This is a genomic window from Nonomuraea harbinensis (assembly GCF_019396385.1).
Classification (GTDB): Bacteria; Actinomycetota; Actinomycetes; order Streptosporangiales; family Streptosporangiaceae; genus Nonomuraea; species Nonomuraea ferruginea.
The window spans coordinates 1-112,578 of the sequence record NZ_JAHKRN010000023.1 but is presented as its reverse complement, the minus strand read 5'-3'; the positions used below and the strand labels follow the sequence as shown (position 1 = coordinate 112,578).

Genomic DNA, 112,578 nt, shown 5'->3' with positions numbered 1-112,578 from the left:
TTTGGGGCCGAGGCCGGGCACTTCGGTCAGGCGGGCGGGTTCCTTCTCGATGACGTCGAGGGTGGCGGTGCCGAAGTGGTCGACGATCCGTTCGGCCATTTTGGGGCCGATGCCTTTGATGAGGCCGGAGCCGAGGTAGCGGCGGATGCCCTGGACGGTGGCGGGCAGGACGGTGGTGTAGGACCAGACCTCGAACTGGCGGCCGTAGCGGGGGTGGGAGGTCCAGCGGCCGGTCAGCCGGAGCGACTCCCCCACCTGGGCGCCGAGCAGGGGGCCGACGACGGTGAGCAGTTCGGTGGCGGAGCGGCCGGTGGCGACGCGCGCGATGGTGTAGCCGCTGTCCTCGTCGGCGTAGGTGATGCGTTCGAGCACGGCGTTCAGGTTGGTGCCGCCGTCCCGGCTTCCTTCAGGCCTGCCCACACGGAGGAGACTAGGACAGATCTTCACCGCCGCGACACCTCCCCCGGCGCGGCGGGGGGCGGCTGGTAGCGTGGCGGGTGGCTGCCCGCTGCGGGTCACGCCCCGGACGAGCGCGTCGTACCCGGCATGACAAGACGACGTGGACCGTGGTCTGTTCTCCTGCGGAGGTGCGTGTCGTGGCGTGGATCGTGCTGGTCGTGTCCGGGGTGCTGGAAGCGGTGTGGGCGGCGGCTCTGGCTTCGTCGCAGGGGTTGTCGCGGTTGCGTCCCGCGCTGCTGTTCGTGGCGGCGCTGGCGGTCAGCATGGCGGGGCTGGGGTACGCGTTGCGGACGATCCCGGTCGGCACGGGTTACGCGGTGTGGGTGGGGATCGGCGCGGTCTGCACCGCGGTGTACGGGATGGTGTTCCTCGGTGAGGCGGTCACGGCCGCCCGGCTGGTGTGCCTGATGCTGATCGTCGCGGGTGTGGTGGGGCTGAGGTTGGTGTCCTGACGGGATCTCCCGCGGACTGCCTGGGAGGGCGGGAGGTGCCATGGGCGGAGGGCGGGGCGTCGGCGTGGCGCTGCTGACGGCGATGCTGGTGGTGGTGACGGCCGCCGGCTGTTCCGGGCGGACGCCGGAGCGGCCGTCGGCCGCGCCCACGACCGTCCCCACCGTCGCTCCCCCGCCGGACGGCTGCGCGGGCGGGCCGCGGCTCGCGGAGGGGCGGCACACGATCGAGTTCGGCGGGCTGGAGCGGGTGTTCCTGCTGGCGCTGCCCGAGGGGGACGGCCCGCACCCGGTGCTGCTGAACCTGCACGGGCTGGGTTCCAACGCGCGTGAGCAGGCCGCCTACAGCCGGCTGCCGCGGGTGGGCGCCGAGCGCGGCTACGTCGTGGCCACCCCGCAGGTGGCCAAGGGCAGGCTCGCCTGGACGCTGCCGAACGGGTTCGGGCCCGACGACACCGGGTTCCTGGGGGCGCTGCTGGACCGGCTGGAGCAGGAGCTGTGCGTGGACCGGCGGCGCCAGTTCGCCGCGGGGCTGTCGTACGGGGGCGGGATGGCGGCGGCGCTGGCGTGCTCGATGCGGGGGCGGCTGGCCGGGGTGGCGGCGGTGGCCGGGCTGAGCCTGGTGCGGCCGTGCCCGGAGCCGCCGCCGGTGACGCTGGTGTCCTTCCACGGCACCGCCGACCGGACCGTCCCGTACGGGGGCGGGCATCCGCTGCGGGACGCCACCGGTGACCTGCGCAAGCTGGCCGAGATGGTGAAGCTGCCGCCGGTGCGCCGGAGCGCCGAGGGGTGGGCGGAGGCGCTCGGCTGCCCGGAGCCGCGGGTGAGCTCTCCCGTACGGTCGGTCGAGCTGCGTGCGTGGGACGGGTGCGCGGCGGGGGCGGACGTCCGGTTGTACACGGTCGGCGGCGGCGGTCACACCTGGCCGGGGCCCATCGAGGTGCCGCGGCTGGGCGCCACGGCGCGGGGGCTGGACGCCAGCGCGCTGATCCTGGACGCCTTCGACGCCGCCGAGCCGCGCTGACCCCCTAGGCTTGCTGTTCATGACTCAGGTGGGACAGGTGACGGCCCGCGCGCTGATGCGCCGCCTGGCCGTCGAACAGAGCGAGTCGCGGATCCCCTCGATCATGGCGGCGGTGGTGCGTGAGGGGCAGGTGGCCTGGCAGGGCGGTCGCGGCCGGACGGCCGGTCCGCCGGGAGGCGAGCCGACGCCGGGCACGCAGTACCGGCTGGGGTCGATCACCAAGAGCATGGTGGCGGTGGTCGTCATGCGGATGCGTGACGAGGGCCTGCTCGATCTGGCCGATCCGGTCGGCAAGCATCTGCCGGGGGTGCGGGCCGGGGAGGCCACGGTCGCGCAGCTGCTGTCGCACACGGGCGGGCTGACGGCCGAGCCGCCGACCGACTGGTGGGAGCGCACGCCGGGCGTGGAGGCGGGTGAGCTGCTGGGCAGGCTCGGGCCGGCGCATGTCAAGCATCGGCCGGGGCGGCGCTACCACTACTCCAATCTCGGTTACGGGCTGCTCGGCGAGCTGGTCGCCCGGTTGCGGGGGGTGCCGTGGCTGGAGGCGGTGCGGGAGGAGGTGCTGGAGCCGCTCGGCATGGGTGACACGACGCCGCGGCCGCGGTCGCCGCACGCCGTCGGTTACGCCGTCCATCCGTACGCCGACGTGCTGCTGGCCGAGCCGGAGCATGATCATGGGGCGATGGGGCCGGCGGGGCAGCTGTGGTCGACGGCCGGTGATCTGGCGCGGTGGGCGGCGTTCGTGGCCGGTGACACCGGCGGGGTGCTGGCGGAGGGCACGCTGGCGGAGATGCGGGAGCCGGCGACGGTCGACGACGGTGACGCCTGGACCGGCGGTTACGGGCTGGGGCTGCAGCTGACGCGGCATGCCGGGCGCCGGTTGGCCGGGCACACCGGGTCGATGCCGGGGTTCCTGGCGACGGTGTGGGCCGATCCGGCCGCCGCGACGGGGGTGCTGTTCCTGGCCAACGCCACGTCGGGGGTGGGGCGGACGTTGCTGTTCGATCTGCTCGACATCCTGGAGGAGCATGAGCCGCGGATGCCGCGGGAGTGGGTGCCGGGTGCCGCCGACCCGGATCTGCTGGCGCTGACCGGGTTGTGGCACTGGGGTCCGGCGCCGTACACGCTGCGGCTGCTGCCCGATCGGGGGCTGGCGCTGGGGCCGGTGTCCGGTGGCGGGCGGGCGTCGCGGTTCGTGCCGCAGGACGACGGCACGTGGCTGGGGCTGGACGGTTACTACGCGGGCGAGACGTTGCGGGTGGGGCCGGATCATCTGGATCTGAACACGTTCGTGTTCACGCGTGAGCCGTACGATCCGGGGGCGCCGGTGCCGGGTGGTGTCGGGGACTGGCACACCCCCACTACTTGACGTCGGGCGTAAAGTACTTGCTATGGTACGTCAAGTAGTGGCGGGAGGCGGCGTGACCCACGACGAGCAAGGCGCTCTCGAACAGGACATCCTCCGGCTGGTCGGCAGCAGGCTGCTCGACCCGCTGGAGATCCTGCTCGGCGACGGCGCGTCGGGGGCCCTGGAAGAGCTGCGCGCGAAGGCGCGGCACGACGCCGCCACCTGGGCGGCCGACCTGCTCGGGCCCGACCGGCCGCGCGCCGTCCACACCGGCGCGCGGCTGATCGCGGTCCTCTACCCCGGCGACGCCGCCTTCGACCCGCCGCTCGAGTGGTGGCGCACCCCTCTGGGCCGGGCGATCGCCCGGCGCGTCGGCCATCCCTCCGCCGACCGCGTCCCGTACGCGGTCGCCGGGGCGATGCTCGGCATCACCCGCCAGGGCGTCCACGACCTGGTGCGGCGCGGGAAGCTCCAGCAGCACCCGGACGGGGGTGTCGCCACGCGCTCGGTCCGCGAACGACTCGACCCCGGAGGGGCGCATGGAGACCATCCTTGACGGCGACATCCCGATCGCCGTCCACGACCACGGCGGCGACGGCCCGCCGCTGCTGCTGCTCCACGGAGCCGGCGGCAACCTGCTCAACTGGCGGCAGGTGGCCGCCCATCTGAGCGGGGTGCGCGCGGTGGCGGTCGACCTGCGCGGCCACGGCCGCTCCGGCGACGGCCCGTGGACGTGGAAGGCCGTCCTGGACGACCTGGAACACGTCGTGGCCGCGCTCGGCCTCGGCGAGCCCGCCGTGGCGGGCCACAGCCTGGGCGGCATGCTCGCCGGCCTGTGGGCCGCCCGCCACCCCGCCTGCCCCGCCGCCGTCAGCCTCGACGGCCACCGCGCCGCCGAGACCCACCCCGCCAACTACGCCGGCCTGGACGCCGGGCAGGTGACGGCCGGCCTGGCCACGCTGCACGAGATGTTCAGCCGGCAGGCCGAGGCTGCGGCCGCGCCGATGACCGCCGGGCAGGCCGAGGCCTTCCTCGACGGGCAGCGCGCCTTCGCCGCCGCCCAGAACGCCGACCCCGACGACTGGGAGGAGTCGGTGCGGCGCAACCTGCGCGCCCACGACGGCGGCTTCCTGCTGCGGCCCGGCCCCGGCGTCACCTCCGCGCTGCGCGAACTGCCCGAGTTCGCCGACGCGCTGCCCGTCTTCCGCCGCCTCACCGGCCCGTTCCTCATCGTCAACGCCACCCGCAACCCGCCCGTCCCGCCGCACCTGGTCCCGCTCATGGACGCCTACCGGGCCGGGCTGCGCCGCGACCTCGCCGCCCTGGCCGCCGAACGGCCCGCCATCGAGGTCCGCGAGATCGACGCCGGGCACGGCATGGTCGCCGAACGGCCCGCCGAGGTCGCCGCCCTCATCACCGGCTTCGTCCACCGCCACAGCAGGGCCGCCTGACCCTCCGGTCGTCGCCCCTCATGCCGGCCAGGCCCGCTCCGCGGCCACGACGCGGGCGGACTCGGCGCGGGCCGCGTCGCGGACGGTGAGCAGATCGCCGTCCGCGGCCAGGACGGTGACGATCGCCCGGCCCGCAACGGTGACACGGTGGGACGTCCCGGGGCGGCGGCCGGGAGGCGGCCAGGTGCCGCCTGCGGACGGTGGAGACCGGCGCGCCCGCGGGGTCGAGGTCGTGGCGGATCCGGGTGCGGCACCGGTGCTGGGCGAGGGTGCGCCACGGGTAGGGGTCGCCGGTCACGTCCGGCCCGGATCCGTCCCGGGGCGGCGGGGCCGTACGCTCGCGCAGGACGGGCCAGTCCATCGACGGGACGTAACCGGAGGGCAGCGCCGCCGCGTCCTCGCGCAGCCCCGCGGGGCGCGCGTGCGGTGCCGGGTCGAAGACGTCGCGCAGCGGCCAGAACCGTAACAGCACGTGGGCCTGCCGGGGGTCCTCCCAGAAGTCGCCGTCGCTGCCCCTGGCCGGGGGCACGCGATGAGCGCGCACACCGTACAGGAAGCAGGGCGGGCCCAGCACGAGCGCGCCGAGGGAACGCTCGCCCTCGTCGTCGCCCATGGTCACGATGCCGCCGGCGCTCAGGTAGGCGCTCTCCCCCGCCGCCGTCCACGGGGCGGGGGCGGGCGGCGGGGCGGAGTCCCAGATTTCCAGGCGGACGTCCGCTCTGCCGTGGCGGACGCCGCTCTCGACGCGCATCCAGCCGCCCGCGGTGTCCAGGACGCCGTCGGACAGCGACGGGGCTTCCACGACGCCGTACAGGTCGTCGAGCTGGAAACCGCCGTGATAGGTGTCCACGGTGTCCCTGAACGATCGCAGCGTCATGGCCGTGGTCTCTCCGCTTCCCGCGGGGATTCGCCCGCGGACAGTGACTCTAGGGACCGCGGCCGACAGTTCCGGCCCATCGGGGAAAGGGTTGGACGGGAGGGTGCCCGGGCTTGTAGTTTGCGGCTGACCGTGACGCCGCCCGAGGAGGTGAGACCCATGAACGCTGTAGCGATGTGGGTGCTCCCCCTTCCCGTCACGGCCGGGCGACCGAGGTAGGGGCCGCCGGGAGCGCCTCGCTGACAAGGCACTCCCGAAAGGCGACACCTATGCACTCTCAGCAGGTCACCGGCGCCGGGCGCGCGCCCCTCACCCACGATGTGATCATCGCCGGGTGCGGGCCGACCGGCGCGATGCTGGCCGCCGAGCTGCGGCTGCACGACGTACGGGTACTCGTCCTGGACAAGAGGACCGAGCCCGCGTCGTTCGTCCGCGTCGTCGGTCTGCACATGCGCAGTCTCGAACTGATGGCGATGCGCGGACTGCTGGACCGCGTCCTCCCGCACGGGCGGCAGCGTCCGGCCGGCGGTTTCTTCGCCGCCATCCCCAAACCCCCGCCCCAGGGCCTGGATTCCGCCTACGCCTATCTGCTGGGCATCCCGCAGCCGGTCATCGAGCGTCTGCTCGAGGAGCACGCGGCCGAACGGGGCGCGCAGGTCCGGCGCGGTCGCGCGGTGGCCGGATTCGAGCAGGACGACGAGGGCGTGACCGTCGAACTGGCCGGCGGGCAACGGCTGCGTTCGCGCTACCTCGTCGGCTGTGACGGCGCGCGCAGCACGGTGCGCAAACTGCTCGGCGTCGCCTTCCCCGGCGAGCCCTCGCGGACCGAGACGCTGATGGGCGAGATGGAAGTGGGCGTGCCGCGGGAGGAGATCGCCGCCAAGGTGGCCCAGGTCGGCCAGACCCATCGGCCGTTCTGGCTCCGGCCCTTCGGCGAAACCGTCTACAGCGTCGTGGTGCCCGCCGCGGGAGCCGGCGACCGCGCGGAACCGCCCACCCTGGAGGATTTCCGGCAGCAGTTGCGCGCGATCGCCGGAACCGACTTCGGCGTGCACTCCCCGCGCTGGATGTCCCGCTTCGGGGACGCCACCCGGCTGGCCGAACGTTACCGCGTCGGGCGGGTGCTCCTGGCCGGCGACGCCGCGCACATCCATCCGCCCATCGGCGGGCAGGGCCTCAACCTGGGCGTCCAGGACGCGTTCAACCTCGGCTGGAAACTGGCCGCGCAGATCCGCGGCTGGGCCCCGGCGACACTGCTGGACACCTACCAGGCCGAACGTCACCCGGTCGCCGCGGACGTGCTGGACAACACCCGCGCCCAGATGGAACTGCTGTCCCCCGAACCGGGCCCGCGGGCCGTGCGCAGGCTGCTCACCGAGCTGATGGACTTCGACGAGGTGAACCGCCATCTGACCGAGAAGATCACCGCGATCGGCGTCCGCTACGACTTCGGCGAAGGGCCCGGCCTGCTCGGCCGCCGCCTGCCCGACGTCGAGGTGAAGAACGGCCGCCTCTACGCTCTGCTGCACCACGGCCGCGGCCTGCTGCTGGACCGCACCGGACGCCTGACCGCCGGCGGCTGGGCGGACCGGGTCGATCACCTCGCGGACGCCTCCGCGGGCGTGGACGTCCCATGCGTCCTGCTACGCCCCGACGGCCACGTCGCCTGGATCGGCGACGACCAGCAGGACCTGGAGGACCACCTGTCCCGCTGGTTCGGCGAGCCCGCCACCTGAACACCGGCCGGTGGTGAGCCGTCAGGGCCGGGGTCGTCAGGTGAGCAGCCGGGCCAGCCGGCGCAGCGACAACCGGGCCAGCGCGTTCACCACCGGCCGGGCCACCGGCCACAGCAGCCACCCCACCGGCCCCAGCGGCGGCCGCAGCCGCTCGGCCCAGATCACCCGGCTGCCGCCCGGGCACGCCCGCACCCGGATCACCCCGTCGCCGCGCACCAGCCGCCCCACATGCCGCATCTCCACCACGTGGGGCGGCTCCCACCGGGTGATCGTCATCACGTCCAGGAAACCCAGCCGGCCGACCCCGGTGAACGCCTCCACCCGGTCGCCGGCCTCCCACGCCGACGTCAGCACCATCCACTCCCGGTGCCGCGGCCAGTCCGTCACGAGCGCGAACACCCGCTCCGGCGGCGCCGGCACGAACACCCGCGCGGCCGCGTACACGTGACAGGTCACCTCAGAGGTCCTGCCCCGCGCTCACCGGCTCGAACATCCGCGCCGGTTCACCGCCTCGACGACGGGCGCCGCGCCGTCCTCCGCCGCGACCCGGACCGCCAGGGCCCGGGCCCGCCGCCGATGGGCCGGGTCGGTGACCGCGGTGGTGACCGCGGTGATGAGCGCGGCGGCCAGCCGTGCGGGCGTCAGGCGGCGCCACGGGATCGCGCCCGGCGCCGTCAGCCCGGCGGCCCAGAACGGCTGGTCGTTCACGCTGGACGCCGCCAAGGAGGCGAGCATCCTGTACGGAACGCCACCCTGGTCGGCCACTACACCCCCGAAGAGGTCACCGCGTCGCTCGACTGCCACCTGGCGCGGCTCCGCGCGACGTGACGCCCGCTAGGCGTCCAGCCACTCGCCGTCACGCATGAGGTCGCGGCCCGCCAGCTCGTCCTCCTCCCGCCACGCCTGCACCCAGACCGGGCGGATCCGGAAATACAGGTACGGGGACGAGAGCGCGCGCGGGTCGAAGCCGGTCTTGGCGGCGAACGCGTCCCCCGTCGCCTCCGGCAGCTCCTGCGGCCGGACCGCCTCGGCCGTCCCCTCGATGAGCACCACGTCACGCGTCAGCCCCACGCCGACGCGCACCCGGCCGTCGGCCACCAGGTTGCGCGCCGTCGGAGTCCTCGCCGCCGTGGAGATCAGCAGCGTCTCACCGTCCCACAGGAACGACAGCGGCACCATGCACGGCCCCTCCCCCGCCGTGGCCACCCACGCGTCCACGTCCTTCTCCAGCCGGGACAGGGTGTCCTTCAACCGTTCCGCCGGCGTACGAGGCATTCTCGAGTCCTTTGCTGTCACATGTGGCACCAGATTGCGGTCACCACCATGACACGCCGCGGCAGGAGGACGTGACGCGCTACCGGCCCACGTAGGCGCGCAGGTGGCGGGCCGTCAGCGTGTCACCCGAGCCCACCAGGTCGGCGGGCGTGCCCGCGAAGACCACCCGGCCGCCGTCGTGACCGGCGCCCGGCCCCAGGTCGACGATCCAGTCGGCGTGCGCCATCACCGCCTGGTGGTGCTCGATCACGATCACCGTGTTGCCGTCGTCCACCAGCCGGTCCAGCAGGCCCAGCAGATGGTCGACGTCCGCCAGGTGCAGGCCGGTCGTCGGCTCGTCCAGCACGTAGGTGGAGCCGTTCCTGGCCATGTGCACCGCCAGCTTCAGGCGCTGCCGCTCACCGCCCGACAGCGTCGTCAGCGGCTGGCCCAGGCCCAGATAGCCCAGCCCGACCGCCTCCAGCCGGTCCAGGATGACCTTGGCCGGGCCGCTGGTGAAGAACCCGGCCGCCTCGGCCACCGGCATCTCCAGCACCTCGCTGATGTTCTTGCCGCGCAACCGGTAGGCCAGCACCTGCGGCGTGAACCGCCTGCCCTCGCACTCCTCGCACACCGTCGCCACCCCGGCCATCATCGCCAGGTCGGTGTAGATCAGGCCGATGCCCTTGCACGCCTGGCAGGCCCCCTCGGAGTTGGCCGAGAACAGCGCCGGCTTGACCCCGTTGGCCTTGGCGAACGCCGCCCGGATCGGGTCGAGCAGCCCCGTGTACGTGGCCGGATTGCTCCGCCGCGACCCGCGGATCGGCGACTGGTCGGCCACCACCACGCCCTCGCGGCCGGCGACGTAGCCGTGGATGAGCGAGCTCTTGCCCGACCCGGCCACCCCGGTGACCACGGTCAGCACCCCCAGCGGGAGGTCGGCGTCCACACCTTGCAGGTTGTGCAGGGTCGCGCCGCGGATCGGCAGCCACCCGGCCGGCTCGCGCACCTTCTCCCGCAGCGTCACCCGGTGGTCCAGGTAGCGGCCGGTGAGGGTGCCGGAGGCGCGCAGCCCCTCCAGGTCGCCGGCGTAGCAGAGTGTGCCGCCCTGCGCGCCGGCGCCCGGCCCCAGGTCGGCCACGAAGTCGGCGATGGCGATCATCTCCGGCTTGTGCTCCACCACCAGCACGGTGTTGCCCTTGTCGCGCAGTTTGATCAGCAGCTCGTTCATCCGCTGGATGTCGTGCGGGTGCAGCCCGGCGGTCGGCTCGTCGAAGACGTAGGTGGCGTCGCTCAGGCTGGAGTTGAGATGGCGGACCATCTTGACCCGCTGCGCCTCGCCGCCGGACAGCGTGCCCGACTCCCGGTCCAGGCTCAGATAGCCCAGCCCGATCTCCACCAGCGAGTCGAGCGTGGCCCTCAGGTTGTCCAGCACCGGGCCCACCGCGGGGTCGCCGATGCCGCGCAGGAAGCCGGCCAGGTCGTTGATCTGCATGGCCGAGCACTCGGCGATGTTGCGCCCGCCGATCCGCGCCGAGCGGGCCGCCTCGTTGATCCGGGTGCTGTCGCAGGCCTGGCAGCGCATCAGCTTGACCGCCCGGTCGGCGAACGCGCGGGCCTGCCCCTTCAGCGACTCGCGGTCCTTGCCCAGGTACTGCTTGCGCACCCGGACCACGAGCCCCTCGTAGGTGAGGTTGCTCGACCCGACCTTCACCTTGGTGGTCGGCTTGTGCAGGAAGTCCTCCCACTGCTGGGGGGTGAAGTCCTTCAGCTTGACCGCCGGGTCGTAGAAGCCCGAGTTCGCCATCACCTGCCAGTACCACGAGTCGACCGGGAACCCGGGTGCCTTGATCGCGCCCTCGTTCAGCGACAGCTCCCGGTCCACCAGCTCGTCCACGTCGATGTCGGTGATCTGGCCCAGGCCCTCGCACTCGGGGCACATGCCCTGCGGGGTGTTGAAGCTGAAGGCGTAGGCCGGGCCCACGTGCGGGGTGCCGATCCGGCTGAAGACGATCCGCAGCATCGTGTACGTGTCGGTCGCGGTGCCGACCGTGGAGCGGGCGTTGGCGCCCATCCGCTCCTGGTCGACGATGATCGCCGCGCTCAGGTTGTGCAGCGCGTCCACGTCCGGCCGGTTCAGCGGCGGCATGAACCCCTGGATGAACGCGGTGTACGTCTCGTTGATCAGCCGCCGCGACTCGGCGGCGATGGTGTCGAAGACCAGCGACGACTTGCCGGAGCCGGACACCCCGGTGAACACGCTGAGCCGCCGCTTCGGGATGTCGAGGGAGATCCCGGCCAGGTTGTTCTCCCGGGCGCCGCGCACCTGGATGTGGTCGTGGCCGTCGGCGGCGCGGTAATCAGACTTTCGTAGATCGTCGGCGATAGTCATGCCATCAAGTCTGTCATTGAAGTTGCAAGTGTAAGGTTTCGCGGTCGTGGCCTGGAGGAGGCGTCGGTAACCTTAAAGTGCGACGTAACCCCTGTTTATGGAAGGCGGGCGCCCGTGCGGCCCATCGATCTGGCGCGCGTCGCGGGCCTGTCGACCCAGCAGATCCGCAACTACGCCGACGACGGCGTCCTGCCGCCCACCCCGCGCACGCCCGCCGGCTACCGCCGCTTCGACGCCCGCCACCGGCAGGCGCTGCTCACCTACCGGGCGCTGGCCGCCGGCCACGGCTGGGACGCCGCCCGCCAGATCATGCGGGCCGTGCACGCCGGCGACGTGCCGCACGCCCTCGAACTCGTCGACGCCGGCCACGCCGAGCTGCACGGACGGCGCGCGGCCCTGGAGTCGGCAGGGCGGGCGCTGGAGACGGCGGGCCACGAGGAAGGCCCCTTCCGGGGCAGCCTGCGCATCGGCGAGGTCGCCGCCCGGCTGGGGGTGCGGACCTCGGCCCTGCGCGTGTGGGAGTCGGCGGGACTGCTGGCGCCCCGCCGCGACCCGGCCACCGGCTACCGACTCTACGGGCCTGCCGACGTCCGCGACGCACGGATGATCTTCATGCTGCGGCAGGCCCGCCACCCGTTCCCGCAGATCAGGCCCGTCCTCGACGGGCTGCGCCGCACCGGCAGCAGCGACGCCCTGCGCGCCGCCATCGCCCGCCGCCGCCAGGAGCTGACCGAGCGCGCCACCGCCATGCTGGCGGCCGCCGCACGCCTGCACGAGTATCTTTCCGGCGGTTGAGACCCGGTCTATCGGGACGCGCCGCCGGTGAAAGGCGGCTCGCCCTCCTTCAACGGGCGGAAACGCAGCGCCGACCACGTCTCGTCCACCGCCACCTGGCCGTTCGGGCGCAGCCCGAACTCGCCCACGATGGGCCAGAGCGTGTCACGGTTGACGTCGGACTTGCCGCCCTTCGGATAGGCGACCCAGAGCACCGGCGGGCCCTTCAGCCGGTCGCGCTGCCCGTCCAGCAGGCCGCGGGCCGAGGCCGCGTCGGCGGCGAAGAACACCCCCACCGCCGCCTCGCCCAGGTCCTCGACGTAATCCGCGCCCTCCGGCAGGGGGCCGACGAGCGGCCGGTGCTCCCCCGCGGAGACCCACACGGTGCCGCCCGGCTTGACGAGCAGCTTCTCGGCGACGGTCTTGGCGGCCATGGTCAGGCCCTCCCGTAGGTCAGGTCCAGCACGCCGGTGCCGAACGTCTCGGACTTGGTGAGCTTGAGCGGGATGTGCCCCGCGCCCTCCTCGAACAGCCTCTGCCCGCTGCCGACGACCACCGGGTGCACCAGCAGGTGCAGCTCGTCCAGCAGGCCCTCCCGCAGCAGCGACACCACCAGGGTGGGGCTGCCGCTCATGCCCAGGTCGCCGCCCGGCCCCTCCTTGAGCGCGGCCACGTCACCGGCGGCGATCACCGTGGTGTTCTGCCAGGCGGGGTCGGTGAGCGTGGAGGAGACCACGTACTTGGCGCGGCCGTTCATCATGGCGGCCAGCGGGTCGCCCGGATCCTGGTGAGGCCAGTGGGAGGCGAACGTCTCGTAGGTGTTGCGGCCCAGCAGCATGGCCTCGCAGCGCCGCATGAGCGTGTCGACCGACCGGCCCATGTCCTCGTCGTAGTACGGGAAATGCCACTTCTCCGGCGACTCCACGACGCCGTCGAGCGAGATGAACAGCCCTGCGACGATCTTCCGCATCGTTGACTCCTCGTTTCGGGGTGTGGCTCCACCGTCCCACCGACAAATAAATTTGTCAAGGCGGGCCGCAGGTCACCCCAGGAAGGTGATACGTCCAGAAAAATCAGGAACCGAGGAAGCGGAGCACCGCCAGCATCCGCCGGCTGTAACCGGTGACGTGCGACAGGTCCAGCTTGTCGAACAGCGCGTTCACGTGCTTCTCCACCGCGCTCTGCGACACGTGCAGCGCCTGCGCGATCGAGGCGTTCGTCAGCCCCTGCGCCATCAGCTCCAGCACCTCGCGCTCCCGCGCCGTCAGCCTGGCCAGCGGATCCACCTGACTGGTGCGGGCCAGGAGCTGGCGCACCACCTCGGGATCGAACGCCGCGCCGCCCGCGCCCACCCGCTCCAGCGCGTCCAGGAAGTCGGCGACCTCCGCCACCCGGTCCTTCAGCAGGTAACCGACGCCCGACACGTCCGAGCTCATCAGCTCGGTCGCGTACCGCTTCTCCACGTACTGCGACAGCACCAGCACCTTCACCCCCGGCCAGCGCCGCCTGATCTCCAGGGCCGCGCGCAGCCCCTCGTCGGTGTGCGTCGGCGGCATCCGCACGTCCACCACCACCGCGTCCGGCAGATGCGCGGCCACCGCCGCCACCAGCGCCTCACCGTCGCCCACCGCCGCCGGCACCTCGTGCCCCTCCTCCAGCAGCAGCCGGACCAGCCCTTCGCGCAGCAGCGTCGAATCCTCCGCCAGGATCACCCGCACGGCAGCTCCGCCCTGATCACCGTCGGCCCGCCGGGCGGGCTGTCCACCGCGAAACCGCCGTCCAGCGCCGCCACCCGGCGCCGCAGCCCCGACAGCCCGCCACCGGACGCGCCCGCGCCGCCCACCCCGTCGTCACGCACCGACACCACCAGCGCCGCACCCTCCATCCGCACCGCGACCTCGACGCGACCGGCCCCGGCGTGCTTGTTGGCGTTCGTGACGGCCTCGCTCACCACGAAGTACGCCGCCGTCTCCACCGCGGGCGGTGGCCGCCCCGGCAGGTCACACGCCACGGTGACCGGCACCTCGGACCGCTCGGCCACCCCGGCCAGCGCCTCGTCCAGCCCGAGCGCGTCCAGCCCGCTCGGATACACCCGCCAGGCCACCTCGCGCAGCTCGCCCAGCGCCTGCTGCGCCTCGACGTGCGCCTGGTCCATCAGAGCCGGATGGCCGCGCCGCGCCCGCCCGATCAGCATCGACAGCGCCACCAGCCGCTGCTGCAGCCCGTCGTGCAGGTCACGCTCGATCCGGCGCCGCTCGGAGTCGACCGCCGCCACGATGCCGGCCCGGCTCTCCGACAGCTGGACGATCCGGCGCTCCAGCGCCTCGGTACGGTCGGGGCCCAGCATCCGAACGGCCAGCCGCCGCTCCAGCACGTGCACCCCCGCCAGTCCCGTCAGCGCGAGGAACAGCAGCACGCCGCCCAGCGTGAAGGTGTAGAGCCCCAGCGGCACCGACCGCGACATCCCGTCGTACGCCTCGTCCAGGACCCACGCCCAGACCAGCCGGCCCGCCTGCCAGGCGCCGAACACCAGCAGCACCAGCACCAGCGCGCCGAGCAACCCCAGCGGCACCCGCGCGGCCAGGAACAGCCGCGCCCGCGAGCCGTCCCCGCCCCCGGCAGGGGGATCCAGGCTCGCGCGGTCCAGGACGGCCGGATCCAGCAGCAGGCGGCGCGCCTCCCACCGGGCCAGCCACCGCGCGGCCCCGGCCGTGCCGCCCGCGAACGGCAGCGTCACCAGCAGGAACACCGCCTCCACCGGCGCGGTCAGCGCACCCAGCACGACCGCGCCGAGCACCCGCGCCCCCTCAGCGGCGAAGCGCATGGCGTCCCTTGCGCCGCTCGCTCAGCCGCACCACCACGAAGACCACCACCGCGAGCAGGACCAGGCCGAGCACCACCTTGGAGGCCACCCCCATGTACGTCTCGACCAGATGCCACTTCTCGCCCAGGTAGTAGCCGGCCAGCACGAAGGTGGTGTTCCAGATGCCGCTGCCGGCCGCCGTGAGCAGAGTGAACTGCAGCACCGGCATCCGCTCCACCCCGGCGGGCACCGAGATCAGACTGCGGAAAATCGGAATGAACCGGCCGAAGAACACCGTCGCCTTGCCGTGCTTGAGGAACCACGACTCCGTCTTCTCGATGTCGGAGACCTTCACCAGCGGCATCTTCGCGGCGATCGCCAGCACCCGCTCGCGGCCGAGCAGCGCGCCCACCCAGTAGAGGGCCAGCGCGCCGACGATCGAACCGATCGTGGTCCAGACGAGAGCGTCGACCAGGCCCATGTTGCCCCGGCTGGCCGTGAAACCCGCAAGCGGCAGGATGACCTCGCTCGGAATCGGCGGGAACAGGTTCTCCGCCGCCACCGCCATGCCGGCTCCCGGCGCGCCCAGGAGCTCCATCAACTGCACAACCCAATCAACCATGCGCCAAGGGTACGGAAGATCGGGTGGTCCCGTTGATGAGGCGGGCTTCCGTGTTCAGGTGTGGGAAACCACACCCCCGCGTACCGTACACTGTACGGTTGTGACAGACGGACAGGATTCGGTACGGAACGCGGTCGTCTTCGAGCCCGGCGAACCGCCCAGAGCGGGCCGCATGGCCTTCCTCGGACCGGCGGGCGCGGACACCGTCACCGTCGCCGAACCCTACGACGAGGGCATCCGCGTACGCGAGGCGGCCGCCACCAGGACGCCCGTGGCCGAGGCCGTCGCCGCGCTGGCCAGAGCCCGCACCGACGCCTCGGCCCACCCCGCGGCCCGCTTCTGGGGCGCGGCGGCGCTGGTGGCGCTCCAGCTGGTCACCCGCGGCCGCATCCGCCCCACGGTGACCGCGGCCGGCCACGACGCCTGGCGCGCCGGCCCTTTCGACGCCGCCGACGTCCAGCGCATCCGCGAACTCGCCGACGCCATGCCGGCCTCCGCCCGCGCCGTCCCCCTCGGAGAGGACCACGGCGACGCCGGACCCGTGCTGGCCGACGCCGAGACGCTGGTGCGGGCGTTCCTGGACGCCGTGGCCGACGGCATGCCGCGCTCACCCGGCGCCGTCAAGGCGACCGGCACCACCGCGTTCGCCGCCGTGCGCCCCGTCAAGGTGCCGAAGCTGCGCCGGTGGGCCGAGGACGTCTCCGCCGACCTCGACGCCGGCGTGCGGGTGTCCCTGCGGATCGAGGCCGACGACGTGGCCGCGGGCGAGTACCGCGCCGTGGTGCAGGTGCACAGCCTGGCCGGCCCGTCACTCGTGGTGGACGCCGCCGACCTGTGGCAGGGCCGCGACCCCGGGTTCGGCGGCCGTGCCAGGATCGAGACGACCATCGCCCTGCGCCGGGCCGCCCGCGCCTGGCCCCGCCTGGCGGCGCTGCTCGACAGCCCCGTCCCCGACGAACTGCCGCTGACCGACGAGGACGTCGGCGACCTGCTGGCCGGAGCCGCCGGACGGCTCACCGCCGCCGGGGCCGAGGTCCACTGGCCGCGCTCCCTCGTACGCGGACTGAGCGCCCGCGCCGCGATCGGCGAGCGCGACGCGGCCCCGTCCGACCTGCCCTCGTTCCTCGGCGGCCACCACCTGGTCGCCTTCGACTGGCAGCTCGCCCTCGGCGGCGAGCGGCTCACCGCCGCCGAGATGGACCACCTCGCCGAGACGCACCGGCCCGTCGTACGGCTGCGCGACCAGTGGGTGCTCATCGACCCCGACCTGGCACGCAAGGCACGCCTGCGCGAGCTCAAGCCGCTCACCCCCGTGGACGCGCTCGCCGCCGCGCTCACCGGCACCGTCGAGGCCGACGGCGAACAGGTGCCGGTCGAACCCGGCGCGTGGCTGAGCGAGCTGCGCGACCGGCTGGCCGAACCGGAGGACCTCGCCCCGCCGCCCGGCCTGGCCGCCACACTGCGCGACTACCAGCTGCAGGGCCTGCGCTGGCTGGCCAGGATGACCTCACTCGGGCTCGGCGCCTGCCTGGCCGACGACATGGGCCTGGGCAAGACCATCACCCTCATCGCCCTGCACCTGCACCGCGGCGGCGGGCCCACACTCGTCGTGTGCCCGGCGTCGCTGCTGGGCAACTGGGAGCGGGAGATCACCAGGTTCGCCCCCGGCGTGCCGGTACGCCGCTACCACGGCTCCGCCCGCACCCTGGCCGACGAGGGATTCGTGCTCACCACGTACGCCACCATGCGGCGCGACGCCACCCGCCTGGCCGCCCACCCGTGGGACCTGGTCGTCGCCGACGAGGCCCAGCACGTCAAGAACCCCGCCTCCGGCACCGCCGGCGCGCTGCGCGAGATCCCCGCCGCCGCCCGCGTCGCCCTCACCGGCACCCCCGTCGAGAACAACCTGTCGGAGCTGTGGGCCATCCTCGACTGGACCACCCCCGGCCTGCTCGGCACGCTGCCCCGGTTCCGCGCCCGCTGGGCCGGGCCGATCGAGTCCGGCGACACCGGGACCGCCGACCGGCTGTCGCGGCTGGTGCGGCCGTTCCTGCTGCGCCGCCGCAAGTCCGACCCCGGCATCGCGCCCGAACTGCCGCCCAAGACCGAGACCGACCGGCCGGTCGCCCTCACCACCGAGCAGGCCGGCCTGTACGAGGCCGTCGTACGCGAGATGATGACGCGGATCGAGGGCGCCGGCGGCATGGCCAGGCGCGGCCTGATCGTCAAACTGCTCACCGGGCTCAAACAGATCTGCAACCACCCCGCCCAGTATCTGCACGAGACCGCGCCCCGGCTGACCGGCCGCTCCGGCAAGCTCGAACTGCTCGACGAACTGGTCGACACCATCGTCGCCGAGGACGGCGCGGTGCTGGTCTTCACCCAGTACGTGACCATGGCCAGGCTGATCGCCCACCACCTGGCCGCCCGCGGCGTCCCCAGCCAGCTGCTGCACGGCGGCACCCCGGTCGCCCGCCGCGAGGAGATGGTCCGCCGCTTCCAGGACGGCGAGACGCCGGTGTTCCTGCTGTCGCTCAAGGCCGCCGGCACCGGGCTCAACCTCACCCGCGCCGACCACGTCATCCACTACGACCGCTGGTGGAACCCCGCCGTCGAGGACCAGGCCACCGACCGCGCCCACCGCATCGGCCAGACCAGGCCCGTCCAGGTCCACCGGCTGATCACCGAAGGCACCATCGAGGACCGGATCGCCCTGATGCTCGCCGCCAAACGCCAACTCGCCGACGCCGTGCTCGCCTCCGGCGAAGCGGCCCTGACCGAACTGACCGACGCCGAGCTCGCCACCCTCGTGGAGCTGAGATGACCGCCGCCCGCGGCTTCCCCGCCTTCCCCCGCCAGCGCGCCGGCGCCCGCTTCGCCACCACCTGGTGGGGCCAGGCCTGGCTCAAGGCCCTCGCCGACACCTCGCTCGACCAGGGGCTCCTCCAGCGGGGCCGCGCCTACGCCAAGACCGGGCAACTCGGCCCCATCACCGTCAGCCCCGGGCGGCTGGCCTCCGTCGCCGAGCACGAGCACGACACGGTCGTGCGGGTCGAGCAGCTCTCCGACGCCGCATGGGACCGCTTCCTGGACCAGGTGGCGGCCAAGGCCGGGCACATCGCCGCCCTGCTCGACCGCGACATGCCCCACGACCTGGTACGGGCCGCCGAGGCCGCCGGCGTGCCGCTGCTGCCCGCGGTCGGCGACCTGGAACCGGAATGCTCGTGCCCCGACTGGGCGTGCCGGCACGCGGCCGCGCTCTGCTACCAGGCCTCCTGGCTCCTCGACGCCGACCCCTTCGTCCTGCTGCTGCTACGCGGCCGGGGCGAGCAGGAGCTGATCGAGGCGCTCCACCAACGAGACATCCCGGGCGCGCGGAGCGAGAGCGCCGAGGGCGCGGCGGGCACTGGCGGTGCGACGGGCGCGCGGGCCGGGACGCTGCCGGGCACGCCCGCGCGCGAGGCCTTCGCGCGCGGGATGCCCCCGCTGCCCGACCCGCCCCCGCTGGACGCCCCCCACGCGCCGCTCGGGCTGGAGCCCGCCCCCGGCGTGGACGTGGCCGCGCTGGAGGTGCTGGCCGCCTCCGCCGCCTCCCGGGCGCGCGACCTGCTCGTCTCCGGCCGCCTGCCGGTTCTGACCGAACACCAGGACCGGGTACGGATGAGCGCCGCGTTCGGCCTCGACCTCGGCCTCGACGCCCAGGTGGCGGCCTGGCGACACGGCGGCGCCGCCGGGCTGGAGGCGCTGGAGACGGCGTGGACCCCCGCCCGGCAGGACCTCGCCAGGGCGCGGGCCATGCTGGACGCGGCCTGGGAGGGCGAGCCACCCGCCGGGGTGGAGTGGGCCCGCAACCGCTGGACCATCGGCGACCGCCAGCTCAGATACGGCAGGGACGGCCGGTGGTACCCCTTCGAGCGGCGCGGCGACACCTGGTGGCCCGCCGGCCCGCCCGCCCGCGACCCGGCCGCGCTGCTCGGCTGACCGTCAGGGCAGGTTGAGCTGCCAGGAGACGCCGAACCGGTCGGCCACCCAGGCGAACTTGGCGCTGAAGCCGTACTGGCCGAGCGGCATCATCGCCCCGCCCTGCTCCGACAGCACCGGGTAGAGCCGGTCGATCTCCTCCTCCGACTCGCACTCCACGAACAGCGACAGCGACGGGGTGAACGTGAAGGCGTGCGACACATAGCTGTCGTTGCAGAGGAACTCCTGCCCGCAGACCCGCAGGTGGGCGAGCTGGATGCTGCCCTCCGGCCCCGGCTCGCCAGGGCCGTAGCGGACCACGGAGATCACCTCCGCGTCGTCGAACACCTTCAGGTAGAAGTCGATCGCTTCCTGCGCCCTGCCCTCGAACATGAGGAACGGCGTGATCTTCTTGGGCATCGCGTCACTCCGCGGGGGGTGCGTAGAAGGCGGTGGTCGCGGCGGTCACCGCGGCGGCCAGCTCGGGCGAGGCGCCGGAGGCCCGGAACGCCTCGCCCCAGGACCCGCTGCTGCGGACGATGAACTCCCGCCCCTCATCGGTCTCGTGGAAGTGCTCCTCGTCCACCTTCTCGCCGCCGGTCAGGTGCAGCGCCAGGCCGAGCAGCCCGAGGTCCCAGCCGACGCCGACCGAGCCGGGACCGAACTGCTCCCAGAACTCGGGCGGCACCACGGCCTCGTGGCGCAGCTCGAAGCGGGTGCGGTCGCCGTCGGCCGCCAGGCGCACCTCCACGTACGACGCCGGGGCCTCACCCATCACCCATGACACCCTGAACCGGTTCGGCGGCTCGCAGGACAGGACCTCGCCGCCGGCGTTGCCCTTCAGCTGGTAGCTGCCGCCGAGCCGCAGGTCGCCGGTGATCGGCAGGAACCAGCGCGAGATGCGCTCCGCGCTGGTGCAGGCGTCCCAGAGATCCTCCAGGCCGGTGTCGTAGTGGCGGGTGAGCTCGACGACCTTGGCCTCGCCGGTGTCGCGCACCTCGCGATGGGTACGGGTGATCTCGTCGATGATGTCCATCGAAGTCAGCTTTCTGTCGGATGGCTGTCGCGGGCACGGCGTTCCCGCTTGCCGCGGGCGATCTCCGTGGACAGCGCGTCGAGGCGCTGCTCCCAGAAGCCGCGGAAGCGGTCCAGCCACTGGTCGACCTCGCGCAGGGGCGCCGGGTTCACGACGTAGAAACGCCGGGTGCCCTGGGCGCGCACGGTGGCGAAGCCGTTGTCGCGCAGCACCTTCAGATGCTGCGACACCGCGGGCTGGGAGATGCCGTGCTCACGCTGGATGACGGCGGTGACCTCACCGGAGCTCAGCTCGCCGCCGGCGAGCAGCTCCAGGATCCGGCGCCGGACCGGATCACCGAGAATGTCGAACGCGTGCACGAACAGAGTGTTTCAGGCAACGCTTATATAAGTCAAATGTGAAATATCTGGGGTGTCCGCGCAAGGCGACGGCGGCGCCACGCCGGGCGCCGCCGTCACGAAAGAGCCGTCAGTGCCGCCGGGAACGGAACTTGTCCAGGAAGTGCCTGGCCTTGTGTTGGTTGCGGGGGTCGCGGGCCATCCGCTTGGCCGATTCGACCGTCTGCCTGCCTTTCGGGCTGCGCATGTACGCGCGCACCCGGTCCATGAGCGATGCCATGGCCGTCCCCTACCCCACACGGCCGCGGCTACCGCCCGACCCCGTAACGCAGGAAGATCACCCCGTTGCCGAAGCGCCGCTCGTCCAGCAACTCCAGGTCGGCGCGCACCCCGGCGGGGAAGAACGGGACGCCGCCGCCGACGACCGCCGGCCCGACGAAGAGCTGGAACTCGTCCACCAGCCCCGCCCGGATCGCCTGCGCCGCCAGGTCCGGCCCGTCGACGGTGAGGTCGCGGTCGGAGGCCGCCTTCAGCTCACGCACCCGCTCCGGGTCGAAAGCCCGCTCGATCCGGGTCCGCCCGCTGGACACCTCCTCCAGCGTCGTCGAATAGACGACCTTGTCGGCGGCCTGCCAGACCTTCGCGCACTCCAGGATGAACGGCGGCTGGTCCGGCAGCGTGTGCGCGGTCTCCCAGAAGACCATCGTCTCGTACATCCGGCGGCCGTAGAGGTAGGTGCCGATCGACCGCATGTGCTCGTTGACGAACGTGTGCGACTCCTCGTCCGGCGCGCCCCAGCCGTAGTCGCCGTTCTCGTCGCTCACGTAGCCGTCCAGCGAGGTGATCATCGAGTAGATCAGCTTGCCCATCGCGGGCCTCCCGTCCTTCCGTCACTTCCCCGGGCAGACCTCGGGCCGCCCGGAAACTCATCGGGGTCAGCCCTGCCGGGTGGCGATGAGGACGGTGGCGTCCCAGTCGCCGGAGTGGGCGACGCGGGGTGTCAGGCCATGGCGGGCGATCGCCTCGACCGCGTGCGCCGCCTGCCGGCCGCCGGTCTCGAAGAGCAGGTGACCGCCGGGGGCCAGCCACCGCCCGGCGGACGCGGCCACCCGGCGCAGCACCTCCAGCCCGTCCCCGCCGCCGTCCAGCGCCACCCGGGCCTCGTGCAGGCGGGCCTCCGCGGGCAGCAGCGGGATCTCGCCGGTGGGCACGTACGGGACGTTGGCCAGCAGCAGGTCCACCCGGCCGCGCAGCCCGGCGGGCAGCGGATCGAACAGATCTCCCTCGTACACCCGGGCGCCCGGCAGGTTGCGGCGGGCGCAGGCGACGGCGGCGGGGTCGATGTCGGAGGCGTGCAACTCGACCTCGCCCAGCGCCGCCACCAGGGCGGCGCCGAGCGCGCCGGACCCGCAGCACAGATCCACCACGACCGCCGCCGGGCCGGGCGCGGCGGCGATCGCCTGCTCGGCCAGGAACTCGGTGCGCGGACGCGGCACGAAGACGCCAGGATCGACCTGGATACGCAGGCCGCGGAAACGGGCCCAGCCCAGGACGTGCTCCAGCGGCTCGCCGGCGGCGCGGCGCTCCACCAGGCGGGCCAGCTCGGCGGGATCGGGGGCGGCGGCGGCCAGCAGGCGTGCCTCGTCCTCGGCGAAGACGCAGCCCGCGGCGCGGAGCCGGGTGACGATGGCGGCAAGGGACATGAGCGCCTTTCGGTATGTCACGGGCGCTCTCCCCCCGGCCGGCTAGACCGGGCAGATGTCGTGAGGTGAGAGCACCCGGCGGGTACGTGCGGGAATCGGTCTCACCTCCTCGTCCATAGCTGGGATGGCGACATTAGCCGAGCCGCGTCCCCGCCCGCAAACACCGGGACGGGATTTGACAGCCGTCGAACGGGCGGCGTTGAATGATCGGCAGGTCGCGTGACGCCGCATGGGAGGACTGCGGCGGCATGGAGGCCGCGACGTAAGGGGACGACACCGTGACCACTTCACACGGACGCGCCTGACCTGAACCGCGCCTGCGCGCCGTCCCCGCTTCCCCTTTTTTCGCTTCATAGCTCCGCCAGCTATGCGCTTTTCCGCGCGGTCGGCGTGCGGGCTTTCCCACCGATCGGAGAGAGCACCGCATGACCATGGACTTCAACCAGCACGTCATCGAGCAGTTCAGGGCCGGCCAGGGCCGGGTCGGGCCGCCCTTCGAGGACGCCCGCCTGCTCCTGCTGACCACCACCGGCGCCAGGACCGGCAACCGCCGCACCACCCCGCTCGGCTACCTGCTCGACGAGGATCCGGGCCGGCTGTACGTCATCGCCTCCGCCGGCGGCTCCCCCCGCCACCCCGCCTGGTTCCACAACCTCCGCAAGAACCCGCGCGTCACCGTCGAAACCGGCGCGTTCACGTACGAGGCCGACGCGCGCATCCTGGAAGGCGCCGAACGCGACCGGATCTTCGCCCGCGCCACCGGGACCGACCCCGGATGGGCACGGTACGAGACCGCGTCCGGCCGCCCCCTGCCCGTGGTGGCACTCGACCTCGCGGGCCCGCCCGCCCCCGCCGCCGCGCGGCCCGGCGACGGGCTCAAGCTCATCCACGACGCCTTCCGCAAGGAGCTGGCCATCGTCCGCAAGGAGGTCGCCGAGTCCGGCGGCGGCCTGGGCGCGCAACTGCGGATCAACTGCCTGGCCGTCTGCCAGGGGCTGAGCCACCACCACACGATGGAAGACGCCCACATGTTCCCGCACCTCGACGAGCAGTACCCGGAGATCGCCGACGTCATGGCCCGGCTGCGCCGCGAGCACGAGGAGATCGCCCGCCTCCTGGAGGAGCTGCAGCGGCTCGTCGCGGGCGAGCACACCGACCGGGCGGCGGTGTCGGCGGAGGTGGACCGGCTGACCGCGCAGGTGGAGGCACACCTGGACTACGAGGAGGAGAACCTCATCCCGATCCTGAACGCCAACGCCCCATGACGTCGCCGGCCTGCGCCTGACCGCCCGCCCCGCCAGACCCGACGCCACGGCGTCCGGTGGTCAGTGGGGGGATGCGGTGATCCGGACGCCGTCACTGTCGCCGTCGGACAGGAACGTCGCCAGTTGCTGTCCCTGGTCGGCCACGGCTGTCCGGTCGGCCGGGCTGAGGCGGCGCAGCGGGGTGACCGTCACGGTGCCCGACTCGACGGTCCAGGTCGCGGCGACCCGGCCGTCGACCAGGACGACGCGGGCGCCGGCGACCGACAGGCCCCGGTGCGCGTCGTCGATGATCCGGCCCCGGGCGTGGTAACCGAGGATCGCGTTGTCGAACGCCGGCAGGAACCGCACCGGGGCGGGCGTGTCGGGGTCGGGGCGCGGCGCGTCGGGCAGGTCCAGCAGCTCCCGGCCCCGCTCGTCACGGAAGGAGACCAGCTCCTCCCGTACCGCGGCCACCGCACCCGGCAGCCCGGCCAGGCCGGACCAGGCGCGCAGATCGGCCGTGGCGGCCGGGCCGAACGCGGCGAGATAGCGCCGCACCAGCGCCTGGCCGACCGGGTCGGAGCCGTCCGGGACATGCGGGTCGATCTCGCGCCCCAGCCAGGACGAGAGCAGCACGTTGCGCACCCCCGCCCTCGCGCGCCAGAGCCCGCGCGGGGGCGCCTGCGCCACCGGGACGAGGGCGGAGATCACCATCTCGCCCAGGGCCCGCCGTCCCGGCTCCGGCCAGCGCCCGGCGAGCGCCTCCACGACTTCGGCCATCGAACGCGGTTCGCCGTCGGCCATCACCGCCCGGCCCGCCGCGGCCAGCTCGTCCAGGTCCACCCCGGCGAGCTCGCGACGGTAGACCCCGAGCACGCGCTGGCGCAGCATGGCGTCGTGGCGCGCCCGCCAGGCCAGCACGTCACCGGCGGTGACGAGGTGCACGGTGCGGCGCATCAGATGGACCCGCACCACGCTCCGCCGGACCAGCAGACCGGAGAGCGCCGCCGGGTCGAACGCGCGCAGGCGCGACCAGAGGCCGACGAACGGCTCCTGAGGCTCCTGCGCCTGCAGCCCGCACAGGTGCGCCACGGCGCCGGTGACCGGCAGGTCGGCGCGCTCGAGCAGCAACTGCCGGGCGAGCGTCGCGCGGTTCAGCGCCCGCTCACCGAGAACGGTCCGCACCGGGGGCCGCATCGTCATGGTGGTCACTTTCCTCGTCGTGCTTCCGGGGGCGTCGTCGTTTCCGGGGTTGTTCTGGGAGGTGTCGTCGTTCTGGGGGTGTGGTCGCGAGAGTGCGGCGTGCGCCTGTGGCTCAGCCGCTGTATTCGCTCGCCACGTCCAGGACCCAGACGACGCCGAAGCGGTCCGTGAGCATCCCGTAGAGCGGCGCCCATTCCGCGGGCGCCAGCGGCCGCGCGACGGTCGCTCCGGCGGAGAGCTTCTCCCAGTAGGCGGTGACCTCCTCGGCGGTCTCGCCGCGGAGTGAGACGAAGAACGAGTTGTCACCCCGGTCCCACGGCATCCCGGCGGGCACGTCGTAGGCCATCACGTGGAAGCCGTCGCCGGCGATCACCTGGCCCCACATCACCTGGTCCGCCTCGGCGGGGTTCCGCACGATCCCGGCGTCCTCGTACGTCACGGCGGTGAGTTCGCCGCCGAAGACGGAACGGTAGAACTCGAGCGCCGGGCGGGCGTCGCCGCGGAAGTTCAGATGAGTCACGGACTTGACGGACATTTCGGCTCCTGACCTCTTCATGGGTTTCGTGGTGTTCCGGGGACAACAGTCGCAGGGGTAGCGGTCAGGTTGTGGCCGCTACTCACGGCAATATGGGAGACATGCCGAAGACCTCAGCACGGCTGCTGGCGTTGCTCTCGCTGCTCCAGGCGCGCCGCGACTGGCCCGGAGCGGTGCTGGCCGAGCGGCTGGACGTCAGCCCGCGCACCGTCCGCCGCGACGTCGACCGCCTGCGCGAGCTCGGCTACCCGATCGTGGCCGCCAAAGGTCCCGACGGCGGGTACCGGCTCGACGCCGGCGCCGACCTGCCCCCGTTGCTGTTCGACGACGAGCAGGCCGTCGCGCTGGCCGTGGCGCTCCAGACCGCCGCCGCCAGCGGCGCCGGCATCGGGGAAGCGGCGGCACGCGCGCTGACCACCGTCCGCCAGGTCATGCCCGCGCGCCTGCGCCACCGGATCGACACCCTCCAGATCACCGCCGTCGAGCGACCCGCCCCCCACCCGCTCCCACAGGTCGGCAGCGGCGTACTCGCTGCGCTAGGCGCCGCCGTCCGCGCCCGCGAAGTCCTCCGCTTCGACTACGCCCCCGCCTCCCTGATCATCAGCCCCGCCTCCCGGCCACCGACGGACGATCACCCTCCCGCGTCTCCGACGGACGACAACATCCGCCCACCCCGCCGGTACGCCCCCGCATCGCCGACCGACGATCGCGCTCCCGCATGTCCGACGGACGACGTGCCCGCGTCACCGACGGATGACGGCATGCGGCCGCCTCGCCGGGTGGAGCCGCATCATCTTGTCACCTGGGGTGGGCGGTGGTATCTCGTCGCCTGGGATCTTGATCGCGACGACTGGCGGACCTTTCGCGTTGATCGCATCAGCCCGCGCACGCCCAACGGGCCCCACTTCGCTGCGCGTGAGGTGCCCGGAGGCGATGTGGCCGCGTTCGTGGCGGGCCGGTTCCGCGGTGGTGGCTCCGGTGACTGGCCCTGCCGGGGTGAGGTGGTGCTCCGGCTGCCCGCCGCCACCGTCTCGCGCTATCTCCGTGACGGCGTCGTGGAGGAACTCGGCGCGGACCGCTGCCGGCTCGTCCTGGGCTCCTGGTCGTGGGCCGGACTCGCCGCGAGCATCGGCAGGTTCGACGCCGACATCGAGGTCGTCGGCCCGCCCGAGCTCAAGGACGCGTTCGCCCAGCTGGCCCGCCGCTTCGCCCAAGCCGCCACCGCCCCTCTGCCGCCACCCTCGCGAGAAGGCGCCTGACCGGCCGTCCCGAGGGTCAGGCGGGGTGGTCGATCCGGAGCATGAGCACCCGGGTCCGGCAGCGGCCCTGGGCGAGTCGCCGGCAGATCTCGTCCCCATGGACGCCGGGCAGGTCGCGGGCGAGGACCTCGAAGTCCTCGACGAGGAGAACCCTCACCGCCGCGCACCGGCGGTCGTCGTGCGGGTGGGGCAGCCGAGCCGGCCACCGGGTCGAGGTGCCATGGGTCAACGATGCCAGAGCCCAGGTTCCGGCCAGGTCGCAGCCGCTGCGGCCCGGCCGGAACCCGGTGCCGCGTACAACCGTCGGAAGGGGAACGGCGGCATCACCGCCCGGGTGGCGGACATGACCGGGCAGATCCGGCTGCCGGACGCCGAACTCGGGGTCCGCAACGTCCAGGAAGGAGTGGTGCCGTGGGCCAAGGCCGGGCTCCTCGTCAGGCAGAGCCTCCAGCGAGGCACACCGTACGCCGCCGTCATGCTCACCGGAGACCACGGCGTGCGGATGCAGTACAACTACGTCCACGACATGCCCGGCGGTCCCCGCAACGGCCCGCGGTGGCTGCGGGCTGACCAGGTCGGGCGACACCATCAGCGGCTACGAGTCGGACGACGGCAGGACGTGGACCGAGGTCGGCACGGTCAAGCTGACCGGGCTGCCGGAGACGGTCGAGATCGGGCTGTTCGTCACCTCACCAGGCGTTCTGTGGGACATGGCGAAAGCCTTCGCCCAGGCGACCGCCACCTTCGACCAGATCACGCCGCAGGGCGCGAACGGATCGTGGCGGCACGACGACGCCGGCGCCGTCCTGGAGTCCGACGGCAGGACCCCGCATCACCCGGGCGGGGTCGTGGAGTCCGGCGGCAAGCTCATCGTGACCGGTGGCGGTGCCATCGGGCCCGCCACGGTGGAGGGCGGTATGCGCGCCGACCTCTTGCTGATCGGCGGGGCCTCGGGGCTGATCCCGGTACTCGTGGCGGCGGTGACGTTCTTCACGGCGGACCACCGGCGCGGGAGAATCGGCCTGCCGGCGCGGCGGCTGGCGGCCGAGGCCGCGGTGGTCGGTGCGGTCGCGTTCGTGGCGGGGCTGGTGGCCTCGGGAGTCGTGGTCCCCGCCGGCCTGGCGGTGTTGCGCGCCCATCAGAACCCGATCCAGCCGATCACCCTGGGTACCGAGGTGCGGGTGATCGTCGGCTTTGCGGCGCTGACCGCGGCCGCCGCCGTGCTGGCTCTGGGCCTGGCCGCGCTGGTCGAACGGGGCGTCGCCGCCGTCGGACTGGCCGTCGCGCTGGTCGTCGTGCCCTAGCTGCTGGCCACCGCCGGTCTGGCGCCATGGCTTCTGGCGGTCACCCTTGCCGCCGGGTTCGCGATCACGCAGAGCGTCGCCACGTTCGCGCATGTGGATGTGGACCGGTCACTGCTCGGCGGCTATTACCCGGTCCCGCCATGGGCAGGTTTGACCGTGACGTGCGGATATGCCGCCCTCGCCGTCGGGGTGGCGATCACCGCCTACCGCAGGAAAGGCCGGCCGGGTGCAGCGGTGTCTTAGAGCGTGACGCCCGGGCGTCTGCCGGACATCCACTCGACCGTCAGCACGGTCGCGTCGTCCTGCAGCCGGCCGCGCTGGTAGCGCATGATCGACTGGATGAGCCGGCGCAGCGTCTCCGGCGCCGGCAGGCCGTCGGCCTCCCTGCGGACGATGTAGTCGATGAACCGCTCCAGCCCGAACGGCTCCCCCTCGGGGCTGCGCGCCTCGACGATGCCGTCGGTGTAGAAGAGCAGCCGGTCGCCGGCGTGGAGCTGGTAGTGCTCCACCTCGGCGCGCCGGCCCAGCCTGAAGCCCATCGGCGGCGCGGGCTTGGCGCTTCCCAGGGTGGCGGCCAGCTTGCCGTTGCGGACCACCAGCGCCGGGTGGTGGCCGCGGTTCACCCAGGACAGCGTTCCCGTCGACATGTCGAGGTTGGCGATGATGCCGGTGGCGAACCGGCTCAGCTGGAAGTGCTGGGCGATCGCCTCGTCGATGGCCTCGCTGATCGCCACCAGGCCGGCGCCTTTGAGCCGGTTGCTGCGGCAGGAGCCGACCGCGATGCTCGCCGTCAGCCCGGACGCCAGATCGTGCCCCATCGCGTCGAAGATCGACACGTGCAGCTGGTCGTCCTCGATGCCGTACTCGAACACGTCACCCCCCACCTGGTAGGCGGGCTCCAGCGCGGCGGCGATCACCACTTCGTCGTTGGCGAAGCTGCCGTTCGGCAGCAGGTTGTGCAGCACCTCGGCCGACAGCGTCATCGGCTTCTCGCGCACCATCCGCGAGTAGGTGTCGCTGGTCTGGCGTTTGCTCACCACCAGCAGCGACAGCAGCGTCGACAGGCGCTTGAACCGCCACTCGATGACCTCGTCGACCCGTTGCGTGATGCCGCCCACCACGCCGACCCGCTCCGTGCCGTCCAGGAGCGGCGACCACAGGCGCAGCCCGTCCTCCTGCTCGCAGGGCGGGAGGTCCTCGTCGGGCCGGGCGTGCACCAGCTCGACGTTGCGGAACGCGCGACCGGCGATCGTGGTGTCGATGTTCAGCCGCGTGAGCGGCTCGCCCCCGGCGCTGAACTGGTTCGGCAGCGGCACCAGGTACTTCTGCTGCAGGTCGGAGACGTAGACCATGGGGTTGCTGAAGCCCGCCATGGGGGCGTGCTCGTTGAGCAGCGGGACGATGTCCTCGAAGGAGGCGGTGTGGCTGTTGCGCAGCAGGCCGCCCAGCATGAGCTCGCCGTCACTCCGCATGACACCCCTTTCCCCCTCCGGCATCAGAGCATCTACCCCGGCGGCGGCGCCTTGCACGTGGGAGGGCGCTCAGCCGGAGTGGCCGAGCTGGGCCGACAGCCGGGACGCCGACTCCACGACGAGGGGCGCCTGCTCCTGCATGCGCGGCTTGAAGCGGCTGCTCGGCCCCGCGACGCTGACCGCGGCGATCACCAGCCCGTCGTGGTCGAAGACGGGGGCGGCGATCGACGCCGCGCCCTCCAGGCGTTCCCCGAGCGAGGAGGCGTAGCCACGCCGCCGGATCGCCGCCAGCTCGGCCCGCAGCCTGACGGCGTCCGTGATCGTCCTGCCGGTGAGCGCGGTGAGCTGGTGCCTGGACAGGAAACCCTCGATCTCCTCCTCGCGCAGGAACGCCAGGATGGCCTTGGAGGAACTGCCCGCGTGCAGCGGGTAGGGGATGCCCAGCGAGACCTCCATGCGCAGGTCATGGTCGGGCACGACCTGCTCGACGTAGAGGCGGGTGTCGCCGCGCCGCACCGACAGGGTGGCGGTCTCGCCCGACTGGGCCGACAGCCGGCGCAGCTCGGGACCGGCCATCGCCCGCAGGTCGGTGCGCGCCAGGTAGGCCCGGCCGAGCGCGATGGCGGCGTGGCCCAGCGAGTAGCGCCTGGTGACCGGGTCGACGGCGATGAGGTCGCGGTTGCGCAGCGCGGTGAGGATGCGGTGGACCGCCGCCTTGGTCAGGTCGAGCTCGGTGGCGATCTCGGTGACTCCCAGGTCAGGGCGCGTGCTCCGGCCGAACAGCAGCAGAACGTCCATGGCGCGCTCCACCGCGGCGATGGAACGGCTCTGGTTCTCCGACTCGGCCTGGGCGTGCACCTGACCCCCTCGTAGATCGACGACACGTCCAGTCTATTTCCCTTGGGGAAACGCCGTCACATTGACACGAAAATGGCCGTTCGTTACCTTCAGCGTGACACTGTTTCCATCAATGGAACATATGGAGACCGGTGACTGCAGACGGCGAGTCCTTCCGCGCGGCCATGGCGCAGTGGCCGAGTGGCGTGGTCGTCGTGACCACCGGGGCCGCGGGCGCCTGGCACGGCATGACCGCCAGCTCCTTCGCGAGCGTGAGCCTCGACCCGCCGATGGTGCTCATCTGCCTGGCACGCGGCACCAGGACCCACCGGCTGGTGACCGAGCACGGCTTCTTCGCCGTCAGCGTGCTCGGCAAGGACCAGGTCGCGATCGGCCGCAGGTTCGCCGGCCAGGAGCCCGCCGCCGACAGGTTCGCCGGCACCGCCTGGACCCCGGGCCCGAGCGGCTCCCCCGTGCTCGCCGACTCCGTCGCCTGGCTCGACTGCCGGGTCGCGCACGCGTACCCGGGAGGAGACCACACGATCTTCGTCGGCGAGGTGCTCACGAGCGCCACCCCGCGCCGGGTGGCGCCGGTGCTGTTCCACTCGCGCGCCTGGGGCCAGCTCGCCGACCCGCTGCCCGACCACATCGGCGTGGCCGACACCGGGCTGCTCGCCGTGCTGCGCGCCCGCGGCTTCACCGGCGCCCGGCTGGCCGGCATCGCCCGCGCGCTGCGCGCCGCCGGCAGCCGCGTACGCCTGTTCGACCCGTACGAGTTCGATCCGTACGCGTTCGCGCGGGACCTCGACCCGGCCACCGCCTCGGCCCTGATCACCGAACCCGCCCAGGTGCGGGCCGTGGCCTCGGCCGGAGCGGGGGTGGCCGAGTTCACCGCCGCGGAACCCGGACCGGCCGCCCGCGTCCTGGAGGCCGCCCGCCGCGCCGGACTGACCACCGTCGGGCACGTCCCCGAGGCCTTCGCCTCGGACCGCGCCGAACAGGTCATGGCCACCGTCGCCCGGCTGGCCGAGCTCGGCTGCGACGAGATCGGGCTGGAAGAGGGCGCCGTCCCCGCGACCCCGGTCCGCGTCCGCGGCCTGCTCCAGGACGCCGCAGCCGCCGCACGACAGGCCACCGTCCGCATCGGCCTGCGCGAACGCCACGGCATCGGCCTGGTCAACGCGCTGGTCGCGATGAAGAGCGGGGTGCGCCACTTCGACACCACGCTGGGCGGCCTCGACGGCGCGCTGCCCGCCGAGGACGTGCTGTTCCTGGCCGGCCAGCTCGACGTCGACAGCGCCGTCGACCGGTCGGTGCTGGTCGCCAGCGCCGCCGAGCTGGAGAGCACCTGGGGGTCCGTGCTGCCCGGACGCACCTACAGATTCGCCAACTAAGGGGAGAACGTGACCCACGATCTGACCGGTGAACGGCTCGTCGACGACATGACCGAGGCCGAACGCGCCCGCGCGGAACGCGTCGAAGCCGTGCTGCCCGCGCTGCGCGCCGCCGCCGTCAAGGCCGACGAGGAGGCCCGCTTCCCGATCGAGCACGTCGCGCTGCTGCGCGACGCCGGGCTGCTCGGCCTCGTGGTGCCGGAGAAGTACGGCGGGCTCGGCGGCACGCTGCGCGACCTCGCCGCCGCGACGTTCGCGATGGGCACCGCCTGCCCGTCCACCGCCCTGGCCTACTTCTTCCACAACACCAGCGCCTCCCGCGGCCTGCTGCCGCTGGAGGCGATCGAGGCCGGCCTGTTCGACGACGGCGAGATCCCCGCCGTACGGGCGTTCGCCGAGAAGGTGCTGACCAGGATGGCCTCCGGCGTCTGGCTGGCCAACTTCGCCTCCGAGTCGGTCAAGAGCTCCACCGCCAACATCACCATCGCCACCACCGCGCGCCGCACCGACGGCGGCTGGCTGCTGGACGGCGAGAAGTCGTTCGGCTGCGCCACCGGCGTCGCCGACTACTACCTGACCACGGCCAAGCTGGAGGGCCACGACACCGCCGAGGGCCTGGTCACGTTCCTGGTGCCGCGCGACGCGGCGGGCGTCTCCACCCGCGCGCCGTGGGACGGGCTCGGCATGCGGGCCACCGCCAACAACGGCATCAGGCTGGAGCGGGTGTTCGTCCCCGAGGACGAGGCGCTGACCGTGCCGGGGGCGTTCACCCGGATGCTCAGGATGAGCCGCGGCAGCTTCGTCGGCAACCAGCTCGCCATCGCCGCCGTCTACACCGGCTGCGCGCAGAACGTCTACGACGTCACCGTCGAGCAGCTCACCCGCAAGACCTTCGCCGACACCGGCCGGCCGATCGCCTCCTCGCCCATGCACCAGCAGCTCATCGGAGAGATGACCGTCCAGCTGGAGACCGCCTACCTGTGGCTGCGCCGCCAGCTGCTGCTGGAGACCTCCGAGCCGCCGCTGCGGCCCAAGCCCGAGGTCTTCCGCCAGTGGCGGATGGGCAAGGGGTCGGTCACCGAGGCCTGCTTCCAGGTGGCGCTCGGCGCGTTCAAGGCCTCGGGCACCTCCGGCGCCATGATGGGCGGCACGGCCGGCCGGGCGCTGCGCGACCTGGCGATGGGGCTGGTCATGACGTTCCCGGCCGAACGCGGCAGGCTGGAGGTCGCCCAGCTGGTGACCCAGGCGCAGGAGAACGCGCTGTTCGCCACCGCGGAGCGGCCATGATCGAGCTGCCGGAGACCGCCGACCTCGTCGACGGCCGCTGGGCCCGCTGCACCGAGGACCTCGGCTTCGACCTGGAGAACCCCGCCACCGGCGAGCCCGCCGCCCGCGCCCTCGGCTCCTCCGGCGCGCGCGCCGAGGCGGCGCTCGCGGCCGCCGACCGGGTGGCCGCCGCCTGGGCGGGCACCCCCGCCGAGCGGCGGGCCGACCTGCTCGACGCCGCCTCGGCCGCGCTGCGGGACCGGACCGGCGAGATCACCGCCCTGGAGTCCTTCGCCACCGGCGTGCCGATCCGGCAGACCACCGGGCTCGGGCTGATCGTGCACGGCGCGTTCGCGCTGGCCGCCGCCCAGATCAGGCAAGGGCTGCTGCGCGCCGACCGTGACGGGGTCGAGGTGCACCGCCTGCCCTGGGGCCCCGCCCTGTGCCTGGTGCCGTGGAACGCGCCCGCCCCGATGGCCGCCCACAAGGCCGCGAGCGCGCTGGCGGCGGGGTGCCCCGTCGTGCTCAAGGTCAGCGAGTACGCCCCCTACGGCACCCGGGTGCTGGCCGAGGTCCTCGGCGAGATACTGCCGCCCGGCGTCTTCCAGCTCGTCATGGGCGACGCCCGCACCGGAGCCCTGCTGGCCGCGGACCCGCGGATCCGCGCCGTCTCCTTCACCGGCGGCCTGGCCGGCGGCCGCGCCGTCGCCGCCGCCTGCGCGAGCGCGCTCCGGCCCGCCCAGCTGGAGCTCGGCGGCAACAACCCGCTCGTGGTGCTGCCCGACGCCGGCACCGGCGCCGCCGCCGCGTCCGCCGCCGAGCTGCTCACCTCGCTCAACGGCCAGTGGTGCCGGGCGCTGGGCCGGCTGATCGTGCCCCGCCCGCGCCTGCCCGAGCTGGTGGCGGCCGTGGGCGAGCGGCTCGCCGCGCTGCGCGCCGGCGACCCGCTCGATCCGGAGACCGAGTACGGCCCGCTCGTCCACTCCGCCCACCTCCGGCGGGTACGGGACGCGACGGAGAACGCCGGAGGACAGGCCATCTCGTACGGTGACATGCCCGGCAAGGGCAACTACCTGGCGCCCGCTCTCATCACCGGAGCCGACCTGGCCGACGAGATCTTCGGGCCGGTCGCCGCCGTGGTGCCCTACGACACCGAGGAGGAGGCGGTCGCGCTGGCCAACGCGACACCGTACGGGCTCGAAGGGTATGTCGTCGGCGCCGACGAGGAACGGGCGCTGGACGTCGCCCGGCGGGTGCGCGCCGGCGAGGTCAAGGTCAACGGGTCCAGCGTGCTGAGCCTGCACCTGTTCACGCCGCGACCGGCGTGGGGGCTGTCCGGGCTGGTGGACGAGGGCACGGCGGAGACCATCCGGTTCTTCACCGGCACCCGCGTGGTCGGCGTCGAGCGGGCGCCGTGAGCCGCGTGCTGGTCGCCGGGGCCGGGCCGGTGGGGCTCACCGCGGCGCTCACCCTGGCGCGCGGCGGGGTGCCGGTGACCGTCCTGGAGGCGGGGCCTGGCCTGGCCGCCGAGTCGCGGGCCTCCACCTTCCACCCGCCCACGCTGGAGATGCTCGCCGGGCTCGGCGTGCTGCCGGAGCTGATGGCCCTCGGCCTGGTCGCGCGTACCTTCCAGTACCGCGACCGGCGGGGCGGCGCCATCGCCACCCTCGACATGGGCGTGCTCGCCGCGGACACGCCGTACCCGTACCGGGTGCAGTGCGAGCAGAGCAAGCTGACCCCGATCCTGATGGAGCACCTGGTCCGGCACGGCGGCGAGGTGCTGTTCGGGTCGGCGGTCCGCGAGGTCCTGCCGCGCGGCGGCGGCGTGCTGGTGACCACCGCGGGCGGCGCGCGGTTCGCCGCCGACCGGCTGATCGCCGCCGACGGCGCCCACTCCGCGGTACGGCGGGCGCTCGGGATCCCGTTCGAAGGCATCACGTACCCGGAGCGGTTCCTGGTGGCCTCCTCGGACGAGGACCTGGACGGGCTGCTGCCGGGCATCGCGCCGATCAACTACGTCTTCGACCCCGGGGAGTGGCTCGTCCTGCTGCGCACGCCCGACCACTGGCGGGTGCTGCTGCCCACCCCCGGCGGCACCTCCGACGAGGCGGAGCTCGCCCGGCTGGCCGGTCGGCTGCGGGCCGTCGCCGACCCCGGGCGTGACTGGAAGGTCGCGCACGCCTCGCTCTACCGGGTCCACCAGCGGGTGGCCGCCCGTTTCCGGCACGGGCCCGTCCTGCTGGCCGGGGACGCGGCCCACGTCAACAACCCGCTGGGCGGTCTCGGCATGAACAGCGGCATCCACGACGCGGTCCTGCTCGCCGGCGCCCTGCTCCAGGACGATCCCGGGGCGGTCGACGCGGTAGACGCGGTCGCCGCGAGGCGGCGGCAGGTGGCGCTCCAGCACGTGCGCGCGATCAGCCACGGCAACTGGGAGAAGCTGCGCTCGGCCGACCCCGCCGCCCACCACGCCGAACTCCGCGCCCTGGCCGCCGACCCGGAGGCCGCCAGGGCGCATTTGCTGCGCGCCTGCCTCATCACCTCGCTCAGGGAGACCTGAAGGTGCCGCCGGACGGAAGCCGCCCCCGGGAGAGCCGCCCCTTAACGGTCGCCGGCCCGGACGAACCTCCGCGTACCGCTCCTCCGCAGGAGAGGCGGGGGACGGATCCCCGCGCCCACCACACTCCGCAGGAGGGCGACGGGCCGAGGTGGGAGGTGTGATGGACGTGATCAGGCGGGAGAATCCCGCACGGGTCGCCGAGGTAGTGGGCCGGATCCCCGTCACCGGCGCGGACGGCGTCGACGCGGCGGTACGGCGGGTCGCCGAGGTGCGGCGGGAGTGGGCGGCGCGGCCGATCGGGGATCGGGTGGCCGTGCTGCGGGAGGCCGCGGGGGTCATCGACGGCAGGACCGGCGAGCTGGCCGTGCTCCTCGCGCGCGAGTCGGGCAAGCCGCTGGCCGACTGCCGGGGCGAGATCTCGTTCGCGCTCACGTACCTGCGCTGGGTGTGCGACAACGCGCCCCGGGTGCTCGCCCCGGCCGAGATCGACGACGCCGCGGGCCGTCTGGTCGTGCGGCGCGCACCGTACGGGGTGGTGGGGTGCGTCACGCCGTGGAACGCCCCGGTCATCCTGGCCATGGTCAAGCTGGCGCCCGCGCTGGCGGCGGGCAACGCGGCGGTGCTCAAGCCGTCGCCGCTGGCGCCGCTGGCCGTGAGCGAGGTGGCTGCGGCGCTGCCCGCGGTGGAGGTGGTGCACGGGGGCGCGCCGGCCGGACGGGCGCTCGTCACCCACCCGGCGGTCCGCAAGGTGGCCTTCACCGGCGGCGACGCGGCCGGGCGGGAGATCGCGGCGGCGGCCGGTTCGATGCTCACGCCTTCGGTCATGGAGCTCGGCGGCAACGACCCGGCGATCTTCCTGCCGGACTTCGCGCTGTCCGGCGACGACTACGAGCGGCTGGTCATGGCGACGTTCGCGACCAGCGGGCAGGTGTGCATGGCCGCCAAACGGCTGTACGTGCCGCGCGCCCGGATGGCGGAGTTCACCGAGGCGTACACGGCGGCGGCGGAGCGGGTCCTGGTCGTCGGCGATCCGCTCACGCCCGGGGTCACCATGGGGCCGGTCATCTCCGGCCCGGCCGCCGACCGGATCCGGGCGCTGGTCGCGGGGTCGCTCTCCCGTGGGGGTACGGCGGTGCCGCTCGGGCGTGCAGTCGGCGACCTTGAATCCGGATATTTCGTGACCCCAACCCTCGTGACCGGGCTGGACGACCAGGCGCCCCTGGTCACCGAGGAGCAGTTCGGCCCGGCGGTGCCGTTGCTGCCCTACGACACCGAGGAGGAGCTGCCGGCCAGGGCCAACGCGGGGGATCTCGGCCTCGCCGCCTCGGTGTGGTCCGCCGACGAGGACCGCGCCTTCGACCTGGCCGCCCGCCTCGAAGCCGGCTACGTCTTCGTCAACACCCACAACCGCACCGGCATGTCCCTGCGCGCCCCCTTCGGCGGTGTCAAGCGCAGCGGCTACGGCCGGGAGTACGGCGAAGAAGGGCTGCTGGAGTACGTCCAGAGCGCGGTCGTCCACGCCCCCGCGGCCTTCCGCGACGGCGGCGCCGGCCTGCCCGCGACCGCCTACCCGGCCTGACGAGCACCGACCCGGTGCTCGTCAGCCTGCCTGGCCGAGCAAGGCTCCGGACAGGTGCCAGGGGCGGCCGTCCACCAGGTCGGTGCCCCGGGAGACGTGCCGGTTGACCGCCTGCTCCGGCCACACCACGGCGTGCGCGACCTCGTCCGCGTTCTTCACCGTGGTCACCACGGGGTGGCTGATGCGGCCGGTGAACGGCCCCTCCCAGGCGGTCCAGAGCGTGAAGTCCCGGGGCGCGGCCAGGACGAGCCCCGCCACCCCGTCCGGGCCGTCCTGCCCGGCCACCACCAGGTTGAGCCGGTTCTCCGCCGCCCTCTCCAGCAGGCCGAGCCGCAGCTCCCACGGCTCCCTGGCGGTGTACGGGACCGCGACCACGTCGGCGTCGGCCAGCGCCGCCAGCCGGAACTCCTCCGGATGCCGCGCGTCCGCACCGGCGACGATCGCCAGCCGTCCCCAGGGCAACCGGTGGATCGGGCAGGGGCCGGCCTCGGCCGCAGGCGCCTCGCCGGTGGCGTTCACCAGGGCACCGGTGCCGGTCACCACATGGGCCGGCGTGTCCCGTACCGCTGCCGAGGCCTCCGCAGCCGACAGCGGGGAGCCTTCCGGCAGGACGATGAGCAGGGCGCCGTCGCGGGCGGCCCGGCGGACGGCGGGGGCGCCGGCGCGGACCACCGCGACCGGGAGGACGGCCGCGCCCGGCGGGGCGGTGCGGCCGCGCGGGGGCCGGGTGATGGCGGCGTAGCGGGCGGGACGGCGGGTGGCGAGGAGGCGGGCGCGGCCGGCGTCGGCGGCGGCCGGGTCGATGTCGGCGACCACCACGGCCTCGCCGGTGCGCGGGGCCCGGGCCACGACGGTGCCGTCCGGGGCGACGATCTGGCTCTCGCCCGCGCCGTGCAGCCAGCCGACCGGCACCCCGAGACCGGCGCCGACCTGCGCCAGCCGGTCGGCGGGGATCAGCGGGCCGACCTTGTTGGCGGCGACGACCCACACCTTGTTCTCGGCCGCGCGGACCGGGACGTGCAGCGAGGCCTCGTCGGTGGCGAACGAGTTCAGGCTGTTGAGCAGGATCTGCGCGCCACGCACCGCCAGCCCTCTGGTGACCTCGTTGATGACGCCTTCCATGCAGGCGTACATGCCGACGCGGCCGGCGGCGGTGTCCACCACCGGGCCGGGGGCGGTCGCCGGGTCGAGGTGGTCGTTCTCGGCGCCCATCAGGATCTGCTTGTCCGCCTCGCCCAGCAGCTCGCCGCCGGGGCCGTAGAGGAGGGACGCGCCGGTGGTGCGGCCGTCGTCGCGGGCCAGGGTGACGCCGATCTTGACGTGGGCGCGGTGCCGTCGGGCGGCGCCGGCCACGGCCGTCAGGAAGGGGTCCCCGTGCCGGCAGGCCATCGCGCGGGCGTGCTCGCGGCTCTCGTACCAGGACAGATGGTTGCAGAACTCGGGTAACACGATCAGCTCGGCGCCGCGGCCGGCGGCCTCGCCGATCATGCGAAGGCTGGTGGCGAGGTTCGCGGCGACGTCCTGGCCGGCCTCGAACTGCACCGCGGCGACGCGCACCACAGCGCCTCCCTGTTACATCTAGAGAAACGGCGTTTCCAATGCCTACAATCTCGCGAAACAGGGCGAGATGTCCAGAGGAGGCAGCCTGTGCTGACCCACGTCGTGCTGATGAAGTTCACCGATCCCGCCGACGCGCCCGAGGCCAAGGAGCGGCTCGAAGCGCTGGCGGGCAGGGTGCCGCAGATCAGGGAGCTCTCCGCGCACCTGGACGTGGTCCACTCGCCCGTCTCCTACGACCTGTGCCTGGTCACCAGGCACGAGTCCGCCGACGAGCTGCGCGGCTACCAGGAGCACCCCGACCACCTGGAGCTGGCCGGTTGGCTGCGTCCGAGGCTGGCCGCGCGGGCGGTCGTCGATCACGAGGGATAGCCCGATGTCCTGGACACGGGTCACGCTTTCGGGGGATCCTGCAAAGGAAACACCGTTTCTTTACCGGTAACAGACTGGGGAAGATCAGCTGTGAAGGAAACGCTTCAGCACGTCGAGCAGATGCTCGACGAGTCCCCGGTGGTCGACGTCACCGAGACCTTCGAGCAGATGCGCGGCATCCTCGCCCGGCTCAAAGCCAGGATCGAGGCGAAGTTCGTGCTCACCCGGGACCCGTCGAGCGAGCAGTTCGACAGCTACGGCACCTACCCCGACGGCCCCGGCGGCCGGATCGAGGCCTACACCGGCCCGGAGGTGGACTGGATGGTCCACTCCTGGCTGGGCAACCCCACGGCGAGCTTCGCCAACCTGCACCTGACCGTGTGGCTCGGCCCGCAGATCGACGTGCCGCACCTGGGCATCGCGCTGCTGGTGTGGCCGGAGGGCTGGTTCTACACCGACGCGATCCCCCGGGTGAACCTGACCGAGGACGGCGACTACTACGACCGCTACTACGCGCCGCTCGACGCCGACTGGCTCCGGTTCAAGGAGGAGCACCCGGACTTCACCTGGTTCACCAGCCGCGCCGGGTTCATCCGGGCCGGTCTGTCGCCCGTCGCGCACTGCTACTCCTTCCCCCGCGCCCAGGACAACATCGACCTGGTCGCGAAGCTGCTCGACGACCGCGTGGACCGCTGGCTGACCTGGGTGGACGAGGCCGAGCCCGTACCCGAGGAGCGGCGGCTGGCGCTCGCCGCCACCGACCTGGCCATCCGCCGCAACATCGCCGACCGCGACCCGGCCAACGTCATGGGCGTGCGGTTCTTCGGCGAGGAGCTGACCGGCAAGCTCGTCCGCGCCCTGTGGGGCGGCGACCGGGTGCTGCCGAGGCCGTCGTGATCAGATCGCTGTGGTGGGCCGCGGAGACGGGTGGCGAGCCGCCGTTCGGCACCGCTCATCTCAAGGTCCACTACCCGGCGGCCGCCGAGGGCGACCGTCTGACCGGCACGTTCCCGCCCGACGGCGGACCGTACCCGGTCGTCCTGTTCCTGTCCGGGATCAACGTCGGGCAGGACGCCTACCGCTGGCTCGCGGTCGAGATCGCCGCTGCCGGGTTCGTGTGCGTGACGTTCGACCGGGTGGGCGAGCTGTTCGGCGGCGAGTACGGGCTCACCCCCGGCGTCGACCTGGAGGCCGCGGCCCCCGGGCGGTACGGCACCCGCCCGACCTGCCCGGCCATCGGCGCCGTCCTGGCCTCGCTGGCGGAGATCGAGCTGCTCAAGGGCGTGCTCGACCTCGACCGGGTGGCCATCGGCGGCCACTCCGCCGGCGGCACGGTGGCGATGCAGTCGGCCAGGTTCTTCCCCGGCGTCAAGGCGGTCTTCTCCTACGGGGCGCACACCATGGTCGCCACCATGCTGGGCTGGCCCGCGGGCACCGTGGTGCCCGCCCAGGCCGACTGCCCCGTGCTGCTGTCGGTCGGCACCCGCGACGGCGTCATCATGGGCAGCGCCGACCGCTACGGCCAGGACGGGCACGCCACGGACCCCGTCACCCGGACCTTCGAGGAGGCGCTCGGCGACGGCGAGCACCTGCTGGCCGTGTTCGACGGCGCCAACCACTTCATGATCGCCGACCCGGTGGATCCGACGGCCGCGCGCGCCTTCCTGGATCTGCCGGCCTCCGCCCAGCCCCGGCCCGAACTGGCCCGGCTGGTCACCGCGTTCCTCCGTACCCATCTGCACGACGATCCGGAGGCACGGGCCGTCCTGTCCGGCCTGCCCGTAAGGAGGAAGCATGCTTAAGAACTTCTGGTACGCGATCGAGTTCAGCCACGTCGTCGAGCACCGGCCGCGCAAGGTCACCTGCCTCGGGCAGGACTTCGTGATCTGGCGGCGGCGCGACGGCTCGGTGGCCTGCCTGTCCGACCTGTGCGTGCACCGGGGCGGGGCCCTGTCGCTGGGCACGCTGGTCGAGGACCGCGTCGCCTGCCCGTACCACGGCTGGGAGTACGAGCCCGACGGCACCTGCGTGAAGATCCCGGCGAACCCGCCCGGCCGCGGCATCCCGAAGAAGGCCCGGGTCGACGCCTACCCGATCGTCGAGAAGTACGGCCTGGTCTGGGCCTATCTGGGCGACCTGCCCGAGGACAAGCGCCCGCCGATCCCGCACATGGCCGAGCACGACGACCCCGCCTTCCGCGCCGTCTACTGGCAGACCGTCGTCGAGGCGAACTACGAGCGGGCGATGGAGAACGTCGTGGACGCGGCGCACACCCCGTTCGTGCACGGCACCGCCTTCGGCAACCCCGACAAGCCGGAGATCCCGGACTACGAGGTGACGCAGGGCGAATGGCACGCGGAGGCCGACATCCTGCTCAACCCGCCGGCCCCGAAGGGCCTGTGGGGCATGCTGTCCCCCAAGCGCCTCGACCCCGTCGTGGTCACCAACGGCTGGTACCTGCCGAACGTGGTCAAGCTGCACATCCGGCTCCCGTTCGGCGACCTGATCATGTACGACCACAACATCCCGATCTCCCAGGGCCGCACCATGGTGAAGCTCGTCGGCTACCGCAACTTCTTCACCGGCAAGTGGGCCGACCGCAACGCCGTCAAGCGGATCCAGCGGATCTTCGAACAGGACCGGGTGGTGGTGGAGTCGCAGCGGCCCGAACTGCTGCCCTTCGACCTCGCGGCCGAGCTGCACCTGCGCAGCGACGCCCTGCAGATCGCCTACCGGCGGCGCCGCCAGGAGCTGATCGACGACGGCTGGTGGCTGGGCGGCGACGACATCGTGATGGGGGACGTGCCGCGCCGCGAGGCCACCGTCATCCCTTCGCCGGCCCGCCGGGACAATCCCGAACTCGCCCGTGCGTGGGTGCACAAGACCCGAGGAGACAGCCATGAGCCTGCCCGAAGCGCTGAGTGAGCGCGTCCTGGAGCGGCTGACCGACGCCCTGGAGCTCCGGCCGGCCCGCGACGTGCCGCTCACCTCGCCGATGTCGCCCGCCCCGGTCGGCCGCCTGCGGGTGCTGCGCCCCGCGGAGGAGACCGTCGTCGACAAGGCGGTCGCGGTCGGCCTGGTGGTGCCGCAGATCGGGCTGGACAGCCACATGATCTTCGTGTTCACCCGTCCGGGCTCCGCGGTGCCGCACTTCACGCTGGACTCGGTCGCCTCCGCCGAGTACCACGCCATGCACCTGGACCTGATCCCGCGGGCCGAGCTGGCCGTCAGCCTGGAGTATCTGGACGCCTGCTTCCTGCCGCTCACCGAGCCGCTCGACGGAGCCTGGCAGCTCGACGGCCTCTCCCCCGCCGCCATCGATCCCCGGCAGCGGGCCATGATGTCGCCCTGGATGCTGGTGTGCCGCGCCACCGAGGACGCCTTCGCCAAGCTCGGCGGCACCGTGGACGCCTACCTCGACCACTGGCTCGCGCTCGTCGCCGGCGGCGTGCCCGAGCCCTCCGGCGACCTGGCGCGGCGTGACCGCGTCAACCGGGCCAACCTCTTCTCCCCGGCCGTGGACCCCGTCTGGCACCAGGTCACCCGGCTGATCGGCGAGGAGCAGGCCGTGACCGTACGTGAGGAGCTTCTGCGTTGACCGAGCCGAGCGAGTGGCAGCGGCGCATCGAGGGCGAATGGGTCGGCAGGCCGTCCCTGTTCGACGCGACCGGGACGTGGCAGGGGTACGAGGACATCCGCCGCTCCTCCGTCCACGAGGACGGCGTGACCACCTACTACATGGACGGCGGCCTGGAAGGCGGCGGGCCGATGGCGGGCCGGTTCCGGCTGGGCGCCCCGTTCGCCTTCGGGGTGGTCGACTCCGATGCCAGCCGGATCTACACCGGCCCCGACTTCTACGGCACCGGCCAGCCGTACGGGACCTTCGTCGACGCGCACTACTACGGCCCCGGCTGGCAGGTGGACCTCAACACCTGGAACCAGGTGATCGGCGACACCCAGGTCTACTCCTCGATGCTCTACCAGGGGCCGGCGGTCGTGGGCTGCTTCAACGGCCTCTACACCCGCGACCCGGCCAGGACCGCCGACTGGCTCGCCGCCGAGACGCGGAACGGGCCGGTCCCGTACATCCTGCCGACCAAGACCGGCGGCGCGTTCGCCGGCGCCTGCGAGCTGTTCGGCGCCGACCAGAAGCCCGCCGGCACGGTCGAGGTCCGGGTCGAGCTGGAGCCGCTCGACCTGCTGCGGACCCGCCGGCGCGTCACCTGGTCGGGCGCGCTGGAGCGGGAGTACGCGGCCGACGTGCGGCGCGACGGCTGCCGTTCCTTCTACGAGGGGCCGGACGCGTGGGGCAACGCCCAGGCGTTCGGCCGGGCCGACTACCCCAGCGTGCACTTCGCGGACGTGTGGAAGCTGAAGGGCCGGGAGTTCATGCTCGACGCCACGCCCGGCATGGGCTCGGGGACGGAGCTGGCAGTGGTCTACGAACTGTTCGAGGGCGGCACGCTCGCCGCGGTGATGCACGGGGTGCTGACGTGGTCATCGTCGTGACCGGCGGCAGCCGCGGCATCGGGCGCGGCCTGGTCAGGGAGTTCCTGGCACGCGGCCACCAGGTGGTGACCTGCGGCAGCGCCACAGCGCCCGAGGACGGGCTCGGCGTCGTCGCCGACGTCACCGACCGGGCCCAGGTGCGCGAGCTGTGGGACACGGCCGTCGCCGGGTACGGCCGGGTGGACGTGTGGATCAACAACGCCGGCGTCACCCAGCGGCGCGTGCCGCTGTGGGAGCTGACCGAGCAGGAGACCCGCGCGGTCGTCGACGTCAACCTGAACGGGGTGATCAACGGCTGCGCGGTGGCGCTGGCGGGCATGGCAGGCCAGGGCCACGGCCACGTGTGGAACATGGAGGGCCTGGGCAGCGACGGCCGGGCGGTGCCCGGACTGTCGGTGTACGGGTCCACCAAGCGGGCGCTGACCTACCTGACCAAGGCCCTGGCCAAGGAGGTGCCCGACGGGGTGTCCGTCGGGCTGCTCAGCCCCGGCATGGTCGTCACCGACCTGCTCGTCCGCGACCTGAACCCGAAGTCCCGCAAGGTCTTCGACATCCTGGCCGACCGGGTCGAGACCGTGACCCCGTGGCTGGCCGAGCAGGCGCTCGCCCGGATCGGCAACGGCGCGCACGTCCGCTGGCTGACCAACCGCAAGGTCATGGCCCGCTTCGCCACCGCCCCCTTCACGAGGAGAAAGGTGCTGCCGTGACCGACGCGCTCGGCTGGCGACGCAAGTTCGGCGTGATCGCGCCGTCGACGAACACGATCGTGGAGCCGGACTTCTCTGCGATGACCGTGCCGGGGGTGACCGCGCACTTCGGCAGGATCCACATCAGAGATCAGAACATGTCCGGAAATGAGGGCATGGAACGCCTGCTCGGCCAGATCCGCGACGAGCTCGGCGCCGCCTGCGAACGGGTGATGACCTGCGAGCCCGACTACATGGTCATGGGCATGTCCGCGGAGACCTTCTGGGGCGGCGTCGAGGGCAACCGGCAGTTCGTCGACCAGATCCACGGCCTCACCAGCCTGCGGGTCGCCACCGGCGCCGAGGCCTGCGAGCGCGCGCTGAAGCTTTTCGGCGCCCGCCGGATCGGCGTCGTCACCCCCTACCAGCCGGTCGGCGACGAGAACGTGGTCCGCTTCTTCTCCGAGATCGGCTTCGAGGTGACCGCGATCAAGGGACTCAAGTGCCCCACCGCCGTGTCGATCGCGCACGTGGGCGAGGCCGAGCTGCGCGACGCGCTGGTGGAGGTGAACTCCGCCGAGGTGGACGTGCTCGTGCAGTGCGGGACGAACCTGTCGATGGTGCGGCTGGCCGACGAGGCCGAGCGCTGGCTGGGCAAGCCGGTCATCGCCATCAACGCCGCCACCTGGTGGATGGCGCTGCGGGACAACGGCATCGAGGACAAGGTGTACGGTGCGGGCTCCCTCCTGCGCGATCACTGAAGGGCCCGGAGGGCGGTCCCCCTGTCGTCCTCCAGGCTCGCCCTGCCCCGGAACGCCAGCAGCGCGCCGGCCAGCAACGGGACGGCGAGGATGGCGTACGCCCAGCGCAGCGATCCGGTGGCGTCGGAGAACGCGCCGACCAGCAGCGGTCCAGCCGATCCCGCCAGGGAGAGGAGGAACTGCAGCAGCGCGAACCCGAGCCCTCGCCGCGCGGCGGGCACCACGTCGGCGGCCGCCGCCGTCAGGTTGGGGATGGCCACCAGGAACCCGCCCGAGGCGACCGCCAGGCAGAGCAGCTGCACCGGCAGCACCAGCAGCAGGGCGACACCCGTCAGGGCCAGCGCCCCGACGAGCAGCCCCCAGGCGCCGACGGTCACCCGCCATCCCGGCCTGACCAGGTGTCCCCTGTCACCGAGCCGGGCGCCGAGCACGCTGCCGGTGACCATGCCGAGCAGTCCGACGCCGCCGGCCAGCCCCGAGGCGGCGCCCACGGACAGGTCGAAGGCGCGCTGGTAGAAGGTGGGCAGCCAGAACATCAGCCCGCCCAGCCCGAAGAAGACCGTGCCGAGCCCGACGGCGATGGCGCGCAGGGTCCTGATCCGGAGGAGCTCCCGCATCTCGGCCAGGACCGGGCCGCGGCGTTCCGGCGGGGCGGCGGGCTGCGGCTGCCGGCCGGTCCTGAGCATCTCGATGCGGTCGCCGGTGCCCCGCTCGGGCTCGCGCAGGGTCAGGCAGAGCAGGGCGATCACCATGCCCGGCACCGCCACGAGGAAGAACATGGTCCGCCAGCCGTACGCCTCAGCCAGCGCGCCGCCGGCGACGATGCCGACGGGCGGCCCGGCGAAGTAGCCGAACCGCTCCAGCGAGAACGCCCGGGTCCGGCTGCCGCCCGGGAAGTAGTCGGCCAGCAGGCTGGAGGCGGCCGGGTTGTAGAGCAGCCCCGTGCCGCCGAGCAGCACCCGCACGGCGAACAGCATCGCGTACGAGGTCACCAGCCCGCTGCCGAGGGTCAGCAGTGACCAGACGGCCACCACCAGGAACAAGGTCCAGGTCCTGCGGCCGTGGTCGGCCAGCCGCCCGGCGGGGATCAGCAGGATGACGCCGGCCAGCGCGGCGGAGGTCGCGATGGCGCCGCCCGCCGTGTCGCCGAACCCGAGATCCCGCTGGATGTCGGCCAGCGCCCCCGCCATCAGGTTGTACTCCACCCGGTCGACGAAGGCGATCAGCGCGACGCAGATCGCGGGCCACCATCCGAACGGCGCCGCCGCGTCCAGGCGCACCCGCCGGGGGCCCCTGCCCGCGACGGGGATCTCGACGTAGTCGTCAGCGCCCGCCATGCGCACATCGTTATGGAAACACTGTTTCCCGTCAATGGATCTCGTGTCTTACTTGGAAACGACGTTTCCCCAATGGGAGTTGCCATGGAATACCCACTCTCCCTCGCCCTCGTCGACTTCCTGCCGGTCATCGCCATGGCCGTCGGGGTCGCGCTGCTCGTCCCCTACGCCCGCCACCCGGCCGTGGCCGCAGGCGGCTGGCTCACCGTGCTGGGCGGCGCGCTCAAGGCCGTCTGGAAACTGATCATGGCGATCCGCGGGCCGGACCTCGTGTGGCTGGCCGAGGCCCAGTTCTTCCTGCTCGGCATCGGGTTCACGCTGATGGCCTGGGCGCTGCTGGGGACCGGATCCGGCCGGCGGCCGCCGGCGTGGGCGTTCGCCGGCTTCGCCCTGCTGGGCGTCGCCGCCGCGATCGCGGTCATGGACACCTGGCCGATGCTGATCGTGACCACCGTCTCGGCCACCCTCGTGGGCATCCGGCTCCTGCTGCTGTCCCGCCGGGCCGGGGCGGCCGCCGCGGTCTACCTGTTCGGGTTCAACCTTCTCGGCACGTACGTGATGGGCCTGCTGGCCTCGCGGCCCGAGCAGACGATCGCCCTGCAGTGGGCGGAGGAGATCCTCAACACGCTGAACTGGTCGGCCTTCGCCCTGGGCGTCTGGCTCCTGACGCGGACGAAGTCTCCTGTGGCACATTCGCGGAGGTTCACGTGGAGTCGCTGATGCGGCCCATCCGCGGGCCGGTCCTGCTGTCCGTGCTGGGCACGTGGCTCCAGGCCCTGGCCACGACCGCGCTGCTGCTGTTCACCGGCCACGCGATCGGCCGGATCGCCGCCGGCGGGCCGCCTGACGCCGGCGTCGTCACCGGGCTGGCCGTCGCGGCCGTCGCGCGGGCGCTGTGCGCCGCCTGGGTGCCGGCGATCACCGTCAGGGCCGGCGGGCGGCTGGAGCTCGACCTGCGCGACCGCGTCTACCGCCACCTGCTCCGGCTCGGCGCCCCGCTGCGCTCCAGCGAGCAGACCGGCCGCCTGGTCTCCACCGGAACCGAGGCCGTCGAGCTCGTCGCCACCTACTACGCCACCTTCCTCGGCCCGATCCTCGCCTCGATGACCGTGCCGATCCTCGTGCTGGCCGCCATCGCGATCCTCGTCGACCCGTGGACCGCGCTCGTCCTGGCCGTCGCGGTCCCGGCCATCCCGCTCACCGTCGGCGTCTTCCAGCGGGCCTTCGCCAGGGTCAGCGACGGCTACCGCGACACCGCCAACCGGCTGGCCGCCCGCTTCCTGGACGCCCTGCAGGGCCTGACCACGCTCAAGCTCTTCAACCAGGGCACCGCGCACGGCCGGACCCTGGCCAGGGCCTCGGAGGACCTGCGCCAGGCGATCATGCGGCTGCTGGCCGGCAACCAGGTCATCCTCTTCGTGATCGACACGGTCTTCTCACTGGGGATGATCACCGCGGCGACGGTCCTGGCGATGATCCGCTTCCGCGACGGCGCGATCGGCACGGGCGAGGCGGTCGCCCTGGTGCTGCTGGCCACCCAGCTCGTCGAGCCGCTGGACAAGGTCGGCCAGTTCTTCTACGTCGGCATGGGCGGCATGGCCGCCGCCAAGGAGATCAGGACCCTGCTCGCGGAGCGGCCCTCGGTCACCGACGCCGACGCCGGGCACCCGGCAAGGACCACCTCCGAGGTGACCTTCGACGCGGTCGGCTTCGGCTACCTGCCGGACACCCCGGTGCTGCGCGAGGTGAGCTTCACCGTCGCGCCCGGCGAGAGACTGGCGCTGGTCGGGCCCTCGGGATCGGGCAAGACCACCGTCGCCGCCCTGCTCCAGCGCAACCTGGATCCCGGCGAGGGCACGATCCGCGTCGGCGGTCACGACGTCACCGCGGTGCCCGCCGCCTGGGTGCGCGAGCAGATCAGCGTCGTCGCCCAGACGACCTACCTGTTCACCGGCACGCTCAGGGACAACCTCAAGGTCGCCGCGCCCGACGCCGACGACGACCGGCTGCGCGAGGCGCTCGCCGTGGCCGACCTCGACCTGGACCTCGACACGCCGGTGGGCGAACGCGGCCTGACCCTCTCCGGCGGCCAGGCGCAGCGCGTGTCGATCGCGCGGGCCGCGCTGAAGGACGCGCCCATCCTCGTCCTCGACGAGCCGACCTCCAACGTGGACCTGGAGTCCGAGGCCGCGATCCTGGCCGCGCTGGACCGGCTCACCGCCGGGCGGACCGTGCTGATGATCGCGCACCGGCTGTCCACCGTCCGCGACGCCGACCGGATCGCGGTCCTGGAGGACGGAGCCGTCACCGAGCAGGGCACGCACGAGGAACTGATGACAGGCGACGGCCACTACGCCAGGGCGGTGAGGTCACGATGACCAGGATCCAGATCAGCCGGCGGCTGCTGGCCTTCGGCCGGCCCCTCCTGGTCCCGCTCGCCGTCTCGGTCCTCTTCCGCGTGCTGCAGCAGTGCCTGGGCATCGCCCTGTACGGCGTGGGCGCCTGGGGCGTGGTCAGGGTCGTGTCCGGCGAGCCGGAGGTGATCGGCGGGATCGCCGTGGCCATGGTCGTCATGGCCTTCGCCAAGGGCCTGTTCCGCTACGTCGAGCAGTACTCGGGGCACTTCGTCGCCTTCAAGCTGCTCGCCCTGCTCCGCGACGACTTCTACGAGCGGATCGAGCCGCAGGCGCCCGCCGGGACCGAGGGCGGCCGCTCCGGCGACCTGCTCGCCCGCGTGATGAAGGACATCGACCGCATCGAGGTGTTCTACGCCCACACCATCGCGCCGGCGCTGGCCGCCGCCGTCGTGCCGGTGATCTCCCTGACCGTGCTGGGGACGGTCTTCAGTCCCGTGGTGGCGCTCGTGCTCGCGCCGTTCCTGGTCGGGGTGGGCATCGGGGTCCCGTGGCTGAGCCACCGCGCCGCCGCCACCGCCGCCACCGAGCTGCGCCGCTCGCGCGGCGAGGTCTCCCAGCACCTCACCGACGGCGTCCAGGGCATCAGGGAAGTGCTCGCCTTCGGGTACGGGCCGCGCCGCCTGGCCGAGCTGGGCGCGCTCGGCGGCGCCGGCGCGTCGGCCGTCGGCCGGCTCGGCCGCCTGATCGCGCTGCGCCGGGGCCTCAACGAGCTGCTCGTCGCCGCCGGGATGATCGCGGTCCTGTTCACCGGCCACGCGCAGGGCCTCGGCTGGCAGGACATCGCGATCACCGTCGCGATCGGCCTGGCGGCCTTCGGGCCGGTGCTGGGCGTGGAGGAGTTCGTCGCCGACCTGGAGCAGGCGTTCGCCGCCGCCCGCCGCCTCTGGGAGATCACCGACCGGCCGCCCCTGGTCGTCGACCCCGGCTCCCCCGAGCCCCGGCCCGCCGGCCGGTCGATCGCCTTCGAGTCGGTGACCTTCACCTACCCGGGCGGACCGGCTCCCGCGCTGCGCGACGTCTCCTTCACCGTCCCCGAGGGCGAGCGGTACGCCGTCGTCGGCGCGTCCGGCTCGGGCAAGTCCACGCTGGTCTCGCTCCTGCTCCGGTTCTGGGACCCGGACTCCGGCAGGGTGCGCGTCGGCGGCGTCCCGGTCGACCGGCTCGGCCTCGGCGACCTGCGCGACCTGGTGGCCGTGGTCGGCCAGCGGACCTACCTGTTCAACGACACCGTGGCCGCCAACCTGAGGCTCGCCCGGCCGGCCGCCACCCAGGAGGAGCTGGAGGCCGCCTGCCGCCGCGCCGCCCTGCACGACACGATCACGGCGATGCCCGAGGGCTACGACACCGTGATCGGCGAGATGGGCGAACGGCTGTCCGGCGGCCAGCGGCAGCGGCTGGCGATCGCCCGCGCCCTGCTGAAGGACGCCCCGGTCATCGTCCTGGACGAGGCGACCTCCGAGCTCGACACGCACACGGAGGCCGAGATCCAGCGGCAGATCGACGACCTGGCCGAGGGCAGGACCCTCCTGGTCATCGCGCACCGCCTGGCCACGGTGACCGGCGCCGGCCGCATCCTCGTGCTGGACCGCGGCCGCCTGGTGGAGCAGGGCACCCACGAGGAGCTCCTGGCCCGCCAGGACGCCTACGCCCGCCTGTACGCCCGCCAGGCCGACGACCTCGACCGGGCGGCCGGATGAGGATTGTATGCATCGACTCCAGAAATCACCCTTGATGACCTTATATCTGGATTTTTTGCATACATGTTGATATCCAGGAAGCATGCATCCCCCCGAAGTGAACCTCGTCGAAGTCGGCCCCAGGGACGGGCTCCAGAACGAGTCCGTCCTGGTGGGCACCGATGACAAGGTCGCCTACATCGAGGCCCTGGCCGACGCCGGGCTGACCCGCATCGAGGCGGTCAGCTTCGTCCACCCGCGCCTGGTGCCGCAGATGGCCGACGCCGAGCAGGTGATGGCCCGGGTGCCGAGACGCGACGGGCTCAGCTACATCGGCCTGATCGTCAACGCGCGCGGCCTCGACCGGGCGCTGGACGCCGGAGTCGACGAGGTCAACATGACCGTGGTCGCCACCGAGACCTTCTCCCGGCGCAACCAGGGCATGAGCATCGCCGAGGCGCTCGACTCCTTCGCCGCCGTCTCGGCCCGCGCGCACGCCGCCGGGCTGCCGGTCACCGCGACGGTCGGCGCCTCGTTCGGCTGCCCCTTCGAGGGTGAGGTGTCGCCGGACCACGTGGCCGCCATGGTGCGGCGCTGCGCCGAGGCGGGCGCCGACGAGATCGCGCTCGCCGACACGATCGGCGTCGGCGTGCCCGCCGACGTGCGCCGCCTGGTCGAGGCGGTGCGCGCCGTCACCGGCCTGCCCCTGCGCTTCCACTTCCACAACACCCGCAACACCGGGTACGCCAACGCGCTGGCCGCCGTCGAGGCCGGCGCGAGCGCGCTGGACGCCAGCAGCGGCGGGATCGGCGGCTGCCCGTTCGCCCCGGCCGCAACCGGCAACATCGCCACCGAGGACCTGGCCTACGCCCTGCGCCGGTCGCGCGTCCGTACCGGAGTGGACCTGGGCCGGCTGACCGAGGCCGCGGCCTACATCGGCGAACGGCTGGGCGCGCCGGTGCCCGCCCTGCTCGGCCGCGCCGGCGACTTCCCGGCCTGAGGGCCCCGCCCTGCGGCGAGGGCGCGATCCCGAAGTGGTCAGGAATCGAGAAGCGTCGCCCTCCAGGCTGGACCTAGCGTTGCCCGCGTGAACAGCACAGCCACCCCAGCTTCCATGGGCCTCACGCTCGACGTCATCACCCTCGGGACGCCCGAGGTGGAGGCCGCGCGCAGGTTCTACAGCACGACGCTCTCTCCCACCGTCGCCGACGACGATGACTCGGTGCACCTCGACCTGCACGGGACCGGGCGGCTCACTCTGTCCGCGGCCGAGAGGCTCGCCGCGGGCGCGGGCGCGAAACCGGCGACGCCGGGATTCCGCGGCTACGTGCTGACCTATGTCGTCAACCAGCCCACCGAGGTCAAGACGCTGATGGACGCCGCCGTCCGCGGCGGCGCGGAGGTTCTCAAGCCCGCCAAGAAGGCCCTCTTCGGTTCGTTCTCCGGGGTGTTCCGGGCACCGGACGGCGCCATCTGGAAGCTGGCGGCGGCCACCGGCAAGGACACCGGCCCCGCGGCGGAAAGTCCGCTGCCGACTGAGACCACCCTCATTCTCGGCGTTTCCGCGCCGAAGGCGTCGAAGGCCTTCTACGAGGCCCTGGGCATGTCGGTCGACCGGGACTACGGCAGCAAGTACATCGACTTCCACCCCGCCGAAGGCGCGGCCAGGCTGTGCCTGATGGAAGGCGGGGTCCTGGCCAAGGATGCGGGCACGGCCAAGGACGGCGACGGCTTCCCCTCGATGATCCTCACCCACAGGGCCGAGTCCCGGGAAGAAGTCGATCTCCTCCTGTCGGCGGCCGCCGCTGCCGGAGGCCGGACCACCGTCGCCGCCACGCGGACTACCGAGGGATATTCCGGTTGTTTCACCGACCTGGACGGCTTCTGGTGGCAAGTGACGCACTGAGCCCCGCGAGCCGGTGTCCATTCCCGCCTGCGGAGAACCCCACCTCTTCGAGGTGCCTGAGCAGCGCATGTACGGCAGGCGTCCACGCTCACAGCCGGTCTACCAGAACCGCACCTCGGGATAGTCCTTCGACGGCTTGTCCAGCAGGGGCCGGCGCTCGCCCTTCAGGTGCAGGTCGAGGAAGGCGGTCACGTACGCGCGGGTGATCCCGATCGACCGCGCGCCGTCCATCGGCGCCGCGGGCAGGCCGAGCTGGGGCTGGAGCACCGCGTAGTCGGTGAAGCTCGCGTGCTCGGCGCCGGTCACGGTCAGCCAGCGCTTCCAGTCGCCGGTCACGTGCGGCCAGAACGTGTCCCACGAGCCGTCGCTCCCGCCGTATTCCGGCGCGTGCCGGGGATTGCCGATCATCATGAAGGGCTTGTCCAGCGGCTTGGCCGGGGTGCCGGGGTGGTAGGTGCCGTCCAGGTTGACCGCGGCCTTGATCCGCTTGGAGGAGGGCAGCAGGTGCGCGGCGCTCTGGCCGCCCGCCGAGTGCCCGACCATCGCGATCCGCCTCTCGTCGATCAGCCGGTTCCAGCGTTTGCTCCCGGCCAGCCGGTCCAGCACGAACTCGGTGTCGGCGGCCCGTACCCGGGCCACCTTCGCGCCCGTCTCGGGGGTCTGACCGGCCTTTCCGGCCTCGAAGGTGACGGTCCGGCCGCCGGGGAACGTGGTCGCCAGCGACTCGTAGGTGTGCTCGATGCCCGCCACCAGGTAGCCGCGGCTGGCGAACTCCTCGGCCAGCGAGGTCATGGTCGCGCGGGGCATCGTCATGCCGGGTGACAGGACCACCAGGGGCCGGCCGCCCTTGCGCGGCAACGCGGGAGCGTCGGCGCGGGCGTGCGTCCTGGTCTTGGCGAGGGTGTCCGCCGGTACGTCCTTGAGCTGCGGCACGCTTCTGATGACCAGTTCTGATTCCCGTGGCGTGAGGTACCGGGAGGGCTTCCCGGTGGCCTTGCGCGCCGGGTACCAGATCGAGACCATCAGCTCGCGCGCCTTCCGGCTGGGGACCCAGGGGTCGGGGCGGCTGGAGTCGATCAGGTGCAGGTCCGTCCTGCCGACCGGGTGGTCACCGGTCGGCGCCGGCAGGGCGGTCACGGGCTTGTTCGCCACGGGGACGGCTTCTGCCGGCAGGGCGGCCATGGCCGGGGTGGCGAGTGACGCGGAGAGCGCGAGCGTGGCAACGGTTTTCCTCATGCGTCCACCGTGCCGGGTGGTCCCGCCGTACCGTCCCCGACGAAAGCTGCGCGGTGTCTGCGACTTTCGTAGGGGATGTCTGAATCGTTGCGCCTTGTAGTCTCTGGCCATGCTTGACCGGGCATCGAGGATCGCCGGACGGGTCACCCCCTGGGCTCTGGGGCTGACGGTGTTCCTGCTGTCCATGGCCGCGGTCACCGGGTCCATGGGGGTGCGTTCGGCGCTGCCCGCGCCGGTGCTCGTGGCCGTGGCGGCGTGCTGCGGTGTGGCCGCGGCCTTCGCCGGGCGGGCGCTGTGGCCGCTCGTCGCGGTGGCGGCCGTGGCCCACCTCTGGCTGGTGATGTGGCCGGCCGCCGTCGTGGCCTCGTACTACGCCGGCACCCGGTTGCGCCGCCGCGATCTGTGGCTCTACGTCGCCGGCGCGGTGGCGGTGCACGCGCTCGCCGGGCTCGTCTCGTACTGGAGCGAGGGTTATCGCGCCCTGGTCGCCGGCACCCCGCTCAACGCGCTGCTCATGGGCGGCGCGATGCTCGGGCTTCCGCTCGTCGCGGGGCTGTGGGTGGGCGCCAGGCGGCAGGTGCTCGACGCCGCGCGCGAGCAGGCCGCGCAGCTGCTGCGCGAGCAGGTGCTCCGCGCCGGGCAGGCGCGGGAGCAGGAGCGGTCGCGCATCGCGCGGGAGATGCACGACGTGGTCGCCCACCGGGTGTCACTGATGGTCCTGCACGCCGGGGCGCTGGAGGTCAACGCCTCCGACGCCCGTACGGCGGAGGCCGCCGCGCTGATCGGCCAGGTCGGCAGGGAGGCCCTGACGAACCTCAGGGAGGTGCTCGGCGTGCTGCGCTCGCCGGACCCGATGAACGGCCCGCAGCCCACGCTGGCCGACCTGGACCGGCTGCTCGACCAGTCCCGGGCCCTGGGCATCGTGGTCAACCGCCACGACGAGGGCGAGGCCCGCCCGCTCCCGCCCACCGCGGAGCGCACCGCGTACCGGGTCGTCCAGGAGGCTCTGACGAATGTGCACAAGCACGCGGGCGACGCCGAGACCGACGTGCACCTGCGGTTCCGGAGCGCCGAGCTGGAGGTCCTCGTCCGCAACCGGCCCGCCACGGCGGCGGACGGCGGTCTGCCCGGCTCCGGCTGGGGTCTGGTCGGGCTGCGCGAACGCGTGGAGCTCCTCGGCGGCAGGCTGGAGGCCGGGCCGCAGGACGAGGGCGGGTTCCGGGTGCTGGCCGGGATTCCCACCGCATGATCCGCGTACTGGTGGTCGACGACGAGGCGCTGGTCAGGTCGGGGTTGCGGATGATCCTGGAGGCGTCCGGCGAGATCGCGGTGGTCGGCGAGGCGGGCGACGGCGCGGCCGCGGTGACCGCCGCCGCCCGGCTCAGGCCGCAGGTCGTGCTGATGGACGTGCGCATGCCGGGCACCGACGGCCTGACCGCCGCCGCCGGCATCCTGGCCCTGCCCGGCCCGCCGAAGCTGATCATGCTCACCACGTTCGACCTCGACGAGTACGTGCACGAGGCGCTCCGGCTGGGCGCCGTCGGCTTCCTGCTCAAGGACACCCCGCCGCGGGACCTGGCCGCCGCGGTCCGCACGGTCGCGGCGGGCCAGGCCATCCTCTCTCCCGCCGTCACCAAGCGGTTGATCAGCTCGTTCGCCGGCAAGGCTCCCTCGCGGGCCGTGTCCGCGCGTGAGCGGCTGGCCGCGCTGACCGCCCGGGAGGAGGACGTGATCAGGGCTGTCGCGCGCGGCCTGTCGAACGCCGAGATCGGCCGGCAGCTCCGGCTGACCGAGGCGACGGTGAAGGCGCATGTCAGCCGGGTGCTGGCCAAGCTGGGCCTGGCCAACCGGGTGCAGGCCGCGATCCTCGTCCACGACGCCGACCTCTAGGGGCGGCTCAGATGGTGATGGCGATCTTGCCGGCGACCTGGCCGGTGGTGAGGTAGGCCAAGGCGTCGGGCGTCCGGGCGAGGGGGTAGGTGCGGTCGAGGGCCGGGGTGAGGGCGCCGGAGTCGATGAGGCCGGTCAGGGTTTCCAGGTCGGCGGCGGACTCGGTGGACATGAGGCCGGTCAGGCGCTGGCCGACGAAGAGCGACAGCAGCATCGCCCGGATCTGGCGGTCGGCGCCCTGGAGCACGCGCCCGCCTCCGGGCCCGCCCACGATGACGAGCGCGCCCCGGGGGGCGAGGACGCGGCGCAGCCGGCCCAGGCGGCGGTTGCCGGCCGTGTCGAGGATGAGGTCGTACCGGTCGGCGCCAGTGGTGAAGTCCTCGCGGGTGTGGTCGATGACGTGGTCGGCGCCGAGGGAACGGACCAGGTCGGTCTTCGCGGTGCGGCACACGCCGGTGACGTGGGCGCCGTCGGCCTTGGCGATCTGTACGGCGTAGCTGCCCACGCCGCCGCCCGCGCCGGTGATGAGGACCCGCTGCCCGGCGGCGAGCCGGCCGGCGTCGCGCAGCCCGTGGAGGGCGGCGCAGGCGGAGATGGGCACGGTGGCGGCCTGGGCGAAGCTGAGGGAGGCCGGTTTGGGGGCGAGCTTGTCCTGGTGGGCGCGGGCGTACTCGGCGTAGGCGCCGTCGCAGGTGCCGTAGACCTCGTCGCCGGGACGGAACCGGGTGACGTCGGCGCCGACGGCCGCGACGCGGCCGGCCACGTCCATGCCGGGGACGGGGTTCCTGGGCCGGCGCAGCCCGAAACCGGCGGCGCGCACCACGTAGGGCAGGCCGGTGACGACGTGCCACACGCCCTGGTCGACGCCGGCGGCCTCGACGCGGACCAGCACGTCGTCGGCGCCGACGGCCGGGACGTCCATGTCACGCAGCTGGAGCTGCGCCGGTGCGCAGTAGGCGTCGCGGGCGATCGCGGTCATCGTCTTCTTCGTCATGGTCGTCTCGATCCTGGCCGGGGTGGTCATGGGGTGTGGTTACTCCTGGGAGTCCGGGTACTGGAAGACGTCGTCGAGCGGCACCCCGAACACCCGGGCGATCTGGAACGCCACCTCCAGCGACGGCGAGTAGCGGCCCTGCTCGATGGCGATGACGGTCTGCCTGGTGACCCCGATGCGGTCGGCCAGCTGTGCCTGCGTCATCTCGCCGTGCGCGAACCGCAGGGCTCGGATCGAGTTCGTGACCTTCGTGGGCTTGACCATGGTCAGAAGCCCCGGCGGTACAGGACGATCTTCACGGCCGAGGAGACGACGGTGGCCAGGACGAACGCCAGGTACAGCGCGTTGGCGATCCAGAAGTGGGCGGCCTCCGCCATGGCCAGGGCCATGGGCACGAGCGCCGCGATACTCATGACGTAGAAGCCGACGTAATCGCCCAGCCGGTTGATCTGCCGGTCGCGCTCGTCGGTCCGGCCGGCCTCCTTCGGCGAGGCGACGGCCGCCGCGATGTTGGCGACGATGCCCAGGCCGATCCCGGCGCCGATCGCGATGAGCATCGGCCGCACGTAGGCGATCCGCGCGACGTCCGCTCCCGGCACCTGCGACAGGACGACGACGAAGTAGACCGCGTAGACGCCGACGCCCACCACGAGGTAGATCCACGAGCGTTTCTCTTCGGAGGACATGCCCTGCTCCCATGTAAAGAAACTTTTACATGGTCAAAGGTAAAGCAGCGCAGACATGATGTCAATAATCTTTAACACGAGGCGGCATGCGAAGCCGGGTGCCGACCGGCACCCGGCTTCTAGGCTCCAAGGCGCCGGAGCACCGCCTCCTCGTCCCAGATCTCGCCGTACTTGGCGCCGATGTCGAACAGGTTCGCCTCGTGCGGCCCCGGGTCGCGGTCGCCGACCGCCTGGCGGACCACGACCGGGACGAAGCCGTGCTGCACCGCGTCCACGGCGCTGGCCCGTACGCACCCGCTGGTGGACACCCCGGCGATGAGCAGCGTGTCCACCCGCAGCGCGGTCAGCGTGGAGGCGAGGGTGGTGCCGAAGAACGCGCTCGCGTACTGCTTGACGATCACCACCTCGCCGTCGGCGGGCTCCACCTCCGGCATCAGCTCGCCCAGCGGGCCGGCCAGGTGCCGCAGCGGCGGCACCTTCCGGTAGAACAGCCCGCCGTCGAGACCGCCCGCGCCGAACGCGACCCGGGTGTGGACCACCGGCACGCCGGCCGCGCGGGCCGCCGACAGCACCCGGGCGGCGCTGTCGAGGCAGTCGCGCGACCCCATGTAGAGATCCGCCCCGGGCTCGAAGTAGGCCCGCATCAGGTCGATGAGGATGAGCGCGGGACGCTCCCCGAACGGGAGCGTCCCGTCGAACGGGTTCACGCCCTGGCCGGGGGCCGGGGGGCGGGCAGGCCGGTCTCCTCCTCGCACCTGGCCAGGATCTCCGCCATCGGCGGGCCCATGTCGAACACCTTGAGCTCCGGCCTGGTGCCCTCCAGCTCCGCCCGCAGGTCGCGGGTGGCCGCCTCGTCCACCGTGCCGTCGGCCGCGCAGACCACCCCGTACCGGCGGGCGCCGCCGGCCGTCAGCAGGCCGCGCCGCACCTCCAGCCCGACCAGGGCGGGGTCGCGGGCCAGCGGGTCGCCCCAGCCGCCGCCGCCCCAGGTGACGAAGTGCAGCACGTCGCCCGGCCGGACCGGCACGTCGTGCACCTTGCTCGGCAGGATCTCCTTGCCGCCGTCCGCCCGCTCGATCCACTTGCGGCCGCGCGCGCCCGGCTCGCCGCCGTTGACCCCCCACGGGTAGGTCAGCCAGCGGTCGTCGTGGATGGCGATCGTGCCCGGCTTCAGGAACCGGTACGCCACGTCCACGCCGTTGCCGCCCCGGTGCAGGCCCGCTCCCCCGGTGTCGGCGACGGTCTCCCAGCGTTCGATGCGCAGCGGGTAGTACGACTCCAGGAACTCGCACGGGATGTTGGTGAACGACGGCCACAGCGAGTGCCCGTCGGGGCCGTCGCCGATCGGCCTGCCGGGGATGCCGCCGAAGCCGATGGAGTACAGCTGGAACCCCTCGCCCGCGTACATGAAGTGGGGTGAGGAGGAGAAGCCGGCCGCGTTCAGCAGGTCGGGCGTCTTCTGCCCGAGCAGCCCGCCGAACAGGTCGAAGATGCGGCCGATGCCGTGGTTGCGGGCGTTGAGCGCGGCCGGATACTCCGGCTTCCAGAAGCTCTTCTCCGGGATCCGCACGTCGACCAGCGGGTAGAAGCCGTCGTTCCAGAGGATCTGCGGGTCGGCCACCGTGATGAGGTAGATCCCGAAGAACATCCGGGCCAGGTTCTCGTTCAGGTAGTAGTTGATCGGCCCCTCGGCCTGCTCGGAGCTGCCGGTGAAGTCGAGCAGCACCTTGTCGCCGGTCCGCGTCAGCGACAGCGACAGCTCGTACGGGCCGTTGCCGACGCCGTCGTCGCAGATGTAGTCCTTGAAGGTGAGCGTCTCGCCGTCCTCGAACAGCGTGGTGAGCAGGACGCGCATCGCGTCATGGTTGCGCTGGAGCAGGGCCCGCAGGGCCGAGGTGTAGGTGTCCGCGCCGAAACGGGCGCACAGCTCCTGGATCCGGCGCCCGGCGGTGCGGCAGGCGGCCACGATGCCGTTGAGGTCGGCCCGGTTCCAGTCGGGCCTGCGCACCTGGTTGAGGATGATGCGCAGCGCGTCCTCGTTCAGCACGCCCTTGGAGTAGAGCTTGAAGGGCGGGATGACCACGCCCTCCTCGAAGATGGTGCGCGCGTCGGTGGGCATCGAGCAGGCGGTCTTGCCGCCGACGTCCGACATGTGGCCGAACATCGAGGCCCAGCCGACCACCCGCCCGTCCACGTACACCGGCATGACCACCAGCCAGTCGTTGGCGTGGCTGATTGCGCCGTCGCAGGAGTACGGGTCGGAGGTGAGCAGCACGTCGCCCTCCTCCACCGTCCCGTCGAACCGGTCGAGCAGGGCCGGGATCGACAGGCCGAACTGCCCGGCGACCATCCGCCCCTCGGCGTCGGCGATGAGCGGGAACTCGTCGTGCTGCTCGCGGATGCCTGGCGACAGGGCGGTGCGGAAGAGCACCTCGTCCATCTCGTAGCGGGCGTTGCGCAGCGCGTTCTCGATGATGTCGAGCGTGACGGGGTCGACCTCGGTCTCGGCCAGGGGTCCCGTCGCGGTCTGGATGATCTGGGCCATCATGCCTCCAGTGGCCGGATGAGCAGGCTGCCGCTCTCGTGCACGTCGGCCACGTGGCCGGGCAGGACGAGCGTGGTGGAGTCCATCTCGGTGACGATCGCGGGACCTTCGATCCGGTCGCCCGCGAGCAGGGTGCCGCGGTCGTAGATCGAGGCCTCGGCCCAGCCGCCGTCGATCCAGACCTCGTGCTTGTCGACCGGCTCGGCGGCGGGGCCGCCCTGGTCGAGGCGGACCGGCCGGACGTCGGGGCGCGGCCCGCTCACCGAGGCGCGGGCGCTGACGACCTCGTGCTCGTTGCTCAGCAGGAACGAGAACAGCCGCTCGTGCTCGGCGTCGAACGCCTTGCCCAGCGCCTCCAGCCCGGTGTCCAGGCCGAGGTCGATGGGGATCTCGAAGCCCTGGCCGTGGTAGCGCACGTCGACCTGGTACGTGACGGTCTGGTCGGCGCGGCCCACCCCCTCGGCCTCCAGCGTGGCGGCGGCCCGCTCGGCCAGCTCGGTCAGCATCTGCCGCAGCTCGTCGTCAGTGAGCTGGGAGAAGCGCTTGATGCTGGTCCTGGACGCCTCGTCGCGCAGGCACGTGGTGGCGTCCCCGTACGCGCAGAGCACGCCGGGCGACGGCGGGATGATCACCGGCCACGAGCCGGTCAGCCGGCCCAGCGCGTTGGCGTGCAGCGGCCCGGCCCCGCCGAAGGCGACCAGCGCGAAGTCGCGCGGGTCGAAGCCCTGCTGGACGGAGACGAGACGGAGCGCGCCGAACATGTTCTCGTTGACGATGTCGACGATGCCCTGCGCGGCGGCCTCGACCGACAGCCCCATCGCGTCCGCGACCTGGGCCACGGCCGCACGGGACCGTTCCCGGTCCAGCACGATCTCGCCGCCGGCCAGCCGCGACGGCAGGTAGCCGAGCACCACGTTGGCGTCGGTGACGGTGGGATCGGTGCCGCCCTTGCCGTAGGCGGCCGGTCCTGGCTCCGCGCCCGCCGACTGCGGGCCGACGCGCAGCGCCCGGGTCAGCTCGGGGACGTGCGCGACCGAGCCGCCGCCCGCGCCGACCGTCCGCACGTCGACCGAGGCCGAGCGGACGGTGAGGTCGCCGACCTTGGTCTCGCGGCCGACCCGCGGCCGGGCGTCCTGGACGAGCGCCACGTCGGTGGAGGTGCCGCCCATGTCGAAGGTGAGGAAGTCGGTGAATCCGGCCTGCTCGGCGACCCAGGTCGCGCCCGCGACCCCGCCCGCCGGGCCGGACAGCAGCATGTTGACCGGCGCCGCCTTGGCGCTCGCCTGGGAGGCCAGGCCGCCGTCGCTGCGCAGCGCGTACAGGTCCAGGCCCAGGTTGTCGAGGTACCTGGCCACCCTCGGCTGGACGTAGGCGTTGGCGACCGTGGTGACGGTCCGCTCGTACTCCCGCAGTTCGGGTAGCACCTCGGAGGAGATCGAGACGGGCACGCCCGGCAGCTCCTCGGCCGCCAGCTCGGCGATGCGGCGCTCGTGGCCGTCGAAGGCGAAGGAGTTGATCAGCGAGACGGCCAGCGCCTCCACGCCGCGCAGGGAGCGCAGCTTGGCCCGCAGGTCGTCCTCGTCCAGCGGCGTCACCACCGAGCCGTCGGCGGCGACCCGTTCGACGGCCTCGACGGTGTCCTCCAGCGCGGCCAGCGGCTCCGGCTTGGGCCAGATGATCCAGCCGGCCAGGCCGCCGGGCACGAACGAGCGGGCGATCTGCAGCACCTGGCGGAAGCCCGCCGTGGTGACCAGGCCCACCCTGGCGCCCTTGCCCTCCAGGATGGCGTTGGTGGCGACGGTGGTGCCGTGCAGGATCTCCCCGATCTCGTCCGGGGAGACGTCCGCCACCGCGCACGCCTTCCGGATGCCGGCCAGGACACCGATCGACTGGTCATGGGGAGTGGACGGAGTCTTGGCGCGGTAGGTCTGGCCTGACTCCTGATCGATGAGAAGGATGTCGGTGAACGTCCCTCCGACGTCCACCCCGAGCCGGTAGCGCATGGGGGGTTCCTCGCTTCTAGATGATTCCGGCCGTGGAAAGGCCGGCGATCTCCTGGGGGGAGAGACCGAGCAGTCCTCCGTAGACCTCGTCGTTGTGCTGGCCGAGCGCGGGGCCCGCGCTGCGCACCCGGCCGGGGGTGCCCGACAGCTTCGGCACCACGTTCTGCATGGCCACCTCGCCGAAGTCCGGATGCGGCACCCGCACGATGGCCTCGCGGGCCTCGAAGTGCGGGTCGGCGAACATGTCCTGGGCCGTGTAGATCCGCCCGGCCGGCACGCCGCCGTCGTGCAGCAGGCGGAGCAGCTCGTCGGCCGGATACGTGACGGTCCAGGCGGAGATGAGCTCGTCCAGCTCGGCCATGTGCTCGCCCCGCGCGCCGTGGGTGGCGTACCGCTCGTCGTCCGCCAGCTCCTTGGCGCCCATGACCTGGGCCAGCCGGGTGAAGACGCTGTCCTGGTTGGCGGCGATGAGGATCGCGTCGCCGTCCCGGGTGGGGTAGACGTTGCTGGGCGAGACGTTCGGCAGCACGGGGCCGGTGCGCTCGCGCTGGTAGCCGGCCTGCTGCCACTCCGGCAGCAGCGACTCCATCATCGCCAGCACCGCCTCGTAGATCGCCGAGTCGACCACCTGGCCGCGGCCGCTGCGCCCGCGCTCGTGCAGCGCCACCAGCGTGCCGACGCACGCGTGGGTGGCGGCCAGGGAGTCGCCGATCGAGATCCCGGCCCGCGACGGCGGCAGGCTGGGGTCGCCGGTGACGTAGCGGATGCCGCCCATGGCCTCGCCGATCGACCCGTAGCCGGCGCGCGGCGCGTACGGGCCGGTCTGCCCGAACCCGGTCACCCGCGTGATCACCAGCCGGGGGTTGACCGCGTGCAGCTCCTCCGGCGACATGCCCCAGCGCTCCAGCGTGCCGGGGCGGAAGTTCTCCAGCAGCACGTCCGCCTCGGCGACCAGCTTCCTGACCAGGTCCTGGCCCCGCGGGGTGCGCAGGTCGCAGGTGACCGACTTCTTGTTGCGCGCCACGACCGGCCACCACAGCGACTTGCCGTGCGGCTTCTCCCTGCCCCACTGCCGCATCGGGTCGCCGCGGCCCGGGTCCTCGACCTTGATCACTTCCGCGCCGAAGTCGCCGAGCAGCTGCCCGCAGAACGGCCCGGCCAGCAGCTGGCCGAGCTCGATGACCCGGACGTCGTCCAACGGGAGATGTGTCATGCCTGCTTCCTCGGCTTCCTGGGCTTCCTCGGGCCGAGCAGGGACGCGCGGGCCGAGAACAGATGGGCCCGCATGACGGCCTCCGCCCATTCGGGGTCCCCGGCCCGTACGGCCGCCGCGATCTCGATGTGGTGGTTGACGCTGCGCCGCATCGCCTCCTCGTCGAAGGCGCTGTACGTGCGCAGCAGGACGGGCGAGTGGACCAGGGCGCTGATCGACTGGGCGAGCACGGTGCTGCCGCCCAGGCGCACCAGCTCCTGGTGGAACTCGGCGTTGAGCCGGTAGACCGCGTCGAGCTCCCGCCTGCCGGCGTGCTCGCCGAGCGACACGGCGACCTCGTGCAGCCGCTCGACGTCCTCGTCGGTGGCGGTCGCGGCGGCCTGCCGCGCGGCCAGGCCCTCGATCCTGGCCCGCAGCTCGAAGATGGTCTCCAGGTCCGCCGCCGGATACTCGATGACCCTGGCGCCCTTGTTGGCCGTGACCTCGACCAGGCCCTCCGACTGCAGCTGGCGCAGCGCCTCACGGACGGGGGTGCGGCTCACCTGGAGCAGCTGGGCGAGCTCGACCTCGCCCAGCCGGTCGCCGGGCACGTAACGGCCGCCGAGTATCAGGGACCGAAGATCATCGATGACGGACATGCATACATCCTCACGCCGAATTCCCCGATTATGGGGAGTAGCGAGGAGTAATAGCAAGGTTTTGCATACATCTGGTTCAGTGGGCGTCGAGGAACGCGGCGATGTCCGCGGCGACCTCCTCGGGGTGCTCGCCGTTGATCGCGTGCGAGGCGTCCGGGTAGACCTTCACCGTGCCGTTCCGCAGCACGCGCCCGGCGACCTCGCGGGAGACGCCGGGGTCGTGCATCACGGACTCGCCGGCCAGGATCGCCAGCACCGGCATCGTCAGGCCGCCCAGCGCCCCTTCGGCGATGAGCGAGGGCTGCGGCAGGCGGAGCGTGTAGTTCTCCATCCCGGACTCGATCATGTCCGCCACCGGCACGTCCTCCACGGGAGCGCCGCCGGCGGTGTAGGAGTTGAACGAGTCGCGCCAGGACTTCGGCAGCCACGGCACGGACGCGGGGATGGCGCGGATCGCGGTGCCGGCCGGGATGCCCGAGAAGGTGTACACGGGGTCGAGCAGGGTCAGCGTGGCGACGTGCCGCGGCCGGTGGACGGCGAGGTTGACGGCCGTCCAGCCGCCGATGGACAGCCCGACCAGGTGGAAGGACTCCTCCGGAAGCTGCGCGAGCACCTGGTCGAGCCAGGCCGCCTGGTCGGCGTCGGAGGTGATCGGCGCCTCCTGCACGCTCTTGCCCGGCTCGCCCAGCAGGTCGATGGCGTAGACGTCACCGATCTTGAGCAGGTGCGGCAGGTTGTCGGCCCACACCGGCGACGCGGACGCCCTGCCGGGCAGCAGCACCAGCGGCCCGGCCCGGCCGGAGGCGCCCTGGTAGCGGTGGACCCGCACGAACCCGAAGCCGGTGCGCACGTCGATCGTCTCGGCGGCCCGCGGCATGTCGGCCATCGCCCTGTCGTAGGCGGCCGTGAAGCGGGCGTGGCCCTCGGCGCTGTTCCAGTGTCCCACCGGTGACGGCTGGCGAAAGGCGAAGGCCAGGGCGACGGCCGCCACGGCGACCACGACACCCGCGATCTTCAATCTCCGGCGACGGCGCTTCGGCGGTGCCGTTCCGACGGTCTGCTCGGTCATCCTTCCCTCCCTGCTGAACAAGGGTCAATTTTTTGACCACACGGTCAGAGCATACGCGAGGGGCGGGTACGGTGGTGGCCATGGCAGGAAGGCGAACCGAGGACCGGCCGCTCAGCTTCATCGAGCAGGCGCGGCGCGACCAGCTCGTGGAGGTCACCATCGGCGTGGTGGCCGAGCACGGTCATGCCGCCGCCTCGCTGGCCCGGATCGCGGAGGCGGCGGGGATCACCAAGGGCGCGGTGCTCTACCACTTCGCCTCCAAGGACGCGGTCGTGGCGGCGGCCCACGCGCACGTGCTCGACGCGCTCGTGGCCGACATCGGGGCGGCGGTCGATGCCGCGCCGGCCGACGGGGCGCCGGCCGCGTACGTGCGGCGGATGGTCGGGCACCTGGCCGAGCGGCCGGACCACGCCCGGATGATCATCGAGGCGATGATCCACGACCACCGCCCCGACTCCTCGGCCCGCTGGAAGCCGCTCGCCACCCTCCTGGGTCATGCCCGCGAAGCCCGCGGTCTCGGCCCCGGGCCCGACCTGCGCACGCTCGCGATCATCACCGGCGGGGCGATCGACGCGATCGTCGGCGAGCGCCTGCAGGACCCCGCCTATGACGCCGGGGCCGCGGCCGAAGCGCTCGTCGCGATGCTGGAGTCGGCGGCCTTCGCCTGAGAGCGGACGCCCCTTTCGATCTCCAGAACATCCGCGTGACCTGGCGCAGGGACCGCGCCGACCGGCGGGTCTGGGTCACGGTCAGCGGCCGGCTCCGCGACTCCGGCCCCGGTGACGGCTACTGCGCCCGTTTCGGGCTGCACACGTCGATCAACAGCTGGAAGATCGAGGAAACGTCGACCAAGGAGTGCGACGGGGTGTGGCGATCCACGTCCCTGGCCCTCGAACCCGGCAGCGGGGGAATGGTCTTCCTGGATCTCTACACGAAGCCCGGGGCCGACAGGACTTCGACGCCGCTGCGGGACCCGTGGCGGACGGACCATCACCCGTACTGACCCTTACCGGGCCGCCGGGTCCCCCCGCAGGAGTGACTCGCCCGACGGGGTCAGCGTGTGCAGGACGGCTCCCCCGATCCTGGACGTGCGGATCAGGCCGGCGTTGCGCAGCACGGTGGCGTGCTGGCTGGCGGAGGGCAGGGAGATCCCGACGCGCTCCGCCAGCGCCGTCGTGGTGGCCGGGACGCGCAGGGCGGCCAGGACCGCCGCCCGGGTGCGGCCCAGCAGCGGGCCGAGGGCGTCCGCGGAACCCGACGACTCCTCGCCGCGGCATATCGGGTACACCAGCACCGTGGAGTCGTCGGGCCGGTACGTCAGTACGGGTGACGGCGCGAAGTACGAGGGGATCAGCAGCAGCCCGCGCCCGCACAGCCGGACGTCGTACGTGTGAGCCGAAGGGATGTGCAGGACGGGCGGGTCCCAGCGCCAGGTGACGCTGAGCGTGGCCAGCATGGCGTCCAGGCCCCCGCGGAGCAGGGTTTCGAGGCGCACCGAGCGGTCGGCGGCGGCGGCCGCCCGCACCGCCGGCCACATGGGCGCCAGCGACGAGGCGAAATAGGCGCGCAGGTCGGTCGTCAGCGTCCGCCGCCCGGCGTCCGACCCGGCGGCCAGCTCCCGTAATCCCCGGCTCGGGTCGCGGGCGGAAAGCAGCCCTACTTCGGCTGCGATCCGGTCGGCGGGGATCTGGCCGATCCGCTCCACTGCGGCGGCGAAATCATGGCAGTCCGGCTGCAGCAGGAAGTCCGGCACGAAGCCGTCGGCGCTGACCAGCTCCTTGATGACGCCCGACCGGGCCGGTAAGTCGCCGCGGGGCGGGCGTCGCGCGCCGGGCCGCCACCGGCCTCCGCCGCGGGCACTGGACAGCAGTCGCACGCTGAGCGCCGTCTCGAACACGGCGTTCGGCTCGGGGGCGAAGGTGATCCTGCGCAGATCGGCTTCGGTGAACGTCAGTCTCAGCACGGGGGTTGATTTTCGCACGCCCGCGCGGGCTCGGGGCGTGCCGTCATCGCCGGGCCCGCCGTTCCCGGTAGGCGCGCTGGCGGCAGGCCCGGGAGCAGTACGCGCGCGGCCGGCCGGTCATGGCGCCCGGCAGAGGAGTGCCGCACACGCCGCAAGTTTCGTCACGCGTTTCGTCACCAGCGAGGAGTTCGATGGCGTCCAGCAGCCGAGCCAGGCCGAACTCGAAGGGGTCGGCCGGCTCGTCCCAGGCGCCCGCCTCCCACAGGGCGGTGACGACCGGGTAGGCGCTCAGGCGCTCGTAGAGCGAGTCCCGCGCGCCCCACCACTCCTCCTCGCCCACGCCGCTGGCCCGCTCGGCCGCGGCGACCTCGACCAGACGCAACGCCTCGGCGTCCACGAACCTCCCCAGCAGGTCGGCGGCCGCGACCGTCCGGGCGGGGGTGAGGCCGGCGCCGGAGAGTATGCCGAGCAGGCGGTCGTAGAACGCGACGGCGTTCGGGCCGGGAAGGCGCCGGGTGCCCCGGACCTCCGCCAGCCACGGGTGCCGCCTGCGCACCTCCCAGCCCTGCCGCAGACACGCCTCCAACTCCTCCCGCCAGCCACCGGCCGCTCCGACGTCCGCCCTCTCGGCTGCCCTCGCCGGAACAGCGTCCGCCCCCTCGGCGGCGCCCGTTCCACCGGTGCGCGACCGAGGAGACGGCGCGGAGGTGCCGGGGGGTGGGGCTACGGCGCCGGGGAACGGGGTCGCAGCGCCGGGAGACGGCGCTGCGCTGTCGGGGGACGGCGCGGAGGTGTCGGGGGGTTCGCCGATGGCGGTGTCGCGCATGAGGTCGACGAGGTGGTCGCGGCTGGGGACGTGGCGGTAGAGGGACATCGTGGTGAAGCCGAGCCGCTCGGCCACCTTGCGCATCGACAGCCCCGACAGCCCTTCGGCGTCGGCCACCTCGATGCCCGCCCGCACGATCGCGTCCACGCTCAGCCCCTGCCGCGGATCGCCGCCCGCGTCCCGCCACAGCAATTCCACCGGATCTACGTACGCCATGGTTTATGGTATATACCTGTGTACGCCATAAACGACATCTTCGTGTCCCCCGCTGGCGACGACGACGCCCCCGGCACTCTCGACCGCCCCTTCGCCACCATCCCCCGCGCACTTGAGGCCGCCAGGAAGGGCGGCGAGGCCGTCATCCACCTCAGGGCGGGCTCGTACCCGCCGTTCGAGCTCACCGACCAGGACCGCGACCTCACCCTCCAGCCCCACGACCAGGAGGAGGCCGTCATCAGCGGCGGCCGGACGATCACCGGCTGGGCCTGGGAGGACGGCGTGTGGGCCGCCGACGCGGGCGACCTCGACACCCGCAGGCTGCACGTCGACGGCCGCAGGGCCGAGCGCGCGGCCATCGAAGGCTTCCCCGGCGACGCCACCCAGACCGTCACGGGTTACGTCACGTCCGAGCCGCTCGCCTGGGAGAACCCGGCCGGCGTCGAGTTCGTCTACCGGGGCGTCTATCCCTGGACCGAGGCCAGATGCCCGGTCGCCGCCGTCACCGCCGGAGGCACCGAGGTCGTCATGGCGCAGCCCGCCTTCGGCTGGGCGCTCGACCTGTACAACTCGGCCTGGGACGGCCAGACCCAGTCAGGCCCCGGCCTGCCCACCAGGATCGAGAACGACCCGTCCTTCCTCACCGAGCCGGGCACGTTCGTCCTCGACCGCTCCCGCCGCAGGCTCCTGTACCGCGGCGAGCGGCCCGGAACGGCCGTCGCCGCGGAAGCCGGGACCGTGCTGCGCGCCACCGGAGCCAGGAACGTCACCGTGCGCGGCCTGACGTTCGCCGACACGACCTGGTCCAGGCCCGGCTTACCGGAGGGCTTCCTGCACTACCACAGCACCGGCTACTACGACGGCGGCCCCGTCGAGAAGGTCGTCGTGGTCGAGGACCAGGCGTGGGTCACCGTACCGGGAGAGTCGAAGAGCATCCCCGCCGCCGTCACCCTCGACGGCTGCGCGGGCGTGACGTTCGAGCGGTGCCGGTTCACCCGGATGGGCGCCACCGCGCTCGGCCTGTCCGGTGGCTCCGGCCTGGCGGTCCGGGCCTGCGTCTTCGACGACCTCTCCGCCTCGGCCGTCTCCGCCGACGGCGGCACGGGCGTCGTGATCGAGGACAACCTGATCGAACGCCCCGGCCTCGACTACCCCGGCTCCCCCGGCATCGCCGTGTCCGGCACCACCGCGTGCACCATCGCGCACAACGAGATCACCGACGCCGCCCACTGCGGCATCGCCGCCGGGCCCGCGAACGGCACCCGGATCCTGCGCAACCTGGTCACCGGCGCGATGCGGGTGCTCGCCGACGGCGGCGGCGTCTACGTCTCCGGCCCCCAGGGCGCGAGTGCGGCCGACGCCGCGCTGATCAGCGGCAACGTCATCACCGACACCCGCACCCCGTACCACTTCGCCCTCTACACCGACTACGGCGCCGCCTGGGTGACGGTCGAGGGGAACGTCGTGGCGCGCGCCGACAACACCGCGGTCCTGCAGGTCTTCCCGCTCTTGGAGAACGTCACGTACCGGGGCAACTTCTGGGACGCCGACCCGGTCGGCAGCGACGCCGTCCCGCCGGGAGTGACGTACGAGGACAACACCACCCTCGCCGGGGAGGCGCTGGAGGACGCCACCGCGCACATCCGGGCGCGGGCGGGCCGCCGCCTCGATCCGCCGGGGCCGCTGGAGGCTCCGGCGATCAGGCCCTAAGCTGATCCGATGCGCCTCGGGGTGAACGTTCCCAACTTCGGACCCGGCACCGATCCCGGCACGCTCGAACGCTGGGCGTTGACCGTCGAAGGGCTCGGCTACGACCTGCTCATGCTCTCCGACCACCTCGTGATCACCCCCGACGTGGCCGGACAGTACCCCGCGCCGTTCTACGAGCCGTTCACCACGCTGGCCTGGCTGGCGGGCGTCACGCGGCGGATCCGGCTCGGCACCACCGTGCTGGTGGTGCCGTACCGGCATCCCCTGCTGACCGCCCGCATGGCCGCCAACCTGCAGCAGCTCAGCGGCGGGCGGCTGGTGCTCGGCGTGGGCGTCGGCTGGGCGCGGCAGGAGTTCGACGCGCTCGGCGTGCCGTTCGGGCGGCGCGGCGCGCTCACCGACGAGTACGTCGAGGCGATGCGCGCCGCCTGGGCCGACGAGCGCGACTACGGGCCCGGCCGCATCCCGATCTGGGTCGGCGGCAACAGCGACGCCGCCCTGCGCCGGGCCGCCCGGCTCGGCGACGCCTGGCACCCGCTGCGCTTCCGGCTCCCCTGGCTGCGCGAGACGCTCGGCCGGGCGGAGGTGCCGGAGCTGGTGCCGCGCATCGCCCTCCGGATGACCGACACCCCCGTCACCGGCCCCGACCGGCTGGCCGGCGAGGGCACCCTCGACCAGATCATCGGCGACCTCGCCGAGCTGCGCGACCTCGGCGCCGCCACGGTCGTGCTCGACCCGTTCAACGGCGACCCCGCCGAGACCGCGCACCCCGAGACGGCCTGGCACGCGCTGGCCGCCGTCGCCGCCCGAAGGGAACTCCGGTGAACCACGACGACGAGCGCCGCCTGCGCAGGGCCATCGAGCTGGCCGCCTCCGCCCGCGACGCCGGCAACCCGCCGTTCGGGTCGCTGCTGGTGGGCCCCGACGGCACCGTGCTGGCCGAGGAGCGCAACACCACCGTCGCCGACCGCGACATCACCGCCCACCCTGAGCTGAAGCTGGCCCGCTGGGCCGCGCGCGAGCTCGACCCCGCCACCGCGGCCGGCACCACCATGTACACGAGCTGCCAGCCGTGCGGCATGTGCGCGGGCGCCATCGAGCGCTCCGGCCTCGGCCGCGTCGTGTTCGCCCTCTCCGGCGAGCAGCTCGACGCGATGAAGCCGGGCGGCGGCTTCCCGCCGGTGCCCCAGGAAGGCCCGGCGCTGCCGGAGGAGGCGCGGGCTCCGGTCGAGGGCTACTACAGCCCACGACCGTGATCACCGGCGGCCCGCTCACGGTCTCCGTCCTCCACTTCGCCTGACGGCACGCTGACCGCTGCCGGAAAACGGGCCGGCCCTCTGTCGATCCCGGCGGGGGCCGTTCGTATAACGGGTGAGAGAGAGGAAAAGCCGATGAAGCAGTATCTGCTCAGCATCTACCAGCCTGACGGCGACCCGCCGCCGCCCGAGGTCCTGGAGCCGGTCATACGGAAGCTGGACGCGCTCAACGAGGAGATGCGGACGGCCGGCGCGTGGGTGTTCGCCGCCGCCCTGCACCCGCCGAGCACCGCCACCGTACTGCGGGCGAAGGACGGCGACGTGCTGATGACCGACGGCCCGTACACCGAGGGCAAGGAGCACCTGGGCGGCTTCACCGTCATCCAGGCGCCCGACCTCGACGCGGCGCTCGGCTGGGGCGGCAGGCTGGCCGAGGTCGTCGGGCTGCCGATCGAGGTCCGCCCCTTCCGATGACCGACGTCGAACGCGTCTTCGCCGAGCAGTACGGCCGGGCCGTGGCCGTGCTCACCCGCATCCTCGGCGACATCGACCTCGCCGAGGAGGCGGTCCAGGACGCGTTCGCCGTCGCGGTCCGGCGGTGGCCCGAGGAAGGGCCGCCGCCCTCCCCCGCCGGATGGATCATCACCACCGCCCGCAACCGCGCCGTCGACCGGCTGCGCCGCGAGTCCGCGCGGGCCGGGAAGCACGCCCAGGCGGCCCTGCTGCACGCCCGTGACGAACCCGCCGAGGAGGGGCCCGTGCGCGACGACCGGCTGCGCCTGATCTTCACCTGCTGCCATCCGGCCCTGTCCAGGCCCGCCCAGGTGGCGCTGACGCTGCGGCTGCTCGGCGGCCTGGGCACCGCCGAGATCGCGCGTGCCTTCCTGGTGCCGGAGACGACCATGGCGCAGCGGCTGGTGCGCGCCAAGGGCAAGATCCGCGACGCGCGCATCCCGTACCGGATCCCGCGCGAGGCGGACCTGCCGGACCGGCTGCGACCGGTGCTGGCCGTCCTCTACCTGATCTTCAACGAGGGGTACGCGGCCGGGTCCGGCGAGCGGCTGGTGCGCGAGGACCTGTGCGCGGAGGCGATCCGGCTGGGGCGGCTGCTGGCGGAGCTGATGCCGGACGAGCCGGAGGTGCTCGGCCTGCTGGCGCTCATGCTGCTGCTGGAGTCGCGCCGCCCGGCCCGCACGACTCCCGACGGCCGGCTCGTCCGGCTCGCCGACCAGGACCCGCGGCTGTGGAACGATGAGCTGGCCGAGGAGGGGCGGGAGCTGGTGCGCCGCTGCCTGCGGCGCGACCGGCCGGGGCCGTACCAGATCCAGGCGGCGATCAACGCCGTGCACAGCGAGCCGCCGACCGACTGGCGGCAGGTGGTGGCGCTGTACGACCTGCTGATGGCCGTCGCGCCGAGCCCGGTGGCGGCGCTCAACCGCGCGGTCGCGGTCGCCGAGGTGTCCGGCCCGCGGGAGGCTCTCGGCCTGGTCGAGGCCCTCGACCTGGACCGCTACTACCTCTTCCACGCCGTACGCGCCGACCTGCTCAGGCGGCTCGGCCGTACGCGGGAGGCGGCTCGGGCGTACGAGGAGGCGATCGCCCGTACGGAGAACGGGGCGGAACGGGCGTTCCTGCAGGAGTCCCGCGCGGCGCTCAGCCGCTGACCCCGGCCGCGCTCGCGTAGCGGGCGGCCAGCTCGCGCAGGTGGGCGCGGAGGTCGGGCGGGTCCAGCACCTCGAACCCGACGCCCAGGCTGCCGAGGAAGCCCGCCAGGTCGTGCAGCGAGTCGCCGCCGGTCTCCAGCAGGGCGCCGTCGCCGTCCGCGGTGAGCAGCCCGGCGGCCGGGGTGAGCCGATCCGCCACCACCTCGACGGGGGCGTGCAGGCGGACCCTGGCCTGGTGGCGCCAGGCGGTGGAGCCCGCGCCGCGGACCACTCGGGTCGCCGCGTCCTCGTCGGGCAGCTCGCGGGGGGTGAAGCGGGGGCCGTTGGGGACGCGGAGGGTGAGGCGGTCCGCGCGGAACGTCCGCCAGTCGCCCCGCGCGGTGTCCCAGGCCAGCAGATACCAGCGGCGGCCGGTGTGGACCAGCCGGTGCGGCTCGGCGGCCCGGGTGCTGACGGTCCCGTCATGGCCCTGGTAGTCGAAGCGGAGCGTCTCCCTGGCGCGGACGGCGTCGGCGACGGCGGTCAGGGTCGCCGCGTCCACGGTGGGGCCGCGGCCGGTGACCGAGACGGTCGCGTCCCGTACCGCCTCGATGCGGTGGCGCAGCCGCGACGGCAGCAGCTGCCGCAGCTTGGCGAGCGCGCGCAGCGAGGTCTCCTCGATGCCGGTGACCGTGCCGCCGGCGGCGGCGTGCAGGCTGACCGCCACCGCGACGGCCTCCTCGTCGTCGAGCAGCAGGGGCGGCAGCGCGGCCCCCGCCCCCAGCCGGTAGCCGCCCGCGGTGCCGGTGGTCGAGGAGATCTCGTAGCCCATGAGGCGCAGCCGCTCGACGTCGTTGCGCACGGTGCGGGTGGTCACGCCGAGCCGCCCGGCCAGTTCGGCGCCGGTCCAGCCGGGGCGGGCCTGGAAAAGTGACAGCAGCCGCAGCAGCCGCACCGAGGTTTCCAGCATGCCCCCGATGATGCCACCCGTTGAGGAAACGCACGTTCCTCAACGGCTCCTAACGTGGGTCCTACCAGAACGAAAGGGGCATCACATGTTGCGCGGACTCGCGACGATCAGCTACTGGGCCGACGACCTGGAGGCGGCCAAGCGGTGGTACACCGAACTCCTCGGCGTCGAGCCGTACTTCCACCGGAACGGGCCCGACGGGCGGCTCGGCTACACCGAGTTCCGCATCGGCGACCATGAGGCCGAGCTCGGCCTCATCGACAGCGCCTGGCGCCCGCACGGTGGGGAACAGGCCGGGGTGGTCGCGTACTGGCACGTCGACGACGTGCGGGCGGCCTACGAGCGGCTGCTGGCGATGGGCGCCAAGGAACACCAGGAGATCATCGAACGGGGTGAGGGCTTCGTGACCGGGTCCGTGGTCGACCCGTTCGGCAACATCCTGGGCGTCATGTACAACCCGCACTACCTGGAGCAGGTGGGCTGATCCGGGCTAGTGGCTGCGGCCCGGCAGTCGCACCACCGTGACGAAGAACTCGTCGATCTGCCGTATCACGGCCATGAACTGGCTCAGGTCGACGGGTTTGGTCACGTAGGCGTTCGCGAACAGCTTGTAGCTGCGCAGGATGTCCTCCTCGGCGGAGGACGTGGTGAGCACCACCACCGGGATGGCCCGCAGCTCCGGGTCGCCCTTGATCTTCTCCAGGACCTGACGGCCGTCGTACTTGGGCAGGTTGAGGTCGAGCAGGATCAGGTCGGGGCGCGGCTTGCCCTCGTGGTCGCCCCGCCGGTAGAGGAAGTCGAGCGCCTCCAGGCCGTCACGGACCACGTGGAGGTTGTTGCCGATCTTGTTGTCCTCGAAGGCCTCCCGGGTGATGAGCTCGTCGCCGGGGTCGTCCTCGACGAGGAGCACTTCGATGGGTTGTCCGATGGAGCTCATGTACGGGATCCTTCTGAGCTGGCTGTGGCGGCCGCGAATCGGGCCTCCGAGGAGAGCGTGTCAGAACGAAGCGTAAAGCAGATCCGGATTCCGCCGTCCTGGTATGCGGTGTCCAGCCAGATTCGTCCGCCGTGGTTCTCCACGATCTTCTTGCACATCGCCAGGCCGATCCCGGTGCCGCTGTAGGCCTCGCGGCTGTGGAGACGCTGGAAGATGACGAAGATCTTGTCGGCGAACTCCGGGTCGACGCCGATGCCGTTGTCGGTGAGTGAGAAGCGCCACTCACTCACCTCCACCTGCTCATGGTCGATCCGGATGACCAGCGGGCGGTCCGGGTGGCGGAACTTGATGGAGTTGCCGATGAGGTTCTGCCAGAGCATGGTCAGCAGCATCGGGTCGCCGGTGATCTCCGGCAGGTCGTCCGGCCGTTCGATCGTCGCGCCCGACTCCTCGATGCCGGTGGCCAGGTTGTCCAGCGCCTTGTCCAGCTTCAGGTTGAGGTTCACCGCCCGGCGCGCGTCGTACAGCCGGCCCACCCGCGAGTAGCTCAGCAGGTCGTTGATCAGGCCCTGCATGCGGGTGGCGCCGTCGACGGCGAAGCGGATGTACTGCCGGCCGCGGTCGTCGAGCGCGTCGGTGTAGCGCTTCTCCAGCAGCTGGCAGAAGGTGGCGATCTTGCGCAGCGGCTCCTGCAGGTCGTGCGAGGCCACGTAGGCGAACTGCTCCAGCTCGGCATTGGAGCGGCGCAGCTCCACCGCCTGCGCGTCGAGGTCGGCCGCCTGCGTGCTCAGCGTCGCCTCGTGCTCGCGGGAGGTCTCCAGCGCGGCCACGAGCTTGGTACGCATCGCGTCCACGTCCAGCGCGACCTCGCGGATGTCGGCCGGTCCGTGGGCCGGGATCGGGTGGTCGAAGTTGCCCTCGGCCACCTCGCGCGAGGCCATGCGCAGCTCGTCCAGCGGCCGGACCACGGCCCGGCGCAGCAGCACGGCCATCGCCAGCCCGGCCACCAGGAACGTCGTGATCATGGCGGCGAACATCCAGTTGCGCAGGGTCTGCGCCTGGATCAGCTCGTCGCGCGCCTGCTGGCGGCTCTGCGCCAGGCTGTCGTTCAAGGTGTCGGTCAGCGCCCGGATGCGGTCGAACGCGGGCTTGCCGCTCTCCATCTGCGCGTTGCTGATCGGGTTGTCGGCCTGCCGCTCCGCGACGAGCGGCTCGGCGTAGCCGCGCCGCCAGGCGGCGGACGCCTCACTGATCTGCCGCAGGTGGGAGAGGATCTCCGGCTCGTCGCGGACGAGCTCCTCGACGCGCTCGTGGTGGCGCTGCTCGTCGGCCATGCCGCGCTCGTACGGTTCGAGCAGTTGCCGGTTCCCGGTCAGCAGGAACCCGCGCACGCCGGTCTCCTGGTCGAGCAGGGTGCCCTGGAGCTCGGCGGCCTCGATCCGCGCCGGCGAGATGCGGTCGACCAGGTCGTCCGCCAGGTCGGTGGTGCGTTGGAGCATCACCGCGGCGATCACGCCGAAGATCATGACCACGATCATGATCGCGGCGAGCACGAGCAGGAACCACTGATGGACGGTGAGCCGCCGCCACGCGGTGCCGGCGTTCACTGCTCCTCCTTCCAGCGCAGATGGACGACAGCGACGTCGTCGGCGGAAGCGTCGGGCGCGGTGGCCTGCTCGGTGCCGGAGATCAACGCGTCCACGAACTCCTCTCCGTTCAGGTGGGCGTGCCTGCGCGCCACCGCGAGCAGGCCCTCCTCGCCCAGCAGTCGCATGCCGTCGCCGGGCAGCCGGCGCTCGAACAGCCCGTCGGTGAACAGCGTCAGCCCGCCGCCCGCGGGCAGCTCCAGCTCGGTCGGCTCCCACTCCGACTCCAGGGGCAGCCCCAGCGCCGGGCCGATGCCGGGCTCGGCCCAGGTGACCGAGCTGCCGGAGTGGACCAGCAGCCCCGGATGGCCCGCCCGCCAGACGCGGACCGTGCGCTGGTCGGACTCCAGGGCGAGCGTCGACATGGTCACGAAGATCTCGTCGCCGCCGCGCTCGGCCCGCAGGACGCGCTCCAGCTGGCGCAGCAGGGCGGTGCCCGTCACGCCGCTGAGCACGAGCGTGCGCCACGCGATGCGCAGGCACACGCCGAGCGCGGCCTCGTCGGGGCCGTGGCCGCACACGTCTCCGATCATCGCGTGCACGACTTTGTCGTCGTCCTCCACCACGTCGAAGAAGTCGCCGCCGAGCGTGCCCGACACGCGGCTGGCGCGGTAGCGGGTGGCCACCTGGATCGGCATCTGCTGCAGCAGCGGCGTCGGCAGCAGGCCGCGCTCCAGGCGGGCGTTCTCCTCGGCGCGCAGCCGCTCGGCGTGCAGCGCCACCGCCGCCTGCTCGGCCTGCTTGCGCTGCATCGCGTAACGGAGGGTGCGGCCCAGCCACTCGCCTTCGACGCGCCCTTTGACGAGGTAGTCCTGGGCGCCCGCGGTGACCGCGGCGAGGCCCGCCTGCTCCTCGGCCAGCCCGGTCAGCACGACCACCGCGGCGTCGCCGCTCGCCTCCCGCATCGCGGCCAGCGCCGACAGGCCGCGCGCGTCGGGCAGGCCCAGGTCGAGCAGCACGCACTGGACCCGCTGCTGCGCGAGCAGGTGGCGCGCCTCGTCCAGCGATCGCGCCCATTCCAGCCGCACCGACAGGTCGCCGTCTTCCAGCAGCTCCCGCACGATGAACGCGTCTTGGGGGTCGTCCTCCACCAAAAGCACCAGCGGAAGAGCGGGGGGATCCCCAGCGATCATTCCGGCACCGCCACCCTCTCCAGACAGCGCCGTGTGGCTGTCGTCCTCTTCCGGTCGATGGACAGTGCCCGCAGCAGGGGTCATCACACGTGAACCGCGGGCCCATCCGGTAACGATCTGGACTCAGCATAAGGGCTGTTCGTACCTGTTCATCCTCCTCTGAGCTGCTGACGGTCCCCTGGAGGACGCTCTGGAGCCGGCTGACAGGAGCTTGTGCGTGATCTGACAGCGCGTCCACGCAGCCTCGGAGACGACACCACACCGGGAAGGACAATCATGCTTTTCATCGAGGTCTACGCCCGCCGGGGCGCGTTCGGTCAGGAGGAGCTGCGACAGATCGCCGCCAGGCTGGCGCCCAGCCGGATCTTCGCCGCGACCGAGAGCGACGAGGAGGCCGCCGACCCCGGCGTGCTGGCCCTGTTCGACTCGCTCGGCCACGTGGTGGTGCACGAGCCCGCGATCTGGGTGACCGCGGGTCCGGCGCGGTGCGTGGTGAACGTGTACGCGCCGGCCTGGGCCAAGGAGATGAGCGAGCACCTCGTCTCCGAGGTCACCGCCGCCGTGCCGGGCGGCGACGCGATCGTGCACGTCTTCGGCGTCCCTCAGGGCGGGTACGGCATCGGAGGGCGGGTGCGCCGGTCGTCCGACATGCTCACCATGATCGAGGACGCCAAGCGGGAAGCGCCCGCGGAGGCGCCACCGGGGACCTACGTCGACCCTGTGTGCGGGGCCACGGTGGCGAAGGAGAAGGCGGTCACGCTGGAGCTGGACGGGCAGACGTACGGGTTCTGCTGCCCCCACTGCCGCGGCCACTTCGCCAAGGGCCGCCGTGAGGAGGCCGCCACCTGACCGCCGTCGTATGACTCGCTTATGACGCCGCTGAGGACACTGGGGGAAACCCCTGAGGAGGCGCCATGAAGCGATTACTCATTCCCCTGCTCATGGTCACGGTGCTGGTCGCGTCGGCGTGTAAGTGGGACGAGTCGTACGTCCTCGTCGGCGGCAAACGCGTCGGGGAGTGGACCCTGCGGTACGGCGATCCGCAGTCATACGACATCACGCTCTACAGGAACGGCAGCGGCCGTTATCTCGGAGTCTCCTCGATCATTCTCGGGCACTACAAGAACCTGCGGGCCCGGGGCCGCTCCGTCGAATCCGCCGCCAGGAAGACCTTGAGCGACATCCTGCGGCCCGCGTGCCGTGACATCCGCAACCAGGCCATCAGGGCCAAGTGCAACGAGGCGACCGGCGGCGGCCGGTGGTCGGACTTCCGTGGGGCGCTCGTGGACATCGACCACAACAGGGGCGGGTGCCTCACCATTTCCATCCGCGGCAGGACGACACCGAACTGGACCTGGCGTCCCCGTACGGATCGGCACTGCAGGCCCGGCTGAGCGACGGCCTGAAAATGGCGCGCGCCGGCGGCGCGCGCCATTTTCCACGCCTGTCAATTATCGCTACTCATCTGTCAACATGCCGGAGGTCTGTGAGGCAGAACACGTTACACTCGCCGTGATCGATTTCCTCGGTGCCGCTGCGGTTCGGAGGACAGCGTGGACGGCGTCGTCTGGTTCGGCATACTCGGCCCGCTGGAGGTGACGGCGTCCGGGCGACCGGTGACCGTGGCCGGGCGCAGCCAGCGCGAACTCCTGGCCGTGCTGTTGCTGAGGGCCAACCGGCCGGTCGAGGTCGACTTCATGATCGACTCGCTGTGGCCGGGCCGCTCCCCTCCCTCCGCCCGCAGGCAGATCCAGAACAGCGTCGGCCGCCTGCGCCGGACGCTCGTCGCGGGCGGCGTCCCGGCCACGACGCTGGAGACCCGGCGCGGCGGCTACCTGCTGCGCGTCCTGCCCGGCGAGCTCGACGCCCTCTCCTTCGCCCGGCACGTCGAGTCGGGCCGGCGGCTCGCCGCGGACGGCCGCGCCGACGACGCGGCGGCCCGCCTGCGCGCCGCCCTGGCGCTGTGGCGCGGCCGGCCGCTCGCCGAGCTGGACAGCCCGGTCGCCGTGGCGCAGGCGCGACGGCTGCTGGAGGACCGGACCGCCGTCCTGGAGGAGTGCGTGGCCCTGGAGCTGCGGCTCGGCCGTCATCACGAGGTCATGGGCGACCTGAAGACGCTGGTGGAGGAGCATCCGCTGCGGGAGCGGCCGCGCGCGCTGCTGATGACGGCGCTGCACCGGGCCGGGCGCACGGCGGAGGCGCTGGAGGAGTACCGCCGGGCCCGCGCGACGTTCGTGACGGAGCTGGGCCTCGAACCCGGGGCCGAGCTGCGGGACCTCCAGCACGCGATCCTCACGGGCGCGCTGGACGCACCGCCCGCGCCGCGGGCGGATCGGACGCGCCCGCGCCAGTTGCTCCCGGACATCACCGACTTCACGGGACGGGAGGACCTCGCCGACCGGCTGGAGACCCTGCTGCGGACGGCCGGCACCGCCACCGGCGTCGTGGTCGCGGCCGTCGCGGGCCAGGCGGGCGTCGGCAAGACCGCGCTCGCGACGCACGTCGCCCACCGCGTGTCCGCATCGTTCCCCGACGGGCAGCTCTACGTGGACCTGGGCGGCGGCCAGGCCCGCCCCGCGGAGCCCGTCGAGGTGCTGGCCAGGTTCCTGCGCGCGCTCGGCGCGCAGGGGCACGAGATCCCGCCGGGACTGGAGGAGCGGGCGGAACAGTACCGCTCGGCGGTGGCCGGCCTGCGGATGCTCGTGGTGCTCGACAACGCGGTGGACGAGGCCCAGCTCCGGCCGCTCCTGCCGGGCACGCCGGGCTGCGCGGTGCTCGTCACCAGCCGGTCCAGGCTGGCCGGGCTGTCCGGCATGGTCCTGGTCGAGCTGGGCGTCCTGGAGGGCGGGCAGGCCGTCGACCTGCTCGCGCGCATCGTCGGAACCGGCCGCGTCGAGGCGGAGGCCGACGCCGCCCGCGACCTCGCCCGGCTCTGCGGGCACCTGCCGCTCGCGCTGCGGATCGCCGGCGCCAGGCTGGCGACCCGCCCCGACTGGCCGCTGGCGGAGCTGGTGCGGCGCCTGGCCGACGAGCGCCGCCGGCTGGACGAGCTCACCTATGGCGACCTGGAGGTGCGGGCCGGCCTGTCCTTCAGTCACGCCAGGCTCAGCGCGGCGTCCCGGCGGCTGTTCCACCTGCTGGGACACCTGTACGCGCCGGAGTTCGCGTCCTGGGTGTGCGCCGCGCTGCTCGACACCACGACGGACGGGATCGGCCCCCTGCTCGACGAGCTCGTGGCGGCCCAGCTCCTGCAGCCGTCCGGAACCGGCCGCGCCCGATACCGGCTGCACGACCTGGTCCGGTTGTTCGCCAGGGGGTCGGGGAGCGAGGATCCGCGGCCGGCGATCGCCAGGGCCCTCGGCGGCTGGCTGGCGCTCACGGAACGCGCGCACATCGCGGTGTCCGGCGGCGACTTCGCCACCTTGCACAGCGACGCGCCGCGCTGGACCGCGGGCCTGCCGGACCTGCCCGCGGATCCGCTGGCCTGGTACGACCTGGAGCGGCTCAACCTGATGACGGCGGTGCACCAGGCCGCCACCGCGGGCCTCGACGAGCTGTGCTGGGACCTGGTCGCCAGCGGTTACACGCTCTTCCTCACCCGCGGGCACAACGACGACTGGGAGGAGACGCTCAGGGCGGCGCTGACGTGCACCCGTCTGGCGGGCAACGCGCGCGGCACGGCGACCATGCTCATGGGGCTCGGGCTGCTGGGCACCTACCGGCACGACTACGCCGGCGCCGCCGAGGCGCTGGAGGAGTCGATGCGCCTCTTCCGCGAGATCGGCGAGCGGCAGGGCCTGGTGTACGCGCTGGGCGTGGCGGCGCACGTGGACGGGATGCTCGGCCGCTACGACCACGCGGTCGCGCTGCACGAGGAGGCGCTGGAGGTCCACCGCGCCTCCGGCGACCTCGGCGCCGAGGTCCTGCTGCTGCGCTCGCTCGGGCAGCTCCTCGTGGAGATAGGCCGCCTGGAGCACGCCAGGCCGCACCTGGAGCGGGCGCTCCTGGCCGGACGCGACGGTGACCGGCGGGTGCACGCCGAGGTCCTGTACTGGCTGGGGCAGCTCCACCTCGCCGCCGCGGAGGTGGGACCGGCCGAGTCGGCGTTCAAGGACATGCTCGCGATCGCGGAGGACCTCGCCGACCCGCGCGAGGAGGCCGAGGCCCGCTACGGTCTCGGCCTGGTCCGCCTGAACACCGGGGCGCTCGGCGCCGCGGCCGGCCTCTTCAGGCAGGCCCTGGCGCTGAACCGGCCTCTCGGCGAACCGCTGACCGAGGGCCGGATCCGGACCGCTCTCGGCATCCTGCACTGCCGGAACGGCCAGCCGCGTCAGGCGATCGGCCATCTCACGGAGGCCGCCGGGATCTTCGACACGATCGGCATCCCGCTGTGGAGCGGGCGGGCGTACCGGGCGCTCGCCGACGCGCGCGAGGCCCACGGCGACCGGACCGCCGCCCACGCCGCCAGGAAACGCGCCCTCACCCTGTTCACCTCGGTGGGCGCGCCCGAGGCGGCCGACATCGCAGGACCCGACGCCGACCGACCACCCTGAGACCGCCGCCTGATGTGATCATTAAGCAAACCACCCTACGGTTCTGACGTACTCGGTCCGGTCAGGTGACGGTCTCAGCGGTAGCGTTCGGCGAGCGCGTTGCCGATCGAGGCCAGGTGGTCTCGGACACCCGGAGGGCCGGTCACCTCGAGCCATTCGACCAGCCCCGCGAGCTCGCCGGCGAGCGTGTACTCGTCGTAGCCGCGGATCACGACCTCGATGCGGCCGTCGGCCGTGGAACCTCCCACCTCGAGCCGAGCACCGAGCCCCATCCGGAGTATGCCGATCCCGTGGGGAACGCAGACCGCCTGGACCTCCACCGGTGTTCGTTTGCGGTCGACCTCGTCGGCGATCTCGCGCCAGCTCTCGGCGAGGTCGAAGTCCTCGGGCCGGTGCACGGGATCGCCGGTCGGGTCGGCGGATGACACGCGGTCGATCCGGAAGGTCCGCCGGCCGGTCTCGGTGGTGGAGACGAGGTACCACGACGGGCCTTTGGCGACGATGCCCAGCGGGTGGACAGTTCTCTCGGTTTCGGCGCCGTCGCGGTCGACGTAGCCGAGCCGCACCTGGACGCCGCGGATCACCGCGTCCTGGAGCTCGTCGAGGAAGCGAGGCGGTCGGCGCTCGACCGGGCTCGACCCCCATCGCTGCGGGTCCATGACCAATGACGACGCTGCCGCCTCGGCCTGCGTCCGGAAGGGCTCCGGCAGGGCATGGACGAGCTTGCGCAGAGCCGCTTTCACGGCCGGCGTCGCAGCCGAGGCCGGGCCGGCGACCAGGAACAGGGCGCGGGCCTCGCTCGCGGTCAATCCGGACAGGTCGGTACGGGCGCCGCCCACCAGGCGCCAGCCGCCACCTCGGCCCTGCACCGAGTACACGGGCACCCCGGCCATGGCCAGGGCGTCGAGGTCGCGGCGGGCGGTGCGCTCGGAGACCTCCAGCTCTCGGGAGACCTCTGCTGCTGTCACCTGCTCGCGCCGCTGCAGCATCAGGAGGATGGCCACCAGCCGGTCGGTTCGCACGCCGACAAAACTCTCACACGAAACCGGTCGTGGGGTGACCGGTTTTGGTCGGCAGGATGGCGATACGACCTCACCGGCGAGGTCGACCGCAAGCGAACACCCGGGCCTGTCAGGGGTGCGCCGGCGCCCGATCATCCGCAAAGACAATGAGGAACACGCGATGCTCAATTTTCCCAAGCCCACCCTTATTCCGGTCAACGGTGTGGAACTCGAAGTCTTCGAAGCAGGCCGAGAAAACGAGGGAAAGCCTGTCGTGCTTTGCCACGGCTGGCCGGAGCACGCCTTCTCCTGGCGTCACCAGATGCCCGCCCTCGCCGCGGCCGGTTACCACGTCATCGCACCGAACCAGCGGGGTTACGGCAACTCGTCCCGCCCGACGGAGGTGACGGATTACGACATCGAACACCTGTCGGGTGACCTCGTCGCGCTCCTCGACCACTACGGATACCAAGACGCCACCTTCGTCGGCCATGACTGGGGTGCGTTCGTCGTCTGGGGACTGACCCTGTTGCACCCCGGCCGTGTGAACAAGGTGATCAACCTGAGCCTGCCCTACCAGGAGCGCGGAGAAAGGCCGTGGATCGAGTTCATGGAAGACATGCTCGGCGGCGACTTCTACTTCGTCCACTTCAATCGGCGGCCGGGCGTCGCGGACGCCGTATTCGACGACAACACCTTCCGATTCCTCCGCAACTTGTATCGCAAGAACGTGCCCTTCGCGGCCCCTGAGCCGGGCATGGCGCTGATGAATCTCGCCAGGGCGGACACACCCCTCGGCGAGCCCGTCATGAGCGACAGCGAACTGGCCGTCTTCGTCTCGGCATTCGAATCATCGGGATTCACGGGCGGCATCAACTGGTACAGGAACCTCGACCGCAACTGGCATCTGCTGGCGGACGTGAACCCGATCATCCAACAGCCCGCCCTCATGATCTACGGCGACCGGGACCTGGCGATCCCGAGGTCCGGAAACCTGACAGAGTTCGTGCCCAACGTGGAAGTGGTCGGCCTGGACTGCGGTCACTGGATCCAGCAGGAAAAGCCCGAAGACACGAACCAAGCGATCCTCAAGTGGCTGGAACAGCAGGATGTAGTGTCTCGCGATCCGGTTCGTGTCACCGGAAGCTCGTCGCCCTCCAGCACGCATGAGCCTCGGACCCACCATGAGTGAATCTCGACAAGGCCCAGATTTCACGCGAACTGAAGGTGGTCGGCTAGGTCAATCGGTCGTGCCGGCGTGCACGGCGATGATTCGCCAGCCGTGCTCCTCGCCGTACAGCCACGTACGGGTGTAGCGCATCCTGGCCGCGAACGGCGTACCGGAGACGGTCCCTTCGACGGTGCCGAGAAACCACGTCACCCCGGTGTGCCCATCGGCGAGCACGGTCAACTCCTCCTCGGCCACCTTCGTCAGCACCTGCGCCCGAGTGCGGTGCAGCTCCAGGTCGTCCGCCTTGGTCGCGACGTTCCCACCGAAGGTGAAGATCAGCCGATCATCCAGCAGCCGATCCAGCGCCTCGACATCTCCAGCGAGCTGCGCGGCCTGGAGTCGGCGCTCGGCGTCCCGCAAGTCCTCCATCATGAGGTCCACCCTCCCAGCCGGCGCCGTATCCGCGCCGGGACGTTCACGCTCGGCTGATCTTCGCAGTCCGCTCCAGGGACTCCGATCGTCTCGGCCGGGCGTATTGCGCGGACCACGTGGCGATCTCGGTAAGCGGAGAAGGCGCGAGGGTGTAGATGCGGCGACCGGCGTGCTCGGTGTAGCTCACCAGAGCGGCCCGACGCAGGATGCCCAGGTGTTCTGAGACGGTCGACTGGCAGGTGGTGAAACTGTTCGCGAGCTCCCCGGCCGTGCGCGGCCGTTCGAAGAGCAGTTCGATGATCTTCCGTCGGGTCGGATCGGCGATCGCTCGAAACGGATCTCCATCAGCCTGTGGTCGCCCCATCCCGCAATGATAGGGTATCGGCGAAACCCGATAGAAGGAGCGCCGTGCAGTTCATCTCCGTCGTGTCGGTGCCGGTCAGCGACCAGGACCGAGCCAAGAGCTTCTACCTCGACAAGCTGGGCTTCGACCTCATCGCTGAGTCCACTTTCGGCGATGAGATGCGCTGGATTCAGGTCGGCATCCCCGGCGCTCAGACCAGCCTGACCCTGGTGACCTGGTTCGATGAGATGCCGCCCGGGTCGCTGCGCGGCCTGGTCATCGATTGCGAAGATCTTGACAAGGAGTACCGCGCTCTCACCGAGCGCGGCGTTGCGTTCATCGGCCCCCCGAGTCAGCAGCCCGGCGGTGTCTTCGCCATCCTCAGCGACCCCGATGGCAATCTCATCAGCCTCCGGCAGGCCGGCAGCTAAGGCCCCTGACGCCCAGCGGCGATCGAGAGAGTGGCCTGCTACCGGATCGTTCGCCCTCCTGACGATCCGGCACAGGCGGGGATTGTCGGTGTTGCGGTTGCGCCAGGCGATGCAACGGCGGATCATGCTGCCCTGCTCGCGGTGGCCGGCGTGGTCGGCGCCGTTGAGAGTGAACGCCCGCAGCGCGGTGAACTGGGCCTCGATCCGGTTCATCCCCGAGGAATCGGCCAGCGTGTAGGCGATCTCGACGTTGTTCGCCTGCGCTCACCCGCCGAGCCGCTCGTCCTTCTTGGTGCTTGTGCGAGCTGAAGTTGTCACAGATGATCGCCCTCCGGACGTCGGTCGGGCAGAGGCTGCGCAGGTAGCGGCAGAACTCCAGGAACTCACCGCGCCGCTTGCGCCTCTTGATGTGTCCGTACATCTTGTTGCGGCCCAGGTTCAGGGCGGCGAACAGGTGCCGTACCCCCTTGGGTGCGGGTGTAGGTCGCGCGCATACGTGGTCGGGGTCCTTGTGCCTGCCGCCGCGGTCGGTGGCCGCCCACCGGCCCTGGACACTCACGGCGTCGAGATGGCCCGGCCCTGTATGACATCACGGGCGCCGACGGCAAGCGCCGCTACACCCGTCGCTCAGATCGCCGAACGGCTCGGCGTCAGCCGCGCCACGCTTTACCGCCAGGCGTCGCTGAGGTGCTCACCACGCAGGGAACGGCGGGCGGGGGCTACGTGGCCTCCGAAAGGATCGAGGGCGTGCTGGACGGTCGGCACGGCACCATCGTCATCCAGCACGGCGGCCTGGCCGACGGCCCTGATCAGTCCAGCTACGGGAATATCATCCCCAATTCCGGGACCGGGGACCTGGCCGGAATCTCCGGCCAGGCGATGGAGTTCGAGTTCCAGGTGCTCACGCTCGCCTACACGCTGTGACGCGTCAGGGCACCGGACTCCATCGCGACCCAGATCGCCCCGTCCGGACCGACGGCGAGGCCGTGAGGTTCCGCGCCCTCCAGCGGGAACTCCTCGATCTTCCCGTCGGTCGTGACACGGGCCAGCCTGCTGGCACCCCACTCGGTAAGCCAGAGCGCGCCGTCCGGCCCGGCCACGATGGCGTGCGGCCGGGCGGCGCGGTCGGGCAGCGGGAACTCGATGATCGCGCCCGAGGTGTCGATCCGGCCGACCTGGCCGGCGCCGATCTCCACGAACCACAGCGCGTCATCCGGTCCCGGGGAGATGCCGACCGGTGCCGCGCCCGGTGTGGGCAGTGGGTACGTCGACGCCTCGCCGCCGGTCGTGATGCGGCCGATCGCGTTGCCCTGGTTGAGCGTGAACCACAGCGCGCCGTCCGGCCCTGCGGTGATCGCGGAGGGCATCGCGCCGGTGCCGGGCAGCGGGTACGACGACACCTGCCCGTCTGGGGTGATGCGTCCGATCCGGTCGTCCTGCAGTTGGGTGAACCACATGGCCCCGTCGGGGCCGGCGGCGATGCCGTACGGCGAGGCCACATCGAACGTGGTGACAACGCCGTCCACGGTGATCCGCCTGATCCGGCCGCCGGCGAACTCGGTGAACCACAGCGCGCCGTCCGGTCCCGGGGTGATGACCGTGGGCTGACCGTCGGCCGGATCGAGAGGGAACAGCGTGGGTTCCGCACCCGGCACGACCCGGCCGATGCGGCCCTGATGGACGAGGGTGAACCAGAGCGCGCCGTCGGGGCCGCAGGTGATGCCGTACGGTGAACCGTCGATCAACATGAAAGAGCGATCTCCTTACCGGTGAAGCGACGCCGTAGCGCCCGGTCGTGCGTGACCACCACGAGCGTGCCCTGGTAGTCGCCGAGCGCCTGCTCGAGCTCCTCGACCAGGGTGAGCGAGAGGTGGTTGGTGGGTTCGTCCAGCAGCAGCAGGTCGTGTTCGCCCGCCAGCACTTCGGCCAGCGCCAGTCGCCGCCGCTGGCCCTCGGACAGTGCGCCGACTTTGAGGTGCAGCGCCTCGCGGTGGAACAGGCCCGTCGCGAGCAGGGCTTCTGGGTCGCCGCCGTAGGTCTCCATGACCGTCTTTTCGGGGTCGAAGGTGACTTCCTGCGCGAGGTAACCTGCCCGCCGACCGGCCTGGGCCGCGATAGCCGCCAGCAGCGTCGACTTGCCCGCGCCGTTCGGCCCGGTGATCAGCAACCGGTCGCCCGGTTCGATCCGCAGCCTGCCGTGGTCGACGTGCGTGCCAGCGCCCGCGAACCTGCCGCGGAAACACAAAGGCTTGGGCGGTCGCGGTACCGGGTCGGCTTCTAGGCGGCGCAGGCGTTCTGTGGCTTGCCGTACCCGCGAGGCGACCGAGCTTTGCACGCGGCCGGCGTTGCGGTCGTAGGCCATCTTGTTGTTGTCCTTCATCTCGCGGCCCCGCGCGACGCGGCGCGCCGTGGTCGCGGCGAACTCCTTGACCTGCTCAACCTCCTCCCGCCAGGCGGCGTAGGCCTGCTCCCAGCGCTGCCGGGCGGCCGCCTTGTCGGTCAGGAATCCGGTGTAGCCGCCGCCGAACCTGGTGATCGTGCCGCCCTCGACCTCGAGGATCGTCGTGGCCACCCGGTCCAGGAAGGTCCGGTCGTGTGAGATTGCCACCACCGTGCCCTTGTGGGCGCGCAGCCGGTCCTCCAGCCAGGTGAGCGCCGCCTCATCCAGGTGGTTGGTGGGCTCGTCGAGCAGCAGGATCTCTGGTGAGGCGGCCAGCACGCAGGCCAGGCCGAGCCGGGCCTGCTCGCCGCCTGACAGGGTCGACAGCTCGCGTGAGCGCTCGATCTGGGCCAGGCCGAGCCCGTGCATGGCCTTGTCGACACGGGCGTCGGCCTCGTATCCGTCACGGGCCTCGAAGGCGGTGAGCAGTTCGCCGTACAGGGTCAGGTCCTGCTCCTCGGCGGCGCGCTGCATGTCGCGCTCGAGTGCGCGCAGCTCGGCCAGCGCGGCGTCGACGGCCTGCTGGACGGTGTGGTCGTCGGGCAGGTTGAGGGTCTGGCCCAGGTAGCCGACGCCGCCGGCGGCCGCTACCGTCACCTCACCGTCGTCTGGCTGGTCCACCCCGGCGATGATCTTGAGCAGCGTGGACTTGCCGGAGCCGTTCTCGCCGACGACTCCGGCGCGCTCGCCGGGCCGGATGCTGAAGGTGAGCTGGTCAAGGACGCGGTGCTCGCCGTAGGACTTCGAGACTCCCCGGAGGGAAAGCTGTGTAGGCAGAGGTACTCCAATCGCAACTACTGTTGCTTTAAGCTAGCATAGAAATCCCTCCTAACGCAACTGGAGTAGACTTTGGACAAGCGTCCCGGCGGTCGCAGCGCCCGCGTGCGCGACGCCGTACGACAGGCGACCCTCACCGAGCTGGCCGAGCACGGCTACAGCGGGTTGACGGTGGAGAACGTGGCGATCCGCTCGGGCGTGCACAAAACCACCGTGTACCGGCGATGGGGCAGCGCGGAGGGCCTGATCGCCGACGCGCTCGAACTGGCCAGGGAGGAGCCGTGGCCGCTGCCCGACACCGGCTCACTCCGCGAGGACCTGCGGGAGATCGCCGGGCTGGTGCGAAGCGGGTTCGCCGATCCGGTCGCCGGGCCGATCTCCGCCGCATTCGTGTCGGCCGCCGTACAGAGCACCGGGCCCGCGCAGGCGCTGCACGACTTCTTCGCCGCCCGCCACGAACAGGCAGCCGAAGTGGTGCGGCGGGCGGTCGCGCGGGGCGAGCTCCCTGCGGACACTGACGTGGCAGACGTGATCAGAACGGCCGTCGCGCCCATCTACTACCGGCTATTCATCACCCACGAACCGGTCACCGAACGCGACGCTGAACGTGCGGCGGATGCTGCCCTCGCCGCCGCCCGCGCCGGCATTCTGCACTCCTGACGCCCGATACGCAGGGGGTGGAGAAGCTTCAGGGGTGGAAAGGAAGCCGCAACGGCGGCCGTTGCGCGTCCGGACAGGCTCGCATGCGTGGCGAACACGCGGCACTCACCGGGCCCCTCCCTGGTCAGTCGCTGCGCATCGACGAAGCAGCGGCCCTTCCCTCACCGCCGGTCGTGTTGTCCGGCCGACTGATAGCGGTACTACGGCCGGGCCTCCTGGCAGCTACCCGGGCCGGACTTCCACCGGCAAGCGACGACGAGCTCACGAACAACCGGATCCACCACTACGTCACGGCTTCACCTCCTGCTCTGCTGGGCGCACGGAAAAGCCTCACTGATCGTGGTGCGACGTGGTGAGCTGACCGACAAGGCGTGGTCGCGGATCGAGCCGTTGCTGCCGGTGACCGATGGCCGGGTTGTCCCTGGCGCGATCACCGGCAGGTGGTCGACGGCATTTGTGGCGGCTGCGCCCATCAACACGCGGCCGGAGCCCGCAAAAAGGGGGACGACGGCGGGACGATCGATACGAAGCAATCGCAAAACCGGCAGGCGCTCGGACGATCCCGCAGCGGACGGACCACCAAGCTGCATCTGCTCGTCGAAGCCCGCGTCCGCCACACCGAATTGTCAGGCACTCCCTAGGGGGCCGGGCGCCCGCCCGGGTCGTCGGAGGCTTCCGTCGTGCGCGGGACACGGACCAGCTCGTGCACCCTGGCGCTGATCATCGCGAGCGCCTCCTCCGGAGTGCGGCCGCGGGCGTAGGCGGTCTCGTACCGCCGCGCGCCGAGGGCGGCGCGGAGTTCGGGGGCGAGGCGTACGAGGTCGTGGTCGAGCGCTTCGAGGGCGCCGATCAGGACGTGGGCGGCGCCGAGCAGCTCAGCCGCCTCGATCCGGCGGCCCTGGAACGCCAGGAGGTGTGCCAGGTGGGCGGCGGTGATGGCGGCCAGCGACGGCTCTCCCGCGCAGGCGTCGAAGGCCCGGGCGAAGCGCTCCCCGGCCCGCACCGGGTCGTCCCGCTCCATGGCCAGTCTGGCCCGCGCGCACGCGAGCGTGACGGCGAAGACGGGGTCCTCGGACGGCTGGAGACGCGCTTCGGCCTGCTCGTAATGAACCTCCGCGCCCGCCAGGTCGCCGTCGCGGCGGGCCAGGTCGCCGAGCGTGACCCGGATGTAGACCGGCAGGCCGTCGGGAACGCCCGGCAGGGCGGCCAGCGTTTCGAGCTCGGCGCGGGCGGTCGCCGTGTCGCCCGCACGGGCCCGGGCCTCGGCCAGCCACACCCGCTGGGACGCGGCCTCATCGGACGGGTCCAGCTCCCGCAGCAGCCGCACCGCCTCCTCCAGCGCGGCCACCGCCTCCCCGTACGCGCCGCCGTTCGTCCGCACGTCGGCCAGCGACGTCAGCGCCCACGCCAGCCCGGCCCGCTCCCCGCCGGCGCGGAACCCGGCGACCGCCACCTCCAAATCGTGGCCCATGCCCCCGGCGTCGCCCGCGTTCCCCCGCAGAACGGCTCTGACGAGCCGCAGCATCGCCCTCGTCCAGGCGTCGGGATGCGACAGCCGCCGCTCGATCGCGTCCAGCGCCGCCGCCTCGTCTCCGCACGCGGCAGCCAGCACCGGCTCGACCAGGACGACGAGCGGATGCCCCGAGAACGACCCGGACTCGGCTCCAGAACCCCGCTCCCCCTGCTCCGGAATCAGGCCCGATTCCGGGTGGCCGGGTGCTTCCTCCGGCAGCAGGTGGCGGACGTGGGCGGCGTCCCGCGCGTCCATTTCCAGGCCCGCCCAGGTGGTGGACGCCAGCAGGTGGAGGGCGGCCGTCACGGCCCTGGCCTCGGCGGGGGCGCGGCCGGGGGTGTCCAGGGCCAGGCGCGTCCAGGATTCCATGGCCGCCCGGTCGCCTCGTACCAGCCAGAACACCCCCAGCGCCACGCAGAGCCGCAGCGCCCCCGCGGCGTCGCCGGTCTCATGCGCGAAGCGGAGGGCGGCGAGCAGGTTGCCGCGTTCGGCGGCGAGCCGGGTGATCCACCGGAGCTGCCCGGCCTCGCGCAGCTCCGGTTCGGCGCGGGCGGCCAGGCCGGAGAAGTAGGCGGCGTGCGCGGCGCGCACCCGGGCGAGCTCCCCGGACTCGACCAGCTCGCGCAGCCCGTACTCCCTGATCGTCTCCAGCATCCGGTAGCGCTCGCCGTCGAACCGCAGCAGCGACCGGTCGGCGAGGGCCGCCAGCAGGTCAGGGCGGGCGGCGGCGACCGCCTCCGCGCTCTCCACGGTGATGCCGCCGGGGAAGGCCGCCAGCCTGCGGGCCAGCCGCCGCTCGTCCTCGTCCAGCAGGTCCCACGTCCAGGCGACCACCGCGCGCAGCGTACGGTGCCTCGGCTCGGCGGCCCTGCTGACCCCCGAGAGCAGGGCGAACCGGTCGTCCAGCCGGGCCGCCAGCTCGTCGAGCGGGAACGAGCGGAGCCGGGCCGCGGCCAGCTCGATCGCCAGCGGGAGGCCGTCCAGCCGCCGGCACACCTCGTCCACCAGTTCCGGGTCCCGCACCGTGAACCCCGGCCGCGCGGCCGCCGCCCGCTCGGCGAACAGCCGCGCCGCCGCCTCCGGCTCCAGCGGCGGCACCTGCAGCACGGTCTCCCCCGGCACGCCCAGCGGCTCCCGGCTGGTGGCGAGCACGCGCAGCCCCGGCGCGCGGCCCAGCAGGTACGTGACCGCCCTGGCCACCTCGCCGGCCACCCGCTCACAACCGTCGAGCACCAGCAGCGACCCCGACAACGCCTCGGCCACCCGATCGAGCAACCGCCCACCGCCGAACGCCGCCTCACGCACCCCGGCCACCCGCGCGAGAGCGACCACGACCCCGCCCTCCCCAGCATCCGGGAAGGGCCCCGCACGCCCCCGCTCGGGTGGAGGCGAAGCACCAGCGGATCCGGCAGCGCTGCTCCCGTGGGACCGAAGAGCCTCGCGGGCCTGAGACGGAGAGCTCTCGGCCGCGAGGTCCCCCACGGATCGAGGGGCGCCCCCGGCCGCGCTGCCCTCTCTGGGCTGAGGGGTGTCATGGGAAACGTCATGGGACGGGAAGCCGCCGGTCGCGCCGGGCTCGGAAGGGGCCGTGGGTGCGCGTTCCGGGGCGGTGAGGTCGCTCGTCGGCTCGCCCAGCGGGGACAGCTCGACCAGCCAGGCCGTGGGCGTGTGGCCGGCGGCCTCGATGGCCAGGCGGGTCTTGCCGACGCCGCCCGGCCCCGTGAGCGTCACCAGCCGCCCGGCACGCAGCGCCTCGGCCGTCGCCGCCGCGTCGTCCTCCCGGCCCACCAGGGACGTGAGCGGGGAGGGCAGGTTGCCGGAGCGCGGACGCGGCTCGTCGCGCAGCAGCTCCAGGTGGATCTCGCGCAGCTCGGGCCCGGGGTCGGTGCCCAGTTCGTCGGCCAGGAGCCGGCGGACGTCCTCGTACGCGGACAGGGCCTCGGCCCGCCTGCCCTCCGCGTGCAGGGCCCTGATGAGCAGACCGCGCAGCCTCTCCCGCAGCGGGTGCGCGGCCGCGAGCGCTTCCAGCTCGGCGACCAGCCCTTCGGCCCGTCCGACGGCGAGCGACGCCTGCGCGTGGTCCTCGCGGGCCGCCAGCCGCAGCTCCTCCAGCCGCCGCCGCACCGGCTCGGGCACCTCGCCGGGCAGGTCGCCCCGCCACAGCCCGAGCCCCTCCCCCAGCAGCCGCAGCGCCGTGTCGGGTCGGCCGCCGGTCAGGGCCCGCCGCCCCTCTCCCGCGAGCCGCTCGAACCGGCGCGCGTCCACCGCGTCCGCCTCGACGTCGAGCCGGTAGCCGCCGTCCGCCGACACCAGCAGCCCGGCGGGCAGCGCCCGCCGCAGCCGGGACACCAGCGAGTGCAGCGAGTTGACCGGATCGCCCGGCGCCCCTTCGGGCCACAGCGCCTCGGCGAGCGCCCCCGCCGTCACGGTGCGCCCGGCGTCGAGCGCGAGCCGGGCCAGCAGCGTACGCAGCCGTCCACCGCCGACGGGCACCCGCTCCCCGCCGGCCACGACCTCGACCGGCCCGAGAATGTGCACCCGCATGCCCTCCAACGTAGTGCCCTGGCGCCCGGTAAAACTTCCGAGAAGGATGTGTCCGGACGGGGCGGGCGGCTCCGACGTCTCCGGTGAAAGGCATCGAGAGAAGGAGAACCCGTGAAGTACATGATCATGCTGTACGGCTCGCAGCGGGACTACGACATGCTCACCGGCAAGGCCGTCGACGGCAGGCCTGCCTGGACGCAGGAGGAGATCGGCGCCCTGCACGCGTTCATGGGCAAGTGGAACGGCGACCTGGTCGAGTCCGGCGAGTTCGTCGACGCCCAGGGGCTGAACTCCCCGATGCTCACCCGGCGGGTGCGGCTGAAGGACGGGGTCCCGGTCGTCACGGACGGCCCGTACGCCGAGACGCAGGAGGTCCTGGCCGGCTACACGATCGTGGAGTGCGACAGCTTCGACCGGGCGACGGAGGTCGCCGCGAGGCTGGCCGGCGCCCCGTACCCCTACGCCGCGCTCGACTCCGAGTGGCATGTGGACGTGCGGCCCATCCACGGCGGGGTGGACGAGATCGAGTGACTCCAGGCGGGGTCGAGGACCTGCTGCGCGAGCTGGCGCCGCAGGTTCTCGGCGCGCTCGTGCGCCGCTACGGCCACTTCGACACCGCCGAGGACGCCGTCCAGGAGGCGCTGCTCGCGGCGTCCCGGCAGTGGCCGGCGGAGGGCGTGCCGGACAGTCCGCGTGGCTGGCTGATCACCGTGGCCGCGCGCAGGCTCACCGACCTGCTCCGGGCCGAGCAGGCGCGGCGGCGCCGCGAGGACGTCGTGGCCGCGTGGCGGCTGCCCGAGGAGTGGCTGGCCCCGCCGGCCGACCGGCCGCCGCAGAGTGCCGACGACACGCTGGTGCTGCTGTTCATGTGCTGCCACCCGTCGCTGTCGCCGGCCTCGCAGATCGCGCTGACCCTGCGCGCGGTGGGCGGCCTGACCACGGCGGAGATCGCCCGGGCGTTCCTGGTGCCGGAGCCGACCATGACCAGGCGCATCACCCGGGCCAAGCGGCAGATCAGGGAGAGCGGCATCCCGTTCGGCCTGCCGCCCGCCGCCGAACGGGCCGAGCGGCTGCGGGCGGTGCAGCACGTGCTCTACCTGATCTTCAACGAGGGGTACGCGAGCACGTCGGGCCCCCGGCTGCGGCGGGACGAGCTGTCGGCGGAGGCCATCCGGCTGACCCGCGTCGTGCGCCGGCTGGTGCCGGACGATCCGGAGGTGACCGGCCTGCTGGCGCTCATGCTGCTCACCGACGCCCGCCGCCCGGCCCGTACCTCTCCCGACGGGGCGCTGGTCCCGATGGCCGAGCAGGACCGCGGCCGGTGGGACGCCGGGCTGGTCGCCGAGGGCGTGGCGCTGGTCTCCGAGGCGCTGCCGCGCGGCCCGACCGGCCCGTACCAGCTCCAAGCGGCGATCGCCGCCGTGCACGACGAGGCGCCCAGCGCCGCGGAGACCGACTGGCCGCAGATCGTGGCCCTGTACGAGCTGCTGCTGCAGGTCTCCGACACCCCGGTCGTCAGGCTCAACCACACCGTCGCCGTCGCCATGGCGCGCGGCCCGCACGAAGGCCTGGAGCTGCTCGGCGAGCTGGCCGCCGACGAGCGCATCGCCGGCGACCACCGGACGCACGCCGTCCGCGCCCACCTGCTGGAGATGGCGGGTGACCGGAAGGCGGCGCGCGAGGCGTACGAGGAGGCGGCGCGCCGCGCCGGCAGTCTGCCCCAGCAGCGGTACCTGAACGGGCGCGCTGCCTGGCTTGAGTGAATGACTTCAATTGCGAATGTTCGCAATTGCTGAGGTACCCTTCCTCATGTCGGACGTAGATATGGGGTGAGATGTGAGCGGGCCTTTCGCCGCCGCCATCAGGGAACGGGCACGCCAGGCGCACGCGGCGCTGGAGACGGCGCGCGCCGAAGACGACCCGGAGGCGCTGATCGTCGCCGAGGGCGAGTGGGACGACGTGAGGCGGATGGCCCGCGAGCACGACATCGAGCTCGGCCCGGAAGGCACGGTGGCCGAGTGAGGTCGGTGCCGCTCTACGAGGCCAAGGCGGAGCTGTTCCGCCTCCTCGGTCATCCCGTGCGGATCCGCGTCCTGGAGCTGCTGCAGGAGCGCCCCATGCCGGTGCGCGACCTGCTGGCCGCCATCGGGGTCGAGCCGACCGGGCTCTCGCAGCACCTGGCCGTGCTGCGCCGCTCCGGCATGGTGACCGCCCAGCGCGACGGCTCCACCGTCGTCTACTCCCTGGCCGGCGGCGACGTGGCGGAACTGCTGCGGGCCGCCCGCCAGCTGCTGACCCAGCTGCTCACCGGGCAACACGAGCTGCTGAGCGAGCTGTTGCAGGCGGAGACCAAGACCCGGTGAACCAGTTCTTCTCCTCGGTGCGTTCTCTCCTGCCCGCCCGCGCCGACCTGGTCGCGATGACGCGCCGCCCGCGACGCGACCTGCTCGCCGGGCTCACCGTCGCGATCGTGGCGCTGCCGCTGGCGCTCGGCTTCGGCATCTCGTCCGGCATGGGCGCGGAGGCGGGCCTGGCGACCGCGGTGGTCGCCGGCGCGCTGGCGGCCGTGTTCGGCGGCTCGGGGCTGCAGGTGTCCGGGCCGACCGGGGCGATGACCGTGGTGCTGGTGCCGATCATGGCCCAGCACGGCGCGCCCGGCGTGCTGACCGTCGGCGTGCTGGCCGGCCTCATGCTCATCGCGCTCGCGCTGGCCAAGGCCGGCAAGTACATGGCGCTGGTGCCCGCCCCCGTGGTCGAGGGCTTCACCATCGGCATCGCCTGCGTGATCGGCCTCCAGCAGGTGCCCGCCGCGCTGGGCGTGCCCACGCCGGAGGGCGAGAAGGTCGTCGTCGTCGCCTGGGAGGCCGTGCGGGACTTCGCGGCCCGGCCGCAGTGGTGGGCCGTCGGCATCGCGCTGGCCGTCGCCGCGATCATGATCGTGGGGGCGCGGTGGTGGCCGACGGTGCCGTTCTCGCTGCTGGCCGTGGCCGCCGCCACCGTCGCCGTCGCGCTGGCGGACCTGCCGGTGTCGACGATCGGCGAGCTGCCCGCCGGGCTGCCCGCGCCGTCGATCGGCTTCATCGACCCCGCCGCGCTGTCGTCCCTGATCGCCCCGGCGATCGCGGTCGCCGCGCTGGCCGGGCTGGAGTCGCTGCTGTCGGCGGCGGTGGCCGACGGCATGAGCGTCAACCACAAGCACGACCCGGACCGCGAGCTGTTCGGGCAGGGCCTGGCCAACCTGGTCTCACCCATGTTCGGCGGCGTCCCGGCCACCGGCGCCATCGCCCGCACGGCGGTGAACGTCCGCTCCGGCGCCTCCTCCCGGCTGGCGTCCCTGGCGCACGCCGGCATCCTGGCCGTGATCGTCTACACGGCGGCCGGGCTGGTGGCGAAGATCCCGCTGGCCGCGCTGGCCGGGGTGCTGCTGGCCACGGCCGTGCGGATGGTCGAGGTCGGCTCCGTCAAGGCGATGGTCCGCTCGACCCGCGGCGACGCGGTGGTGCTGGTGCTGACCGCGATCGCCACGCTGGCGCTCGACCTGGTCCAGGCCGTCATCCTCGGCCTGCTCGTGGCCGGGGCCCTGGCGCTGCGGTCGATCGCGCGCAACGTCCGCCTGGACGCGATGCCGATCCACGACGACCTGACCGGCGACCACACCGACCAGGAGCTCGACCTGCTGGCCGAGCACATCGTCGCCTACCGGCTGGACGGGCCGCTGTTCTTCGCCGCCGCGCACCGCTTCCTGCTGGAGCTGTCGGAGGTGGCCCACGTGTCGGTGGTGATCCTGCGCATGTCCCGCGTCACCACCATCGACGCCAGCGGCGCGCTCGTCCTCGGCGACGCCATCGCGCGCCTGCGGCACCGCGGCATCACCGTGTACGTCTCCGGCATCAGGAACGGGCACCACAAGCCGCTGCGCGCGCTGGGCGTGATCGAACGGCTGGCGGAGGAGGGCCGTGTGTTCGCCACCACCCCGGAGGCCATCGCCGCCGCCCGCGACCACCTCCACCACAAGGGCGTCATCCCCGCCACCACCGGCTGAGGCCCACGGGTTGCCGTTATGGCAAAGATGTTTGCGATCAGGTGGGGTGCGGGCAGACCATTTCCCCGGAAGGGGAGGTGTCATGAGTCGTACGTACGAGGTGGTCGTGGTCGGCGGTGGGGTCGCCGGGCTGAGCGGGGCGGTCACGCTGGCCAGGGCGCGGCGGACGGTGCTGGTGGTGGACCCGGGCCGGTCGCGCGAGGAGCCCGCGATCCCGGGCGTGGGGCGGGAAGAGGTGGCGCGGCACGGGGGCGAGGTCGCCGACGGGACGGTCACCGGGGTGGTGCGGGTGGACGGCGGCTTCCGTGTCGCGCTGGCCGGCGGTTCGTCGGTGGTGGCGCGGCGGCTGCTGGTGGCCACCGGGGTGAGCGAGGAGCTGCCCGGCGTGCCCGGCCTGGCCGGGCGGTGGGGGCGGGACGTCGTGCACTGCCCGGACCGCCACGGCTGGGAGATGCGCGACCGGCGCGTCGCTGTGCTCGCCACCGGCCCGATCGCGGCGCACCAGGCGCTGACGTGGCGGCAGTGGAGCGCGGACGTCACGCTGTTCCTGCACACCGCGCCCGAGCCTGCGGGCGAGGAGTACGAGCGGCTGGCCGCCCGCGACATCGCCCTGGTCAACGGGAAGGTCACCGGCCTGGAGGTGACCGGAGACGCGCTCACCGGCGTCACCATGGCCGACGGGCGGGTCATCGCCTGCGAGGTGCTGGTGGTCGCCCCGCGCGCCTCCGCCAGGGCCGGCTTCCTCGCCGGGCTCGGCCTGGAGACCGAGGAACAGCGGGTGGCCGGCGTCCCGGCCGGCGTGCGGCTGGCCGCCGACGCCGCGGGCGCGACCGGCGTGCCGGGGGTGTGGGCGGCGGGCGGCGTCACCGACGTGACCGAGACCGCGCTCGGCGCCGCCGCCGCGGGCGCCCGCGCGGCCCGTGCGGTCAACGCCGACCTGATCGCCGAGGAGGCCCGCCACGCGGCCGAGACCCGTCCCGTCCCGTTCTCCGCCGAGGCGGAGCGCGGGGTCTCCGAAGGCGTGCAGAAGCGGCGCCTGCACAACAGGTACGCGGCGGACCAGGAGATGTCCGGTCAGCAGTGGTGGGACGCCCGCTACAGCGGGAGCACCCGGGTCTGGAGCGGCCGGCCGAACATGATCCTTTCCAGGGAGGTCCCGGCGCTGACCCCCGGCACCGCGCTCGACCTGGGGTGCGGTGAGGGCGGCGACGCGATCTGGCTCGCCGGTCAGGGCTGGCGCGTCACCGCGGCCGACATCTCGGGCGTGGCGCTGGAGCGCGCGGCCCGGTTCGCCGCCGAGGCAGGGGTGGCCGATGCGATCGACTTCCAGCGGCACGACTTCGGCGCGTCCTTTCCCACGGGCACCTACGACCTGGTCTCGGCGCACTACCTGCACTCGTACCAGGACCTGCCGCGCGAGCGGATCCTGCGCGCGGCAGCCGGTGCGGTCGCGCCCGGCGGCGTGCTGCTGATCGTCGGCCACGCGGGGTGGCCGTCCTGGCAGGACGACCACCCGGACGTGCACCTTCCGTCCGCGCGGGAGGTGCTGGACTCGCTGGAGCTGGCGGAGGGCGAGTGGGAGGTGGAGCTGTGCGAGGAGTTCGAGCGCGCCCAGGACGCGCCCGACGGCACCCCCGGCACCCGCACCGACAACGTGCTCAAGATCCGCCGACTGGACCCGGGCCGATGATCACGCGACCATGAGATGTGCTCACATCGTTCTGGTACGCCAATCCCGCCGCCCGCCACTGGAGCTGCGCGCTCCCGTCGGACCAGGCCAGGAAACTCCACGCCAAGCTGCCCGGCTACTCCCCCACCCCCCTCACCGAGCTGCCCGCGCTGGCCGGAGACCTGGGCGTGGGGCGGGTGCTGGTCAAGGACGAGTCGTCACGGCTGGGGCTGCCGGCGTTCAAGGCGCTGGGGGCGTCCTGGGCGATCCACCGCATCCTGGAACGGCGGGAGGGGCCGCTGACGCTGGTCACCGCCACCGACGGCAACCACGGCAGGGCCGTCGCCCGGATGGCCCGGCTGCTCGGGCAGCGGGCGCGGGTGTTCACCCCCGGCGGCGTGCACCCCGAGGCCGTGGCGGCCATCGCCGCCGAGGGCGCCGAGGTGACCGAGGTGCGCGGCAGCTACGACGAGGCGGTGCAGCGGGCGGCGTCGGCCGCCGGGGAGCCGGGCGCGGTGCTCGTGCAGGACACGGCCTGGGCCGGGTACGAGGAGACGCCCGGCTGGATCGTGGAAGGGTACGCGACCCTCTTCGCGGAGCTGGACGAGCAGCTCGGGGAGGCCCCCGGGCTGGTGGCGGTCCCGGCGGGCGTCGGCTCCCTGGCCCAGGCGGCGGTCGCCCACTACCGGGCCCGGCCGGGCGGCACCGCCGTCATGACCGTGGAGCCGGAGACCGCCGCGTGCGTGCTGGCCAGCCTGCTGGAGCGGCGGCCGGTGCGCGTCGAGACCGGCGACACCATCATGGCGGGGCTCAACTGCGGCACCCCGTCCAGCCTGGCCTGGCCGTACCTGCGTGACGGCCTGGACGCGGCTGTCGCCGTCGGGGACGCCGACAGCACCCGCGCCGCGAGAGAGCTCCTGGCTCTGGGCGTCGACGCGGGACCGTGCGGCGCGGCCTCGCTGGCCGGGGTCCGGGCCGCCCTGGACTCCGGCGAGCGCCGCGCGTCGCTCGGCGTGCGGCCGGGCTCCACGGTGGTGCTGCTCAACACGGAGGGGACCACGGCGAACCCGGCGCTCTGCCCCGCGGGCAAGGACTGACCGCGGCTTTCAGCGGACTCTCAGACAGTGGCGGTATCCAGGAGGCCATGGACGCGAAGGTGCTGGTCGTCGACGACGAGCCGAACATCCGCGAGCTGCTCTCCGAGGCGCTGCTGCTCAACGGCTTCACCGTGACCACCGCGTCCAGCGGGTGGCGCGCGATGGACGCGGTGGCGCGGGAGAGGCCGGACATCGTGGTGCTCGACGTGATGCTGCCCGACCTGGACGGGTTCGCGGTCGCCCGGCGGCTGCGGGAGCGCGGCGAGAGCCCGATGGTGCTGTTCCTGACCGCCAAGGACGCGGTGTCCGACCGGATCGCCGGGCTCACCGCGGGTGGCGACGACTACGTGACGAAGCCGTTCAGCCTGGAGGAGGTGGTGCTGCGGGTCCGGGCGATCCTGCGCCGCGCCCGCCCGCCGGAGGACCGCGCGGGCGACGGCGTGCTCCGCTACGCGGACCTGGAGCTGGACGAGGAGGCGCACCAGGTGCGGCGGGCGGGCCGGGCCATCCACCTTTCGCCGACCGAGTTCAGCCTGCTCCGCTACCTGATGGTCAACGCCGAGCGGGTGGTGTCGAAGGGGCAGATCCTCGAAAGCGTGTGGGACTACGACTTCGACGGCGACAGCCGGATCGTCGAGTCGTACATCAGCTACCTGCGGCGCAAGATCGACGTGCTCGGCCCGCCGCTGATCCACACGCTGCGCGGCGTCGGCTACCGGTTGCGGGACCCGTCATGAGACGGGTCGTGAACCGGCCGTGGCCGCTGCGGCACCGGTTGCTGGCGGCACTGCTCGGCCTGTCCGCCGCCGGGCTGGCGATCTTCGCGGTGTCCGGGGTGCTGCTGCTGGACCGTTCGCTGATGGCGCGGGCGGACGGCCAGCTCGCCGAGTTCGCCGACCGGGTGGGCAGGCGCCCGCCGCCGATCGCGCCGCCGCCGCGCCCGGACGAGGTGCGGGTGCCCACCCGGTTCGACGTGGACGTCTACAGCCCGGCGGGGACGCTGCTGGAGGACGTCCCCACCGGCGCCCAGGACGGCCCGGCCGTGCCCGCCGAGCTCGTCGCCGGGCCGCCGCGCGGCCCTTTCACCGTGCCGGGCGAGGACGGCACGGGCGATTGGCGGGTGCTCGTCGTCACGCTGCCGGACGGCAACCGGGCGGCGGTGTCGATGTCGCTGGAGTCCGACGACTCCACCGTGCGGGAGCTGCTGGTCATCCAGCTCGCGGCGGGCGGGCTGGTGCTGGGCCTGCTCGCCGCCGCCGCCCTGGCGGTGGTGCGGCTCGGGCTGCGCCCGCTCACCCGGATGGAGCGTACGGCCGAGGCCATCGCGGCCGGCGACATCGACCGCAGGGTCGCCGACAGCGACCCGCGCACCGAGACGGGCCGGCTGGGCACGGCGCTCAACGTGATGCTCGAACGCCTGGCCCGCGCGCTGCGCGAGCGCGAGCGCTCCGAGCGGCGGCTGCGCCACTTCGTCGCCGACGCCTCGCACGAGCTGCGCACGCCGCTCACCTCCATCCGCGGCTTCGCCGAGCTCTACCAGCACGGCGACGCGCCCAGGGACCCGGCGGCGGAGCGGCTGCTGCGCCGCATCGGGAGCGAGGCCGAGCGGATGGGCGTGCTGGTGGAGGACCTGCTGCTGCTCGCGCGCCTCGACCAGGAGCCCGCGCTGGAGCTGACCACGGCAGACCTGCACGTGCTGGCAGGTGACGTGGTGCACGCCGCGCACGCCCGCGACCGCGACCGTCCGGTCCGCCTGACGCTGTCCGACCGGCCGGTGCGGGTGAGGGGCGACGAGCACCGGCTGCACCAGGTCATCGCCAACCTCGTCGGCAACGCGCTCACCCACACCGCGCCCGGCACCCCGGTGCGGGTGACGGTCGGGCACGCCCGTGCCGGCCCGCCCGAGGGCGTGCACGCCGGGCCGGGACCGGCTCCGGGCACCGAGGCCGCGCTGGTGGAGGTGGCCGACGAGGGTTCGGGCATCGACGCCGAGCACCTGCCGTACGTGTTCGACCGGTTCTACCGCGCCGATCCGAACCGCTCCCGCGACCAGGGCGGCACCGGCCTGGGGCTGGCCATCGCCGCCGCGCTCGTCAGCGCCCACGGCGGCCGGATCGAGGTTTCCAGCTCCGGGCGGGGCACCCGCTTCCGCGTTCTGCTCCCGTCCGCCTGACCTTCACGGCGGGTTCACACACTATTCCCAGGTTCGTCGGGTCACATATCGGCATGCTGCGCCTTTTCAACCGGTACGAGATCAAGTACCTGATGGACGCGGGCCTCGTGGACGAGCTGCGCGAGGAGCTGGAGCGGCGGCTCGACCGGGACCGGCACTGCCCGGACGAGGGCTACGCCATCTGGAGCGCCTACTACGACACCCGGCACCTCCGGTTCTACTGGGAGAAGATCGAGGGCCTGAGGTTCCGCCGCAAGCTGCGCATCCGCCACTACGGCGACCGTTTCTCCGCCGCCGGGGACACGCCCGTGTTCGTGGAGATCAAGCAGCGGGTCAACCGGGTCACCCAGAAGCGGCGGGTACGCGTGCCGTACCTCGACGCGCTGCGGCTGTGCGACGGCCGCGAGATGATCGCCCACGAGCCGTCCCAGCGCGCCTTCCTCGAAGAGGTGCTGGACCTGGTCTGCCGCCTGGACCTGCGGGCCACGGCCATGACCGGCTACACCCGCCACGCCTACCTGGGCAGGGACGCCGACACCGGGCTGCGGGTGACGTTCGACCGGCGGGTGCGGGGCCGCGACCGCGACTTCGGCTTCGGCACCGACGCGCGGAACCGCTTCATCGTCCCGCCGCACAAGGCGATCATGGAGGTCAAGGCGAACGAGCGCGTCCCGTACTGGCTGACCGACCTGACCGCCAAGCGGAACCTGCAGGTCGTGCGGGTCTCCAAGTACTGCCAGAGCATCGAGGCGCACGGGCTGGCCCCGCGCTCCGTCTTCCACGTCCCCGATCATGATCTCTCGGAGGCATGACCCCCATGGACTTCTCGTTCCAGGACCTCTCGGGCACGTTCAGCGTGGCCGACGTCGCCATCGCGATGACGCTGTCGTTCGTGCTCAGCGCCATGATCGGCTGGGTGTACCGGGCGACGCACCGCAACGTCTCCTACAGCCAGTCGTACGTGCAGACGCTGGTCGTCCTCGGCATGCTCATCTCGCTGATCATGCTGGTCGTCGGCTCGAACATCGCCCGCGCGTTCGCCCTGGTCGGCGCCCTGTCGGTGGTACGGTTCCGCAACGCCATCAAGGAGACCCGCGACGTCGGGTTCATCTTCCTGGTGATGGGTGTCGGCATGGCCGTCGGCACCCGCTTCTACCTGCTGGCGGTCGTCGCCGCGGTGACGATCTCGCTGATCGTCGTGGTGATGCACCGGTTCGACTGGTTCCAGCTGAACGTGCGCCGCCAGGTGGTGAAGGTGCAGGTGCCCGCCGACGAGGACCACACCCACGCCATCCAGGACGTGCTGATCCGCCACACCGACGAGTTCGAGCTGGTCAGCATGGAGTCGATCAGGGGCGGGGCGCTCACCGAGCTGATGTACACGGTGAAGATCAAGAAGGGTGGCGAGCCGGCCGACCTGATGGCGGCCCTGCGCGAGCGCAACCACGGCCAGTCGGTCACCGTCCTGACCGGCTACGACCAGACCGACCTGTGACGAGGCTCAGGCGCCGGCTGCCGGTCAGGCTCCGGCAGAACGGAAAGCTCCTCGCCGCCTGCGCGGCCTTCCTGGGCGTGTGCTGGGGGGTGTTCGGCAGCGGCATGGTCCGCCCGTACGCGGTCTCGGTGTCCGGCGTCTCGGCCGTCGTCACCCAGGACGTCACGGGCACCAAGGACCTGTTCGACACCTCGGTCGCGCACGAGATCACGCTCACGTTCCGCGACGAGAGCTACCAGGACATGCTGACCGCGTACGTCAAGGACGGCGAGAAGGAGTACGTCGAAGCGGACCTGACCGTCGACGGCACCACGATCCCGAGCGTCGGCATCCGGCTCAAGGGCAACTCGACGCTGGCGGGGCTCACCTGGAAGGGAATGAGCGCCGGCCGCCGTCCGGCCGGGAGGCCCGGCGGCGAGCGCCCCGAGGGCTTCCGGCCGCCCGACGGTTTCCAGCCTCCTCGCGAGGGCGGCCGGGGGCGCGGCGTCATGGGCGGCTTCGGCGCCGCGCTGAAGGCGGAGGAGCCGGAGACCCTGCCCTGGCTGATCAGCTTCGACGAGTTCGCAGAGGGCCGCCGCTACCAGGGCCACTCGCAGGTCGCCGTCCGCCCCGTGACCGGCCGGGCCCCGACGATGCTCAACGAGGCGCTCGCCATCTCCACCGTCGGAGCCGCGGGCGAACCCACCCAGAGCTTCGCCTACAGCGCGTTCACCGTGAACGGCCGCAGCTCGGCGCCCCGCCTGGTGGTGGAGTACCTCGACGAGGGCTACGCCGAGAACCTGGGCGACGGCGTGCTGTACAAGTCGCTCGCCACCGGCTCCTTCACCTACAAGGGCGAGGACCAGACCCGGTACACCTCCGACTTCAAACAGGTGAACAAGGTCGGCGGCACCGACCTGCAGCCCGTGATCAACCTGATCCGGTGGGTGGACGAGGCGTCCGACGAGGAGTTCGCGGCCGGGCTGCCCGCACGCCTGGAGGTGGAGTCGTTCGCCCGTTACGTGGCGCTGCAGGAGCTCATGCTCAACTTCGACGACATGAGCGGGCCTGGCAGGAACTACTACCTCTGGTACGACCTGGGCACCCGCAGGTTCCGGGTCGTCACCTGGGACCTCAACTTCGCCTACAGCGGCGACGCGTCCGGCGGCGGGCGGACGGGCGGCCACAAGCTGAAGGAACGCTTCCTGGCGACCCCCGCCTTCAAGAAGCTGTACGAGGAGCAGTACGCCGCACTCCACCGGAAACTCCTGGCCGGCGGCATCCTGTCGGGCCTGCTCGACGACATCGTCCGCGGCTACAAGCTCAACGCCGGGGCCGGCGCGGTCGACGCCGACGCCGAGACGCTCCGCGCCCTCCTGCGCGAGCGCGCCGAGGCGACGAGCGCCGGCTGAACCTGTCTCATACTTCAGGACCAACGGCGAATGAGCTCTCCAGCGGGATTCGGGTCAGGGGCGGCGGTTCCTAGGTTCGCCTCATGCCATCCCTGGCCGAACTCGTCCACCGGATCGACACCGCCACCCCGCCGGGCCGTGACCGCGCCGTCGACGGGCTGCGCGCGCTGGCGATCGCCGGCGTCGTGCTGGGCCACTGGCTGGTGACCGCCCTGGTGGCCGGCGGCGACACGCTGCGCGCCGGCAGCCCGCTGCGGGTCATGCCGGAGCTGGCGCCGGTGTCCTGGGTGCTCCAGACGCTGGCGGTGTTCTTCCTGGTGGGCGGGCTGGTGAACGGCCGCCGCCGCGGCCCGTACGGCGCGTGGCTGAAGGCACGGACGGCGCGGCTGTTCCGGCCGGTCGGCGCGCTCGCGGGGGTGTGGGCGGTGTCCGCGGGCGCGATGTTCGTGTCCGGGGCGGAGCTGGAGACGGTGCGCACGCTGGGCACGCTGGTGGTGTCGCCGCTCTGGTTCCTGCTGGTGTTCGCGCTGCTCACCGCGGTCACGCCGCTGGTGTCGCGGCTGCACCCGGCGTGGCCGCTCGCCGCCGTCGCCTGCGCCGACCTCGTCCGGTACGGGCTGGGCGGGCCTTCCTGGGCGGGCTGGGTGAACGTGGTGGCCGGCTGGCTGGTGCCGTACTGCCTGGGCCTGACCTGGGCAGCGCGCGGCCTGCCGGGGAGGGCGGCCGGGTGGGGGCTGGTGGCCGGTGGCGGGCTGGCGGCGATCGGGCTGGTGGCGTGGGGCGGGTACCCGGCGGCCATGGTCGGGGTGCCGGGCGCGCCGGTGTCCAACCTCGACCCGCCGACCCTGGCCGCCGTCGCCTTCGGGCTCGCCCAGTGCGGGGCGGCGGCGCTGCTGGCCGGCCCGCTGCGGCGGCTCCTGGCCAGGCCCGCGGCGTGGGCGGCGGTGGCCGCGGTCAACCTGGCGGCGATGACCGTCTTCCTCTGGCACCAGACCGCCATGATCGCCGTCACCGTCGCCGGCCTGCACGCCGGTGGCCGCCTGCCCGGCCTGCACACGGCGCCCGACGGGCTCGGCTGGGTGGCGGCCCGGCTGGCCTGGCTGCCGGCGTTCGCGGTCGCGCTGGCCCTGTGCTGCCTGCTCTTCCACACCTACGAGCGATCTTCCGTACGGGCTCCGCGCCGTAGGGTGGAGCCGTGATCGGGACCCTGCGGTCGGACCTGTGGACGGCGGCGGCCGATCCGCTCCCCCGCATGCGCGGCCCGCGCCCGCTGGCGCGGCTGCCGCACGTCCTGGTGGTGCTGTACGCGGTCGTCATGGTCGATGCCGCGGGCGGGCACGGCGACCCCACCTATTCGCCGCTGGCGATCGGGCAGGCGGCGGCGGTGGTGCTGGCCCTGTTCCGCCCGGTCCCGGCCTGGTGGGTGTCGCTCCTGGTGATGGCGGTCGGCTCGCAGACCGGCCTGCCGGTGCGGGAGCACCCGATCTACCTGTCGCCCGGCACGCCGTTCTCGTGGTCCAGTTTCGCGGCCGCGCTGCAGGCCATGCTGTTCCTGCTGGTGGCGTTGCGGGTCAGGCCGAGAGTGCTGGCCGAGATGGTGACGGTCACCGTGCTGGTGGCGCTGGCGTTCCTGGTCGGCGAGCCGTGGGGCCACCACACGGGCGCGGCGGCGGTGTGGCTGGTCATCGTCCTGGCGGCGGCGGTCATCGGGGCCGCGCTGCGCGGCGCGCGGGTGGCCCGCACGCAGCTCGTCGTGCAGGAGGAGGTCACCGCCGAGGAGCGGGCGCGGCGGGCGGTGCTGGAGGCGCGCAACCGGATCGCCCGCGAGCTGCACGACGTGGTCGCCCATCACATGTCGGTGATCTCCATTCAGGCGCAGGTGGCCCCGCATCTGGTGGAGAACCCGTCGCAGGAGCTGAAGGACAACCTGGCGGGAATCCGGCAGAACGCGGTGGAGGCGCTCGCCGAGCTGCGGCGCGTCCTCGGCGTGCTCCGCTCGGCCGACGGACCGGCGGACGACGCCCCGCAGCCGACGCTGGACCAGGTCGACGACCTGATCGCCAAGGTACGGACCGCCGGGCTCACCGTCACCGCCACGACCACCGGCGAGCCGAGGCCGCTGTCGCCCGGCATCGAGCTGTCGGCCTTCCGCATCCTGCAGGAGGCGCTCAGCAACGCCATGCGGCACGCCCCCGGCGCATCCGTACGGGTCGAGATCGCGTACCGGCCCGGAACGCTCGCGCTCACCGTGCGCAACACCGCGCCGCGGCGCCCGGCCCCGCCCTCGCACGGGGCCGGGCTCGGCCTGCTCGGCATGCGCGAACGCGCCCACATGCTGGGCGGCGAGCTGGCCGCGGGCCCCACCCCCGACGGCGGCTACGAGGTCACCGCCGCGCTCCCCGCCGAGGACACCCCATGATCCGCGTGCTTGTCGCCGACGACCAGACGATGGTCCGCCAGGGCTTCACCGTGCTGCTGAACGCCGAGCCCGGCATCGAGGTCGTCGGGCAGGCGGTGGACGGACTGGACGCCGTCGCCAAGGTCGCCGAGCTCTCCCCCGACGTGGTGCTCATGGACATCCGCATGCCCGAACTGAGTGGCATCGAGGCCACCCGCCGGGTCAGCGGCGCCGTCAAGGTGCTGGTGCTGACGACGTTCGACCTGGACGAGTACGTGTACGAGGCGCTGCGGGCGGGCGCCTCCGGGTTCCTGCTGAAGGACGCCTCGGCGGCGGAGCTGGCGCGAAGGACGCCTCGGCGGCGGAGCTGGCGCACGCGGTGCGGGTGGTGGCCGCCGGTGACGCCCTGCTGGCGCCGGGGGTGACCAGGCGGCTCATCACCGAGTTCTCCCGGATGGCCGGGCCCCGGCAGCGCATGGACCGCCTCGCCGGCCTGACCGAGCGCGAGACCGAGGTGCTGGCGCGGATCGCGCAGGGCCTGTCGAACGCGGAGATCGCCGAGCGGCTGGTGCTCGCGGAGCAGACGGTCAAGACCCACGTGAGCCGCATCCTGGTCAAGCTGGGCCTGCGCGACCGCACCCAGGCCGCCGTGTTCGCCTACGAGACGGGGTTGGTCCGCCCGCCGAACCCGTAGGGATTTCCTGCCGGACAGCGATCAGGGTGGCGTCAGACAGGCGCGTGCTGAGCGGCCAGGGCTTACGGCTTCTTAACATCCATACTCCTAAAGTACTAGGAGACTAGATGAATGGAGAAGCTGTTGATCGAGTTCTACCTCGACAGCCGGTCCGGCGTCTCGCCCTATCAGCAGCTGGTCCAGCAGGTGCGGCAGGCGCTGCGGCTGGGTCTGCTGCGCGTGGGTGACCAGCTTCCGACGGTCAAGGACGTGGTGGCGGGGCTGGCGATCAACCCCAACACGGTGCTCAAGGCCTACCGGGAGCTTGAGCACGAGGGCCTGGTGGCCGCCCGGCCGGGGGTCGGCACGTTCGTGACCGCGACGCTGGCCGGCGCCTCGCTGGCCGCGCACGGCCCGCTCCGCGCCGACCTGCGGCGCTGGCTGGAGAAGGCGCGCAGGGCCGGGCTCGACGACGAGAGCATCGAGGCCCTTTTCATGACCACCTTTCGGACCGCCTCCCAGGAGGAAATAGCGTGACTTCTGTCCTGCAAGCCCAGGAACTGGGCAAGAAGTACGGCAAACGCTGGGCGTTACGCGAGTGCACCGTCGACATCCCGGCCGGGCACGTGGTCGGCCTGGTGGGCCCGAACGGGGCAGGCAAGACCACACTGCTGAAGCTGGCCGCCGGCCAGCTCGAACCGACGGCGGGCGCCATCACCGTGCTGGGCGGCCGGCCGGCCGGCGGCCCGGCGCAGCTGGCCAAGGTCGGGTTCGTCGCCCAGGACACCCCGGTCTACTCGGGGCTGACCGTCGCCGAGCACCTGCGCCTGGGCACCCGGCTCAACCCCCGCTGGGACGCCGGCCTCGCGCGGGAGCGGATCGCGCGGCTCGGCCTCCCCTCAGGCCACCGGGCGGGGAAGCTGTCCGGCGGCCAGCGCGCCCAGCTCGCCCTCACCCTGGGCCTGGCCAAGCGGCCCGAGCTGCTGATCCTGGACGAGCCGGTCGCCTCGCTCGACCCGCTCGCCCGCCGCGAGTTCCTGCAGGGGCTGATGGAGGCCACCGTCGAGCACGAGTTCAGCGTGGTGCTCTCCTCCCACCTGGTCGCCGACCTGGAGCGGGTCTGCGACTTCCTGATCGTGCTCGTCGACTCGCGCGTGCAGGTGGCGGGAGAGGTCGACAGGCTGCTGTCCACCCATCACCGGCTCACCGGCCCCCGCCGCGACCCCGCCCGGCTCCCCGCCGGCCAGCAGGTGATCTCCGCACGCCACACCGACCGGCAGAGCACGTTCGTGATCCGCACCGACGCCCCGATCCACGACCCCGCCTGGACGGTCACCCGGCTCGACCTGGAGGACCTGGTCCTGGCCTACATGGACAGGTACGTCGCCGATGACCGGCGGCCCGTGCTGGAGGTGCGGCGATGATCTGGCTGACCTGGCGGCAGTTCCGCGGCTCGGCCGTGATGATGGCCGCCGTTCTCGGCGTGCTCGCCGCCGTGCTGGCCGTGACCGGCCCCGGCCTGGCCTCCGGTTACGCCTCCGGTATCGCCGCCTGCGCCCAGGACGGCAGCTGCGGCCGCTTCTACGACCGCTTCTTCGACACGTACCAGCTCCCGTTCATGGCACTGACCCTCGTCGTGCTGCTCCTGCCCGCCCTGGCGGGGCTCTTCTGGGGGGCGCCGCTGATCACCCGCGAGCTGGAGGCCGGCACGCACCTGCTGGTGTGGAACCAGAGCATCACCCGCGCCCGCTGGCTGACGGTCAAGCTCGGGCTCGTCGGCCTGGTCACCGTGGCCGCCACCGGCCTGTGCGGCCTCATGGTGACCTGGTGGTCCGACCCTCTGGACAAGTCGGCCGCCGACGGGCTGGGCCTGATGGCTCCCCTGGTGTTCGGCGCGCGCGGCATCGCCCCGATGGGGTACGCGGCCTTCGCCTTCGTCCTCGGGGTGACCGTGGGCATGCTCGTGCGCCGCATGCTGCCCGCCATGGCCCTCACCCTGGCCCTGTTCGCCGTGGTCCAGCTCGCGATGCCGATGCTGGTCCGGCCCCATCTGATGTCCCCGGTCACGGCGTCCTTCGAGCTCGGCCAGGCGAACGTGGACGGCATCGGCATGGACCGCGACGAGGGCGGCGCCGTGCACGTCATGCTGAGGTCGGCCGTTCCCGGTCACGCCGGCGCCTGGGTCCTGTCCAGCGAACTCGTCGACCCGTCCGGGCGCACTGCCGGCGCGGAAGGCACCGTCGGCGTCTCCACCACGTCGGGACCCTGCGCGCCGTCCGGGGGCATGGACACGTGCGTGGCCGAGATCAACCGCCTCGGCTACCGGCAGCAGGCGACCTACCACCCCCTCGACCGTTTCTGGCCCTTCCAGTGGATCGAGACCGGGATCTACGTCCTGCTCACCGCCGGCCTGGCGTGGTTCTCCTTCTGGTGGACCAGGAGGCGTCTGTCATGACCGCCGCCAGGATCGCGGCGGCCGGGATCGCGCTCCTCCTGGCGGCGGCCTGCGCCGCGCCGACGCCACCGCGCGGCGAGGCGGGCACGGCGGCCGGCACGGTCTGCGCGCGGCCCCAGAGTCCGCCCGGTGCGGAGACGGCCACCACGATCGACGTCATCGAGCAGGCGTACTTCTGCATCCTCGGCAACTACTACGGCGGCGCCACGCTGGACGCCCGCACGCTGCTGCTCGCCGGATTCGCCGCCCTGACGCAGGAGCTCAACCGCAACGGCCGCGACGTGCCCGAGGCGGCCATGCCGGCGCTGACCGGTGACAGGAAAGCCGACTGGACCGCTTTCGAGACCGTCTACCGGAAGACCACCGACCAGGTTCCCGGCCTGCGCGACGAGCTGGCCGTGGTCACCCTGGAGGCCATGGTGGCGGCGCTCGGCGACAACCACGCCCGCTGGGCGCACGGCGTCGAACGGCACCCCGACGCCTACGACGGCGACGGCTACGGACTCGGACTCCAGGCGAACGTCGACGGCCCGCAGGCGACGGGCAACCCCGGCACGGCCCTGACCCCGCTGTTCGTCACCGCCGTGGAGGGCGGCGCGGCGCACGCCGCCGGTCTGCGCCCCGGCGACGTCATCGAGTCGATCGACGGCTCGGCGCCCTTCCTCGACGGGAAGGCCACCGCCGCGATCGCCGCCCTCTACCCGCGCTACCCGCAGGCCCGCCCGGTCCGGCTGCGGCTGCTGCGGGAGAGCACCGGCCGCCGCTGGAGCGTGACGCTCAACCCCGGCCTCTACCAGCGGGACCTGGCCACCTTGCAGGCGGTGCGGTCGAAGCTGCTTGACGACGTCGCCTACGTGCGGTTGCGGGGGTTCGGCTCCGACGCCGCGAACAGGGTTCTCAAGGCGGTCGCGCGGCTGCGTACCGGCCGGACGCTCTCCGGCGTCGTGCTGGACCTGCGCGGCAACGGCGGCGGCAGCCCTGTCGAGGCGGTCCGGCTGGTGAGCGCGTTCGCCCACGGCAAGATCACCGCCTACCAGTGCACCGCGGAAGGCGACTGCGAGACCATGCGGACCGACGACACCGTGGAACTGGTCGGCCTGCCGCTGGTGGTGCTCACCGACCGCGGCTGCGCGTCGGCGTGCGAGCACTTCAGCTCCGCGATCAAGGACCTGGGCGCCGGCCGGCTGGTCGGCACCAGGACCGCCGGGGTCGTCTCCGGCCCGGCGCAGCCGTACCTGCTGAGCGACAACACCCTGCTGAGCCTCCCCTCCAGGCACCACCTCGGTCCCGATCGCGAGGTGATCGACCGGATCGGCGTGCCGCCCGACCACCACGTGGCCCCGGCCCCGCGCGACGCGGCCGCCGGGCGCGACCCCGCGCTGGCCAAGGCCCTGACCTTGCTGCGGAAGTGAAGGGACCCTGCGATGAGACACCTCCTGGCGGTCCTGGCCGTCCTGGCCGTGTCGGCCTGCGCCGCGCCGACGCCGCCCCGCTCCGCCGCCCCGTCGCCCACGCCGACGGGCCCGGCCGTCCTGCCCGAGCCCTCCGGCGCCCACCCGGTCGGCACCACCGTCCTGCACCTGAAGGACACCTCCCGCCCCGACCCCTGGGACCTCGACGCCGAAGCCAGGGAGCTCAAGGTCACCCTGTGGTACCCGACCGGGCAGCGCGACGGGGAACGCGCGCCGTACATGACGCCGCGGGAATCGGAGCTGTTCCTCAAGGGCTCCAGGATCACGGGCGTTCCGTACGACGCGCTCAGCCGGACCCGCACCAACGCCGTCGAAGACGCCGAACCCGCGGGGCGGAACCTTCCGCTGGTCGTGCTGTCCCCCGGCTTCACCAAGCCGTTGAGCACGCTCACGTCCCTGGCCGAGGACCTGGCCAGCCGGGGGTACGTGGTGGCGGGGATCGACCACACCCACGAGAGCTACGCCACGACCCTGGCCGACGGCCGGGTGGCGGAGTGCCTCGCGTGTGACAGCGACGCCGATCCGGGATTCGGCGCGGGGGTGGTCCAGGTCCGGGCGGCCGACGTCTCCTTCGTGCTCGACCAGCTGCCGTCCCGGTGGGACGGCGCCGGTCTGATCGACCGCTCCAGGATCGCGATGGCCGGCCAGTCGATCGGCGGAGCTAGCTCGGTGGCCGTCATGGTGAAGGACTCCCGGGTACGTGCCGGCATCGACATGGACGGCACCACCTACGCCCGGATCCCCGAAGGCGGGTTCTCCAGGCCGTTCATGTTCATCGGCTCGCCGGAGCACGTCCCCGGCGGCCGGGACACCACGTGGGAGCGCGACTGGAAGCTGCTGACCGGGTGGAAGCGGTGGATCGTCATGAAGGGCGCGGACCACCAGTCCTTCACCGACCTCCCGGTGCTGGCGGGCGCCCTCGGCATCGGACCCGCCGGCCCCGAACTGGCGGCGGCGCGCGCCGCCGAGCTCACCCGGACGTATGTGGCGGCCTTCCTCGACCAGCATCTGAAGGCGGAACGGCAGCCCCTGCTGGACAAGCCGTCAGCGCGGTATCCCGAGGTCCAGCACTGCGCCCCGGGCGGCGGGGCCTGCCTCTAGCCGCACGTCCCGCCCGGCGCTCCGCGAGGTTCGCCCCGGCTCAGACGGCCGGGGCGAACCTCGCGGCGTGGTC

At 72.8% G+C, this 112,578-nt stretch carries 112 protein-coding genes, 2 pseudogenes and 1 riboswitch (1 of these 115 only partly in view); of the genes and pseudogenes, 68 read left to right on the top strand and 46 right to left on the bottom strand.

The genetic code is table 11. From position 1 onward, the window contains the following. Positions 1-420 carry the 5' portion of an SF1B family DNA helicase RecD2 gene (gene recD2 / locus KME79_RS23870; RefSeq protein WP_219546387.1) on the bottom strand. 1,800 nt of this gene lie to the left of the window's left edge, so the window shows 420 of its 2,220 coding nt (coding positions 1-420); it begins with the start codon at positions 418-420; its stop codon lies beyond the left edge, outside the window. Between the two features lie 78 nt (positions 421-498). Beyond that, positions 499-564, top strand: a riboswitch (guanidine-III (ykkC-III) riboswitch). Positions 565-596: 32 nt separating this feature from the next. Between recD2 and KME79_RS23865 the strand changes: the two genes are divergently transcribed. The 5 genes from KME79_RS23865 to KME79_RS23845 are packed head-to-tail and all read left to right on the top strand — an operon-like array spanning position 597 to position 4,731. Further along, positions 597-911, top strand: a complete 315-nt coding sequence (locus KME79_RS23865) for a DMT family transporter (RefSeq protein ID WP_219546386.1) — start codon at positions 597-599, stop codon at positions 909-911. A 40-nt stretch (positions 912-951) separates the two neighbouring features. Further along, positions 952-1,932 (top strand): CE1 family esterase, encoded by a 981-nt coding sequence (locus KME79_RS23860; protein ID WP_219546385.1) that lies wholly within the window; start codon positions 952-954, stop codon positions 1,930-1,932. A gap of 19 nt (positions 1,933-1,951) precedes the next feature. Beyond that, positions 1,952-3,301, top strand: coding sequence for a serine hydrolase domain-containing protein (locus KME79_RS23855; RefSeq protein ID WP_219546384.1), 1,350 nt, complete (start codon positions 1,952-1,954; stop codon positions 3,299-3,301). A 52-nt stretch (positions 3,302-3,353) separates the two neighbouring features. Next, positions 3,354-3,836 carry an acyl-CoA-like ligand-binding transcription factor gene (locus tag KME79_RS23850; protein WP_219546383.1) on the top strand — a complete coding sequence of 161 codons (483 nt, stop codon included), beginning with the start codon at positions 3,354-3,356 and terminating at the stop codon, positions 3,834-3,836. Next, a complete protein-coding gene (locus KME79_RS23845; protein ID WP_219546382.1) occupies positions 3,820-4,731 on the top strand; it encodes an alpha/beta fold hydrolase in 912 nt (303 codons plus the stop codon). The genes KME79_RS23850 and KME79_RS23845 overlap by 17 nt, the downstream gene beginning before the upstream one ends. Here the strand turns inward: KME79_RS23845 and KME79_RS23840 are convergent. After that, a complete protein-coding gene (locus KME79_RS23840) occupies positions 4,694-5,608 on the bottom strand; it encodes a hypothetical protein (RefSeq protein ID WP_219546381.1) in 915 nt (304 codons plus the stop codon). The genes KME79_RS23845 and KME79_RS23840 overlap by 38 nt on opposite strands. Positions 5,609-5,877: 269 nt before the next feature. Here KME79_RS23840 and rox point away from each other — a divergent pair, with 269 nt between their 5' ends. Beyond that, positions 5,878-7,344 carry a rifampin monooxygenase gene (rox, locus tag KME79_RS23835; protein ID WP_219546380.1) on the top strand — a complete coding sequence of 489 codons (1,467 nt, stop codon included), beginning with the start codon at positions 5,878-5,880 and terminating at the stop codon, positions 7,342-7,344. Positions 7,345-7,380: 36 nt separating this feature from the next. Here rox and KME79_RS23830 read toward each other — a convergent pair whose 3' ends face one another. The 4 genes from KME79_RS23830 to KME79_RS23815 form a co-directional block, all read right to left on the bottom strand. After that, a complete protein-coding gene (locus KME79_RS23830) occupies positions 7,381-7,800 on the bottom strand; it encodes an SRPBCC family protein (protein WP_219546379.1) in 420 nt (139 codons plus the stop codon). Between the two features lie 21 nt (positions 7,801-7,821). Further along, positions 7,822-8,079 (bottom strand): hypothetical protein, encoded by a 258-nt coding sequence (locus tag KME79_RS23825; RefSeq protein WP_219546378.1) that lies wholly within the window; start codon positions 8,077-8,079, stop codon positions 7,822-7,824. Positions 8,080-8,178: 99 nt separating this feature from the next. Continuing rightward, on the bottom strand, positions 8,179-8,619 hold the full coding sequence (locus KME79_RS23820; protein ID WP_219546377.1) for a pyridoxamine 5'-phosphate oxidase family protein: 441 nt from the start codon (positions 8,617-8,619) through the stop codon (positions 8,179-8,181). 79 nt (positions 8,620-8,698) lie between these two features. Further along, entirely contained in the window at positions 8,699-10,990 is a 2,292-nt protein-coding gene (locus tag KME79_RS23815; RefSeq protein ID WP_219546376.1) for an ATP-binding cassette domain-containing protein, read from the bottom strand. Between the two features lie 114 nt (positions 10,991-11,104). Here KME79_RS23815 and KME79_RS23810 point away from each other — a divergent pair, with 114 nt between their 5' ends. Then, entirely contained in the window at positions 11,105-11,785 is a 681-nt protein-coding gene (locus tag KME79_RS23810) for a MerR family transcriptional regulator (RefSeq protein ID WP_219546375.1), read from the top strand. Between the two features lie 8 nt (positions 11,786-11,793). Here the strand turns inward: KME79_RS23810 and KME79_RS23805 are convergent, their stop codons facing one another. From KME79_RS23805 to KME79_RS23785, 5 genes are all read right to left on the bottom strand, one after another. Continuing rightward, complete coding sequence (locus KME79_RS23805; protein WP_219546374.1) at positions 11,794-12,198, bottom strand: hypothetical protein; 405 nt, start codon at positions 12,196-12,198, stop codon at positions 11,794-11,796. 2 nt (positions 12,199-12,200) lie between these two features. Continuing rightward, positions 12,201-12,734, bottom strand: coding sequence for a dihydrofolate reductase family protein (locus KME79_RS23800; protein WP_219546373.1), 534 nt, complete (start codon positions 12,732-12,734; stop codon positions 12,201-12,203). A gap of 103 nt (positions 12,735-12,837) precedes the next feature. Further along, complete coding sequence (locus KME79_RS23795) at positions 12,838-13,482, bottom strand: response regulator (RefSeq protein WP_219546372.1); 645 nt, start codon at positions 13,480-13,482, stop codon at positions 12,838-12,840. Beyond that, on the bottom strand, positions 13,473-14,588 hold the full coding sequence (locus KME79_RS23790; RefSeq protein WP_219546371.1) for a sensor histidine kinase: 1,116 nt from the start codon (positions 14,586-14,588) through the stop codon (positions 13,473-13,475). Before KME79_RS23790 ends, KME79_RS23795 begins: the two co-directional genes overlap by 10 nt. Beyond that, on the bottom strand, positions 14,572-15,189 hold the full coding sequence (locus KME79_RS23785) for a DedA family protein (RefSeq protein ID WP_219546370.1): 618 nt from the start codon (positions 15,187-15,189) through the stop codon (positions 14,572-14,574). Before KME79_RS23785 ends, KME79_RS23790 begins: the two co-directional genes overlap by 17 nt. Positions 15,190-15,289: 100 nt before the next feature. Between KME79_RS23785 and KME79_RS23780 the strand changes: the two genes are divergently transcribed. Both KME79_RS23780 and KME79_RS23775 read left to right on the top strand, forming a co-directional pair. Further along, complete coding sequence (locus tag KME79_RS23780) at positions 15,290-18,013, top strand: SCO1167/SCO6262 family helicase (RefSeq protein WP_308249025.1); 2,724 nt, start codon at positions 15,290-15,292, stop codon at positions 18,011-18,013. Continuing rightward, positions 18,010-19,170, top strand: coding sequence for an SWIM zinc finger family protein (locus KME79_RS23775; RefSeq protein ID WP_219546368.1), 1,161 nt, complete (start codon positions 18,010-18,012; stop codon positions 19,168-19,170). The genes KME79_RS23780 and KME79_RS23775 overlap by 4 nt, the downstream gene beginning before the upstream one ends. A gap of 3 nt (positions 19,171-19,173) precedes the next feature. On the opposite strand, the gene KME79_RS23770 is transcribed toward KME79_RS23775, so the two are convergent. The 6 genes from KME79_RS23770 to KME79_RS23745 form a co-directional block, all read right to left on the bottom strand. Beyond that, positions 19,174-19,569: a VOC family protein gene (locus KME79_RS23770; protein ID WP_148031594.1), complete on the bottom strand. Its 396-nt coding sequence runs from the start codon at positions 19,567-19,569 to the stop codon at positions 19,174-19,176. 4 nt (positions 19,570-19,573) lie between these two features. Next, positions 19,574-20,185: an SRPBCC domain-containing protein gene (locus KME79_RS23765; RefSeq protein ID WP_148031595.1), complete on the bottom strand. Its 612-nt coding sequence runs from the start codon at positions 20,183-20,185 to the stop codon at positions 19,574-19,576. A 5-nt stretch (positions 20,186-20,190) separates the two neighbouring features. Next, positions 20,191-20,544 (bottom strand): ArsR/SmtB family transcription factor, encoded by a 354-nt coding sequence (locus KME79_RS23760; RefSeq protein ID WP_148031596.1) that lies wholly within the window; start codon positions 20,542-20,544, stop codon positions 20,191-20,193. Between the two features lie 109 nt (positions 20,545-20,653). Beyond that, entirely contained in the window at positions 20,654-20,803 is a 150-nt protein-coding gene (locus KME79_RS23755) for a hypothetical protein (RefSeq protein ID WP_187281160.1), read from the bottom strand. Positions 20,804-20,831: 28 nt separating this feature from the next. Further along, positions 20,832-21,392, bottom strand: a complete 561-nt coding sequence (locus tag KME79_RS23750; protein WP_219546367.1) for a dihydrofolate reductase family protein — start codon at positions 21,390-21,392, stop codon at positions 20,832-20,834. Between the two features lie 66 nt (positions 21,393-21,458). Then, positions 21,459-22,226: a putative protein N(5)-glutamine methyltransferase gene (locus KME79_RS23745; protein WP_219546417.1), complete on the bottom strand. Its 768-nt coding sequence runs from the start codon at positions 22,224-22,226 to the stop codon at positions 21,459-21,461. A 425-nt stretch (positions 22,227-22,651) separates the two neighbouring features. Here KME79_RS23745 and KME79_RS23740 point away from each other — a divergent pair, with 425 nt between their 5' ends. Continuing rightward, a complete protein-coding gene (locus tag KME79_RS23740) occupies positions 22,652-23,491 on the top strand; it encodes a nitroreductase/quinone reductase family protein (RefSeq protein ID WP_219546366.1) in 840 nt (279 codons plus the stop codon). A gap of 60 nt (positions 23,492-23,551) precedes the next feature. Here the strand turns inward: KME79_RS23740 and KME79_RS23735 are convergent, their stop codons facing one another. Further along, positions 23,552-24,673, bottom strand: a complete 1,122-nt coding sequence (locus tag KME79_RS23735) for a winged helix DNA-binding domain-containing protein (protein ID WP_246640296.1) — start codon at positions 24,671-24,673, stop codon at positions 23,552-23,554. A gap of 112 nt (positions 24,674-24,785) precedes the next feature. Then, positions 24,786-25,208, bottom strand: coding sequence for a VOC family protein (locus tag KME79_RS23730; RefSeq protein WP_219546365.1), 423 nt, complete (start codon positions 25,206-25,208; stop codon positions 24,786-24,788). Positions 25,209-25,309: 101 nt separating this feature from the next. Here KME79_RS23730 and KME79_RS45170 point away from each other — a divergent pair, with 101 nt between their 5' ends. Further along, a complete protein-coding gene (locus KME79_RS45170) occupies positions 25,310-26,467 on the top strand; it encodes a helix-turn-helix transcriptional regulator (RefSeq protein WP_246640295.1) in 1,158 nt (385 codons plus the stop codon). A gap of 16 nt (positions 26,468-26,483) precedes the next feature. Here the strand turns inward: KME79_RS45170 and KME79_RS45165 are convergent, their stop codons facing one another. Beyond that, positions 26,484-26,990 (bottom strand): response regulator, encoded by a 507-nt coding sequence (locus tag KME79_RS45165; RefSeq protein WP_246640294.1) that lies wholly within the window; start codon positions 26,988-26,990, stop codon positions 26,484-26,486. Between the two features lie 187 nt (positions 26,991-27,177). Here KME79_RS45165 and KME79_RS23710 point away from each other — a divergent pair, with 187 nt between their 5' ends. Further along, positions 27,178-27,771, top strand: a complete 594-nt coding sequence (locus tag KME79_RS23710) for a hypothetical protein (RefSeq protein ID WP_219546364.1) — start codon at positions 27,178-27,180, stop codon at positions 27,769-27,771. 239 nt (positions 27,772-28,010) lie between these two features. On the opposite strand, the gene KME79_RS23705 is transcribed toward KME79_RS23710, so the two are convergent. Then, positions 28,011-29,243 (bottom strand): PP2C family protein-serine/threonine phosphatase, encoded by a 1,233-nt coding sequence (locus KME79_RS23705; protein ID WP_219546363.1) that lies wholly within the window; start codon positions 29,241-29,243, stop codon positions 28,011-28,013. A gap of 69 nt (positions 29,244-29,312) precedes the next feature. Then, a complete protein-coding gene (locus KME79_RS47080; protein ID WP_261808552.1) occupies positions 29,313-30,101 on the bottom strand; it encodes an IclR family transcriptional regulator in 789 nt (262 codons plus the stop codon). A 131-nt stretch (positions 30,102-30,232) separates the two neighbouring features. Between KME79_RS47080 and KME79_RS23695 the strand changes: the two genes are divergently transcribed. From KME79_RS23695 to KME79_RS23675, 5 genes are all read left to right on the top strand, one after another. Further along, positions 30,233-31,474 (top strand): flavin reductase, encoded by a 1,242-nt coding sequence (locus KME79_RS23695; RefSeq protein WP_219546362.1) that lies wholly within the window; start codon positions 30,233-30,235, stop codon positions 31,472-31,474. A gap of 9 nt (positions 31,475-31,483) precedes the next feature. Next, entirely contained in the window at positions 31,484-32,761 is a 1,278-nt protein-coding gene (locus KME79_RS23690; RefSeq protein ID WP_219546361.1) for an acyl-CoA dehydrogenase family protein, read from the top strand. Beyond that, a complete protein-coding gene (locus KME79_RS23685) occupies positions 32,758-34,158 on the top strand; it encodes an aldehyde dehydrogenase family protein (protein ID WP_148031606.1) in 1,401 nt (466 codons plus the stop codon). The genes KME79_RS23690 and KME79_RS23685 overlap by 4 nt, the downstream gene beginning before the upstream one ends. Next, positions 34,155-35,300, top strand: a complete 1,146-nt coding sequence (locus tag KME79_RS23680) for an FAD-dependent oxidoreductase (RefSeq protein WP_219546360.1) — start codon at positions 34,155-34,157, stop codon at positions 35,298-35,300. Before KME79_RS23685 ends, KME79_RS23680 begins: the two co-directional genes overlap by 4 nt. Before the next feature lie 160 nt (positions 35,301-35,460). Then, positions 35,461-36,879: an aldehyde dehydrogenase family protein gene (locus tag KME79_RS23675; protein ID WP_219546359.1), complete on the top strand. Its 1,419-nt coding sequence runs from the start codon at positions 35,461-35,463 to the stop codon at positions 36,877-36,879. Positions 36,880-36,900: 21 nt separating this feature from the next. Here KME79_RS23675 and KME79_RS23670 read toward each other — a convergent pair whose 3' ends face one another. Next, positions 36,901-38,439, bottom strand: a complete 1,539-nt coding sequence (locus tag KME79_RS23670) for a carbon-nitrogen hydrolase family protein (protein ID WP_219546358.1) — start codon at positions 38,437-38,439, stop codon at positions 36,901-36,903. Positions 38,440-38,526: 87 nt separating this feature from the next. Between KME79_RS23670 and KME79_RS23665 the strand changes: the two genes are divergently transcribed. From KME79_RS23665 to KME79_RS23630, 8 genes are all read left to right on the top strand, one after another. Continuing rightward, positions 38,527-38,808 (top strand): Dabb family protein, encoded by a 282-nt coding sequence (locus tag KME79_RS23665; protein ID WP_148031610.1) that lies wholly within the window; start codon positions 38,527-38,529, stop codon positions 38,806-38,808. A 90-nt stretch (positions 38,809-38,898) separates the two neighbouring features. Beyond that, positions 38,899-39,705: an oxidoreductase gene (locus KME79_RS23660; protein ID WP_219546357.1), complete on the top strand. Its 807-nt coding sequence runs from the start codon at positions 38,899-38,901 to the stop codon at positions 39,703-39,705. Then, the gene (locus KME79_RS23655; RefSeq protein WP_219546356.1) at positions 39,702-40,610 is read left to right on the top strand and encodes an alpha/beta hydrolase family protein; all 909 of its coding nucleotides are present in this window, start codon (positions 39,702-39,704) and stop codon (positions 40,608-40,610) included. Before KME79_RS23660 ends, KME79_RS23655 begins: the two co-directional genes overlap by 4 nt. Next, complete coding sequence (locus tag KME79_RS23650) at positions 40,603-41,733, top strand: aromatic ring-hydroxylating dioxygenase subunit alpha (protein WP_219546355.1); 1,131 nt, start codon at positions 40,603-40,605, stop codon at positions 41,731-41,733. Before KME79_RS23655 ends, KME79_RS23650 begins: the two co-directional genes overlap by 8 nt. Beyond that, the gene (locus tag KME79_RS23645; protein WP_219546354.1) at positions 41,708-42,406 is read left to right on the top strand and encodes a hypothetical protein; all 699 of its coding nucleotides are present in this window, start codon (positions 41,708-41,710) and stop codon (positions 42,404-42,406) included. The genes KME79_RS23650 and KME79_RS23645 overlap by 26 nt, the downstream gene beginning before the upstream one ends. Then, positions 42,403-43,317, top strand: a complete 915-nt coding sequence (locus tag KME79_RS23640) for a hypothetical protein (protein ID WP_219546353.1) — start codon at positions 42,403-42,405, stop codon at positions 43,315-43,317. Before KME79_RS23645 ends, KME79_RS23640 begins: the two co-directional genes overlap by 4 nt. After that, positions 43,302-44,024 carry an SDR family oxidoreductase gene (locus KME79_RS23635; RefSeq protein ID WP_219546352.1) on the top strand — a complete coding sequence of 241 codons (723 nt, stop codon included), beginning with the start codon at positions 43,302-43,304 and terminating at the stop codon, positions 44,022-44,024. Before KME79_RS23640 ends, KME79_RS23635 begins: the two co-directional genes overlap by 16 nt. After that, positions 44,021-44,764 carry a maleate cis-trans isomerase family protein gene (locus KME79_RS23630; RefSeq protein WP_219546351.1) on the top strand — a complete coding sequence of 248 codons (744 nt, stop codon included), beginning with the start codon at positions 44,021-44,023 and terminating at the stop codon, positions 44,762-44,764. Before KME79_RS23635 ends, KME79_RS23630 begins: the two co-directional genes overlap by 4 nt. Here the strand turns inward: KME79_RS23630 and KME79_RS23625 are convergent. Further along, positions 44,758-46,101 (bottom strand): MFS transporter, encoded by a 1,344-nt coding sequence (locus tag KME79_RS23625; protein ID WP_219546350.1) that lies wholly within the window; start codon positions 46,099-46,101, stop codon positions 44,758-44,760. The genes KME79_RS23630 and KME79_RS23625 overlap by 7 nt on opposite strands. An 84-nt stretch (positions 46,102-46,185) precedes the next feature. Here KME79_RS23625 and KME79_RS23620 point away from each other — a divergent pair, with 84 nt between their 5' ends. From KME79_RS23620 to KME79_RS23600, 5 genes are all read left to right on the top strand, one after another. Then, positions 46,186-46,821, top strand: coding sequence for a hypothetical protein (locus tag KME79_RS23620; protein ID WP_219546349.1), 636 nt, complete (start codon positions 46,186-46,188; stop codon positions 46,819-46,821). After that, a complete protein-coding gene (locus KME79_RS23615; RefSeq protein WP_219546348.1) occupies positions 46,821-48,479 on the top strand; it encodes an ABC transporter ATP-binding protein/permease in 1,659 nt (552 codons plus the stop codon). Before KME79_RS23620 ends, KME79_RS23615 begins: the two co-directional genes overlap by 1 nt. After that, positions 48,476-50,215: a thiol reductant ABC exporter subunit CydC gene (cydC, locus tag KME79_RS23610; RefSeq protein ID WP_219546347.1), complete on the top strand. Its 1,740-nt coding sequence runs from the start codon at positions 48,476-48,478 to the stop codon at positions 50,213-50,215. The genes KME79_RS23615 and cydC overlap by 4 nt, the downstream gene beginning before the upstream one ends. 82 nt (positions 50,216-50,297) lie before the next feature. Beyond that, the gene (locus tag KME79_RS23605; protein WP_148031622.1) at positions 50,298-51,194 is read left to right on the top strand and encodes a hydroxymethylglutaryl-CoA lyase; all 897 of its coding nucleotides are present in this window, start codon (positions 50,298-50,300) and stop codon (positions 51,192-51,194) included. A gap of 87 nt (positions 51,195-51,281) precedes the next feature. After that, positions 51,282-52,100 (top strand): VOC family protein, encoded by an 819-nt coding sequence (locus tag KME79_RS23600; protein WP_219546346.1) that lies wholly within the window; start codon positions 51,282-51,284, stop codon positions 52,098-52,100. 99 nt (positions 52,101-52,199) lie between these two features. Here the strand turns inward: KME79_RS23600 and KME79_RS23595 are convergent, their stop codons facing one another. Further along, on the bottom strand, positions 52,200-53,336 hold the full coding sequence (locus tag KME79_RS23595) for an alpha/beta hydrolase family protein (RefSeq protein ID WP_219546345.1): 1,137 nt from the start codon (positions 53,334-53,336) through the stop codon (positions 52,200-52,202). A gap of 109 nt (positions 53,337-53,445) precedes the next feature. On the opposite strand from KME79_RS23595, the gene KME79_RS23590 reads away from it, so the two are divergent. Beyond that, positions 53,446-54,585, top strand: coding sequence for a sensor histidine kinase (locus KME79_RS23590; protein WP_219546344.1), 1,140 nt, complete (start codon positions 53,446-53,448; stop codon positions 54,583-54,585). Next, positions 54,582-55,226, top strand: coding sequence for a response regulator (locus KME79_RS23585; protein ID WP_219546343.1), 645 nt, complete (start codon positions 54,582-54,584; stop codon positions 55,224-55,226). The genes KME79_RS23590 and KME79_RS23585 overlap by 4 nt, the downstream gene beginning before the upstream one ends. 7 nt (positions 55,227-55,233) lie before the next feature. Here KME79_RS23585 and KME79_RS23580 read toward each other — a convergent pair whose 3' ends face one another. The 9 genes from KME79_RS23580 to KME79_RS23540 all read right to left on the bottom strand — a co-directional run bounded on the left by KME79_RS23580 (position 55,234) and on the right by KME79_RS23540 (position 64,374). After that, on the bottom strand, positions 55,234-56,250 hold the full coding sequence (locus KME79_RS23580; protein WP_246640293.1) for an NAD(P)-dependent alcohol dehydrogenase: 1,017 nt from the start codon (positions 56,248-56,250) through the stop codon (positions 55,234-55,236). Positions 56,251-56,259: 9 nt separating this feature from the next. Beyond that, positions 56,260-56,484 (bottom strand): helix-turn-helix transcriptional regulator, encoded by a 225-nt coding sequence (locus KME79_RS23575; protein ID WP_219546342.1) that lies wholly within the window; start codon positions 56,482-56,484, stop codon positions 56,260-56,262. A 2-nt stretch (positions 56,485-56,486) separates the two neighbouring features. Then, on the bottom strand, positions 56,487-56,906 hold the full coding sequence (locus tag KME79_RS23570) for a hypothetical protein (protein ID WP_219546341.1): 420 nt from the start codon (positions 56,904-56,906) through the stop codon (positions 56,487-56,489). Between the two features lie 119 nt (positions 56,907-57,025). Continuing rightward, complete coding sequence (locus KME79_RS23565) at positions 57,026-57,613, bottom strand: isochorismatase family protein (RefSeq protein ID WP_308249024.1); 588 nt, start codon at positions 57,611-57,613, stop codon at positions 57,026-57,028. Then, positions 57,610-59,454, bottom strand: a complete 1,845-nt coding sequence (locus KME79_RS23560; RefSeq protein WP_246640292.1) for a hydantoinase B/oxoprolinase family protein — start codon at positions 59,452-59,454, stop codon at positions 57,610-57,612. The genes KME79_RS23565 and KME79_RS23560 overlap by 4 nt, the downstream gene beginning before the upstream one ends. Next, on the bottom strand, positions 59,451-61,454 hold the full coding sequence (locus KME79_RS23555) for a hydantoinase/oxoprolinase family protein (protein WP_219546340.1): 2,004 nt from the start codon (positions 61,452-61,454) through the stop codon (positions 59,451-59,453). The genes KME79_RS23560 and KME79_RS23555 overlap by 4 nt, the downstream gene beginning before the upstream one ends. Before the next feature lie 16 nt (positions 61,455-61,470). Beyond that, entirely contained in the window at positions 61,471-62,667 is a 1,197-nt protein-coding gene (locus KME79_RS23550; protein WP_219546339.1) for a CaiB/BaiF CoA transferase family protein, read from the bottom strand. Further along, positions 62,664-63,305: a GntR family transcriptional regulator gene (locus KME79_RS23545; protein WP_219546338.1), complete on the bottom strand. Its 642-nt coding sequence runs from the start codon at positions 63,303-63,305 to the stop codon at positions 62,664-62,666. The genes KME79_RS23550 and KME79_RS23545 overlap by 4 nt, the downstream gene beginning before the upstream one ends. A 76-nt stretch (positions 63,306-63,381) precedes the next feature. Then, positions 63,382-64,374 carry an alpha/beta fold hydrolase gene (locus tag KME79_RS23540; RefSeq protein WP_219546337.1) on the bottom strand — a complete coding sequence of 331 codons (993 nt, stop codon included), beginning with the start codon at positions 64,372-64,374 and terminating at the stop codon, positions 63,382-63,384. Positions 64,375-64,454: 80 nt separating this feature from the next. Here KME79_RS23540 and KME79_RS23535 point away from each other — a divergent pair, with 80 nt between their 5' ends. Together KME79_RS23535 and KME79_RS23530 are read left to right on the top strand one after the other, a co-directional pair. After that, a complete protein-coding gene (locus KME79_RS23535) occupies positions 64,455-65,042 on the top strand; it encodes a TetR/AcrR family transcriptional regulator (RefSeq protein ID WP_219546336.1) in 588 nt (195 codons plus the stop codon). A gap of 35 nt (positions 65,043-65,077) precedes the next feature. After that, positions 65,078-65,377, top strand: a complete 300-nt coding sequence (locus tag KME79_RS23530; RefSeq protein WP_219546335.1) for a hypothetical protein — start codon at positions 65,078-65,080, stop codon at positions 65,375-65,377. 3 nt (positions 65,378-65,380) lie between these two features. Here KME79_RS23530 and KME79_RS23525 read toward each other — a convergent pair whose 3' ends face one another. Then, entirely contained in the window at positions 65,381-66,337 is a 957-nt protein-coding gene (locus KME79_RS23525; protein ID WP_219546334.1) for an ArsR/SmtB family transcription factor, read from the bottom strand. 43 nt (positions 66,338-66,380) lie between these two features. Further along, entirely contained in the window at positions 66,381-67,379 is a 999-nt protein-coding gene (locus KME79_RS23520; RefSeq protein WP_219546333.1) for a TetR/AcrR family transcriptional regulator, read from the bottom strand. Positions 67,380-67,397: 18 nt separating this feature from the next. On the opposite strand from KME79_RS23520, the gene KME79_RS47075 reads away from it, so the two are divergent. From KME79_RS47075 to KME79_RS23495, 5 genes are all read left to right on the top strand, one after another. Beyond that, positions 67,398-69,089 (top strand): right-handed parallel beta-helix repeat-containing protein, encoded by a 1,692-nt coding sequence (locus KME79_RS47075; protein WP_219546332.1) that lies wholly within the window; start codon positions 67,398-67,400, stop codon positions 69,087-69,089. Between the two features lie 9 nt (positions 69,090-69,098). Continuing rightward, entirely contained in the window at positions 69,099-69,914 is an 816-nt protein-coding gene (locus tag KME79_RS23510) for an LLM class flavin-dependent oxidoreductase (protein WP_148031637.1), read from the top strand. Further along, entirely contained in the window at positions 69,911-70,345 is a 435-nt protein-coding gene (locus KME79_RS23505) for a nucleoside deaminase (RefSeq protein ID WP_219546331.1), read from the top strand. The genes KME79_RS23510 and KME79_RS23505 overlap by 4 nt, the downstream gene beginning before the upstream one ends. Before the next feature lie 135 nt (positions 70,346-70,480). Continuing rightward, positions 70,481-70,819, top strand: coding sequence for a YciI family protein (locus KME79_RS23500; RefSeq protein WP_219546330.1), 339 nt, complete (start codon positions 70,481-70,483; stop codon positions 70,817-70,819). Next, a complete protein-coding gene (locus tag KME79_RS23495; RefSeq protein WP_219546329.1) occupies positions 70,816-72,009 on the top strand; it encodes an RNA polymerase sigma factor in 1,194 nt (397 codons plus the stop codon). The genes KME79_RS23500 and KME79_RS23495 overlap by 4 nt, the downstream gene beginning before the upstream one ends. On the opposite strand, the gene KME79_RS23490 is transcribed toward KME79_RS23495, so the two are convergent. Continuing rightward, a complete protein-coding gene (locus KME79_RS23490; RefSeq protein WP_219546328.1) occupies positions 71,999-72,958 on the bottom strand; it encodes a helix-turn-helix transcriptional regulator in 960 nt (319 codons plus the stop codon). The two genes, KME79_RS23495 and KME79_RS23490, sit on opposite strands and share 11 nt — an antisense overlap. An 85-nt stretch (positions 72,959-73,043) precedes the next feature. Here KME79_RS23490 and KME79_RS23485 point away from each other — a divergent pair, with 85 nt between their 5' ends. Then, positions 73,044-73,442 carry a VOC family protein gene (locus tag KME79_RS23485; RefSeq protein ID WP_219546327.1) on the top strand — a complete coding sequence of 133 codons (399 nt, stop codon included), beginning with the start codon at positions 73,044-73,046 and terminating at the stop codon, positions 73,440-73,442. 6 nt (positions 73,443-73,448) lie between these two features. Here KME79_RS23485 and KME79_RS23480 read toward each other — a convergent pair whose 3' ends face one another. The 3 genes from KME79_RS23480 to KME79_RS23470 are packed head-to-tail and all read right to left on the bottom strand — an operon-like array spanning position 73,449 to position 76,632. Further along, complete coding sequence (locus KME79_RS23480; RefSeq protein ID WP_219546326.1) at positions 73,449-73,895, bottom strand: response regulator; 447 nt, start codon at positions 73,893-73,895, stop codon at positions 73,449-73,451. Beyond that, entirely contained in the window at positions 73,892-75,502 is a 1,611-nt protein-coding gene (locus KME79_RS23475; protein WP_308249023.1) for a sensor histidine kinase, read from the bottom strand. Before KME79_RS23475 ends, KME79_RS23480 begins: the two co-directional genes overlap by 4 nt. Further along, complete coding sequence (locus tag KME79_RS23470) at positions 75,499-76,632, bottom strand: PP2C family protein-serine/threonine phosphatase (RefSeq protein WP_308249022.1); 1,134 nt, start codon at positions 76,630-76,632, stop codon at positions 75,499-75,501. The genes KME79_RS23475 and KME79_RS23470 overlap by 4 nt, the downstream gene beginning before the upstream one ends. Positions 76,633-76,950: 318 nt before the next feature. Between KME79_RS23470 and KME79_RS23465 the strand changes: the two genes are divergently transcribed. From KME79_RS23465 to KME79_RS23455, 3 genes are all read left to right on the top strand, one after another. Further along, positions 76,951-77,523 (top strand): YHS domain-containing protein, encoded by a 573-nt coding sequence (locus tag KME79_RS23465; protein WP_219546324.1) that lies wholly within the window; start codon positions 76,951-76,953, stop codon positions 77,521-77,523. 65 nt (positions 77,524-77,588) lie between these two features. Beyond that, positions 77,589-78,068, top strand: a complete 480-nt coding sequence (locus KME79_RS23460; protein ID WP_148031645.1) for a hypothetical protein — start codon at positions 77,589-77,591, stop codon at positions 78,066-78,068. A gap of 159 nt (positions 78,069-78,227) precedes the next feature. Then, entirely contained in the window at positions 78,228-81,227 is a 3,000-nt protein-coding gene (locus tag KME79_RS23455; protein ID WP_219546323.1) for an AfsR/SARP family transcriptional regulator, read from the top strand. Positions 81,228-81,301: 74 nt separating this feature from the next. Here the strand turns inward: KME79_RS23455 and KME79_RS23450 are convergent, their stop codons facing one another. Continuing rightward, complete coding sequence (locus KME79_RS23450; RefSeq protein WP_219546322.1) at positions 81,302-82,249, bottom strand: helix-turn-helix transcriptional regulator; 948 nt, start codon at positions 82,247-82,249, stop codon at positions 81,302-81,304. Between KME79_RS23450 and KME79_RS23445 the strand changes: the two genes are divergently transcribed. Further along, positions 82,224-83,420, top strand: coding sequence for an alpha/beta fold hydrolase (locus KME79_RS23445; protein WP_219546321.1), 1,197 nt, complete (start codon positions 82,224-82,226; stop codon positions 83,418-83,420). The two genes, KME79_RS23450 and KME79_RS23445, sit on opposite strands and share 26 nt — an antisense overlap. 48 nt (positions 83,421-83,468) lie before the next feature. Here the strand turns inward: KME79_RS23445 and KME79_RS23440 are convergent, their stop codons facing one another. Both KME79_RS23440 and KME79_RS23435 read right to left on the bottom strand, forming a co-directional pair. Next, positions 83,469-83,831, bottom strand: coding sequence for a nuclear transport factor 2 family protein (locus tag KME79_RS23440; protein WP_246640291.1), 363 nt, complete (start codon positions 83,829-83,831; stop codon positions 83,469-83,471). Between the two features lie 43 nt (positions 83,832-83,874). Continuing rightward, positions 83,875-84,195 (bottom strand): ArsR/SmtB family transcription factor, encoded by a 321-nt coding sequence (locus tag KME79_RS23435; RefSeq protein ID WP_219546320.1) that lies wholly within the window; start codon positions 84,193-84,195, stop codon positions 83,875-83,877. A 44-nt stretch (positions 84,196-84,239) separates the two neighbouring features. Between KME79_RS23435 and KME79_RS23430 the strand changes: the two genes are divergently transcribed. Next, the gene (locus tag KME79_RS23430) at positions 84,240-84,605 is read left to right on the top strand and encodes a VOC family protein (protein ID WP_219546319.1); all 366 of its coding nucleotides are present in this window, start codon (positions 84,240-84,242) and stop codon (positions 84,603-84,605) included. 687 nt (positions 84,606-85,292) lie between these two features. Then, a complete protein-coding gene (locus KME79_RS46465; RefSeq protein WP_219546318.1) occupies positions 85,293-85,529 on the top strand; it encodes a DUF3224 domain-containing protein in 237 nt (78 codons plus the stop codon). Here KME79_RS46465 and KME79_RS23420 read toward each other — a convergent pair. Continuing rightward, positions 85,517-86,353, bottom strand: a complete 837-nt coding sequence (locus KME79_RS23420) for a Vgb family protein (RefSeq protein WP_219546317.1) — start codon at positions 86,351-86,353, stop codon at positions 85,517-85,519. The genes KME79_RS46465 and KME79_RS23420 overlap by 13 nt on opposite strands. Continuing rightward, entirely contained in the window at positions 86,347-87,822 is a 1,476-nt protein-coding gene (locus KME79_RS23415) for an ABC-F family ATP-binding cassette domain-containing protein (protein WP_246640305.1), read from the bottom strand. Before KME79_RS23415 ends, KME79_RS23420 begins: the two co-directional genes overlap by 7 nt. Positions 87,823-87,894: 72 nt before the next feature. On the opposite strand from KME79_RS23415, the gene KME79_RS23410 reads away from it, so the two are divergent. Both KME79_RS23410 and KME79_RS47470 read left to right on the top strand, forming a co-directional pair. Beyond that, positions 87,895-88,482 (top strand): TetR/AcrR family transcriptional regulator, encoded by a 588-nt coding sequence (locus tag KME79_RS23410; protein ID WP_246640290.1) that lies wholly within the window; start codon positions 87,895-87,897, stop codon positions 88,480-88,482. A gap of 333 nt (positions 88,483-88,815) precedes the next feature. Then, a pseudogene (locus KME79_RS47470) lies at positions 88,816-89,096 on the top strand (hypothetical protein); the annotation flags it as partial. A gap of 23 nt (positions 89,097-89,119) precedes the next feature. On the opposite strand, the gene KME79_RS23400 reads toward KME79_RS47470, so the two are convergent. Beyond that, the gene (locus KME79_RS23400; RefSeq protein ID WP_219546316.1) at positions 89,120-92,539 is read right to left on the bottom strand and encodes an ATP-binding protein; all 3,420 of its coding nucleotides are present in this window, start codon (positions 92,537-92,539) and stop codon (positions 89,120-89,122) included. 120 nt (positions 92,540-92,659) lie between these two features. Here KME79_RS23400 and KME79_RS23395 point away from each other — a divergent pair, with 120 nt between their 5' ends. From KME79_RS23395 to KME79_RS23300, 20 genes and pseudogenes are all read left to right on the top strand, one after another. Further along, positions 92,660-93,070 (top strand): YciI family protein, encoded by a 411-nt coding sequence (locus KME79_RS23395; RefSeq protein ID WP_246640304.1) that lies wholly within the window; start codon positions 92,660-92,662, stop codon positions 93,068-93,070. Then, positions 93,067-94,302, top strand: a complete 1,236-nt coding sequence (locus tag KME79_RS23390; protein WP_219546315.1) for an RNA polymerase sigma factor — start codon at positions 93,067-93,069, stop codon at positions 94,300-94,302. Before KME79_RS23395 ends, KME79_RS23390 begins: the two co-directional genes overlap by 4 nt. 73 nt (positions 94,303-94,375) lie before the next feature. After that, positions 94,376-94,561, top strand: a complete 186-nt coding sequence (locus KME79_RS23385) for a hypothetical protein (protein WP_148031653.1) — start codon at positions 94,376-94,378, stop codon at positions 94,559-94,561. After that, on the top strand, positions 94,558-94,902 hold the full coding sequence (locus KME79_RS23380) for an ArsR/SmtB family transcription factor (RefSeq protein WP_219546314.1): 345 nt from the start codon (positions 94,558-94,560) through the stop codon (positions 94,900-94,902). Before KME79_RS23385 ends, KME79_RS23380 begins: the two co-directional genes overlap by 4 nt. A gap of 56 nt (positions 94,903-94,958) precedes the next feature. After that, on the top strand, positions 94,959-96,581 hold the full coding sequence (locus tag KME79_RS23375) for a SulP family inorganic anion transporter (protein ID WP_219546408.1): 1,623 nt from the start codon (positions 94,959-94,961) through the stop codon (positions 96,579-96,581). A gap of 82 nt (positions 96,582-96,663) precedes the next feature. Then, entirely contained in the window at positions 96,664-98,271 is a 1,608-nt protein-coding gene (locus tag KME79_RS23370; RefSeq protein ID WP_219546313.1) for an FAD-dependent oxidoreductase, read from the top strand. 17 nt (positions 98,272-98,288) lie between these two features. Further along, the gene (locus KME79_RS23365; protein WP_219546312.1) at positions 98,289-99,347 is read left to right on the top strand and encodes a pyridoxal-phosphate dependent enzyme; all 1,059 of its coding nucleotides are present in this window, start codon (positions 98,289-98,291) and stop codon (positions 99,345-99,347) included. Positions 99,348-99,394: 47 nt separating this feature from the next. Continuing rightward, entirely contained in the window at positions 99,395-100,084 is a 690-nt protein-coding gene (locus KME79_RS23360) for a response regulator transcription factor (protein WP_219546311.1), read from the top strand. After that, positions 100,081-101,520: a HAMP domain-containing sensor histidine kinase gene (locus KME79_RS23355; RefSeq protein ID WP_219546310.1), complete on the top strand. Its 1,440-nt coding sequence runs from the start codon at positions 100,081-100,083 to the stop codon at positions 101,518-101,520. The genes KME79_RS23360 and KME79_RS23355 overlap by 4 nt, the downstream gene beginning before the upstream one ends. A 53-nt stretch (positions 101,521-101,573) precedes the next feature. Beyond that, on the top strand, positions 101,574-102,332 hold the full coding sequence (locus tag KME79_RS23350; RefSeq protein WP_148031659.1) for a polyphosphate polymerase domain-containing protein: 759 nt from the start codon (positions 101,574-101,576) through the stop codon (positions 102,330-102,332). After that, a complete protein-coding gene (locus KME79_RS23345) occupies positions 102,329-103,015 on the top strand; it encodes a DUF4956 domain-containing protein (protein ID WP_246640289.1) in 687 nt (228 codons plus the stop codon). The genes KME79_RS23350 and KME79_RS23345 overlap by 4 nt, the downstream gene beginning before the upstream one ends. Continuing rightward, a complete protein-coding gene (locus KME79_RS47070) occupies positions 103,012-104,406 on the top strand; it encodes a CotH kinase family protein (RefSeq protein ID WP_219546309.1) in 1,395 nt (464 codons plus the stop codon). The genes KME79_RS23345 and KME79_RS47070 overlap by 4 nt, the downstream gene beginning before the upstream one ends. 83 nt (positions 104,407-104,489) lie before the next feature. Next, positions 104,490-105,605, top strand: a complete 1,116-nt coding sequence (locus tag KME79_RS46460; RefSeq protein ID WP_281429466.1) for an acyltransferase family protein — start codon at positions 104,490-104,492, stop codon at positions 105,603-105,605. After that, positions 105,602-106,825 (top strand): sensor histidine kinase, encoded by a 1,224-nt coding sequence (locus tag KME79_RS23330; protein ID WP_308249021.1) that lies wholly within the window; start codon positions 105,602-105,604, stop codon positions 106,823-106,825. Before KME79_RS46460 ends, KME79_RS23330 begins: the two co-directional genes overlap by 4 nt. Next, a pseudogene (locus KME79_RS23325) lies at positions 106,822-107,498 on the top strand (response regulator). Before KME79_RS23330 ends, KME79_RS23325 begins: the two are co-directional and overlap by 4 nt. Positions 107,499-107,609: 111 nt before the next feature. Further along, positions 107,610-108,014: a GntR family transcriptional regulator gene (locus KME79_RS23320; protein ID WP_219546308.1), complete on the top strand. Its 405-nt coding sequence runs from the start codon at positions 107,610-107,612 to the stop codon at positions 108,012-108,014. Then, entirely contained in the window at positions 108,011-108,901 is an 891-nt protein-coding gene (locus KME79_RS23315) for an ABC transporter ATP-binding protein (RefSeq protein WP_219546307.1), read from the top strand. Before KME79_RS23320 ends, KME79_RS23315 begins: the two co-directional genes overlap by 4 nt. Next, positions 108,898-109,932, top strand: coding sequence for an ABC-2 membrane transporter-related protein (locus KME79_RS23310; protein ID WP_219546306.1), 1,035 nt, complete (start codon positions 108,898-108,900; stop codon positions 109,930-109,932). The genes KME79_RS23315 and KME79_RS23310 overlap by 4 nt, the downstream gene beginning before the upstream one ends. Next, a complete protein-coding gene (locus tag KME79_RS23305) occupies positions 109,929-111,344 on the top strand; it encodes a S41 family peptidase (protein WP_219546305.1) in 1,416 nt (471 codons plus the stop codon). The genes KME79_RS23310 and KME79_RS23305 overlap by 4 nt, the downstream gene beginning before the upstream one ends. A gap of 12 nt (positions 111,345-111,356) precedes the next feature. Further along, positions 111,357-112,505, top strand: coding sequence for an alpha/beta hydrolase family protein (locus KME79_RS23300; protein WP_219546304.1), 1,149 nt, complete (start codon positions 111,357-111,359; stop codon positions 112,503-112,505). Positions 112,506-112,578 lie beyond the last annotated feature (73 nt).

Coding starts and splice junctions, on each gene's coding strand:
- KME79_RS23740 (WP_219546366.1), top strand. CDS start 22,652: ATGACCATGGACTTCAACCAGCACGTCATCGAGCAGTTCAGGGCCGGC.
- KME79_RS23580 (WP_246640293.1), bottom strand. CDS start 56,250: ATGACCACCCCGGCCAGGATCGAGACGACCATGACGAAGAAGACGATG.
- KME79_RS23370 (WP_219546313.1), top strand. CDS start 96,664: ATGAGTCGTACGTACGAGGTGGTCGTGGTCGGCGGTGGGGTCGCCGGG.
- KME79_RS23375 (WP_219546408.1), top strand. CDS start 94,959: ATGACGCGCCGCCCGCGACGCGACCTGCTCGCCGGGCTCACCGTCGCG.
- KME79_RS23650 (WP_219546355.1), top strand. CDS start 40,603: ATGCTTAAGAACTTCTGGTACGCGATCGAGTTCAGCCACGTCGTCGAG.
- KME79_RS23590 (WP_219546344.1), top strand. CDS start 53,446: ATGCTTGACCGGGCATCGAGGATCGCCGGACGGGTCACCCCCTGGGCT.
- KME79_RS23845 (WP_219546382.1), top strand. CDS start 3,820: ATGGAGACCATCCTTGACGGCGACATCCCGATCGCCGTCCACGACCAC.
- KME79_RS23805 (WP_219546374.1), bottom strand. CDS start 12,198: ATGGCCGCCAAGACCGTCGCCGAGAAGCTGCTCGTCAAGCCGGGCGGC.
- rox (WP_219546380.1), top strand. CDS start 5,878: ATGCACTCTCAGCAGGTCACCGGCGCCGGGCGCGCGCCCCTCACCCAC.
- KME79_RS23685 (WP_148031606.1), top strand. CDS start 32,758: ATGATCGAGCTGCCGGAGACCGCCGACCTCGTCGACGGCCGCTGGGCC.
- KME79_RS23855 (WP_219546384.1), top strand. CDS start 1,952: ATGACTCAGGTGGGACAGGTGACGGCCCGCGCGCTGATGCGCCGCCTG.
- KME79_RS23355 (WP_219546310.1), top strand. CDS start 100,081: ATGAGACGGGTCGTGAACCGGCCGTGGCCGCTGCGGCACCGGTTGCTG.
- KME79_RS23785 (WP_219546370.1), bottom strand. CDS start 15,189: ATGGTTGATTGGGTTGTGCAGTTGATGGAGCTCCTGGGCGCGCCGGGA.
- KME79_RS23310 (WP_219546306.1), top strand. CDS start 108,898: ATGATCTGGCTGACCTGGCGGCAGTTCCGCGGCTCGGCCGTGATGATG.
- KME79_RS23800 (WP_219546373.1), bottom strand. CDS start 12,734: ATGCGGAAGATCGTCGCAGGGCTGTTCATCTCGCTCGACGGCGTCGTG.
- KME79_RS23480 (WP_219546326.1), bottom strand. CDS start 73,895: ATGAGCTCCATCGGACAACCCATCGAAGTGCTCCTCGTCGAGGACGAC.
- KME79_RS23595 (WP_219546345.1), bottom strand. CDS start 53,336: ATGAGGAAAACCGTTGCCACGCTCGCGCTCTCCGCGTCACTCGCCACC.
- KME79_RS46460 (WP_281429466.1), top strand. CDS start 104,490: ATGCCATCCCTGGCCGAACTCGTCCACCGGATCGACACCGCCACCCCG.
- KME79_RS23555 (WP_219546340.1), bottom strand. CDS start 61,454: ATGCGCTACCGGCTCGGGGTGGACGTCGGAGGGACGTTCACCGACATC.
- KME79_RS23675 (WP_219546359.1), top strand. CDS start 35,461: ATGGACGTGATCAGGCGGGAGAATCCCGCACGGGTCGCCGAGGTAGTG.
- KME79_RS23710 (WP_219546364.1), top strand. CDS start 27,178: ATGGCGAAAGCCTTCGCCCAGGCGACCGCCACCTTCGACCAGATCACG.
- KME79_RS23765 (WP_148031595.1), bottom strand. CDS start 20,185: ATGGACATCATCGACGAGATCACCCGTACCCATCGCGAGGTGCGCGAC.
- KME79_RS23750 (WP_219546367.1), bottom strand. CDS start 21,392: ATGGGCAAGCTGATCTACTCGATGATCACCTCGCTGGACGGCTACGTG.
- KME79_RS23435 (WP_219546320.1), bottom strand. CDS start 84,195: ATGGGGCGACCACAGGCTGATGGAGATCCGTTTCGAGCGATCGCCGAT.
- KME79_RS23550 (WP_219546339.1), bottom strand. CDS start 62,667: ATGACACATCTCCCGTTGGACGACGTCCGGGTCATCGAGCTCGGCCAG.
- KME79_RS23730 (WP_219546365.1), bottom strand. CDS start 25,208: ATGTCCGTCAAGTCCGTGACTCATCTGAACTTCCGCGGCGACGCCCGC.
- KME79_RS23560 (WP_246640292.1), bottom strand. CDS start 59,454: ATGATGGCCCAGATCATCCAGACCGCGACGGGACCCCTGGCCGAGACC.
- KME79_RS23465 (WP_219546324.1), top strand. CDS start 76,951: ATGCTTTTCATCGAGGTCTACGCCCGCCGGGGCGCGTTCGGTCAGGAG.
- KME79_RS23625 (WP_219546350.1), bottom strand. CDS start 46,101: ATGGCGGGCGCTGACGACTACGTCGAGATCCCCGTCGCGGGCAGGGGC.
- KME79_RS45170 (WP_246640295.1), top strand. CDS start 25,310: ATGCCGAAGACCTCAGCACGGCTGCTGGCGTTGCTCTCGCTGCTCCAG.
- KME79_RS23445 (WP_219546321.1), top strand. CDS start 82,224: ATGGCCACCAGCCGGTCGGTTCGCACGCCGACAAAACTCTCACACGAA.
- KME79_RS23860 (WP_219546385.1), top strand. CDS start 952: ATGGGCGGAGGGCGGGGCGTCGGCGTGGCGCTGCTGACGGCGATGCTG.
- KME79_RS23440 (WP_246640291.1), bottom strand. CDS start 83,831: ATGATGGAGGACTTGCGGGACGCCGAGCGCCGACTCCAGGCCGCGCAG.
- KME79_RS23485 (WP_219546327.1), top strand. CDS start 73,044: ATGTTGCGCGGACTCGCGACGATCAGCTACTGGGCCGACGACCTGGAG.
- KME79_RS23510 (WP_148031637.1), top strand. CDS start 69,099: ATGCGCCTCGGGGTGAACGTTCCCAACTTCGGACCCGGCACCGATCCC.
- KME79_RS23570 (WP_219546341.1), bottom strand. CDS start 56,906: ATGTCCTCCGAAGAGAAACGCTCGTGGATCTACCTCGTGGTGGGCGTC.
- KME79_RS23745 (WP_219546417.1), bottom strand. CDS start 22,226: ATGTCCCTTGCCGCCATCGTCACCCGGCTCCGCGCCGCGGGCTGCGTC.
- cydC (WP_219546347.1), top strand. CDS start 48,476: ATGACCAGGATCCAGATCAGCCGGCGGCTGCTGGCCTTCGGCCGGCCC.
- KME79_RS23615 (WP_219546348.1), top strand. CDS start 46,821: ATGCGGCCCATCCGCGGGCCGGTCCTGCTGTCCGTGCTGGGCACGTGG.
- KME79_RS23585 (WP_219546343.1), top strand. CDS start 54,582: ATGATCCGCGTACTGGTGGTCGACGACGAGGCGCTGGTCAGGTCGGGG.
- KME79_RS23350 (WP_148031659.1), top strand. CDS start 101,574: ATGCTGCGCCTTTTCAACCGGTACGAGATCAAGTACCTGATGGACGCG.
- KME79_RS23605 (WP_148031622.1), top strand. CDS start 50,298: ATGCATCCCCCCGAAGTGAACCTCGTCGAAGTCGGCCCCAGGGACGGG.
- KME79_RS23815 (WP_219546376.1), bottom strand. CDS start 10,990: ATGACTATCGCCGACGATCTACGAAAGTCTGATTACCGCGCCGCCGAC.
- KME79_RS23820 (WP_219546377.1), bottom strand. CDS start 8,619: ATGCCTCGTACGCCGGCGGAACGGTTGAAGGACACCCTGTCCCGGCTG.
- KME79_RS23500 (WP_219546330.1), top strand. CDS start 70,481: ATGAAGCAGTATCTGCTCAGCATCTACCAGCCTGACGGCGACCCGCCG.
- KME79_RS23770 (WP_148031594.1), bottom strand. CDS start 19,569: ATGCCCAAGAAGATCACGCCGTTCCTCATGTTCGAGGGCAGGGCGCAG.
- KME79_RS23840 (WP_219546381.1), bottom strand. CDS start 5,608: ATGACGCTGCGATCGTTCAGGGACACCGTGGACACCTATCACGGCGGT.
- KME79_RS23535 (WP_219546336.1), top strand. CDS start 64,455: ATGGCAGGAAGGCGAACCGAGGACCGGCCGCTCAGCTTCATCGAGCAG.
- KME79_RS23775 (WP_219546368.1), top strand. CDS start 18,010: ATGACCGCCGCCCGCGGCTTCCCCGCCTTCCCCCGCCAGCGCGCCGGC.
- KME79_RS23645 (WP_219546354.1), top strand. CDS start 41,708: ATGAGCCTGCCCGAAGCGCTGAGTGAGCGCGTCCTGGAGCGGCTGACC.
- KME79_RS23300 (WP_219546304.1), top strand. CDS start 111,357: ATGAGACACCTCCTGGCGGTCCTGGCCGTCCTGGCCGTGTCGGCCTGC.
- KME79_RS23735 (WP_246640296.1), bottom strand. CDS start 24,673: ATGACGATGCGGCCCCCGGTGCGGACCGTTCTCGGTGAGCGGGCGCTG.
- KME79_RS23345 (WP_246640289.1), top strand. CDS start 102,329: ATGACCCCCATGGACTTCTCGTTCCAGGACCTCTCGGGCACGTTCAGC.
- KME79_RS23490 (WP_219546328.1), bottom strand. CDS start 72,958: ATGCTGGAAACCTCGGTGCGGCTGCTGCGGCTGCTGTCACTTTTCCAG.
- KME79_RS23305 (WP_219546305.1), top strand. CDS start 109,929: ATGACCGCCGCCAGGATCGCGGCGGCCGGGATCGCGCTCCTCCTGGCG.
- KME79_RS23395 (WP_246640304.1), top strand. CDS start 92,660: ATGATCATGCTGTACGGCTCGCAGCGGGACTACGACATGCTCACCGGC.
- KME79_RS23495 (WP_219546329.1), top strand. CDS start 70,816: ATGACCGACGTCGAACGCGTCTTCGCCGAGCAGTACGGCCGGGCCGTG.
- KME79_RS23620 (WP_219546349.1), top strand. CDS start 46,186: ATGGAATACCCACTCTCCCTCGCCCTCGTCGACTTCCTGCCGGTCATC.
- KME79_RS23460 (WP_148031645.1), top strand. CDS start 77,589: ATGAAGCGATTACTCATTCCCCTGCTCATGGTCACGGTGCTGGTCGCG.
- KME79_RS23705 (WP_219546363.1), bottom strand. CDS start 29,243: ATGCGGAGTGACGGCGAGCTCATGCTGGGCGGCCTGCTGCGCAACAGC.
- KME79_RS23360 (WP_219546311.1), top strand. CDS start 99,395: ATGGACGCGAAGGTGCTGGTCGTCGACGACGAGCCGAACATCCGCGAG.
- KME79_RS23545 (WP_219546338.1), bottom strand. CDS start 63,305: ATGTCCGTCATCGATGATCTTCGGTCCCTGATACTCGGCGGCCGTTAC.
- KME79_RS23540 (WP_219546337.1), bottom strand. CDS start 64,374: ATGACCGAGCAGACCGTCGGAACGGCACCGCCGAAGCGCCGTCGCCGG.
- KME79_RS23420 (WP_219546317.1), bottom strand. CDS start 86,353: ATGTTGATCGACGGTTCACCGTACGGCATCACCTGCGGCCCCGACGGC.
- KME79_RS23825 (WP_219546378.1), bottom strand. CDS start 8,079: ATGCTCGCCTCCTTGGCGGCGTCCAGCGTGAACGACCAGCCGTTCTGG.
- KME79_RS23520 (WP_219546333.1), bottom strand. CDS start 67,379: ATGGCGTACGTAGATCCGGTGGAATTGCTGTGGCGGGACGCGGGCGGC.
- KME79_RS23575 (WP_219546342.1), bottom strand. CDS start 56,484: ATGGTCAAGCCCACGAAGGTCACGAACTCGATCCGAGCCCTGCGGTTC.
- KME79_RS23400 (WP_219546316.1), bottom strand. CDS start 92,539: ATGCGGGTGCACATTCTCGGGCCGGTCGAGGTCGTGGCCGGCGGGGAG.
- KME79_RS23755 (WP_187281160.1), bottom strand. CDS start 20,803: ATGGCATCGCTCATGGACCGGGTGCGCGCGTACATGCGCAGCCCGAAA.
- KME79_RS23320 (WP_219546308.1), top strand. CDS start 107,610: ATGGAGAAGCTGTTGATCGAGTTCTACCTCGACAGCCGGTCCGGCGTC.
- KME79_RS23790 (WP_219546371.1), bottom strand. CDS start 14,588: ATGCGCTTCGCCGCTGAGGGGGCGCGGGTGCTCGGCGCGGTCGTGCTG.